The sequence below is a fragment of the Actinomadura hibisca NBRC 15177 genome (genome assembly GCF_001552635.1).
Lineage (GTDB): Bacteria > Actinomycetota > Actinomycetes > Streptosporangiales > Streptosporangiaceae > Spirillospora > Spirillospora hibisca.
Map to the genome: position 1 here is coordinate 1 of NZ_BCRO01000077.1, position 90901 is coordinate 90901.

105 protein-coding genes, 4 tRNA genes and 1 pseudogene are annotated in these 90901 nt (G+C 69.6%); 38 read left to right on the forward strand and 72 right to left on the reverse strand.

Annotation, left to right across the window (positions count from 1 at the left end):
- Positions 1-535 precede the first annotated feature (535 nt).
- The gene (locus tag AH6_RS31020) at positions 536-955 is read right to left on the reverse strand and encodes a hypothetical protein (protein ID WP_067487191.1); all 420 of its coding nucleotides are present in this window, start codon (positions 953-955) and stop codon (positions 536-538) included.
- Positions 956-1158: 203 nt separating this feature from the next.
- On the opposite strand from AH6_RS31020, the gene AH6_RS31025 reads away from it, so the two are divergent.
- Complete coding sequence (locus AH6_RS31025; protein ID WP_067487194.1) at positions 1159-1974, forward strand: phosphodiesterase; 816 nt, start codon at positions 1159-1161, stop codon at positions 1972-1974.
- A gap of 7 nt (positions 1975-1981) precedes the next feature.
- Here AH6_RS31025 and AH6_RS31030 read toward each other — a convergent pair whose 3' ends face one another.
- The 55 genes from AH6_RS31030 to AH6_RS31300 all read right to left on the reverse strand — a co-directional run bounded on the left by AH6_RS31030 (position 1982) and on the right by AH6_RS31300 (position 51033).
- The gene (locus AH6_RS31030; RefSeq protein ID WP_067487197.1) at positions 1982-2431 is read right to left on the reverse strand and encodes a DUF1707 SHOCT-like domain-containing protein; all 450 of its coding nucleotides are present in this window, start codon (positions 2429-2431) and stop codon (positions 1982-1984) included.
- Positions 2432-2468: 37 nt separating this feature from the next.
- Positions 2469-3293, reverse strand: a complete 825-nt coding sequence (gene map, locus AH6_RS31035) for a type I methionyl aminopeptidase (protein ID WP_067487199.1) — start codon at positions 3291-3293, stop codon at positions 2469-2471.
- A gap of 99 nt (positions 3294-3392) precedes the next feature.
- Positions 3393-4043, reverse strand: a complete 651-nt coding sequence (locus AH6_RS31040) for an adenylate kinase (protein ID WP_067487203.1) — start codon at positions 4041-4043, stop codon at positions 3393-3395.
- Entirely contained in the window at positions 4044-5339 is a 1296-nt protein-coding gene (secY, locus tag AH6_RS31045; protein ID WP_067487458.1) for a preprotein translocase subunit SecY, read from the reverse strand.
- Between the two features lie 193 nt (positions 5340-5532).
- Positions 5533-5994, reverse strand: a complete 462-nt coding sequence (rplO, locus tag AH6_RS31050; RefSeq protein ID WP_067487206.1) for a 50S ribosomal protein L15 — start codon at positions 5992-5994, stop codon at positions 5533-5535.
- A 1-nt stretch (position 5995) separates the two neighbouring features.
- The gene (gene rpmD / locus AH6_RS31055) at positions 5996-6178 is read right to left on the reverse strand and encodes a 50S ribosomal protein L30 (protein WP_067487209.1); all 183 of its coding nucleotides are present in this window, start codon (positions 6176-6178) and stop codon (positions 5996-5998) included.
- Entirely contained in the window at positions 6178-6798 is a 621-nt protein-coding gene (gene rpsE, locus AH6_RS31060; protein ID WP_067487211.1) for a 30S ribosomal protein S5, read from the reverse strand. The genes rpmD and rpsE overlap by 1 nt, the downstream gene beginning before the upstream one ends.
- Positions 6799-6832: 34 nt before the next feature.
- The gene (gene rplR / locus AH6_RS31065; RefSeq protein WP_067487214.1) at positions 6833-7219 is read right to left on the reverse strand and encodes a 50S ribosomal protein L18; all 387 of its coding nucleotides are present in this window, start codon (positions 7217-7219) and stop codon (positions 6833-6835) included.
- A gap of 2 nt (positions 7220-7221) precedes the next feature.
- Positions 7222-7758, reverse strand: coding sequence for a 50S ribosomal protein L6 (gene rplF, locus AH6_RS31070; RefSeq protein WP_067487217.1), 537 nt, complete (start codon positions 7756-7758; stop codon positions 7222-7224).
- Positions 7759-7775: 17 nt separating this feature from the next.
- A complete protein-coding gene (gene rpsH / locus AH6_RS31075) occupies positions 7776-8174 on the reverse strand; it encodes a 30S ribosomal protein S8 (protein ID WP_067487220.1) in 399 nt (132 codons plus the stop codon).
- A gap of 155 nt (positions 8175-8329) precedes the next feature.
- Complete coding sequence (locus AH6_RS31080; protein ID WP_018657585.1) at positions 8330-8515, reverse strand: type Z 30S ribosomal protein S14; 186 nt, start codon at positions 8513-8515, stop codon at positions 8330-8332.
- A gap of 53 nt (positions 8516-8568) precedes the next feature.
- On the reverse strand, positions 8569-9144 hold the full coding sequence (gene rplE / locus AH6_RS31085; RefSeq protein ID WP_067487223.1) for a 50S ribosomal protein L5: 576 nt from the start codon (positions 9142-9144) through the stop codon (positions 8569-8571).
- A gap of 1 nt (position 9145) precedes the next feature.
- Positions 9146-9454 (reverse strand): 50S ribosomal protein L24, encoded by a 309-nt coding sequence (gene rplX / locus AH6_RS31090; protein WP_067487226.1) that lies wholly within the window; start codon positions 9452-9454, stop codon positions 9146-9148.
- Positions 9454-9822, reverse strand: coding sequence for a 50S ribosomal protein L14 (gene rplN / locus AH6_RS31095; RefSeq protein WP_021596728.1), 369 nt, complete (start codon positions 9820-9822; stop codon positions 9454-9456). The genes rplX and rplN overlap by 1 nt, the downstream gene beginning before the upstream one ends.
- A 64-nt stretch (positions 9823-9886) precedes the next feature.
- Positions 9887-10156, reverse strand: coding sequence for a 30S ribosomal protein S17 (gene rpsQ, locus AH6_RS31100; RefSeq protein WP_067487229.1), 270 nt, complete (start codon positions 10154-10156; stop codon positions 9887-9889).
- Positions 10149-10397 (reverse strand): 50S ribosomal protein L29, encoded by a 249-nt coding sequence (rpmC, locus tag AH6_RS31105; protein ID WP_067487233.1) that lies wholly within the window; start codon positions 10395-10397, stop codon positions 10149-10151. The genes rpsQ and rpmC overlap by 8 nt, the downstream gene beginning before the upstream one ends.
- Complete coding sequence (gene rplP, locus AH6_RS31110; RefSeq protein ID WP_067487236.1) at positions 10397-10816, reverse strand: 50S ribosomal protein L16; 420 nt, start codon at positions 10814-10816, stop codon at positions 10397-10399. Before rplP ends, rpmC begins: the two co-directional genes overlap by 1 nt.
- 5 nt (positions 10817-10821) lie before the next feature.
- On the reverse strand, positions 10822-11694 hold the full coding sequence (gene rpsC, locus AH6_RS31115; RefSeq protein ID WP_067487238.1) for a 30S ribosomal protein S3: 873 nt from the start codon (positions 11692-11694) through the stop codon (positions 10822-10824).
- A complete protein-coding gene (gene rplV, locus AH6_RS31120; protein WP_067487249.1) occupies positions 11694-12074 on the reverse strand; it encodes a 50S ribosomal protein L22 in 381 nt (126 codons plus the stop codon). Before rplV ends, rpsC begins: the two co-directional genes overlap by 1 nt.
- Positions 12075-12108: 34 nt before the next feature.
- The gene (rpsS, locus tag AH6_RS31125) at positions 12109-12390 is read right to left on the reverse strand and encodes a 30S ribosomal protein S19 (protein WP_067487253.1); all 282 of its coding nucleotides are present in this window, start codon (positions 12388-12390) and stop codon (positions 12109-12111) included.
- A 12-nt stretch (positions 12391-12402) separates the two neighbouring features.
- Positions 12403-13236: a 50S ribosomal protein L2 gene (rplB, locus tag AH6_RS31130; protein WP_067487256.1), complete on the reverse strand. Its 834-nt coding sequence runs from the start codon at positions 13234-13236 to the stop codon at positions 12403-12405.
- 42 nt (positions 13237-13278) lie between these two features.
- On the reverse strand, positions 13279-13581 hold the full coding sequence (gene rplW / locus AH6_RS31135; RefSeq protein ID WP_067487259.1) for a 50S ribosomal protein L23: 303 nt from the start codon (positions 13579-13581) through the stop codon (positions 13279-13281).
- Between the two features lie 12 nt (positions 13582-13593).
- On the reverse strand, positions 13594-14196 hold the full coding sequence (gene rplD, locus AH6_RS31140) for a 50S ribosomal protein L4 (protein ID WP_067487263.1): 603 nt from the start codon (positions 14194-14196) through the stop codon (positions 13594-13596).
- On the reverse strand, positions 14193-14843 hold the full coding sequence (gene rplC / locus AH6_RS31145) for a 50S ribosomal protein L3 (protein ID WP_067487267.1): 651 nt from the start codon (positions 14841-14843) through the stop codon (positions 14193-14195). The genes rplD and rplC overlap by 4 nt, the downstream gene beginning before the upstream one ends.
- Positions 14844-14858: 15 nt before the next feature.
- Complete coding sequence (gene rpsJ, locus AH6_RS31150) at positions 14859-15167, reverse strand: 30S ribosomal protein S10 (RefSeq protein ID WP_018657599.1); 309 nt, start codon at positions 15165-15167, stop codon at positions 14859-14861.
- A gap of 133 nt (positions 15168-15300) precedes the next feature.
- Positions 15301-16494: an elongation factor Tu gene (gene tuf, locus AH6_RS31155; RefSeq protein WP_067487271.1), complete on the reverse strand. Its 1194-nt coding sequence runs from the start codon at positions 16492-16494 to the stop codon at positions 15301-15303.
- Between the two features lie 92 nt (positions 16495-16586).
- Positions 16587-18698, reverse strand: a complete 2112-nt coding sequence (fusA, locus tag AH6_RS31160) for an elongation factor G (RefSeq protein ID WP_067487274.1) — start codon at positions 18696-18698, stop codon at positions 16587-16589.
- Between the two features lie 42 nt (positions 18699-18740).
- Positions 18741-19211 carry a 30S ribosomal protein S7 gene (gene rpsG / locus AH6_RS31165; RefSeq protein ID WP_067487277.1) on the reverse strand — a complete coding sequence of 157 codons (471 nt, stop codon included), beginning with the start codon at positions 19209-19211 and terminating at the stop codon, positions 18741-18743.
- Positions 19211-19585, reverse strand: coding sequence for a 30S ribosomal protein S12 (gene rpsL / locus AH6_RS31170; RefSeq protein WP_019632621.1), 375 nt, complete (start codon positions 19583-19585; stop codon positions 19211-19213). Before rpsL ends, rpsG begins: the two co-directional genes overlap by 1 nt.
- Before the next feature lie 470 nt (positions 19586-20055).
- The gene (locus AH6_RS31175; RefSeq protein ID WP_067487280.1) at positions 20056-21738 is read right to left on the reverse strand and encodes a hypothetical protein; all 1683 of its coding nucleotides are present in this window, start codon (positions 21736-21738) and stop codon (positions 20056-20058) included.
- A gap of 328 nt (positions 21739-22066) precedes the next feature.
- Positions 22067-22348: a hypothetical protein gene (locus AH6_RS31180; RefSeq protein ID WP_157431830.1), complete on the reverse strand. Its 282-nt coding sequence runs from the start codon at positions 22346-22348 to the stop codon at positions 22067-22069.
- A 143-nt stretch (positions 22349-22491) separates the two neighbouring features.
- On the reverse strand, positions 22492-23082 hold the full coding sequence (locus AH6_RS45465; RefSeq protein WP_157431831.1) for a hypothetical protein: 591 nt from the start codon (positions 23080-23082) through the stop codon (positions 22492-22494).
- A gap of 267 nt (positions 23083-23349) precedes the next feature.
- Positions 23350-27228 carry a DNA-directed RNA polymerase subunit beta' gene (locus AH6_RS31190; RefSeq protein ID WP_067487289.1) on the reverse strand — a complete coding sequence of 1293 codons (3879 nt, stop codon included), beginning with the start codon at positions 27226-27228 and terminating at the stop codon, positions 23350-23352.
- Between the two features lie 20 nt (positions 27229-27248).
- Positions 27249-30716, reverse strand: coding sequence for a DNA-directed RNA polymerase subunit beta (gene rpoB / locus AH6_RS31195; RefSeq protein WP_067487291.1), 3468 nt, complete (start codon positions 30714-30716; stop codon positions 27249-27251).
- Between the two features lie 407 nt (positions 30717-31123).
- Positions 31124-32092, reverse strand: a complete 969-nt coding sequence (locus AH6_RS31200; RefSeq protein ID WP_157431832.1) for an Rv1363c family protein — start codon at positions 32090-32092, stop codon at positions 31124-31126.
- Complete coding sequence (locus AH6_RS31205; protein WP_083983646.1) at positions 32089-32616, reverse strand: Rv1363c family protein; 528 nt, start codon at positions 32614-32616, stop codon at positions 32089-32091. The genes AH6_RS31200 and AH6_RS31205 overlap by 4 nt, the downstream gene beginning before the upstream one ends.
- A 76-nt stretch (positions 32617-32692) precedes the next feature.
- A complete protein-coding gene (locus AH6_RS31210) occupies positions 32693-34150 on the reverse strand; it encodes an MCE family protein (RefSeq protein WP_067487307.1) in 1458 nt (485 codons plus the stop codon).
- A complete protein-coding gene (locus AH6_RS31215) occupies positions 34147-35460 on the reverse strand; it encodes an MCE family protein (protein ID WP_067487310.1) in 1314 nt (437 codons plus the stop codon). The genes AH6_RS31210 and AH6_RS31215 overlap by 4 nt, the downstream gene beginning before the upstream one ends.
- Positions 35457-36776, reverse strand: coding sequence for an MCE family protein (locus AH6_RS31220; protein ID WP_245679540.1), 1320 nt, complete (start codon positions 36774-36776; stop codon positions 35457-35459). Before AH6_RS31220 ends, AH6_RS31215 begins: the two co-directional genes overlap by 4 nt.
- Before the next feature lie 21 nt (positions 36777-36797).
- Positions 36798-37877: an MCE family protein gene (locus AH6_RS31225; protein ID WP_067487312.1), complete on the reverse strand. Its 1080-nt coding sequence runs from the start codon at positions 37875-37877 to the stop codon at positions 36798-36800.
- The gene (locus AH6_RS31230; protein ID WP_083983647.1) at positions 37874-38908 is read right to left on the reverse strand and encodes an MCE family protein; all 1035 of its coding nucleotides are present in this window, start codon (positions 38906-38908) and stop codon (positions 37874-37876) included. Before AH6_RS31230 ends, AH6_RS31225 begins: the two co-directional genes overlap by 4 nt.
- Positions 38905-40242 carry an MCE family protein gene (locus AH6_RS31235; protein ID WP_083983648.1) on the reverse strand — a complete coding sequence of 446 codons (1338 nt, stop codon included), beginning with the start codon at positions 40240-40242 and terminating at the stop codon, positions 38905-38907. Before AH6_RS31235 ends, AH6_RS31230 begins: the two co-directional genes overlap by 4 nt.
- A 7-nt stretch (positions 40243-40249) precedes the next feature.
- A complete protein-coding gene (locus AH6_RS31240; RefSeq protein WP_067487316.1) occupies positions 40250-41101 on the reverse strand; it encodes an MlaE family ABC transporter permease in 852 nt (283 codons plus the stop codon).
- A gap of 113 nt (positions 41102-41214) precedes the next feature.
- On the reverse strand, positions 41215-42066 hold the full coding sequence (locus AH6_RS31245) for an MlaE family ABC transporter permease (protein WP_157431833.1): 852 nt from the start codon (positions 42064-42066) through the stop codon (positions 41215-41217).
- Positions 42066-43118, reverse strand: a complete 1053-nt coding sequence (locus AH6_RS31250; protein WP_067487319.1) for an ABC transporter ATP-binding protein — start codon at positions 43116-43118, stop codon at positions 42066-42068. The genes AH6_RS31245 and AH6_RS31250 overlap by 1 nt, the downstream gene beginning before the upstream one ends.
- 647 nt (positions 43119-43765) lie before the next feature.
- Positions 43766-44152, reverse strand: coding sequence for a 50S ribosomal protein L7/L12 (rplL, locus tag AH6_RS31255; RefSeq protein WP_067487321.1), 387 nt, complete (start codon positions 44150-44152; stop codon positions 43766-43768).
- Between the two features lie 78 nt (positions 44153-44230).
- The gene (gene rplJ, locus AH6_RS31260; RefSeq protein WP_067487323.1) at positions 44231-44827 is read right to left on the reverse strand and encodes a 50S ribosomal protein L10; all 597 of its coding nucleotides are present in this window, start codon (positions 44825-44827) and stop codon (positions 44231-44233) included.
- Positions 44828-45154: 327 nt separating this feature from the next.
- On the reverse strand, positions 45155-46000 hold the full coding sequence (locus tag AH6_RS31265; protein WP_067487324.1) for an SCO4651 family lipoprotein: 846 nt from the start codon (positions 45998-46000) through the stop codon (positions 45155-45157).
- A gap of 134 nt (positions 46001-46134) precedes the next feature.
- Positions 46135-47001 (reverse strand): SCO4651 family lipoprotein, encoded by an 867-nt coding sequence (locus AH6_RS31270; protein ID WP_067487325.1) that lies wholly within the window; start codon positions 46999-47001, stop codon positions 46135-46137.
- Positions 47002-47125: 124 nt separating this feature from the next.
- Positions 47126-47941, reverse strand: a complete 816-nt coding sequence (locus tag AH6_RS31275) for a hypothetical protein (RefSeq protein WP_157431834.1) — start codon at positions 47939-47941, stop codon at positions 47126-47128.
- A 174-nt stretch (positions 47942-48115) separates the two neighbouring features.
- On the reverse strand, positions 48116-48838 hold the full coding sequence (gene rplA, locus AH6_RS31280; RefSeq protein WP_067487329.1) for a 50S ribosomal protein L1: 723 nt from the start codon (positions 48836-48838) through the stop codon (positions 48116-48118).
- A 94-nt stretch (positions 48839-48932) separates the two neighbouring features.
- A complete protein-coding gene (gene rplK / locus AH6_RS31285; protein ID WP_067487332.1) occupies positions 48933-49361 on the reverse strand; it encodes a 50S ribosomal protein L11 in 429 nt (142 codons plus the stop codon).
- A 262-nt stretch (positions 49362-49623) separates the two neighbouring features.
- Complete coding sequence (gene nusG, locus AH6_RS31290) at positions 49624-50466, reverse strand: transcription termination/antitermination protein NusG (protein ID WP_067487335.1); 843 nt, start codon at positions 50464-50466, stop codon at positions 49624-49626.
- Positions 50467-50594: 128 nt separating this feature from the next.
- Positions 50595-50843 (reverse strand): preprotein translocase subunit SecE, encoded by a 249-nt coding sequence (gene secE, locus AH6_RS31295; RefSeq protein ID WP_067487339.1) that lies wholly within the window; start codon positions 50841-50843, stop codon positions 50595-50597.
- 117 nt (positions 50844-50960) lie between these two features.
- Positions 50961-51033: transfer RNA gene (locus AH6_RS31300), tRNA-Trp, on the reverse strand.
- A gap of 303 nt (positions 51034-51336) precedes the next feature.
- Between AH6_RS31300 and AH6_RS31305 the strand changes: the two genes are divergently transcribed.
- Together AH6_RS31305 and AH6_RS31310 are read left to right on the forward strand one after the other, a co-directional pair.
- On the forward strand, positions 51337-52548 hold the full coding sequence (locus tag AH6_RS31305; RefSeq protein ID WP_067487341.1) for a pyridoxal phosphate-dependent aminotransferase: 1212 nt from the start codon (positions 51337-51339) through the stop codon (positions 52546-52548).
- A 159-nt stretch (positions 52549-52707) separates the two neighbouring features.
- Positions 52708-53766, forward strand: coding sequence for an adenosine deaminase (locus tag AH6_RS31310; RefSeq protein ID WP_067487349.1), 1059 nt, complete (start codon positions 52708-52710; stop codon positions 53764-53766).
- A 75-nt stretch (positions 53767-53841) separates the two neighbouring features.
- Here the strand turns inward: AH6_RS31310 and AH6_RS31315 are convergent, their stop codons facing one another.
- The 10 genes from AH6_RS31315 to AH6_RS31360 form a co-directional block, all read right to left on the reverse strand.
- A complete protein-coding gene (locus AH6_RS31315; RefSeq protein WP_067487352.1) occupies positions 53842-55272 on the reverse strand; it encodes an MFS transporter in 1431 nt (476 codons plus the stop codon).
- A 78-nt stretch (positions 55273-55350) separates the two neighbouring features.
- Positions 55351-55905 (reverse strand): TetR/AcrR family transcriptional regulator, encoded by a 555-nt coding sequence (locus AH6_RS31320; protein ID WP_083983649.1) that lies wholly within the window; start codon positions 55903-55905, stop codon positions 55351-55353.
- Between the two features lie 16 nt (positions 55906-55921).
- Positions 55922-56629 carry a GntR family transcriptional regulator gene (locus AH6_RS31325; RefSeq protein ID WP_067487363.1) on the reverse strand — a complete coding sequence of 236 codons (708 nt, stop codon included), beginning with the start codon at positions 56627-56629 and terminating at the stop codon, positions 55922-55924.
- 150 nt (positions 56630-56779) lie between these two features.
- A complete protein-coding gene (locus AH6_RS31330) occupies positions 56780-57853 on the reverse strand; it encodes a UDP-N-acetylmuramate dehydrogenase (protein ID WP_067487364.1) in 1074 nt (357 codons plus the stop codon).
- A 115-nt stretch (positions 57854-57968) separates the two neighbouring features.
- Positions 57969-58394, reverse strand: a complete 426-nt coding sequence (locus tag AH6_RS31335; RefSeq protein WP_067487365.1) for a MaoC family dehydratase — start codon at positions 58392-58394, stop codon at positions 57969-57971.
- Positions 58394-58831, reverse strand: coding sequence for a MaoC family dehydratase N-terminal domain-containing protein (locus AH6_RS31340; protein ID WP_067487366.1), 438 nt, complete (start codon positions 58829-58831; stop codon positions 58394-58396). Before AH6_RS31340 ends, AH6_RS31335 begins: the two co-directional genes overlap by 1 nt.
- 389 nt (positions 58832-59220) lie before the next feature.
- Positions 59221-59385, reverse strand: coding sequence for a 50S ribosomal protein L33 (rpmG, locus tag AH6_RS31345; protein ID WP_018654800.1), 165 nt, complete (start codon positions 59383-59385; stop codon positions 59221-59223).
- 116 nt (positions 59386-59501) lie between these two features.
- Positions 59502-59575: transfer RNA gene (locus AH6_RS31350), tRNA-Met, on the reverse strand.
- Between the two features lie 309 nt (positions 59576-59884).
- A tRNA-Thr gene (locus AH6_RS31355) sits at positions 59885-59957 on the reverse strand.
- Between the two features lie 118 nt (positions 59958-60075).
- A complete protein-coding gene (locus AH6_RS31360) occupies positions 60076-61203 on the reverse strand; it encodes an acyl-CoA dehydrogenase family protein (protein WP_067487370.1) in 1128 nt (375 codons plus the stop codon).
- A 68-nt stretch (positions 61204-61271) separates the two neighbouring features.
- Between AH6_RS31360 and AH6_RS31365 the strand changes: the two genes are divergently transcribed.
- Positions 61272-62303, forward strand: a complete 1032-nt coding sequence (locus AH6_RS31365) for a hypothetical protein (RefSeq protein WP_157431835.1) — start codon at positions 61272-61274, stop codon at positions 62301-62303.
- Here AH6_RS31365 and AH6_RS31370 read toward each other — a convergent pair.
- On the reverse strand, positions 62300-63079 hold the full coding sequence (locus tag AH6_RS31370) for a protein phosphatase 2C domain-containing protein (RefSeq protein WP_245679541.1): 780 nt from the start codon (positions 63077-63079) through the stop codon (positions 62300-62302). The genes AH6_RS31365 and AH6_RS31370 overlap by 4 nt on opposite strands.
- Positions 63080-63150: 71 nt before the next feature.
- On the opposite strand from AH6_RS31370, the gene AH6_RS46175 reads away from it, so the two are divergent.
- Positions 63151-63645: a MerR family transcriptional regulator gene (locus tag AH6_RS46175; protein WP_157431836.1), complete on the forward strand. Its 495-nt coding sequence runs from the start codon at positions 63151-63153 to the stop codon at positions 63643-63645.
- Complete coding sequence (trxA, locus tag AH6_RS31380) at positions 63527-63856, forward strand: thioredoxin (RefSeq protein ID WP_067487375.1); 330 nt, start codon at positions 63527-63529, stop codon at positions 63854-63856. The genes AH6_RS46175 and trxA overlap by 119 nt, the downstream gene beginning before the upstream one ends.
- A gap of 54 nt (positions 63857-63910) precedes the next feature.
- Here trxA and AH6_RS31385 read toward each other — a convergent pair whose 3' ends face one another.
- Positions 63911-64156 (reverse strand): GntR family transcriptional regulator, encoded by a 246-nt coding sequence (locus AH6_RS31385; RefSeq protein ID WP_067487378.1) that lies wholly within the window; start codon positions 64154-64156, stop codon positions 63911-63913.
- Between the two features lie 139 nt (positions 64157-64295).
- On the opposite strand from AH6_RS31385, the gene AH6_RS44260 reads away from it, so the two are divergent.
- The 6 genes and pseudogenes from AH6_RS44260 to AH6_RS45475 all read left to right on the forward strand — a co-directional run bounded on the left by AH6_RS44260 (position 64296) and on the right by AH6_RS45475 (position 67435).
- Entirely contained in the window at positions 64296-64565 is a 270-nt protein-coding gene (locus tag AH6_RS44260) for a hypothetical protein (protein ID WP_157431837.1), read from the forward strand.
- Between the two features lie 148 nt (positions 64566-64713).
- Positions 64714-65811, forward strand: coding sequence for a helix-turn-helix domain-containing protein (locus tag AH6_RS31390; protein WP_067487380.1), 1098 nt, complete (start codon positions 64714-64716; stop codon positions 65809-65811).
- Positions 65808-66356 carry a PIN domain-containing protein gene (locus AH6_RS42955; protein ID WP_245679542.1) on the forward strand — a complete coding sequence of 183 codons (549 nt, stop codon included), beginning with the start codon at positions 65808-65810 and terminating at the stop codon, positions 66354-66356. Before AH6_RS31390 ends, AH6_RS42955 begins: the two co-directional genes overlap by 4 nt.
- A gap of 189 nt (positions 66357-66545) precedes the next feature.
- Positions 66546-66761 (forward strand): annotated as a pseudogene (locus tag AH6_RS31400) (thioredoxin family protein); the annotation flags it as partial.
- A 65-nt stretch (positions 66762-66826) separates the two neighbouring features.
- A complete protein-coding gene (locus AH6_RS45470; protein ID WP_218005975.1) occupies positions 66827-67030 on the forward strand; it encodes a VOC family protein in 204 nt (67 codons plus the stop codon).
- A gap of 6 nt (positions 67031-67036) precedes the next feature.
- Complete coding sequence (locus AH6_RS45475) at positions 67037-67435, forward strand: VOC family protein (protein WP_218005976.1); 399 nt, start codon at positions 67037-67039, stop codon at positions 67433-67435.
- Between the two features lie 503 nt (positions 67436-67938).
- Here the strand turns inward: AH6_RS45475 and AH6_RS31410 are convergent.
- Positions 67939-68457, reverse strand: a complete 519-nt coding sequence (locus AH6_RS31410) for a proline dehydrogenase (RefSeq protein WP_067487389.1) — start codon at positions 68455-68457, stop codon at positions 67939-67941.
- 90 nt (positions 68458-68547) lie between these two features.
- Positions 68548-68617 (reverse strand) — tRNA-Tyr (locus AH6_RS44265).
- A gap of 245 nt (positions 68618-68862) precedes the next feature.
- On the opposite strand from AH6_RS44265, the gene AH6_RS31415 reads away from it, so the two are divergent.
- A complete protein-coding gene (locus AH6_RS31415) occupies positions 68863-69666 on the forward strand; it encodes a hypothetical protein (RefSeq protein ID WP_157431838.1) in 804 nt (267 codons plus the stop codon).
- Between the two features lie 210 nt (positions 69667-69876).
- The gene (locus tag AH6_RS45485) at positions 69877-70644 is read left to right on the forward strand and encodes a GntR family transcriptional regulator (RefSeq protein WP_083983652.1); all 768 of its coding nucleotides are present in this window, start codon (positions 69877-69879) and stop codon (positions 70642-70644) included.
- A gap of 4 nt (positions 70645-70648) precedes the next feature.
- Here the strand turns inward: AH6_RS45485 and AH6_RS31425 are convergent, their stop codons facing one another.
- Positions 70649-71731 (reverse strand): NsdA family TPR-like regulatory protein, encoded by a 1083-nt coding sequence (locus tag AH6_RS31425; protein WP_245679543.1) that lies wholly within the window; start codon positions 71729-71731, stop codon positions 70649-70651.
- A gap of 483 nt (positions 71732-72214) precedes the next feature.
- On the opposite strand from AH6_RS31425, the gene AH6_RS31430 reads away from it, so the two are divergent.
- The 14 genes from AH6_RS31430 (at position 72215) to AH6_RS31490 (ending at position 79838) form a co-directional block, all read left to right on the forward strand.
- Positions 72215-72622: a hypothetical protein gene (locus AH6_RS31430; protein ID WP_067487393.1), complete on the forward strand. Its 408-nt coding sequence runs from the start codon at positions 72215-72217 to the stop codon at positions 72620-72622.
- A 138-nt stretch (positions 72623-72760) separates the two neighbouring features.
- Positions 72761-73093: a WhiB family transcriptional regulator gene (locus AH6_RS31435; RefSeq protein WP_067487395.1), complete on the forward strand. Its 333-nt coding sequence runs from the start codon at positions 72761-72763 to the stop codon at positions 73091-73093.
- Positions 73090-74091, forward strand: coding sequence for an NRDE family protein (locus tag AH6_RS31440; RefSeq protein ID WP_067487396.1), 1002 nt, complete (start codon positions 73090-73092; stop codon positions 74089-74091). The genes AH6_RS31435 and AH6_RS31440 overlap by 4 nt, the downstream gene beginning before the upstream one ends.
- Positions 74088-74939, forward strand: a complete 852-nt coding sequence (locus tag AH6_RS31445) for a hypothetical protein (protein ID WP_067487397.1) — start codon at positions 74088-74090, stop codon at positions 74937-74939. The genes AH6_RS31440 and AH6_RS31445 overlap by 4 nt, the downstream gene beginning before the upstream one ends.
- Positions 74940-75042: 103 nt before the next feature.
- Positions 75043-75693, forward strand: coding sequence for a hypothetical protein (locus AH6_RS31450; protein WP_067487400.1), 651 nt, complete (start codon positions 75043-75045; stop codon positions 75691-75693).
- Entirely contained in the window at positions 75690-75893 is a 204-nt protein-coding gene (locus AH6_RS31455; protein WP_067487403.1) for a hypothetical protein, read from the forward strand. The genes AH6_RS31450 and AH6_RS31455 overlap by 4 nt, the downstream gene beginning before the upstream one ends.
- Positions 75894-76014: 121 nt before the next feature.
- Positions 76015-76167, forward strand: coding sequence for a hypothetical protein (locus AH6_RS44270; RefSeq protein WP_157431839.1), 153 nt, complete (start codon positions 76015-76017; stop codon positions 76165-76167).
- Positions 76152-76499, forward strand: a complete 348-nt coding sequence (locus AH6_RS31460) for a hypothetical protein (RefSeq protein WP_169807946.1) — start codon at positions 76152-76154, stop codon at positions 76497-76499. The genes AH6_RS44270 and AH6_RS31460 overlap by 16 nt, the downstream gene beginning before the upstream one ends.
- A gap of 80 nt (positions 76500-76579) precedes the next feature.
- Positions 76580-77299 (forward strand): hypothetical protein, encoded by a 720-nt coding sequence (locus AH6_RS31465; protein ID WP_067487408.1) that lies wholly within the window; start codon positions 76580-76582, stop codon positions 77297-77299.
- Complete coding sequence (locus AH6_RS44275; protein ID WP_157431840.1) at positions 77296-77520, forward strand: hypothetical protein; 225 nt, start codon at positions 77296-77298, stop codon at positions 77518-77520. Before AH6_RS31465 ends, AH6_RS44275 begins: the two co-directional genes overlap by 4 nt.
- A complete protein-coding gene (locus tag AH6_RS44280; RefSeq protein ID WP_067487415.1) occupies positions 77517-78053 on the forward strand; it encodes a hypothetical protein in 537 nt (178 codons plus the stop codon). The genes AH6_RS44275 and AH6_RS44280 overlap by 4 nt, the downstream gene beginning before the upstream one ends.
- On the forward strand, positions 78050-78331 hold the full coding sequence (locus AH6_RS31480; protein WP_067487417.1) for a hypothetical protein: 282 nt from the start codon (positions 78050-78052) through the stop codon (positions 78329-78331). Before AH6_RS44280 ends, AH6_RS31480 begins: the two co-directional genes overlap by 4 nt.
- A 173-nt stretch (positions 78332-78504) precedes the next feature.
- Positions 78505-79341: a DUF5131 family protein gene (locus tag AH6_RS31485; protein WP_083983654.1), complete on the forward strand. Its 837-nt coding sequence runs from the start codon at positions 78505-78507 to the stop codon at positions 79339-79341.
- A 5-nt stretch (positions 79342-79346) separates the two neighbouring features.
- A complete protein-coding gene (locus AH6_RS31490; RefSeq protein ID WP_083983658.1) occupies positions 79347-79838 on the forward strand; it encodes a DUF488 domain-containing protein in 492 nt (163 codons plus the stop codon).
- A gap of 76 nt (positions 79839-79914) precedes the next feature.
- On the opposite strand, the gene AH6_RS31495 is transcribed toward AH6_RS31490, so the two are convergent.
- Positions 79915-80772 (reverse strand): DUF8757 domain-containing protein, encoded by an 858-nt coding sequence (locus AH6_RS31495; protein WP_067487420.1) that lies wholly within the window; start codon positions 80770-80772, stop codon positions 79915-79917.
- A gap of 168 nt (positions 80773-80940) precedes the next feature.
- Here AH6_RS31495 and AH6_RS31500 point away from each other — a divergent pair, with 168 nt between their 5' ends.
- From AH6_RS31500 to AH6_RS46805, 10 genes are all read left to right on the forward strand, one after another.
- A complete protein-coding gene (locus tag AH6_RS31500) occupies positions 80941-82491 on the forward strand; it encodes a hypothetical protein (RefSeq protein WP_067487430.1) in 1551 nt (516 codons plus the stop codon).
- Positions 82492-82575: 84 nt separating this feature from the next.
- The gene (locus AH6_RS31505) at positions 82576-82758 is read left to right on the forward strand and encodes a hypothetical protein (RefSeq protein WP_067487432.1); all 183 of its coding nucleotides are present in this window, start codon (positions 82576-82578) and stop codon (positions 82756-82758) included.
- Positions 82755-83069, forward strand: coding sequence for a hypothetical protein (locus AH6_RS31510; protein ID WP_067487434.1), 315 nt, complete (start codon positions 82755-82757; stop codon positions 83067-83069). Before AH6_RS31505 ends, AH6_RS31510 begins: the two co-directional genes overlap by 4 nt.
- Positions 83066-84034, forward strand: a complete 969-nt coding sequence (locus tag AH6_RS44285; protein ID WP_157431841.1) for a hypothetical protein — start codon at positions 83066-83068, stop codon at positions 84032-84034. Before AH6_RS31510 ends, AH6_RS44285 begins: the two co-directional genes overlap by 4 nt.
- Before the next feature lie 60 nt (positions 84035-84094).
- Positions 84095-84424, forward strand: coding sequence for a hypothetical protein (locus AH6_RS31520; RefSeq protein WP_157431842.1), 330 nt, complete (start codon positions 84095-84097; stop codon positions 84422-84424).
- A gap of 93 nt (positions 84425-84517) precedes the next feature.
- A complete protein-coding gene (locus tag AH6_RS46800; RefSeq protein ID WP_067487443.1) occupies positions 84518-86797 on the forward strand; it encodes a hypothetical protein in 2280 nt (759 codons plus the stop codon).
- A gap of 262 nt (positions 86798-87059) precedes the next feature.
- Positions 87060-87392, forward strand: coding sequence for a hypothetical protein (locus tag AH6_RS31530; protein WP_067487446.1), 333 nt, complete (start codon positions 87060-87062; stop codon positions 87390-87392).
- 24 nt (positions 87393-87416) lie between these two features.
- Positions 87417-87620 (forward strand): hypothetical protein, encoded by a 204-nt coding sequence (locus AH6_RS31535; protein WP_067487449.1) that lies wholly within the window; start codon positions 87417-87419, stop codon positions 87618-87620.
- Between the two features lie 39 nt (positions 87621-87659).
- Positions 87660-88070 carry a hypothetical protein gene (locus tag AH6_RS31540; RefSeq protein ID WP_067487452.1) on the forward strand — a complete coding sequence of 137 codons (411 nt, stop codon included), beginning with the start codon at positions 87660-87662 and terminating at the stop codon, positions 88068-88070.
- 679 nt (positions 88071-88749) lie between these two features.
- On the forward strand, positions 88750-90900 hold the full coding sequence (locus AH6_RS46805) for a DUF927 domain-containing protein (RefSeq protein WP_169807947.1): 2151 nt from the start codon (positions 88750-88752) through the stop codon (positions 90898-90900).
- Position 90901 lies beyond the last annotated feature (1 nt).

Here is a 90901-nt window from a genome sequence, read left to right on the forward strand (position 1 = left end):
CCCCAGTGGCCGGGGTCGCTGGTCAGGTTCGGGCACGGGGGCTGAGGTCGCCGGTCACGCGCAGGGCGCGGGGCCGGGGTCGCTGGTCAAGTTCGCGCGCGGGCTGAGGTCGCCGGTCTCGCGCAGGGCGCGGGGCCGGGGTCGCTGGTCAGGTTCGGGCACGGGGCTGAGGTTGCTGGACACGCGCGGAGCGCGGGGCTCGGGTTGTTGGTTGGGAGCGGGGCGCCACCCCCTCAGCGCGTCCAGATGGCCCACCAGGACCACCGCGCCGACTTTCCCAAGCCCACGGCCCACCCCGCGCCGACCGGTCGTCCTCGGCTCCCTCAGAGGCGGCGCGGCAATCTCACCGCTGCTGCCCTGCCCCGCCCCCTTCAGAGCCGCGCTCAATCCGTCCAGCGGGATCGCCAACTCCATCCCGTGCACCAGGCGCTGTAGGTGGGACATGCCACATCGCGTCGCCACCTGCGGCACCCCATCGCCCCAACCGTCACCAGCGCGCACCTGCTCCGCCGGAGCCGCCTCCTCGAACAAGCCCTCATCGGCCCCTCCCCTCGCGTCGGTGCCCTACGTACAGCCCCACTCCCGCCCCCACCGCCAGCAGCAGGCCTATCCCCGCTATCACCCGCGCCCTCGTCGTCGGCCCCTGCCGCTTGCTCAAGTCCCGCCACTTTCCCGACGCCCCCACCCTCCCCCTACCGTTCGCGCTATCCACGGCGACGGTGTACACCTGAGGACGGACACGTTTCCCGGTCTTCGCGCAAGCAGCCAGTTCCATCGTCCGAAGCCCACCGAGCGACGCGCCCTCCCCGTTCGCGACCACCTGCCGGTCCCGGTGGGCGGACCCCCGCACCTCGGTGTCCGCCAGTGCCGGGCCGGGCGCGGCGGCGACCGGCACCGGCGAGGTCACGGCGGCCACGGCGGCCACCGCCGTCACCGCGGCCAACTCGGCGAGCATCGGTCCCCCGGCCGGTTCCGGGGACGGACGGAACCGGTGATCTTCTTCTCCCCGAGGCGGATCGACAGAGCGGTCAACCGGGCGCAAAGATCGTTCCAGCACTCCCGGGCGGCGGCGCCGAGGGAGGCGAGGGAGAACGGCGGACCGCCCGGCGTGCCCGGAGGGCCGGTCCGTGTTGTGCTCGACCTAGGGGGTAGGGATCAATGGCGATCATTGCGCAACTCAGCGACATCCACCTGGCCGCCGGCCGCGACGGCGTGGTGGACGACGGCTCGGGCCCCGTGCGCGCCCTGCGCGCCGCCGTGTCCAGCCTGCTGTCGCTCCCGGCCCGGCCCGACGCGGTCGTCCTCACCGGCGACCTGACCGACGGCGGCCTGGTCGGCGAGTACGAGCGCCTGCACGCGCTGCTCTCCCCGCTGCCGATGGCGGTCTACCCGATGCCCGGCAACCACGACGACCGCGACGTCCTGCGCGCGGTCTTCAAGGACCACCCCGCGGTGGCCGGTTCCGGTGGCGCGCCGCAGGCCCCCGTCCAGTACGCGGTCGAGGTCGGCGACGCCCGGCTCGTCTGCTGCGACACCACCGTGCTCGGCGAGCCGCACGGCGCCATGGACGAGGAGCAGCTCGCCTGGCTCGACGAGACCCTCGCCGCCGCGCCGCAGACCCCCACCGTCGTGGCGACCCACCACCCGCCCTACCCCATCGGCATCCGCTTCATCGACGACATGCGCTTCCTGGACCCGGCCGGGTTCGCGGCGGTGCTGGAACGGCACCCGCAGGTCGTCCGGGTGATCAGCGGGCACGTGCACCGCGGGTCGGTCGGCTCGGTCGGCGGACGGGTCAGCACCACCTGCCCGAGCACCTACCGCCAGCTCTTCCTGGACCTGACCCGCCCCGGCCGCGCCGCCGTGACCGGCGAGCCGGCCGGGTTCGCCGTGCACCTGGTCACGGCCGAGGGCGTCGCGACCACGCACTTCGTCCCCACGGGCAACTACCGCCCGCTCATGGACGTCGAGTAGCCGCCGCTCAGTCCCGGTTCCCCAGCAGCGTCCGCAGGATCAGCGCCAGCCCCCACGGCCCCGCCACCCACAACCACCACGGGTACACCACCGTCCCCGTCACCGCGAGGATCAGCCAGATCCCCACGTTGATCCCGCCGACGACCCCCCACGTGATCCACGCCGCCCGCAGGTCCTGGCCGCCCACCTTCGCGAGGGAGCCCGGCTCCTTCAACTGGGCCACCGACGACGAGGAGCTCTTCTGCGTGGCCGGGACCGGCAGCGTGTAGAGATCCTCCTCCGGCAGGTCGTGGGTGATCTCCTCAAGCTGCCCCAGCGTCCGCGCCTGGTAGACCGCGTCCAGCCGCTCGTGCAGCTCGTCCACCGTGATGCGGCCCTGCGCGCAGTGCTCCTGGAGGTTGCCGGCCACGCGGTCGCGGTCGGCGTCCGACGCCCGGATCTCAGGGTTCGACGCCATGGCCGGGGTCCTTTCAGTCAGCGAGCACGGGTGACGCTCAACGGGCGGAGCCGTCGCTTCCCAGCTTGGCGAACCACTCCCGGCCCTCGTCAAGGGCCGTCAGCACGCGCGGGCCGTCCCCGGTGACCGCGAAGGTGTGCTCGAAGTGCGCCGACGACCGCCCGTCGGTGGTGACGACGGTCCAGCCGTCGTCCAGTTCCTCGGTCTCCTTGGTGCCGAGGTTCACCATCGGCTCCACCGCGAAGCACATCCCCACCTCCAGCACCGGGCCGTGGCCGGGCGCGCCGTGGTTGGGGATCAGCGGGTCCATGTGCATCTCGGTCCCGATGCCGTGCCCGCCGTAGCCCTCGACGATCCCGTAGGACCCCTGGGTGCGGAGGTAGGACTCGATCGCGTGCGACATGTCGGTGAGCCGCGCCCCGGCCACCCCGGCCGCCAGGCCGTGCCAGAGCGAGGTCTCGGTCACCGCCAGCAGCTTCTCCAGCTCCGGGGTGATCTCCCCCACCGGCACCGTGATCGCCGAGTCGCCGTGCCAGCCCTCCACGATCGCGCCGCAGTCGATGGAGATGACGTCGCCGTCGCGCAGCACCTTGTCCGGGCGCGGGATGCCGTGCACGATCTCCTCGTTGATCGAGGCGCAGATCGTGCCGGTGAAGCCGTGGTAGCCCTTGAACGACGGGATGCCGCCGTGGTCCCGGATGTTCGCCTCGGCGATCTTGTCCAGGTCCAGCGTGCTGACGCCCGGCTCGACGGCCGCGCGCAGCAGCGCCAGCGTCTCGCCGACCAGCAGGCCGGCCTTGCGCATCAGCTCGATCTGCTCGGCCGTCTTCATCTGGATGGCCGGCCTGCGCCGCTTGAACATCTGTGGTCCCCCCTGAATCAGCGCCGGGGGCCGCCCGCCCGGCGGGCCCGGACCAGCGGGCGCCACGCCGGGGCGCGCGGGCCCCCGGATCGCACGCCCCTACTTCTCCAGCGGACGCAGGGCCGCCAGGGCGCGCTTGGTGACTTCCTCGACGGGCCCGGTCGCGTCGATACCGACCAGGATGCCCTCATCAGCGTAGAACTGCACCAGGGGCGCGGTCTGTTCCTGGTAGACCTCCAGGCGGTGCCGGACGACCTCTTCCTTGTCGTCGTCACGCTGGAACAGGTGGCCGCCGCAGTCGTCGCAGACGTCGTCCTGCTTGTCGTCGAAGTCGACGTGCCAGATCCGCTCGCACTTGTCGCACGTGCGCCGGCCCGACAACCGCCGGACGACCTCGTCCTCGTCCACGACGAGTTCGAGGACCATGTCCAGCCTGGTGTCCATCTCGGCGAGCATCTTCTTCAGCGTCTCGGCCTGCGGCACGTTGCGCGGGAACCCGTCGAGCAGGAACCCGTCGGTCGCGTCGTCCTCGGCGAGCCGGTCCCGCACCATCGCGATGGTGACCTCGTCGGGGACGAGGTCACCGCGGTCCATGTACTGCTTGGCCTCGCGGCCGAGCGGGGTACCGCCGCTGACGTTGGCGCGGAAGATGTCACCGGTCGAGATCTTCGGGATCGACAGATGGGAGGCGATGAACTGGGCCTGCGTCCCCTTGCCCGCACCGGGGGGGCCCACCAGCACGATACGCATCTACCGCAGGAAGCCTTCGTAGTTGCGCTGCTGGAGCTGAGATTCGATCTGCTTCACGGTATCCAGTCCGACGCCGACGATGATGAGGATGCTCGTCCCGCCGAAGGGGAAGTCGTTGGTCGCCTTCAGGAGTGCGAACGCCACCATCGGGATCAGCGCGACGAGCCCCAGGTAAAGAGCACCGGGTGTGGTGATCCGGGTCAGCACGTAGTCGAGGTACTCGGCGGTCGGCCGGCCCGGACGGATGCCTGGGATGAACCCACCATACTTCTTCATGTTGTCGGCGACTTCAGTGGGGTTGAAGGTGATCGCGACGTAGAAGTAGGTGAAGAAGATGATGAAGGCGAAGAACACGCCCATGTGCCAGGGGTTGTCCTGCTGGAGGTAGGGCTGCACCTTCTGCAGCCACGTGGTGTTGGGCCACAGCTGGGTGGCCAGCACCGGCAGGTACAGCAGCGACGAGGCGAAGATCACCGGGATGATGCCGGCCTGGTTCACCTTCAGCGGGATGTAGGTCGACGTCCCGCCGTACATGCGGCGCCCCACCATGCGCTTGGCGTACTGCACGGGGATGCGGCGCTGGGCCTGCTCCACGAACACCACGCCCGCCATGATGGCCAGGCCCACGATGATGACCAGGGTGAAGACGAACGCGCCCTTGGACTTGTAGATCGACCAGAACTGGGCGGGGAAGACCGCCACCACCTGGGTGAAGATCAGGATCGACATGCCGTTGCCGACGCCCCGGTCGGTGATCAGCTCGCCCAGCCACATGATGACCGAGGTACCGGCGGTCATCACCACCACGATCGTGATGATGGTGAACACGTCGGTCTTGTAGAGCACGTCACCGCCGCCGGACACGCCCTGGAAGAGCTGCCCGGTGCTGGCCATCGCCACGATGCCGGTGGCCTGGAGGATCGCCAGGCCGATCGTCAGGTAACGGGTGTACTGGGTGATCTTGGTGGTGCCGGCCTGGCCCTCCTTCTTGAGGGCCTCCAGGCGCGGGATCACCACCGTCAGCAGCTGCAGGATGATGCTCGCGGTGATGTAGGGCATGATGCCCAGCGCGAACACCGACAGCTTCAGCAGCGCGCCGCCGCTGAACAGATCGACCAGGCCGTACAGGTTGTTGCTGTCCTTGGCCGCCTTGGCCGTCTCCGACAGCACCTTCGTGTTCACGCCCGGGGACGGCAACAACGAGCCGATCCGGAACACGATGATGATGAAGAGCGTGAACAGCAGTTTTTTACGCAGGTCAGGCGTACGGAAAGCCCGAGCGAACGCGGTCAGCACCATTCCTCCTGCGCGACTGACGTATTCATGGCAGCCGAGGGGCCGGTTACGGTTCCAAAGACGGCGGGGCGACCAGGGGCCACCTCCGCCGGTGTGACTCTAACAGCAGATGAGACCGGGGCCGGCCCGCCGTGCGCGCGGACCTTTCGGCCCTCAGCGCAAGGCGAACACGGCCCCGGCTTCATGATCTGGCTTACAGCTCGTCGGCGGTCCCGCCGGCGGCGGCGATCTTCTCCTTGGCGGAGCCGGAGAAGGCGTGCGCCTTCACCTGCACCGCGACGGAGATCTCGCCGCTGCCGAGGACCTTCACCGGCTGGCCGCGGCGCACCGCGCCCTTGGCCGCCAGGTCCTCGGCGGTGACCTCGCCGCCCTCGGGGTAGAGCGCGGAGAGCTTGTCCAGGTTCACGACCTGGAACTCGACCCGGTTCGGGTTCTTGAAGCCCTTGAGCTTCGGCACCCGGCGGATCAGCGGCATCTGGCCGCCCTCGAACCCCACGGGCACGGTGTTGCGGGCCTTGGTGCCCTTGGTGCCGCGGCCGGCGGTCTTGCCCTTGGACGCCTCGCCGCGGCCCTTGCGGGTCTTGGCCTTGTTGGCGCCCGGGGCCGGACGCAGGTCGTGCACCTTGAGGGGCGCGCCCTCGTTCGTGTCCGCCATGTCAGTCGACCTCCTCGACGCTGACCAGGTGGGCCACCGTCCGGATCATGCCGCGGACCTGGGGGGTGTCCTCGCGAACGGTGCTCTGACCGATCTTCTTGAGGCCCAGGGTGCGCAGCGTGTCACGCTGGTTCTGCTTCTCGCTGATCACGGACTTGGTCTGCGTGATCTTCACGTTCGCCATCAGCCGGCCACCTCCGCGCGCGGCTCGCTGCCGGCGGCGCGCGCCCGCAGCATGGCGGCGGGGGCGACGTCCTCGATCGGCAGGCCGCGCTTGGCCGCGATCTCCTCGGGCCGCTTGAGGGCCTTCAGACCGGCGACGGTCGCGTGCACGATGTTGATCGCGTTGTCGGTGCCCAGCGACTTGCTCAGCACGTCGTGGATGCCGGCGCACTCCAGCACCGCGCGCACCGGGCCACCCGCGATCACACCGGTACCCGGGCTGGCCGGGCGCAGCAGGACGACGCCGGCGGCGGCCTCACCCTGGACGGTGTGCGGGATGGTGCCCTGGATGCGCGGCACCTTGAAGAAGTGCTTCTTGGCCTCCTCGACGCCCTTGGCGATCGCCGCGGGCACCTCCTTGGCCTTGCCGTAGCCGACGCCGACCGTGCCGTTGCCGTCGCCCACGATCACCAGGGCGGTGAAGCTGAAGCGACGACCGCCCTTCACGACCTTGGCGACGCGGTTGATCGCGACGACCTTCTCGATGTACGACTGGCCCTTGTCGGCGCCACCACGACGGTCGTCGCGGCGGCCGTCGCGACGGTCGCCACCCTGACCGCCACCACGCCTCTGCGCTGCCATCAGTGGTTCCTCTTCTCGTTGGTCGTGGAGGCCATCACAGCTCCAGGCCCCCCTCGCGCGCGCCGTCCGCGACAGCGGCGACACGGCCGTGGTACTTGTTGCCGCCACGGTCGAAGACCACGGCGGTGACGCCGGCGGCCTTGGCGCGCTCGGCGACGAGCTCGCCCACCCGGCGGGACTTGGCCGTCTTGTCGCCGTCGGCGCCGCGCAGGTCGGCCTCCATCGTCGACGCGTACGCCACGGTGTGGCCGGCGAGGTCGTCGATGACCTGGACGAAGACGTGCTTGGTCGAGCGGGTCACGACCAGGCGAGGGCGCGTGGCGGAGCCCACGACCTTCTTCCGGACCCGCAGGTGCCGGCGCTTGCGGGACTTGGCCCGCGCCGACGTGGCCTTGCCGGCCAGGGTCTTGGTGCCTGCCATGACTACTTACCAGCCTTTCCGACCTTACGACGGATCTGCTCACCCTCGTAACGCACGCCCTTGCCCTTGTAGGGGTCGGGCTTGCGCAGCTTGCGGATCCGGGCGGCGATCTCGCCGACGAGCTGCTTGTCGATGCCCTCGACGACCAGCTGCGTCGGCTTCTCCACCGTGAAGGTGATGCCTTCCGGCGCCTCGAAGGGGATCGGGTGGCTGTAGCCGAGCGAGAACTCCACGTTCTTGCCCTTGGCCACCACGCGGTAACCGACGCCCTGGATGACCAGGGTCTTCTTGTAGCCCTCGGTCACGCCGACGACCATGTTGTTGATCAGCGAGCGCGTCAGGCCGTGCAGCGCGCGGACCGTGTTGAGGTCGTTGGGGCGCGAGACGGTGACCTTCCCGTCCTCCTGCGCCACCTCGATCGGCTCGGCCACGGTGTGCGACAGCGTGCCCTTGGGTCCCTTGACGGTGACCTCACGGCCGTCGATCTTGATGTCGACGCCGCCGGGCACGGTAACGGGGAGACGTCCAATGCGAGACATGTTCTGAGCCCTCCCCTCTACCAGACGTAGGCGAGGACTTCGCCGCCCACGCCGCGCTTGCCGGCCTGCCGGTCGGTCATCAGGCCGGAGGACGTCGAGATGATCGCGACGCCCAGTCCGCCCAGGACCTTCGGCAGGTTGTCCTTCTTCGCGTACACCCGCAGACCCGGCTTCGAGACGCGCTTGATGCCGGCGATGGAGCGCTCACGGGTCGGACCGAACTTCAGCTCGATCACGAGCTTCTTGCCGACCTCGGCGTCCTCCACGCTCCAGCCCGAGATGTAGCCCTCCTGCTGGAGGATCTCGGCGATGTGCGCCTTGATCTTCGAGTACGGCATCGCCACGCTGTCGTGGTACGCCGAATTCGCGTTACGCAGACGCGTCAACATGTCTGCGATCGGGTCGGTCATCGTCATGGCCTACAGGCCCTCCCTCGCCACGGTTTCCGCCAGGCCGATGGAGCCTGGTGGACCTTTGGCGCGGTCATGGGCACCTTCGTCAGGTGCCCGGTGGTTATTACACAGACTGGGGGCCGGCCCCCGCCGGTACACGACCGGCCGGGGCCGGGCTCCTACCAGCTCGACTTGGTGATGCCGGGCAGCTCGCCCCGGTGCGCCATCTCACGGAAGCAGACACGGCACAGGCCGAACTTCCGGTAGACGGAGCGGGGACGCCCACAGCGCGAGCAACGAGTGTACGCGCGCACGCCGAACTTGGGCTTCCGGGCTGCCTTGGCGATCAGCGACTTCTTCGCCATCTACAGTTCTCCTTGTTGCGATCCTCGGCCCCTGGGGGCCGCCTCGGAAGCGGTCAGGCTTCCTTGAAGGGGAAGCCCAGGAGCTTCAGGAGCGCCCGGCCCTCGTCGTCGGTCTTCGCGCTCGTCACGAGCGTGATGTCCATGCCCCGCTGGCGGTCGACCTTGTCCGGGTCGACCTCGTGGAACATGACCTGCTCGGTCAGACCGAAGGTGTAGTTCCCGTTGCCGTCGAACTGCTTGGGCGACAGGCCGCGGAAGTCACGGATGCGCGGGAGGGCGGTCGCCAGCAGGCGGTCCAGGAACTCCCACATCCGGTCGCCGCGCAGCGTCACGTGGGCGCCGATCGGCATGCCCTCGCGCAGCTTGAACTGGGCGATGGACTTCTTGGCCCGGTTCACGGCCGGCTTCTGACCGGTGATGTTGGTCAGGTCGCGGACCGCGCCCTCGATCAGCTTGGCGTCCTTGGCGGCGTCGCCGACACCCATGTTGACCACGATCTTGGTCAGCCCGGGGATCTGCATCACGTTGGCGTAGCCGAACTGCTCCTGCATCGCCTTCGCGATCTCCTCGCGGTAGCGGAGCTTCAGGCGCGGCTGCGGCACGGGGCGCTCGGTGGCGGTCTCGGTCATCTCAGATCTCCTTGCCGGAACGGCGCGAGATCCGGACCTTGCTGCCGTCCTCGTTCAGGCGGTAGCCCACGCGGACCGGCTTGCCGTCCTCGACCAGGGCCACGTTGCTGACGTGGAGGGCGGCCTCGACCTTGACCTGGCCGCTCTCCTTGCCGGCGCGCTGGGCGTCGGCCTTGATGTTCTTGGTGATCATGTTGACGCCTTCGACGACAACACGCTCACGCTGCAGGTCCACGCGCAGCACCCTGCCCGTGGCACCCTTGTCCTTGCCCGCGATGACGACGACCTCGTCACCCTTCTTGATCTTCATCAGAGCACCTCCGGCGCCAGCGAGATGATGCGCATGAACTTCTTCTCGCGCAGTTCCCGGCCCACCGGGCCGAAGATGCGGGTGCCGCGGGGGTCCCCGCCGTCCTTGATCAGGACGGCGGCGTTCTCGTCGAAGCGGATGTAGGAGCCGTCCGGGCGCCGGCGCTCCTTGCGGGTGCGCACGACGACCGCCTTGACGACGTCACCCTTCTTCACGCCCGCGCCGGGAAGGGCGTCCTTCACCGTCGCGACGATGATGTCGCCGACTCCCGCGTAGCGCCGACCCGAGCCGCCGAGAACCCGGATGCAAAGGATCTCCTTCGCACCCGTGTTGTCGGCGACCTTGAGTCGCGACTCCTGCTGGATCACGTCAACTCCTGTTCGTCACACCGGTTCTCCTCGCCGAGGGCGAGGAGCCTGGCGGAACCAGTAATTACTTGGCCTTCTCGAGGATCTCCACCACGCGCCAGCGCTTGCTGGCCGACAGCGGGCGGGTCTCCATGAGACGGACGCGGTCGCCGACGCCACACTCGTTGGCCTCGTCGTGCGCCTTGTACTTGGTCGTGCGGCGGATCACCTTGTGGTACTTCGCGTGCTTGACGCGGTCCTCGACGGACACGACCACGGTCTTGTCCATCTTGTCGGACACCACCAGGCCCTCAAGCACCTTGCGGGTGGTCCGCTGCTCGGTCTGCTCAGCCATTGTCCTTGCCCTCCGCGGCGTCCTCGGCGACCGTGACGATGCCCAGCTCGCGCTCGCGCATCACGGTGTAGATGCGGGCGATCTCGCGCTTCACGGTGCGCAGCCGCCCGTGGCTCTCAAGCTGGCCGGTCGCGGCCTGGAAGCGGAGGTTGAACAGCTCCTCCTTGGCTTCCTTCAGCTTGGTGACCAGGACGTCCTCAGGCTCGGTCCGCAGGTCGTCGGCGGTAAGACCCTTGGCCATCAGGACTCACCAACCTCTCGCTTCACGATCTTGCACTTCATGGGGAGCTTGTGGATCGCGCGGGTGAGCGCCTCCCGAGCGACTTCCTCGTTCGGGTAGGAGATCTCGAACATCACGCGGCCCGGCTTCACGTTGGCCACCCACCACTCGACCGAACCCTTGCCGGAACCCATGCGGGTCTCGGCCGGCTTCTTGGTCAGCGGGCGGTCCGGGAAGATGTTGATCCAGACCTTGCCGCCACGCTTGATGTGGCGGGTCATGGCGATACGCGCGGCCTCGATCTGCCGGTTGGTCACGTACGCGCCCTCGACGGCCTGGATGCCGTACTCACCGAAGGTAACCTTCGTGCCGCCCTTGGCCATTCCCCGGCGCTTCGGGTGGTGCTGCTTGCGGTGCTTGACCTTACGAGGGATCAGCATCGAGTTCAGCTCCCCTCACCAGTCGGAGCAGCCTCGGCGGCCGGAGCCGGCTGCTCGGTGTTCTGCTGCTGCTTGGGCGCGCGGTCGCCGCCGCCCTGGCCGCCGCCCTGACCACCGCGGCCGCCACGGCCGCCGCGGGCACCGCCGCCGCCGCCACCGCCACGACGCTCGCCGCCACGGCCACCGCCGCCGCGACGCTCGCCGCCACCGGTGGCGCGCTGCTGCGCGGCCTTGGCCTCACGCTCGGCGCGCGTCGCCGCGGCCTCGCCCTTGTAGATCCACACCTTGACGCCGATGCGGCCGAAGGTCGTCCGGGCCTCGTAGAAGCCGTAGTCGATGTCGGCGCGCAGCGTGTGCAGCGGGACCTGGCCCTCGCGGTAGAACTCCGACCGCGACATCTCGGCGCCGCCGAGACGGCCCGAGCACTGCACCTTGATGCCCTTGGCGCCCGACTTCATCGCGGACTGGATCGCCTTGCGCATGGCACGGCGGAACGCGACGCGGCTGGACAGCTGCTCGGCCACGCCCTGCGCGACGAGCTGGGCGTCGATCTCGGGGTTCTTGACCTCGAGGATGTTCAGCCGCACCTGCTTGCCGGTCAGCTTCTCCAGGTCGCCCCGGAGGCGCTCGGCCTCGGCGCCGCGCCGGCCGATCACGATGCCCGGACGCGCGGTGTGGATGTTCACCTCGACGCGGTCACGGGTGCGCTCGATCTCGACCTTGGAGATGCCCGCCCGGTCCATGCCCTTCTGCAGCATGCGCCGGATCTGGACGTCTTCCTTGACGTAGTCCTTGTAGAGCTTGTCGGCGAACCACACGGACTTGTGGTCGGTGGTGATCCCGAGCCGGAACCCGTGCGGGTTGATCTTCTGACCCACTACCGGGCCCTCCTCGTCTTCTTACCGCCGGCCGTGGCCGAGGCCTCGTCCCGCGACTCCACGACCACGGTGATGTGGCTGGTGCGCTTGTTGATGCGGTAAGCCCGGCCCTGGGCGCGGGGGCGGAACCGCTTGAGGGTCGGGCCCTCGTCCACCCACGCGCGGCTCACCACGAGCGTGTCGGAGTCGAGCTTGAAGTTGTGCTCGGCGTTGGCGATGGCACTCGCCAGCACCTTGCCCACCGGCTCACTCGCAGCCTGGGGGGCGAACCGCAGCACCGCCTGAGCCTCCGCGGCAGGCAGGCCGCGGATGAGGTCCACCACGCGGCGGGCCTTCCTGGGCGTGACGCGGATGAACCGCGCCTGGGCCCTGGCTTCCATCGCTGTCCCTCTCTCCTACGATCTGTCTGCCTGCTCAGCCGCGACGGCTGCGGCGGTCTTCCTTGACGTGGCTGCGGAACGTGCGCGTCGGCGCGAACTCGCCGAGCTTGTGCCCCACCATGGCGTCGGTGACGAACACCGGCACGTGCTTGCGGCCGTCGTGCACGGCGATCGTGTGACCGATCATGTCCGGCACGATCATGGAGCGCCGGGACCACGTCTTGATGACGTTCTTGGTGCCCTTCTCGTTCTGGGCGTCCACCTTCTTCTGAAGGTGGTCGTCCACGAAGGGACCCTTCTTAAGGCTACGTGGCATGTCGAGCGACTCCTACCGCTTCTTCTTGCTGCGCCGACGGACGATCAGCCGGTCGCTGGCCTTGTTCGCCTGGCGAGTGCGGCCTTCCTTCTTACCCTTGGGGTTGACCGGGTGGCGTCCACCGGAGGTCTTGCCCTCGCCACCGCCGTGCGGGTGGTCGATCGGGTTCATGGCCACACCGCGCACGGTCGGGCGCTTGCCCTTCCAGCGCATGCGGCCGGCCTTGCCCCAGTTGATGTTCGACTGCTCGGCGTTGCCGACCTCGCCGACCGTGGCGCGGCAGCGGACGTCGACCATGCGCATCTCACCGGAGGGCATGCGCAGGGTGGCGTACTTGCCCTCCTTGGCCAGCAGCTGGACGCCGGCGCCCGCCGAACGGGCGATCTTCGCGCCGCCACCGGGCTTGAGCTCGATGGCGTGGATGACCGTACCGGTCGGGATGTTGCGCAGCGGCATGCAGTTGCCCGGCTTGATGTCCGAGCCCGCGCCGTTCTCCACGCGGTCGCCCTGCTTCAGGCCCTGCGGCGCGAGGATGTAGCGCTTCTCGCCGTCGGCGTAGTGCAGCAGCGCGATGCGCGCGGTGCGGTTGGGGTCGTACTCGATGTGCGCGACCTTGGCCGGCACGCCGTCCTTGTCGTGCCGACGGAAGTCGATCACTCGGTAGGCGCGCTTGTGGCCACCGCCCTGGTGCCGGGTGGTGATGCGGCCGTGGTTGTTACGGCCGCCCTTCTTGGGGAGCGGACGCAGCAGCGACTTCTCCGGCTCGCGGCGGGTGACTTCGACGAAGTCGGCCACGCTGGAGCCGCGACGACCCGGGGTCGTCGGCTTGTACTTACGGATGCCCATCTTTTTCGTTCATCCTTTTCTGATCTCCGGGCGGGCCACGCCTCAGGAGGCGGGGCCACCGAAGATGTCGATCCGCTCGCCCTCGGCAAGGCTGACGATGGCGCGCTTGGTGTCCTTGCGCTTGCCGTAGCCGTACCGGGTGCGCTTGCGCTTGCCCTGGCGGTTGAGCGTGTTCACCGTGGTCACCTTGACGCCGAACACGGCCTCGACGGCCTGCTTGATCTGCGTCTTGTTGGCGTCGGTGCGCACCTCGAAGGTGTACTTGTTCTCGTCCAGCAGCCCGTAGCTCTTCTCCGAGACGACGGGCGCGAGGATGATGTCGCGGGGGTCGGCGATCTTGTTCATTCCGAACCCTCCTTACTTCTTCGCCGCGCGCGAGATGAACTCGTCGTACGCCTTCTGCGTGAAGACGACGTCGTCGTTCACCAGCACGTCGTAGGTGTTGAGCTGGTCGGAGACGATGACGTGCACCGACGGCTCGTTGCGCAGGCTCTTCCAGGTCAGCTCGTCCTCGCGGTCCAGGACCAACAGGACGCGCTTGGCCTCGGTGACGCCGCGCAGCGCCGTCAGGGCGGTCTTCGTCTTCGGGGTGTCGCCGTCGAGCAGACCGTCGACCACGTGCACCCGGCCGAACCGCGCGCGGTCCGACAGGGCGCCGCGCAGCGCGGCGGCCTTCATCTTCTTCGGCGTCTTCTGCGAGTAGTCACGCGGCTGCGGGCCGTGGACGATGCCGCCGCCGGCGAACTGCGGGGCGCGGGTCGAACCCTGGCGGGCGCGGCCGGTGCCCTTCTGCCGGTACGGCTTCTTGCCACCGCCGCGGACCTCGCCGCGGGTCTTGGTGGAGTGGGTGCCCTGGCGCGCGGCGGCCAGCTGGGCCACCACGACCTGGTGGATCAGCGGCACGCTGGTCTTCGCGTCGAAGATCTCGCCGGGCAGGTCGATGTCGAGCTTCGAAGTCACTTGCCCGTCCCCTTCACTGCGTCGCGGACCAGGACCACGCCGCCGTTCGGGCCGGGAACCGCGCCCTTGATGAGCAGCAGGTTCTTGTCAGCGTCGATGGCGTGGACGGTCAGGTTCTGCACGGTGGTGCGGGCATTGCCATGCCGTCCCGCCATGCGCAGGCCCTTGAACACACGACCGGGGGTCGCGCAGCCGCCGATCGAACCCGGCGAGCGGTGCTTGCGCTGGGTGCCGTGCGAGGCGCCCAGGCCCTTGAAGCCGTGCCGCTTCATGACACCGGCGGTGCCCTTGCCCTTGCTGGTGCCGGTCACGTCGATCTTCTGGCCGGACTCGAAGACCGAAACGGTGATCTCCTGGCCGAGTTCGTACCCGGTGGTGTCGTCAGCGCGCAGTTCGACGAGGTAGCGGCGCGGCGTCACGCCGGCCTTGTCGAAGTGACCCGTCGCAGGCTTGTTCACCTTGCGCGGGTCGATCTGCCCGAACCCGATCTGGACGGCGCTGTAGCCGTCGGTCTCCTGGGTGCGGAGCTGGGTCACGACACACGGCCCGGCCTGGACGACGGTCACCGGGACGATCCGGCCCTCATCGTCGAAGACCTGGGTCATGCCGAGCTTCTCGCCCAGGACGCCCTTCCTCTGCGTACTCATATCTGGGTGCGTCCCTTAGAGCTTGATCTCGATGTCAACGCCGGCCGGCAGGTCGAGCCGCATCAGCGAGTCGACGGTCTTGGGCGTCGGGTCGATGATGTCGATCAACCGCTTGTGCGTGCGCATCTCGAAGTGCTCGCGGCTGTCCTTGTACTTGTGCGGCGAGCGGATGACGCAGTACACGTTCTTCTCGGTCGGCAGCGGCACCGGGCCCGCGACCTTGGCGCCCGTCCGCGTCACCGTCTCAACGATCTTCTTCGCGGAGGTGTCGATGACCTCGTGGTCGTAGGCCTTGAGCCGGATGCGGATCTTCTGTCCCGCCATGGTGGCCTCGGTGTCCTTTACTGGTAGTGCCGCTGGTTACTTCGGATTCGTGGTGCGGCGGCCGGTCCGGGGCCGGGGCCAGGTCCCGCCTGGCCCCGGCCGGCGGACCGGGCCGCCGCATTGCACGAGGGTGTTACTTGGTGATCTTGGTGACGCGACCGGCGCCCACGGTCCGGCCACCCTCGCGGATGGCGAACTTCAGGCCCTCTTCCATGGCGACCGGCTGGATGAGCTCGACGTTCATCTCGGTGTTGTCGCCCGGCATGACCATCTCGGTGCCCTCGGGGAGGGTCACCACGCCGGTCACGTCGGTGGTGCGGAAGTAGAACTGCGGCCGGTAGTTGTTGAAGAACGGCGTGTGGCGGCCGCCCTCGTCCTTGGACAGGATGTAGACCTGCGCCTCGAACTCGGTGTGCGGGGTGTTGGTGCCCGGCTTGATGACACACTGGCCGCGCTCGACGTCCTCGCGCTTGATGCCGCGCAGCAGCAGGCCCACGTTGTCGCCGGCCTGGCCCTGGTCGAGCAGCTTGCGGAACATCTCCACACCGGTGACGGTGGTGGAGGTGGAGTCGGTCTTGATGCCGATGATGTCGACGGTCTCGTTGACGTTGACGACACCGCGCTCGATGCGGCCGGTCACCACGGTGCCGCGGCCGGTGATCGAGAAGACGTCCTCGATCGGCATCAGGAACGGCTTCTCGGTGTCGCGGACCGGCTCGGGGACGTTCTCGTCCACGGCCTTCATCAGCTCGAGGATCGACTCGCCCCACTTGGCGTCGCCCTGCAGCGCCTGGAAGGCGGAGACGCGGACCACGGGGACGTCGTCGCCCGGGAACTCGTACTCGCTGAGCAGCTCGCGGACCTCGAGCTCGACGAGCTCCAGGATCTCCTCGTCGTCCACCATGTCGCACTTGTTCAGCGCGACGACGATGTAGGGGACGCCGACCTGGCGGGCCAGGAGCACGTGCTCCTTGGTCTGCGGCATCGGGCCGTCGGTGGCGGCGACCACCAGGATGGCGCCGTCCATCTGCGCCGCACCGGTGATCATGTTCTTGATGTAGTCGGCGTGCCCGGGGCAGTCGACGTGGGCGTAGTGACGCGACTCGGTCTGGTACTCGACGTGCGCGATGGAGATGGTGATACCGCGCTCGCGCTCCTCCGGCGCCTTGTCGATGTCCTCGAACGGCGTGAAGGGGTTGATGTCCGGGTACGCGTCGTGCAGCACCTTGGTGATCGCCGCGGTAAGGGTGGTCTTACCGTGGTCGATGTGACCGATGGTGCCGATGTTCACGTGCGGCTTGGTCCGCTCGAACTTGGCCTTCGCCACTGTTGCTCCTTGTTGCGATCCTCGGCCGGCTTGCCGACCGCTTCGATGTACGTCCTGGTGACCTTGGCAGGAAGGTCGGGCAGGCCGGGGACTTACTCGCCCCGCGCCTTGGAGATGATCTCCTGCGCGACGTTCCCCGGAACCTCGGCGTAGGAGTCGAACTGCATGGTGAACACAGCCCGGCCCTGGGTCTTGCTGCGCAGGTCACCCACGTAGCCGAACATCTCGGACAGGGGGACCAGGCCCTTGACGACCCGCATGCCCGCGCGCTCGTCCATGGACTGGATCTGCCCGCGCCGGCTGTTGATGTCGCCGATCACGTCGCCCATGTTCTCCTCGGGCGTGGTGACCTCGACGGCCATCATCGGCTCCAGGATGGTCGCCCCGGCCCTGCGGGCGGCCTCCTTGAACGCCATGGAACCGGCGACCTTGAACGCCATCTCCGAGGAGTCGACCTCGTGGTAGGCGCCGTCCCGCAGGGTGACCTTGACGCCCACCATGGGGTAGCCGGCCAGGACGCCGAACTCGGCGGCCTCCTGGCAGCCGGCGTCCACCGACGGGATGTACTCCCGGGGGATGCGGCCACCGGTGACCTTGTTCTCGAACTCGTAACCGTCGCTGCCCTCGCCCAGCGGCTCGAGGTCGATGATCACGCGGCCGAACTGGCCCGAGCCACCCGTCTGCTTCTTGTGGGTGTACTCGACCTTCTCGACCTTCTTGGTGATGGTCTCGCGGTAGGCCACCTGGGGCTTGCCGACGTTGGCCTCGACCTTGAACTCGCGCCGCATGCGGTCGACGAGGATCTCCAGGTGGAGCTCGCCCATGCCGGCGATGACCGTCTGGCCGGTCTCCTCGTCGGTGCGGACGGTGAAGGAGGGGTCCTCCTCGGCCAGCCGCTGGATCGCGGTGCCCAGCTTCTGCTGGTCGGCCTTGGTCTTCGGCTCGATCGCGACGTGGATCACCGGCGCCGGGAAGTTCATCGACTCGAGGACGATGGGGTTCTTCTCGTCGCAGAGGGTCTCGCCCGTGGTGGTCTGCTTCAGACCCATGACGGCGACGATGTCGCCGGCGCCCACGCGGTCGATCTCCTCGCGCTTGTTGGCGTGCATCCGGTAGATCTTGCCGATGCGCTCCTTGCGCTCCTTGACGGAGTTCAGGACCGTGGAGCCGGACTCCAGCACGCCGGAGTAGACGCGCACGAAGGTCAGCTTGCCCAGGTGCGGGTCGGAGGCGATCTTGAAGGCCAGCGCGGAGAACGGCTCGTCCTCGCTGGGCTTGCGGGTCAGCGCCTCCTCTTCGTTGCGGACCGCGTGGCCTTCGATGGCCTCCACGTCCAGCGGCGAGGGCAGGTAGCGGACGATCGCGTCCAGCAGCGGCTGCACGCCCTTGTTCTTGAAGGCGGTGCCGCACAGCACGGGGTTGACCGCGGCGGCCAGGGTGGCGCGGCGGATCGCCGGGTAGATCTGCTCCACGGTGGGCTCGTCGCCCTCCAGGTACAGCTCCATGATGGCGTCGTCGGCCTCGGCCAGCGTCTCGATCAGCTTGTCGTGCCACTCGCGGGCGGCGTCGGCGTGGCTGTCGGGGATCTCGACGGTGTCGTACATCTCGCCGAGCTTGGCCTCTTCGTTCCAGACCAGGGCCTTCATCGTCACCAGGTCGATGACGCCCTTGAAGTCGGACTCGGCGCCGATCGGCAGCTGCATCACCAGCGGGGTCGCCTGGAGGCGGTCACTGATCATGTCGACGCAGCGGTGGAACTCGGCGCCCACGCGGTCGAGCTTGTTGACGAAGCAGATGCGGGGCACGTTGTAGCGGTCGGCCTGACGCCACACGGTCTCCGACTGCGGCTCGACACCGGCCACACCGTCGAACACCGCCACGGCACCGTCCAGGACGCGCAGCGAGCGCTCCACCTCGACGGTGAAGTCGACGTGCCCCGGGGTGTCGATGATGTTGATGGTGTGCTTGACGTCCTGGACCGACCAGTTGCAGGTGGTGGCGGCCGAGGTGATCGTGATGCCCCGCTCCTGCTCCTGCTCCATCCAGTCCATGGTCGCGGCGCCGTCGTGAACCTCGCCGATCTTGTAGCTCATCCCCGTGTAGAAGAGGATGCGCTCGGTCGTCGTGGTCTTGCCCGCGTCGATATGGGCCATGATCCCGATGTTGCGGACCTTGGCCAGGTCTACACCGGTTTTGGTAGCCACTGTGCCCTCGCGTCGTCTCGTCGTCAGTCGTGATCCGCCGGATTACCAGCGGTAGTGGGCGAAGGCCTTGTTGGACTCCGCCATCTTGTGCGTGTCCTCGCGCTTCTTGACAGACGCGCCGAGGCCGTTGGAGGCGTCGAGCAGCTCGTTCATGAGGCGCTCGGTCATGGTCTTCTCGCGACGCTGGCGGCTGTAGAGCACCAGCCAGCGCAGGGCGAGGGTGGTGCTGCGGGCCGGCCGCACCTCCACCGGGACCTGGTAGGTCGCGCCACCGACACGGCGGCTGCGGACCTCCAGGGTCGGCTTCACGTTGTCCAGGGCGCGCTTCAGCGTGACGACCGGGTCGTTGCCGGTCTTCTCGCGGGCGCCCTCCAGGGCGTCGTACACGATGGACTGCGCGATGGAGCGCTTGCCGTCCAGGAGCACCTTGTTGATCAGCGCGGTGACCAGCGGCGAGTTGTACACCGGGTCAGCGATGAGCTGGCGCTTGCCAGCCGGGCCCTTGCGCGGCATTAGCTCTTCTCCTTCTTCGCGCCGTAGCGGCTGCGCGCCTGCTTGCGGTTCCGCACACCCTGGGTGTCGAGCGAACCCCGGATGATCTTGTACCGAACGCCCGGGAGGTCCTTCACTCGGCCGCCGCGCACGAGCACGATCGAGTGCTCCTGCAGGTTGTGCCCGACGCCGGGGATGTAGGCCGTGACCTCGATCCCGCTGGTCAGCCGGACACGAGCGACCTTGCGAAGCGCGGAGTTCGGCTTCTTGGGCGTCGTCGTGTAGACGCGCGTGCAGACACCCCGGCGCTGGGGGCTGCCCTTCAGCGCAGGCGTCTTGTTCTTGGTCACCTTGTCCTGGCGGCCCTTTCGGACCAGCTGCTGGATCGTGGGCACCGCGTCTCCGTCTTCCTCGTACCGAGCCGGTAAGTCTTGTTCTGCCTGAAGTCCCACTCGCGTGGAACCCGTCATCACCACCTCAAGCGAGGCTGTGACCTGCCGGTTTCCCGACCTCTCCGACCCACGCGGTCGGGCGTGTCGTCCAGTTCTCGGACCTGACACGGACCGCCCGGCCCATGCAAGGGCCGAATCAAGCCGGGGAGTGTTTGCGGCGCTGGGCCCGGCCCCTGACGAGGTCCTGCCGACGCGCACGCAGATTGGCCCGCACACAGCGGGCACGAAGAGAGAGGTTACCGACCCTCGCGCCAAAGGTCAAAGCGAAGCTCTCACTATCGTGATCGACCCCTCCGACGCAAGCCCGCGACACCTTCTCCGGACATGTTCCCGTAGCCATAACGCCGGAACGCCGACGGCTGTTCCCACCCTGCGGGCGGGATCGCCGTCGGCGTTCGGACGTGTCCGGGTCTTTACATCATCATGGCGACGAGGACCACGACGATGACCACCACGACCACCGCGGCGGCGATGATGATGAGGTTCTTGTTGCCCTTGCCGTCCTTGCCGCCCTGCTCGCCGGTGGTGTCGTAACCGGGGTAGGCGGGCTGGTCGCCGTACTGCTGCTGGCCGTACCCCTGCTGCTGCGCGGGCTGGCCGGGCTGCTGGCCGTAACCGTGCTGCTGGCCGTGCTGCCCCTGCTGCCCGTACTGCTGCTGGTCGCCCGGCTGGCCGTACTGCTGCTGCGGGGCCTGCCCCTCGGACTGGCCGTAGGGCTGCTGGCCGAACTGCTGGGCCCCGCCCTGCTGCTGCTCGTAGGGCGACTGCTGCCCGAACGGGAGCGCGCCGCCCTGCTGCTGGTCGTAGGACTGCTGCCCGTACTGCTGCTGGCCGTAGCCCTGCTGTCCGGGCTGCTGGCCCTGCTGCTGGCCGTGCTGCGGGGTCTGCTGGCCGTAGGGCTGCTGCCCGTAGCCCTGGCCCTGCTGCTCGTAGGGCGACTGCTGCTGGCCCTGCTGCTCCTGGCCGGGGGCGGCCCACTGCTGCTGGCCGATGTCCATGCGGGTGGCGTCGCCGAGCGAGGGCTGCTCGGCGCCCTGCTGCCCGGGGTCGAACGCCTGGGTCGGCCGCGCGTCCTCGGCCTGCCGGTCGGACGGGGCGCCGAACTGCGGGTCCTCCCCCGCCACGGGCGCGCCGGGCTGGGCACCGAAACCGGAGTCCGGCGGCGGCACCATCATCGTGCGCTCGTGGTCGCCGCCCTGGCCCTGGTCCTGCCCCTGGCCCTGCCACGGCTCGGCCGGGGCCTCGGCGGGCTTGCGGCCGGGGCCGGAGGCGACCGGGGTGTCCGGTCCGGGCGACCAGTGCCGCGTGGCGGCGTCGTCCACCTCGTGCTTGGGCTTGCCGGGCTCGCCGGCGCCGGGACCGGGGACGATCAGGGTGCGCTCCCCCTCGCTCTGCTGCGGCTCGGGGGGCGGCGGGAAGCCGGGCGCGCCGAACGGCTCCTGGGGAGCGCCGAACGGCTGCTGGCCGTGCGGCTGCTGAGGGTAGGGCTGCTGCTGCTCGCCCTGGCCGTACTGCTGCTGCTCGGGCTGGCCGTACGGCTGCTGCTCGGGCTGGCCGTACGGCTGCTGCGGCTGCTGCTGGCCGTAGTCGGGCTGGCGCTGCGCATATTCGGGCTGCTGGGCGTACTCGGGCCGCTGCGCGTAATCGGACTGCTGCGCGTACCCGGGCTGCTGGGCGTAGCCCTGCTGCTGCGGCTGCCCGTACGGCTGCTCGGGCTGGCCGTACTGCTGGGGCTGCTGCCCGTAGCCCTGGCCCTGCTCCTGGCCGTACGGCTGCTGCTCCTGGCCGTAGGGCTGCTGCGGCTGCTGGCCGTAGTCCTGCTGGGACGGCGCCGGGGGCTGCTGCCCGTACGGCGTCTGCGGCTGCTGCTGCTCGACCATCGTGGGCGGGGGCGGCGGAGGGGTCTGCTCCTGCGGGGCCTCGGGCGGCCGCTGGCCGCCGAGCTGGGGCGCGCCGAAGACCACGGTGCGGTCGCCCATCGGCCGGGCCGGCGGCTCCTGCTTCTGGCCCTTGTCCTGCTCCTGCGCGCCCTGGGGCTTGTCCTTGTCGTCAGGCAACGGCCACTGCGGTCCCTGCGTGCCGTCATTCTCGGTCATCGTCGGGCTCCTTCAGCGCCGTCGCCCCGGGCACCCCGCCCGGACCGTGCCTGTCTGCCCGCAGACGCGTGGCGCATAACGCCGTCTCCGGACCTTGTTCACCGCCTCCCCGCCCAGCGACGACGCCGCCATGACGGGCTTTCCGCCTCCAGCCTGCCCCGATCGCCGGTGGTATCGCAAATCACCGGCCACGGCGCGGGGCGGAAGCGGTCACGCGGGATCCATGATCTCGATCATCTCGCCTCCGGTCCACCGTCGGACACGACAAAGCCGCCTCCCACCCATGGGAAGCGGCTTCGACGGTCGTGACCGGCCTACTCGGACGGGCTCACCTGGAGGCGACGCACTCCACGACGGCGCGCCGTTCGGTCATCCCGAGCTCCACGCTCCGGCCGACGCAGTCCCGCTGGGCCTTGGTGAGCTTCGGTTCCCCGCACAGGCGGAAGCTCGAATACGTACGGCAGTCGTTCCCGGTGGTCCGTTCGGCCCGCTGCGTCTGCGCCGCCTGCGCCTTCGGCTTCTCAGGCGCGGCCTGCGCCGCCGCCGGCCCCCAGACCGCACCCGCGGTTCCGAGGACGGCCAGCATTGTCGTCGCGATGAGCTTCCTCATATGCACCCCCAACAAGCAACGTAGTGCCCCCTTGCCCGGGTCCAGGGGTCAAAACCCCCAAGCAATTCAAAAAACCGACAAGAGTGACGCACGCCCTATTGGGGCGATCAAGGGACAGAGCGCTTGTCCAAGGGCGGAACGGCTCAGTCGGTGACCAGCTCGTCGGGCACCATCAGCACGGCGGGCTCGTCCGGCACGTCCGGAAGGTCCACCGTCCCCGGCTCGTCCGGCGTCCCCGGCAGGCCCGGAGTTCCGGGGGCGCCCGGCGTCCCCGGCGCACCCGGGGTCCCCGGCGATCCCAGCTTGCCCGGCGTCGGGGCCATCGGCCGTCCCGGCGCCTTCGGGGCGGTCGGCGCGGTGGGCGCCTGCGGGGCGGAGTGGCCGGGCTGGTTGTGCGGCCGCCCGTTCCTGTCCTCGCCGTCCTGCTCGCCGTCTGACGGCCCGTCGTCGCCGCACAGCAGCTTGTAGGTCGGCAGGAGGCTGAGCCCCTTCAGCACCGGCCCCAGGACGTCCTCGCAGAGGTCGAAGTCCCTGCGCGGCCGGACGCCCCTGCCCGGCCAGAGACCGGAGAACTCGTCGACGCGCCGGACGGTGCCGTCGTCGGTGCGGATGATCAGCGAGCGTCCGCGCTCCGGCCTCGGGGTGTCCTCGGCGGCCGCCGTCCCGGCGGTGGCGACCAGCAGCCCGCCGCCGATGATCAACGTGCCCGCAGCCGTGACCAGCGTCCTCATCATGCCCCCCACGGGCGGTCCAGGACCACCCTTCGCAGCGGAAGTGTCACCTTCCGCAGTCGATCAGCTCCGGCAGTTCATCTGCCCGAGCCGGGGAACGCGGAACCCGGGCGGCGGGCAAAGAAGCCGCATAGGCCGGGCGCGGCCGGGCCGGGAGGGCGCCCGGGGGAAGGGGCCGGAAACGGCGGGAGGCCGCCTCCCACCGAAGTGGGAGGCGGCCTCCGCGTGCCCTGCCCGACTCTGGGCCCCGGATCGTCCGGGGCCCGGAGGTCAGCGGTTGTACTGACCGAAGTCGTACTCCTCCAGCGGCACCGCTTCGCCGGAGCCCTGGCCGAAGGCGTACTCGGCGCCGTCGTCGTAGGAGCCGACCGAGTAGACCGCGGCCTTCGCCTCCTCGGTGGGCTCGACCCGCACGTTGCGGTACTGGGGCATGCCCGTACCGGCCGGGATGAGCTTGCCGATGATGACGTTCTCCTTGAGGCCCAGCAGCGGGTCGCTCTTGGCGTGCATCGCGGCCTCGGTGAGGACGCGGGTGGTCTCCTGGAAGGAGGCCGCCGACAGCCACGACTCGGTCGCCAGGGACGCCTTGGTGATGCCCATGAGCACCGGGCGGCCCGCCGCCGGCACGCCGCCCTCGGCGACGACCGAGCGGTTGCGCTCCTCGAAGATCGGACGCTCGATCAGGTCGCCCGGGAGCAGGTCGGTGTCGCCCGACTCCAGGATGTTCACCCGCTTGAGCATCTGCCGCACGATGATCTCGATGTGCTTGTCGTGGATCGACACGCCCTGCGAGCGGTAGACCTCCTGGACCTCGTGGACCAGGTGCAGCTGCACCGCGCGCGGGCCGAGGATGCGCAGGACCTCGTGCGGGTTCTGCGCGCCCTTGATCAGCTGCTGGCCGACCTCGACGTGGGCGCCCTCGCGGACACCGTCCTCCAGGCGCGAGCGCATCGGCACCTGGTAGGCGATCTCCTCCGAGCCGTCGTCGGGGACGATGACGACCTTGCGGGTCTTCTCCGTCTCGTCGATCTTGACCCGGCCGGCGACCTCGCTGATCGGGGCCACACCCTTGGGGATGCGGGCCTCGAACAGCTCCTGCACACGCGGCAGACCGTGGGTGATGTCGCCACCGGCCACACCACCGGTGTGGAAGGTGCGCATCGTCAGCTGGGTGCCGGGCTCGCCGATGGACTGCGCGGCGATGATGCCGACGGCCTCGCCGACGTCCACGCGCTTGCCGGTGGCCAGCGAGCGGCCGTAGCAGGCGGCGCAGACACCGATCTTGGCCTCGCAGACCAGGGCGCTGCGGGTGCGCACCGACTCCACGCCGGCCTCGACCAGGCGCGACACCACGGCGTCGGACAGGTCGGTGTCGGCGGGGAAGATCACCGTGCCGTCGACCACGACGTCCTCGGCGATGGTGCGGCCGATCAGCATGGTCTCGGTGGTGGCCGGCTTGACCAGCGTGCCGTCGGACAGCTTGTCGGCGACCTGGAACGGGATCGTGCGGTCGGTGCCGCAGTCCTCCTCGCGCACGATCACGTCCTGCGCGACGTCCACCAGACGACGGGTCAGGTAACCCGAGTCGGCGGTGCGCAGCGCGGTGTCGGCCAGGCCCTTGCGGGCGCCGTGCGTCGAGATGAAGTACTCGACGACCGACAGGCCCTCGCGGAAGGACGACTTGATCGGACGCGGGATGGTCTCGCCCTTGGGGTTGGAGACCAGGCCGCGCATACCGGCGATCTGGCGGAGCTGGAGGGGGTTGCCGCGGGCGCCCGACTGGATCATCATCCAGATCGGGTTCTCCTTGGGGAACGCCTTCTCCATGTCCACCGCCACGTCGGCGGTGGCCTTGTTCCAGATCTCGATGAGCTCCTGCTTGCGCTCGTCGTCGGTGATCAGACCGCGGTTGAACTCGCGCTGCACCTTGTCGGCGCGGGCCTCGTAGGAGGTCAGGATGTCCGCCTTGTTCGGCGGGGTCACCACGTCCTCGATCGAGATGGTCACACCGGACCGGGTGGCCCAGTGGAACCCGGCGCTCTTCAGCGCGTCCAGCGCGTTGGCGACCTCGACCTTGGGGTAGGTCTCGGCCAGCTCGTTCACGATCGCCGACAGCTGCTTCTTGCCGATCTCCGCGTTCACGAACGGGAAGTCGGCCGGCAGGGTCTCGTTGAACAGCGCGCGGCCCAGCGTGGTCTCCAGCCGGTACGGCTGGCCGGGCTCGTAGCCCTCGGGCGCCTGCCAGCCGCGGGGCGGCGGGACGTCCTTGAGCCGGAGCTGGACGGTGGCCTGCAGCGACAGCTCCTCGCGGTCGTAGGCCATGATCGCCTCGGAGATCGAGCCGAACGCGCGGCCCTCCCCCGGTGCGCCGTCCTTCTGCGTGGTCAGCCAGTACAGGCCGATCACCATGTCCTGGGTGGGCATGGTGACGGGCTTGCCGTCCGACGGCTTCAGGATGTTGTTGGTGGACAACATCAGGATGCGGGCCTCGGCCTGGGCCTCGGCCGACAGCGGCAGGTGCACCGCCATCTGGTCGCCGTCGAAGTCGGCGTTGAAGGCCGTGCAGACCAGCGGGTGGATCTGGATGGCCTTGCCCTCGACCAGCTGCGGCTCGAACGCCTGGATGCCCAGGCGGTGCAGCGTGGGCGCGCGGTTGAGCAGCACCGGGTGCTCGGTGATGACCTCTTCCAGCACGTCCCACACGACCGGGCGGGCCCGCTCGACCATGCGCTTGGCGCTCTTGATGTTCTGCGCGTGGTTCAGGTCGACCAGACGCTTCATCACGAACGGCTTGAACAGCTCCAGCGCCATCTGCTTGGGCAGGCCGCACTGGTGCAGCTTCAGCTGCGGGCCGACGACGATGACCGAACGGCCGGAGTAGTCGACGCGCTTGCCCAGCAGGTTCTGGCGGAACCGGCCCTGCTTGCCCTTCAGCATGTCGCTGAGGGACTTCAGGGGCCGGTTGCCCGGACCGGTGACGGGGCGGCCGCGGCGGCCGTTGTCGAACAGCGCGTCGACGGCCTCCTGGAGCATCCGCTTCTCGTTGTTCACGATGATCTCGGGCGCGCCGAGGTCGAGCAGGCGCTTCAGCCGGTTGTTCCGGTTGATGACGCGGCGGTACAGGTCGTTCAGGTCGGAGGTCGCGAAGCGGCCGCCGTCCAGCTGCACCATCGGACGCAGGTCCGGCGGGATCACCGGGATGCAGTCCAGCACCATGCCGAGCGGGCTGTTGCGGGTGTTGAGGAACGCCGAGACGACCTTGAGCCGCTTGAGGGCGCGGGCCTTCTTCTGGCCCTTGCCGGTGCGGATGATCTCGCGGAGCTTCTCGGCCTCGGCGTCGAGGTCGAAGTTCTGGAGCCGGGCCTGGATGGCCGCGGCGCCCATGCCGCCCTCGAAGTACTTGCCGAACCGGTCGCGCATCTCGCGGTAGAGCAGCTCGTCGCCCTCCAGGTCCTGGACCTTGAGGTTCTTGAAGCGGCTCCACACCTCGTCGAGGCGGTCCAGCTCGCGCTGGGCGCGGTCGCGCAGCTGCTTCATCTCGCGCTCGGCGCCGTCGCGGACCTTGCGCTTCTGGTCCGCCTTGGCCCCGGCCTCCTCCAGCTCGCCGAGGTCGCCCTCCAGCTTCTGCTGGCGGCTCTCGATCTGCGCGTCGCGGGCCTGCTCGATCTGCTGGCGCTCCACCGAGATGTGCGCTTCCAGGGTCGGCAGGTCACGGTCGCGGCGCTCGGCGTCCACGCTGGTGATCATGTAGGCCGCGAAGTAGATGATCTTTTCGAGATCCTTCGGGGCCAGGTCCAGCAGGTAGCCCAGGCGCGAGGGGACGCCCTTGAAGTACCAGATGTGGGTGACCGGCGCGGCCAGCTCGATGTGGCCCATCCGCTCACGGCGCACCTTGGCACGGGTCACCTCGACGCCGCAGCGCTCACAGATGATGCCCTTGAACCGGACGCGCTTGTACTTGCCGCAGTAGCACTCCCAGTCCCGGGTCGGGCCGAAGATCTTCTCGCAGAAGAGTCCGTCCTTCTCGGGCTTGAGGGTCCGGTAGTTGATCGTCTCCGGCTTCTTCACCTCGCCGTGGGACCACTGGCGGATGTCGTCGGCGGTCGCCAGGCCGATGCGAAGCTCGTCGAAGAAGTTGACGTCAAGCAACTTGTTTCCCCTTGAGTTGATCAGACCTCTTCGACACTGCTCGGCTCACGCCGGGACAGGTCGATGCCGAGCTCCTCCGCGGCGCGGAAGACGTCCTCGTCGGTGTCGCGCATCTCGATGGACATGCCGTCGCTGGAGAGCACCTCGACGTTGAGGCACAACGACTGCATCTCCTTGATGAGCACCTTGAAGGACTCGGGGATACCGGGCTCGGGGATGTTCTCGCCCTTGACGATGGCCTCGTAGACCTTCACGCGGCCCAGCACGTCGTCGGACTTGATGGTCAGCAGCTCCTGGAGCGCGTAGGCGGCTCCGTAGGCCTCAAGGGCCCAGACCTCCATCTCACCGAAGCGCTGGCCGCCGAACTGGGCCTTGCCGCCGAGCGGCTGCTGGGTGATCATCGAGTACGGGCCGGTCGAGCGGGCGTGGATCTTGTCGTCGACCAGGTGGAGCAGCTTGAGGATGTAGATGTAGCCGACCGAGATCGGGTCCTTGTAGGGCTCGCCGGTGCGGCCGTCGAACAGCCGCGCCTTCCCGCCCGGACCCACCATGCGGTTACCGTCGCGGTTGGGCAGGGTGGACTCGATCAGACCGGTGACGTCGTCCTCGCGGGCGCCGTCGAACACCGGGGTGGCGGTGTTGGTCCAGGCCGGGGCCTCGTCCACGCCGAGCTCCTTGAGCTGGCGCTTCCAGTCGGCGTCGTCGCCCTCGACCTTCCAGCCGCGGGAGGCGACCCACCCCAGGTGGGTTTCCAGGACCTGGCCGACGTTCATGCGGCCGGGGACGCCCAGCGGGTTGAGGACGATGTCGACGGGGGTGCCGTCCTCCAGGAACGGCATGTCCTCCACCGGCAGGACCTTGGAGATGACGCCCTTGTTGCCGTGGCGTCCCGCGAGCTTGTCACCGTCGGTGATCTTGCGCTTCTGCGCCACGTACACGCGCACCAGCTCGTTCACACCCGGCGGGAGCTCGTCGCCCTCGTCGCGGGAGAACACCCGCACCCCGATGACCTTGCCCTGCTCGCCGTGCGGCACCTTCAGCGAGGTGTCGCGCACCTCGCGCGCCTTCTCACCGAAGATCGCCCGCAGCAGCCGCTCCTCCGGCGTCAGCTCGGTCTCACCCTTGGGCGTCACCTTGCCCACCAGGATGTCGCCCGGGACGACGTCGGCGCCGATGCGGATGATGCCGCGCTCGTCCAGGTCGGCCAGGACCTCCTCGGACACGTTCGGGATGTCCCGGGTGATCTCCTCAGGGCCCAGCTTGGTGTCACGGGCGTCGACCTCGTGCTCCTCGATGTGGATCGAGGACAACACGTCGTCCTGCACCAGACGCTGGGACAGGATGATTGCGTCTTCGTAGTTGTGACCCTCCCACGGCATGAACGCCACCAGCAGGTTCTTGCCCAGCGCCATCTCACCCTGGTCGGTGCACGGACCGTCGGCCACGACCTGGTTGACCTCGACGCGCTGGCCCTCGTGCACGATCGGCTTCTGGTTGAAGCAGGTGCCCTGGTTGGAGCGCTTGAACTTGGCCACCCGGTAGGTGGTGCGCGTGCCGTCGTCGTTCATGACGGTCACGTAGTCGGCCGAGACCTCCTCGACCACGCCGGCCTTCTCGGCGACGATGACGTCACCGGCGTCGACGGCGGCGCGGTACTCCATGCCGGTGCCGACGAGCGGGGCCTCGCTGCGCAGCAGCGGGACCGACTGGCGCTGCATGTTGGAGCCCATCAGCGCGCGGTTGGCGTCGTCGTGCTCCAGGAACGGGATCATCGCCGTGGCGACCGAGGTCATCTGCCGCGCCGAGACGTCCATGTACTGGACCTCGGTCGGCGGGATCAGCTCGACCTCGCCGCCCTTCTTGCGGACGAGGATCTTCTCTTCCTGGAAGGTGCCGTCGTCGTTGAGCAGGGAGTTGGCCTGCGCGACGACGAAGCGGTCCTCCTCGTCGGCGGTCAGGTAGTCGACCTGCTCGCTGACCCGGCCGTTCTCGACCTTGCGGTAGGGGGTCTCCACGAAGCCGAACGGGTTGACCCGGCCGAACGCCGCCAGCGAGCCGATGAGGCCGATGTTCGGGCCTTCGGGCGTCTCGATCGGGCACATGCGGCCGTAGTGCGACGGGTGGACGTCACGGACCTCCATGCCGGCGCGCTCACGGGACAGACCACCCGGACCCAGCGCGGACAGACGCCGCTTGTGCGTCAGGCCGGCCAGCGGGTTGGTCTGGTCCATGAACTGCGACAGCTGCGAGGTGCCGAAGAACTCCTTGATGGAGGCCACGACCGGGCGGATGTTGATCAGGGTCTGCGGCGTGATCGCCTCGACGTCCTGGGTCGTCATCCGCTCCCGGACCACACGCTCCATCCGCGCCAGGCCCAGACGCACCTGGTTCTGGATCAGCTCGCCCACCGTGCGCAACCGCCGGTTGCCGAAGTGGTCGATGTCATCGACCTCGATCGGCACCGAGACCGAGCCGAGGGTGCCCTCCTCCTCGCCGGCGTGCAGGCGCACCAGGTACTCGATCGTGGCGACGACGTCGTCCTCGGTCAGCGTGCCCTGGTTCATCTCCAGTTCGAGGCCGAGCTTCTTGTTGACCTTGTAGCGGCCGACCTTGGCCAGGTCGTAACGCTTGGGATTGAAGTACAGGTTCTCCAGCAGGGTCTGCGCCGACTCCTTGGTCGGCGGCTCACCCGGACGCAGCTTGCGGTAGATGTCCAGCAGCGCGTCATCCTGACCGGAGGTGTGATCCTTCTCCAGCGTGATGTTGATCGACTCGTACGCACCGAAACGCTCACGGATCCGCGCCTCGTCCCACCCCAGCGCCTTCAGCAACACCGTCACCGGCTGCTTGCGCTTACGGTCGATGCGCACACCCACGTTGTCACGCTTGTCGATCTCGAACTCCAGCCAAGCACCCCGGCTGGGAATCACCTTGCAGCCGTAGATGTCCTTGTCGGAGACCTTGTCGAGGGCGCGCTCGAAGTACACGCCGGGCGAGCGGACCAGCTGCGAGACGACGACTCGCTCGGTGCCGTTGATGATGAAGGTGCCCTTCGGCGTCATGAGCGGGAAATCACCCATGAACACCGTTTGGCTCTTGATCTCACCGGTGGTGTTGTTGATGAACTCCGCCGTGACGAACATCGGCGCGGAGTAGGTCATGTCCTTGTCCTTGCACTCCTCCACGGAGTACTTCGGCGGCTCGAACCGGTGATCCCGGAACGACAACGACATGGTCCCGGAGAAGTCCTCGATCGGACTGATCTCCTCAAAGATCTCCTCCAGCCCCGACTGCGTCGGGACACTTCTGCTTCCGGCCTTCTGGGCCGCCTCGACCCGGGCCTTCCACCTCTCATTACCCAGCAGCCAGTCAAACGAATTGGTCTGCAGAGCAAGGAGGTCCGGGACTTCGAGCGGCTCCTTGATGCGCGCGAAGGAGACGCGGTTCGGACCGGTTGCGGTATTCGAGGCGTTGCGCGAGGCTGCCAAGAGGTGGTCCTTCCGAGGGCTCGCGGCGTAACTGACGACACGCACGCCAGACGATCCACGTTCAAGACCCGCGCAAACCGCCCCAGATGGGGGCAGGGCAGGGACGCTCTCACACGTGGATAGTCAGAGGGCAGCGCAAAGGGGCAGTGTAGCCGACTGGTACACCGCTCGCAACTCTACGCCCGCAGTATGCATCACAGTTGCCTGCGAGCATCGCCTCTCCAGGGCCTGGAGTCAAGAGCGGACTTGGACTTTTCGGGCTCTGACCTGCAGTGAGGAAGGCCATAGTTTAAGCCCACCCCAGGTTACCCGACAGTAGGGGTGGGAAGGGGGTCGGGGGACCGGCCCCGAACAGGGCGGTCCCCCGGTACAACACCGGGCCGCTGCCCGGCATTCCATGAGATCGTCTAGATCATCTGGAGCTCGGCGACCAGCCAGCGGCCGCCGACCTTCTGCATGGTCATCCGCAGCGTGTACTGGCTGGGCGTGCGTTGCGCGGTGGTGCCCTTGGCCGTCTGCTGGTTCAGGTAGACCAGCGCCACGGCCCTGTCACCGTCCACGCTCTCCACCGCGGTCTTCACCGCGGTGCCCTCCACCACCGTCTGCTGCTGGGTGGCGGACGGCTTCACCTGGCCGATCTGCTTCTCGAACTCGGTCTTGAACTTGCCGGTGGTGTGCCCGGCGGCCCGCTTGAGATCGGCGTCGATGGTGCGGAAGTCGTAGGAGGACAGGTCCTGGGCGGCCCGGCCCGCCGCGAACGTGACGCTCTTGATGTCGCCGTCGTCCCCGATCTTGGGCGAGGTGCCGCCCATGGCGACCAGGATCCACGCCAGCGCGCCCGCCAGGAGCACGATGGCGGCCGTCAGCGCGTAGTGCAGCCTGCCGAAGCGGAAGCCGCGGCGGCGGCGCTCGGCGGCGGGCTCTGAGCCGTCGTCGGCGTCCTCGACCTCGTCGGCGGCCTTGTCCTCGTCGACCTTGTCGGTCTCGACGACCTCGGCCGGCTCGTCCTCGGCCTCGGTCTTCGTGGCGGTCTTGGTCAGGACGGGCTTGGCCGGCTCTTCCTCGTCGGTGTCGGCGTCGGTCGTGGTGACCTCGGCCGTGTCCGTCTCCGGCGTGTCGTCCTCGGCGTCGGCCTCTTCGGGCTTCTCGGCCGTCTTCGTCTTCGCCTTGGCGGGCGGGACGTCCTCGACGCCCTCGGTCTCGGCCTCGGCGGCGTTCTCGGCCTCCTCGGCCTCGGCCGCGGCCCGTTCGGCCTCCTCGGCGGCCTCGCGGGCCTTCCGGGCGGCCTCCTCGGCCTTCAGCCGCGCCTTCTCGGCCTTCTCCGCCTTGCGCGCCTTCTCGGCGGCCTCGCGCTTTCCGCGCCCGAGCATCGTCATGGGACCAGCCCCAGCTTCGAGACGAGCCAGCGCCCGTCGACACGGGTGAGGTCCATGGCGAACCGGTAGTAGCGCGGCGCGCCGTTCTGGACCTTCGGGCTCGTGGTGGTCGCGCTGATCGCCACGATCGCCTCGGCGGAGTCGCCGTCGATCGAGACCACCCCGGCGCGCACGTTCTGCACGGTGGAGGTGGACTGGGTCTTGGTGGCGGTGTCAGCGATGATCTTGGCCTGGGTGGCCCACTGGTTCTTGATGTCGCCGGTCATGCCACTGAGCACCTGGTCGATGCCCTTCTGCACGTTCCGGTAGTCGAGGCTGGCCAGGTTGACGCCGGTCTGCTTGGCGGCCTGCATGGCCGCCGCGCGGGCGTCGTCCTGGTCCTTGGCCTCCCACAGGCGGAAGCCGAACACCCCCACCGCCGCGGCCAGCGCCACGGCGACCACCCCCAGGACGATCGCGGTGACCGTGCCACCGCGGCCCTGCGACGCCGCGGCATCGACCGCGTCGGTCGCGCCGTACTTCATCGCGTCGCCTCCTTCATCGCGTGTCGATCACCTTGCGTCCGCGGCCCCGGCCGGAACGCCGGCCGGGGCGGGAACGTCACTTGGCCAGCGGCCCGAACAGGAGCATCTTCCAGGAGGCGTCCCCGAGCAGACGCTGCTGGCCGCCGGTCCGGCCCATGCCGTAGCGCTTGCCGTCGGGCCCGTAGACCGCGCCGGTCGAAGGATCGTACCCGGCGAGTTCCACAGAGTTGGACGAAAGCGGCACGTAGATGCTGTCGGCGGGGGCGGCGGCGGTGTTCTCGCCGTCGTCGCCGCTCTTGGTCTCCGCGCCCTTCGCCTCGCTCTTGGCGTCCTGCTGCTTGGCGCTCACGCCGGCCCCGCCGGAGGGGAAGCCCGCGCCCTCGGTGGCGCCGGGCGGCACCTTGGGCAGGGGGGCCAGCGCCTCCTGCGGCACGTTGCGGGAGCCGCGCACGGCCGCCGGGCCCTGCTTGGGCTCCTTGCAGCCGACGTCGAGGCGCGGCGCCTTGCGGTCGGTGAACTGCGGCCACCGGCGCTTGACGTCCTCGTAGCCCTTGGTGCAGGGCGCCGGGTGGTCGATGTTCAGCGCGAGGCCGAGGTGCTGGGTGCCGTCGCCGGGCGTCACGGTGAACGCGCCGGCCACCGCCACCGGGTACAGGATCAGCAACGACCGCAGGCCCGCCTTGCGGGAGGCGATGACCTGCCCGGTGGTGGTCATGTTGGCCAGCAGCACCGGCAGCGTGGGCGCCAGGTCGTTGATCAGCCCGTTGGCCTGCGTCACCGCGCCGGGGGTGGCGTCGATGGTGGAGCGCAGCGCCGGGTCGTCCTTGCGCAGCGAGGTGGACAGCTCGTTGAGGTTGGCGGCGAAGCCGCGGATGTTGGCGCCCTGCGACCGCTGGGTGTCCAGCACGGTGCGGCTGTTGTCCAGCAGCTCCTTGGTGTCGGGGAAGGAGCGGTCGGCGGTCTGGAGCAGCCGGTCGGTGTCGTCCAGGATCTTCTGCAGGTCGGTGGCCGACCCGGAGAACGCCTTGTCCAGCTCGTCCACGATGGTGCCGAGGTGCTGGGGGTTCACCGACGACACGAGGTTGTCGACGTTGCGCAGCAGCTCGGCGGTGGACACCGGCAGCTTGGTGAGCTGGCGCGGGATCGTGTACGGGTCGCCCTGGTCCAGGTAGGGGCCGGTGTTCCTGGACGGCTGGAGGTCGATGTACTGCTCGCCGACCGCCGACCGGTTGGCGACGACGGCGGCGGTGCCCTCGCGCGGGATGCGCTTGCCGCGTTCGAGCACCAGCTTGACCTTGATGCCGTCGCGGGTGAGCTGGATCGGCCCGACCCGGCCGACCGGGGTGCCGCGGTAGGTGACCTCGGCGTTGGTGAACACGCCGCCGGAGTCGGTGAGGTCGACGTAGGCGGTGTACTCGCGGCCCAGCACGCCGCGGCCGATCCCGATGTAGTTCACCGACACGATGGTGACGCCGATGATCGTGATCAGGGCGAACGCGATGAGCTGGATCTTGACGCCGCGCTTGAGGATCACGACAGGCCCCCCGTCATCAGGGTCTTCAGATCGGTGGGTCCCATGGCGCCCGGCAGGTTGCGGCCCTTGTCGTTCTTGGCGGGCTGCTGCTGCTTGTTCTGCTTGTTCGGCTGCGCCGGCTGCTTCGGCTGCGTGGGTTGCTGGAGACCCGGCAGCCCGCCGCCGGTGGGCATCTGCGGCAGCACGCCGAGCGGCGTCTTCGGCAGGCTCACGTTCGGGACCTTCAACATCCCGCGCATCTGCTTGCCGCCGAGCTGGTCCTCCAGGTCGGTGCCGCCCAGCAGGTTGCGGGCGATCGACTCGAAGTCCAGGTCGATGGTCAGCCGCACGTTGCCGTAGTCGCCCTCGATCACGTTGCCGAACTTGGGCGAGAACGGGAAGGACCCGATGGACTCCAGCGCCCGGGGCAGGTCCGACCCGGCCTTGTTGAGGTTCTTCAGGATCACGTCCAGGTCCCGCAGGTTGGCCAGCAGGTCGTCGCGCGACTGGTTGATCACCCCGGTGGTGGTGCGGCTCAGCTTGTCCAGCGCCACCAGCATCCGGGTCAGGTCGGCGCGGTTGCGGTTGAGCACCGAGATGGCCGGGCCGGTCTTGTCGATCGTGTCGGTGATCGTGCGGCGCTCGTCGGCCAGCTTGCCGCTGAGCCGGTCGATGCTGTCCAGGGCGCGGGTGATGGACGAGCGGTTGCGGTCCAGCGTGCCCACGAACGTGTTGACCCGGTGCAGCACCGACTTGATGGTGGCCTCGCGGCCGCCCATCGCGGCCTGGAGCTCGTGGGTGATGGTGGAGACCTGCTCGATGCCGCCGCCGTTGAGCAGCAGGCTCATCGCCGACAGCACCTCTTCGATCTCGGTGCTGCGGGTGGTGCGCGACAGCGGGATGACGTCGCCCTTGCCGAGCTCGCCGGTGGGCGGCTCGTTGGCCGGCGGCGACAGCGCGACGAACTTCTCGCCCAGCAGGCTGGTCTGGCCGACGGTGGCGATCGCGTTGTCGGGCAGCCGCACGTCCTTGCGGATCTTGAGGCTGACCACCGCGTGCCAGCCGCCGGGCCCGCCGGCCAGGTCGATCTGGTCGACCTTGCCGACCGACACGTCGTTGACCTTGACCACCGACTGCGGGACCAGGTCCAGCACGTTGGCGAACTCGACCTTGACGTTGCGGGGGTCGTCGCCGAGGTCGGGGCCGCCGGGCAGCGGGATGGAGTCCACCCCGCGGAACCCGCAGCCGGTCAGCGCGACCGTCCCGGCGACCGCCGCGACCGCGAGCCGCACCAGCGGGACCCGCCTGCCCCGTGTCTCGTGCCGCGTCACTGGCCACCTCCGGGGAGCAGCGAGGTGAACGACCTCGGCTTGGCCCGCCCGTTGCCGGCGGGGGTGCTGGTCTTGCTCTTGGCCTGGGTCTTCTTCTTGGCGTCCGACCCCAGCACCTTGCCGGTGCCCGTGCCGCCGGTGGGGACCCGCTCGTTCGGCCCGTAGGCGTCCGGCGGGATCGGCTGGGGGTCGTAGTGGGTGGTCAGCGCGGTGATCCAGGACAGGTCCAGGCTGAGCCCGGTCAGCGCCTTGCCGATGCCGTTGTAGGGCTGGACGAAGTCCAGGCACTGCTTGGCCGGGGTGCCCACCGAGTAGGCCAGCGAGCAGATCCAGTCGGCCAGGTCGTGGAACTGGCGCAGGTCGGCGCGGTTGTGGATGGTGCCGCTGATCGGGTCGTAGGCGCGCGCCACGTTGTTGATCGCCAGCGGCGCGTTGGCCAGGAACTCCGCCAGCGCGTCCTTCTCCTTGACCAGCACGCCGGTGACCTGCGCGAGCTGGCGGACGTTGTCCGACAGCTGCCCGCGGTTGTCCTTGACGAACCGCTGCACGTTGCGCAGCGTCGGGGCGAGGGTGTTGAGGGCCGCGCTCAGCTCCTCCTTCTCCCCCGCCAGCTGGCCCGACACCCCGTTGAGGTGCCCGGTGAACTGCCGGATCTGCTGGTCGTTGGCCTTCATCGCGCCGGTGATGATCCGCAGGTTCTCGATCGTCTTGGCGACGTCCTCGCGGTCGTTGCTGAGGGTGCTCAGCATCTGGGAGGTGTCGGAGATGGTCTGCCGGATGTCGGTGCCCTGGCCCTCCAGGGTCTGCGCGCCGACCGCCAGCAGCCGCGACAACGAGCCCTGCCCGTCGGCGCCGGGCTTGTTGGCGCCCTCGGGGCCCAGCGCCTTGTTCAGGTCGTTGAGGCTGCCGCCGATCTCGTCCACCTCGACCGGCACCGCGGTGCGGTTGATGGTGAGGGTCGCCTTGTCCGGCATCACCTCGCCGCCCTTGTAGGCGGGGGTGAGCTGGACGTAGCGGTCGGAGACCAGGGTCTGGTTGACGATGACGGCCTGCGCGTTGGCCGGGACCTTGTACTTGGCGTCGTACTTCAGCTCGACCTTCACCGAGCCGCCGGCCGGGGTCACGCTGGTGACCCTGCCGACCGGGATGCCGAGGATGCGCACGTCGGCGCCGGAGTACAGACCCACGGTCTTGCTGAAGTAGGCCGTCATGTACCGCTGCTTGGGCTCGCGAAGCAGCAGCACCAGCGCGGCCGCCAGCACCGCGAGCGCGAGCGCCGCGCCGCCGATGCGGAGGATGGTTGCTGAGTTACGCACGAGTGACCTGCCTGCTCACGCTCACGGGAGGAACGGCAACGGGTTGTTCTGGTTACCGGACTTGCGGCCCTGCTGGCCGCCCTGCTGACCGCCGTTGGCCGGACCCCGGTCCCCGGCTCCCCCGTCGTTGTCGGGGGCGTCCTTGATGGAGGCGGGGATCGGGAGGAGGTTCTGGATGTAGCTGTCGAACCAGCGGCCGGTGCCGGTGACGTCGGCGAACTGCCGCGTGTAGGGCGCGAACAGCTGCAACGCCCGGTCCAGGTTGTTCTGGTTCTTCAGCAGCAGCCTGTTGACGCGCTCCAGGTTGTCCAGCATCGGGCGCAGCTGGCCCTCGTTCTCCTTGATCAGCGCGTTGACCTGCTGGGACAGGGCCACCGTGTTGATCAGGAGCTGGTGGATGACCGCGCGCCGGGCCTGCACGGCCTGCAGGACCTTGTCGCCGTCCTGGATCAGCTTGGTGAAGTCCTGGTTGCGGTCGGCCAGCAGCTGCGAGACGTCCTTGGCCCGCCCGGCGAGCTGGTGCAGGTCCTCGTCGCGCGAGGCGATGGTGTCCGACAATCGCCGCAGGCCCTTCAGGGACGCGCGGATCTCGTCCGGCGAGTTCTTGAAGGTGTCCGACAGCACGTCGAAGGACTTGGCCACCTGCTTGTAGTCGATCTTGCTGATGCGCTGGCTCAGCTCGCTGATGGCCGGGACCACCTCGAACGGCGTGGCCGTGCGGTCCACCGGGATCGGCTTGCGCAGGGTGCCGCCGCCGCGCGGGTCCAGCGACAGGAAGTGCGAGCCCAGCACCGTCTTGATCTTGATCTCGGCGCGGGTCAGCTCGCCCAGCCTGACCCCGTCGTTCACCCGGAAGGTGACCCTGACGCGGTCGCCCGCCAGCTCCAGGTCGGTCACCTTGCCGACCTTGACGCCGGCGACGCGCACCTCCTCGTCGGCCCGCAGGCCGGCGGCCTCGGCGAACAGGGCGGTGTGCTTGGTGCCGCCGGCGAACCACGGGATGTTCTGCAGGTTCAGCGCCAGGGCCAGGACCAGGGCGATGATCGCGAACGCGGCGAGGCCGATGGGGACCGGGTTGCGCTCCCGGAAGGGGATCCTCACGGCTTGCACCTCGCGTTCTCGTTCACGATCGCCGGGGTCTGGTAGACCGGGCCGCCGGGCAGCCGCACCCGCGCGTCGAGACCGCAGATGTACATGTTGAACCAGGAGCCGTAGGAGGAGATGTTGACCAGTCCCTCCAGCCGCTTGGGCGTGCGCTCCAGGCCCTTCTGCAGGTAGCTCTCGTTGGCGTTCAGCGTGCCGGCCAGCGTGCGCAGGCCCGCCACGTCGCGCTTGATGTCGGCCCGGCCGTCGCGCAGCAGCGCGGCGGTGGTGCCGGTCAGCTCGTTGATCGCCGCCACCGAGTCGAAGATCGCCTCGCGGTCGTCGGCGACCCCGGACACGAAGCCGCGCAGGTCGGTGATCAGCCGGTTGACCTCGGTGTGCCGCTGGTCGATGGTGCCCAGCACCTCGTTGAGGTTGGTGATCACGTCCCCGATGACCTTGTCGCGGTCGGCGAGGGTGTTGGTCAGCGACGCCACGTGCGACAGCAGGCTGTTGACGGTGCCGCCCTCGCCCTGGAGGGTCTGCACGATCTGGAAGGCCAGCTTGTTGACGTCGTCGGGCTCCAGCGCCTTGAACAGCGGGCGGAAGCCGTTGAACAGCACGGTGAGGTCGAGCGCGGGCTTGGTCTGCGACACCGGGATGGTGCCGCCGGGGCGCAGGTAGTCGTTGGCCGCGCCCGGCCCCTCGCTCATCGCCAGGTACCGCTGGCCCATCAGGTTGCGGTAGCGGACCTGCATCTGGGTGGAGGCCGGCACCCCGGCCCGGAACACCCCCTCGCGGTTGAGGCTGAAGGTGACCCGGGCCTGGTTGCGGCCGAACAGCTCGATCTTGTCGACCTGGCCGACGCGCACGCCGGCCACCCGCACGTCGTCCTTCTCCAGCAGCCCGGCCACGTCGGTGAACACGGCCTTGTAGCTGCGGGTGTCGGCGAAGCGCAGGTTGGTGATGGTCATCGCCAGCACGCCGGTGGCCAGCGAGGTCAGCACCACGAAGATCACCAGTTTGACGGCGGCGCCTGTGGTCTTCACTTGACGGTCACCACCGATCCCTGCATCACCGGGCCGAACAGCAGCGCGGCGAGGTCGGACACCTGGTCGGCCGGGGTGCGGGTCAGCGGCCCGACCACGTTCTTGATCTTTTCCTTCTCGCTCATGGTCCCGGGATCGACGAACACGTTCGACACCGCGCGACCGCGGCCGTTCGCCGTCGGGTGCGGGATCGGGTCATTGGGCGCGTGCGGGTTCTTCCACCACAGGTCGTCCTCTGTCCCGTCGCGCGCCAGGTAGTCGGGGAACGGGATCTGCGGGTTGGGCAGGTTGTAGCAGCGCGGCCCGCGCATGTCCTTGGCCTCGGGCCGGTCCAGCGGGTACTTGTAGGCCGGCCGCGGCTTGACGATCTCGATCGTCAGGTTGAAGGTCTTGCCGTTGCCGCCGACCCGGTCGGCCTCCGGGCCCAGCTTGAGCAGGCCGTTCAGCACGCACGGCAACGACGGCGAGTACTCGGCCAGCAGCGCCAGGCCGTCGCGGTTGGCGATGTTGAAGCCGATGATCTTGGGGGCGTTCTCCCGCATGAACCGGTTCCCGTTCCCCGCGAACCCGGTCACCATCGGGATGATGTCCTCGATCGTGCCCTGCTTGTCGGTGATGGTCTTGCTGGTGACGTTGAGGTTGCGCAACGTCTGGAGCAGGTCCGGGGCCGCGGCCGAGTAGATGTCGGACACGTCGGCCAGGCCGTTGAGGTCGTAGACCAGCGTCGACAGCTCGGGGTTGATCTTCTTGAGCAGCGCGTCGGTCTGCTCCAGGTTGCGGCCGAGCTGGTCGCCGCGGCCCTGGAGCGCCGTCGCCAGCGCGTTCAGGGTCGTGTTGAGCTTCTCGGGCCGCACCGCCTGGAGCAGCGGCAGCAGCTTGTTCAGCACCCGGTCGATCTCGATCGCCGACTGCGAGACGTCCTGCGGGATCGTCTGGCCCTTGCGCAGCCCCAGCGGCCCCGGCTGCTCCGGGATGCCGAGGTCGACGTACTTCTCGCCGAACAACGTCTTGGGCAGCAGCCGCGCCTGGACGTTGTTCGGGATCAGCTTGGCCTTGTCGGGGTCCAGCGCCAGGTCCAGCACCGCGCCCTTGTCGGTGGCGCGGGTCGAGCGCACCTCGCCGACGATCAGGCCGCGGACCTTCACGTCCGAGTGCGGCAGCAGCTGCAACCCGGCGCGCTGGGCGTCCACCTTCACCTTCACCACCGGGGTGAGGGCCTTGTTGAACAACGCCACGGTCAGCACCAGCAGCAGCGCCACCACCAGCAACATCGACACACCGAGCAACCGGTAGCGGACGTGCTCGGGCATGCCCTTCTGGACGGGAGTGCTCATCGCCGCATCACCCCGCGATCCGTACGGTCGTGGTGGCGCCCCAGATCGCCATGCCGAGGAACAGGTCCGCCACGTTGATCACCACGATGCTGGTGCGCACCGCCCGGCCCACCGCCACGCCGACGCCCGCCGGGCCGCCGCTGGCGTGGTAGCCGTAGTAGCAGTGGATCAGCATCACCAGCAGCGAGAACACGATCACCTTGCCGAACGACCACAGGATGTCGTTCGGTGGCAGGAACAGATGGAAGTAGTGGTCGTAGGTGCCGGTGGACTGGCCGTACCAGACCGTCACCACCAGGCGGGTCGCGCCGTAGGAGGCCAGCAGGCCCACGATGTACAGCGGGATCACCGCGATCATGCCGGCCAGCATCCGGGTGGTCACCAGGAACGGCATCGACGGGACCGCCATGACCTCCAGCGCGTCGATCTCGTCGGAGATCCGCATCGCGCCGAGCTGGGCGGTGAAGCCGCAGCCGACCGTGGCCGACAGCGCCAGCGCCGACACCAGCGGCGCGATCTCGCGGGTGTTGAAGTAGGACGCCACGAACCCGGTGAAGGCCGCGGTGCCGATCTGGTTCAGCGAGTTGTAGCCCTGGAGGCCGACCTGCGAACCGGTGAAGAACGTCATGAAGCCGACGATCACCACCGAGCCGCCGATCACCGCCAGGCCGCCGGTGCCCAGCGACACCTCGGCCAGCAGCCGCAACACCTCGGTGCGGTAGCGGCGCAGCACCCGCAACGTCCAGGCGAACGCCCGGACGTAGAACGACAGCTGGTGACCGAAGTCGTCCAGGCGCTGGAGCGGCGCGTTCACCACTCGGGAGACGGCCTTCCCCGTCTTGCCAGGGGCCGCGCTCATCGCCTCGCCTCCGCTCGGCTGCGAGCGGCCGCCTTCGGCGCCGTCCTCTTTCGTCGCTTCGGTCGCAGGCTCCCTGCGCTCCTCAGACCAGACGGCGCCCGTCCGCTCGCCATCTACATCCCCTTCTGCGGAACGAACTGGAAGTACAGCGCGGAGATGACGAAGTTCTCCAGGAACAGCAGCATGAACGTGATGACCACCGTCTGGTTCACCGCGTCGCCCACGCCCTTGGGACCGCCCTTGGCGTTCAGCCCCTTGTAGGCCGCCACGAGCCCCGCCGTGATGCCGAACACGAACGCCTTGAACTCGGCCTGCAACAGGTCGGGCAGCTGCGCGATCGCGTTGAACGAGGCCAGGTAGGCACCGGGGGTGCCGTCCTGGAGCATCACGTTGAAGACGTAGCCGCCGACCAGGCCGACCACCGACACCAGGCCGTTGAGGAACAGCGCGATAAACGCGCACGCGAACATGCGCGGCACCACCAGGCGGTGCAGGGGGTTGATGCCCAGCACCTCCATGGCGTCGATCTCCTCGCGGATCTTCCGCGAGCCGATGTCGGCGCACATCGCCGAGCCCGCCGCGCCCGCGACCAGCAGCGAGGTGACCAGCGGGCTGGCCTCGCGCACGATCGCGACCACGGCGGTCGCACCGGTGTAGGACTGCGCGCCCAGCTGCCGGATCAGCCCGCCGACCTGCAGCGACAGGATGCCGCCGAACGGGATGGCGACCAGCATCGTCGGCACCACCGTCACGCTGACGATGAACCACGACTGCTGGATGAACTCGCGCCACTGGAAGGGCATCTGGAACACCGCGCGGAAGGTGTCCAGCACCAGGGCGAAGAAGCGCCCCGGTTCCCTGATGGCGACATTGGCGGCACCGTCGGAGACCTTGCTCAGCGCGCCGGAGGACCGGCGGCGCCTCTTGCCCTCTCGCTGGTTCGCACCGATACCAGGAGTGGACATCAGTACGTGCCCCCACCGGGCCGCGGCGCTCCCGGAGCGGCCTGCCCGCCGGCCGCCGGGCTCGGGCTCATCGAGGCCACGTAGCGCGGCCACTCCTCCACCCAGTTGCGGCCCACGTCGTCGATGAACGACCCGGGCGGCGGGGTCACCCCGTGCGCGGCGCACCAGGCGCCCGGCGCGTGCTGGCCCGCGCGCACCCGGCCGTCGCTCGGCATGAGCTGCGGCGGGATGGGCGGCAGCTTGCCGACCTCCAGGCCCATCTTGGCCTCGGCCTCCAGCTCGGAGACGTCCTTCTCCTCCGACATGCCGATGGGGCCGACGCGGCGCGCGTTCAGGAACTGCCGGACCACCGGCTCCTCGCTGGACAACAACATCTCGCGCGGCCCGAACATCACCAGCTCGCGGCGGAACAGCAGCCCGATGTTGTCGGGCACCGTGCGCGCGGTGTTGATGTCGTGGGTCACGATCAGGAACGTCGCGCCGATCTGCGCGTTCAGGTCGACGATCAGCTGGTTCAGGTAGGCGGTGCGCACCGGGTCCAACCCCGAGTCCGGCTCGTCCACCAGCAGGATCTCCGGGTCCAGCACCAGCGCGCGGGCGAGGCCGGCGCGCTTCTTCATGCCGCCGGAGATCTCGCCGGGCAGCTTGCCCTCGGCGCCGAGAAGACCGACCATGTCCATCTTCTCCATGACGATGCGCTTCACCTCCGACTCGCTCTTCTTGGTGTGCTCGCGCAGCGGGAAGGCGATGTTGTCGAAGAGGTTCATCGACCCGAACAGCGCGCCGTCCTGGAACAGCACGCCGAACAGCTTGCGGGTGTCGTACAGCTGCGCCTCGGGCAGGTACGGCAGGTCCCGGTCACCGATCCAGATGTGGCCGCGGTCGGGCTTGAGCAGGCCGACCAGGGTCTTCAGGAAGACCGACTTGCCGGTACCGGAGGGACCCAGCAGGACCGAGACCTCTCCCGCGGGCAGGGTCAGCGACACGTCCTGCCAGATCGTCTGGCGGCCGAAGGACTTGGTCAGCCCCTCGACTCTGATTTCGACGCCCACTCGTCACCTTTCGTCCAGGCCGGGGGAATCCGGAACCGTGAGGCGAGATAGCTACTCGGCTTCGCGCCGTGCGCCCGCCCGGCGGCGGGCGCCGGGGGGTGGAAGTTGTCGTCGCACCGTGCGTCCGCCTCGTTACTACTGCCGGGTAGCTGTGGCGGGTGCCACTACCGTAGCGGCCCGCGACGGAAATGGAAGGGGCTGGTGGCCACAACAGCGACAAAATACGACGTTGTAAGACAATCGTTACTTACGTCACCCGAGAGACTACTGGTCCGAGAACGTGCACCTCAAGCCGGGGGTGAGGCGACGGCCGGGACCGGACGGGCCGTGGCGGGCCGCAGTTCCAGCGGGGGACTGAGGGGACGCTACGCCGCTCGCGAGCACTCGCACAACCCACCCCTGTACGGACGCCGCCACCGCGTTTTATCACTCGCCGACAGTTTCGGCGCCCGCTTCGCGCCGGGAGGGTCTGGCCCGTCCCCCGGGAACGCCGAAGGCGGCCACCGCGTCCCGCGAGGGAGCGATGACCGCCTTCGGATGAGCACTGGAACCGCGAGCGGCTCCGGAAGCTCGAAAGCTCGGAGAAGCCTTACTGTTGCGACCCCGCGACGGGGCGATGAGCAGCGCAGGCTCTCCGGAGAAGGGCCTTACTTGACGGTGACCGTCGCGCCGGCCTTCTCCAGGGCCTCCTTGGCCTTCTCGGCCGTCTCCTTGTTGACCTTCTCCAGGAGCGGCTTCGGAGCGCCATCGACCAGGTCCTTGGCCTCCTTGAGGCCGAGCGAGGTCAGACCGCGCACCTCCTTGATGACCTGGATCTTCTTGTCGCCGGCGGCCTCGAGGATGACGTCGAACTCGTCCTGCTCCTCGGCGGCCTCGGCGGCCGGGGCGCCGGGGGCGCCGGCGGCGGCCATGGCCACGGGGGCGGCGGCCTTGACGTCGAAGACCTCTTCGAACTGCTTCACGAACTCGGACAGCTCAAGGAGGGTCATCTCCTTGAAAGCGTCGAGCAGCTCGTCGGTGCTGAGCTTCGCCATGATGTTTCCTCCGCTATGGCTTGAAACGTTCAGGGTGTTACTGGACCGCGGGGTCCTGGTTCCGGCGCGGGCCGGGACCTACTCGGCGCTGGCCTCGTCCGCGGCGGCCTCGGCGGCCGGCGCGTCGTCGGCGGCCGGAGCCTCGGCGGTCTCGCCGGCCTCCGCGCGCTTGGCGCGCAGCGCCTCGGCGAGCTGGGCCGCCTGCGTCGGCAGGGCGTTGAACAGCGCGGCGGCGTTGGCCATCGAGCCCTTCATCGCACCGGCCAGCTTCGCGAGGAGCACCTCGCGCGACTCGAGGTCCGCGAGCTTGCCGATCTCGGTGGCGTCCATCGACTGGCCGTCGATGAAGCCGCCCTTGATCACCAGCAGCGGGTTCGCCTTGGCGAAGTCACGCAGGCCCTTGGCGGCCTCGACCACGTCGCCCTTGACGAACGCGATGGCCGACGGGCCTTCGAGCAGCTCACCGAACTGCTCGTCGACACCGGCCTCGTTCGCCGCGCGCTTGGTCAGCGTGTTCTTCACCACGGCGAACCTCGTGCTCTCGCCGAGGTTGGTGCGCAGCTCCTTGAGCTGCGCCACCGTGAGCCCGCGGTACTCGGTCAGCACGGCGCCGTTCGAGCTCTCGAACTCGCTCTTGAGCTCGGCGATCGCCGCGGCCTTCTCGGCCTTAGCCATGTGGCCTCCTTCCGATTACCTGGGTGGGAAGCCGCCGGGGCGAAAAGGCTCTGAAAAACAGCGAACGCCCCGGCGCAGGTGCACGGGGCGTTAGGCAGGACCACGGAGGTCATGCGGAAGCTCTCGTCTCACCTACGCGGGCCGCCCGAACGAATTCGGGTCCTTCGGCCGCCCATGGCTGGGCGGCGACCGGCGGTCTTCGGCAGACAACAGCGTACGCGCAGCGGAGCGGTTTCGCCAAACCGGCGGGGAAAGGCGGCGGGACCGTGGGCGATCGCCCACGGTCCCGCGCCGTCCTCATGCCCTGTCCGGGGCGGTCCCCGTGGCTCAGCCGGTCAGGCCGGGGATGTTCGGGGTGCCGGTCTCGGCGGCCGGGGGCGCCGCCACGTCGACGGGCTTGCCGTAGTCGCTGAACACCATGGTGGTGTTGACCGCGCCCATCTGGGTCTGGAGCTTGTTGACCATCTTGCGCGGCAGCGAGTCGTCGCCGACCCACAGGTCGAACGCGATCGGGGCGTTGCCGAGCTGCGCGTAGGTCTTCTCCATCGCGGCACGGTTCTGCGGGTCGAGCTTGGCGAGCGCCTCCTGCGGCGAGACCGTGCCGGTGTAGTGCCGGGTCTGCACGCCGCCGACGTTCTCGGTGCCGACCTCGCGCACGTCCTTGGACGCGGTGAGCATCTTGGTCTGCTCGGCCGGGTTCTGCTGCTTGGACTGGTCCAGCATCTGCTTGAGGTTCATGCCGCCCGCCGCCTGGCCGGCCGAGGTCAGCGAGATCCGCGCCCACGGCTTGCCGCCGTTCCGCGACGCCAGGGCGGGCATCTTCAGGTACATGTAGTCGCCGACGATCCGCGCCTCGTAGCCCGGCACCGTCTGGCCGCCCATCGACATCGACTTGACGTTCATCTGCATGGCGACGTCGGGCTTGGTGCGGGTGGCCACCGACATCTCCATCTTCATGGCGCCCTGCGTGAGCTGGCTGTCCACGATGACGTCGGCCTTGTAGCTGTCGGCCTTGCCCGCCTTCTCCGCGCTCTGGCCGAGGATCTGGGCGGCGCTGAGCCGGATGTTCTTGCCCGCCTCGCTGGCGCCCTCCTTGGCGTCCCCGAGACAGCCGGTCAGGGTCAGGGTGAGGCCGGCGGCGACCGCCGTCCCGGCGGCGAAACGACGGATCATCAGGTTCTCCTCTGTGCGGTGGTCGACCGTGCGCCGGGCCGGACGGGCCGGACCGGCGCACGATGGGTCTGACGCACCGGAGACCTTACGGGTTCATCCGTACCGATATGGAACGAACAACCCGATCAGCCGCCTCAGTTGCGCGGCGGGGGCGTGCCGCCCAGCAGGCCCTCCAGCGACAGCTGGCCGACCTGGTCGGCGGGCGGCGGGTTCACGCTGAACGACTTGCCGTAGTCGCTGTAGCGCACCTCGATCGACCCGTTGTGGCCGTTCGCGCCGCTGCCCTTGGACACCAGCTTGCGCGGCAGGTTGTCGCCGTCCGTCCACAGGTCGAAGTTGATCTTCTCGTCGGCGGCCTTCCCGCCGAACCGCTGCTCGACCTTCTGCCGGACCTGCGGGTCCAGCTTGGCGAGCGCCTCCCGGACCGTCACGGTGCCGGTGTAGTGCGTGGTCTTGACGCCGTCGAGGCTCTCCTCGCCGACCCGCCGCACGTCCTTGGACGCGGTGAACATCTTGGTCTGCTCGGCCGGGTTGACCTGCTCCACCTGGTCGATGAGGCTCTTGACGTCGAACCCGGTGCGCTGGGCCATCTGGTTGGTGTCGATCCTCAGCCAGGGCTTGCCGCCCGCCACGAACTGCGCGAGCTGCGGCACCCGCGCGTACAGCACGTCGCCCGTGAAGATCGCCTGGCCCTGGACGCCGGACACCGCCTGGCCGCCCTTGCTGAACTCGTCCAGCTTGGCGCTGAACGCCAGCGTGGGCTTCAGCCGGAACTGCCCCGAGGCCCGCACCTTCCCCCCTTCGGCGCCGTCGGTCACCGTCAGCGCGGCCTTGAAGGTGTCGGCCTGCCCCGTCTTCTCCGAGGACTTCACCAGCACCTCGTTGGCGCTCAGCTTCATGGTGCCGGACGTACCGCTCGTCCCGTCCCCCGTGCACCCGGACAGGAGGAGGGCGGCACCGACCGCGGTGCCGCCCGCGGCGACGGCGTATCGACGCTTCATGAGGATTGGGCCTCCCTGGTCGCCCTACTGATAGGACCAGTCTCACCGGAAGCGGCCGCTGCTACATCCCCCGCTGGTACGAATGCCCGCCCCGCCGGTACGACCCGCGACGTAGCCCGCCCGGCTACCGGTAGTCGCGGAAGGTCAACGATCCCGCCAGCCGCGTGCCCGGGGCCGTGGTGCCCACGCCCAGCCACGAGGTGCGCTGCATCCGGTCGGCCCACAGGTCCGCCCGCACGCCCGCCGACCCGGGCAGCGACCCGCGCACGCCCGCCGTCAGCTCGGCCGGCAGGAGCCCCAGGAACACGCCCAGCGACGTCCGCGCCTCGCACCGCGTCGAGCCGAAGCGGTCGCGTCCCGAGCACGTCGCGCCGGGGACCGCCCGCAGGGTCCGCACCGCGCGCGCCGGATCGGAGACCGCGCGCAGCCGGTCGTACTGCCCCTCGCCCAGGCGCGTCCGCCGCCACCTGCGGCCGTCGAACACCGACAACGTCCGCCCGCTCAGGACGGTGCGGTGCGTCACCGTGCTCAGCCGGCCGTTCACCATCGCCTCCCGCGTCCCCGAGGCGTTCACCGCGAACGACGGCGACAACGTGATCCGCGCCGTCTCGGTCACGTGCCGGTAGTCGCCGCCCGACGCCCCCGACACCTTCAGGTCGACCATCCGCACGAACGACCGGACCTTCGCCGGCAACCCCGTCGGCCGCGCCGACCCGGCCGGCGACGAGGGCGTTCCCGCCGCGTCCTTCGTCCCGCGCGGAGCCGCCAGGCCCATCGCCGCACCGGCCCCGTCCCGCCCGCCCGCCACGACGCCCGGCAACGGCTCCGGCCGCGCCCGGTCGACCACACCGGTGGCGAGCACGCCCAGGGCCACGACCGGCACCACCAGGGCGGCGAGGAGCACGCAGACCGCGAGCACCCGGTCCGTACGACGCTTCATGCTTGTGTGTCCAGGGGAAGTGAAGGGAGAACGCGCAGGAGACTCCGATTCAACACCAAGCGCCGCACAGGTAACAAAGCGTTCCGCGCGAACATGCGAGAAGGGCGCCCCCCGTGCGGGGGACGCCCTTCCCGATCGATCAGCCGGTCCGGCGACACGAGCCGCCGGACCCCGCTACGCTCCGGCCTCGTCGAGCTCGGCCGTCAGGTTGCGGACGAAGTTCGGGTCCACCGGGATGCTCGGCCCCATGGAGGTCGTCATCGCGGCCTTCTTCACGTACCGGCCCTTGGCCGCCGACGGCTTGAGACGCTGGATCTCGTCGACCGCCGCGGCGTAGTTCTCCACCAGCTGGCGCTGGTCGAAGGACGCCTTGCCGATGATGAAGTGCAGGTTCGAGTGCCGGTCCACCCGGAACTCGATCTTGCCGCCCTTGATGTCGGACACGGCCTTGGCCACGTCCATCGTCACGGTGCCGACCTTCGGGTTCGGCATCAGGCCGCGCGGGCCGAGCACGCGGCCCAGGCGGCCGACCTTGCCCATCTGGTCCGGGGTCGCCACGACCGCGTCGAAGTCCAGGAAGCCGCCCTGGATCTTCTCGATCATGTCGTCGGAGCCGACGAAGTCGGCCCCGGCCTCGCGGGCCTCGTCGGCCTTGGCGCCACCGGCGAACACCAGCACGCGGGCGGTCTTGCCGGTGCCGTGCGGCAGGTTGACGGTGCCGCGCACCATCTGGTCGGCCTTGCGCGGGTCGACGCCCAGCCGCAGCGCCACCTCGACGGTCGCGTCGAACTTGGTGACCGCGGTCTCCTTGGCCAGCGCCACGGCCTCGGCCGGGGTGTACAGGCGCTCGCGGTCGATCTTCTCTACCGCGGCGCGGTAGCCCTTGCTGCGCTTCATCTCTGCTCCTTGTGGTGAAGAGCGGGCCGGGGACGCGCCCCGGCCCTCCCACTGGTCCGCACGGAACGCCCGTGCGGAAAGTCCTACCCGGGTCCTACTTGACCTCGATGCCCATGGAACGGGCGGTGCCGGCGACGATCTTCTCGGCGGCGGCCAGGTCCTTGGCGTTGAGGTCGGGCATCTTGGTGGTGGCGATCTCGCGGACCTGGTCCGCGGAGATCGAGCCGACCTTGGTCTTGTGCGGCTCGCCGGAGCCCTTCTCCACGCCCGCGGCCTTCAGGATGAGCTGCGCGGCCGGCGGGGTCTTGGTGACGAAGGTGAACGAGCGGTCCTCGTAGATCGAGATCTCTACGGGGATGACGTTGCCGCGCTGCGACTCGGTGGCGGCGTTGTACTGCTTGCAGAAGTCCATGATGTTGACGCCGTGCGGACCGAGCGCGGTACCGACCGGCGGCGCGGGGGTCGCGGCGCCCGCGTTCAGCTGGACCTTGACGATGGCCGCCAATTTTTTCTTCGGGGGCATGAGCCCTCCTCTGTCCCTTTTTGCTGCGGTTCCGACTCCCGATCTCCCGGGCAACGACGCGGCAGGGACACGGCCGTGACGTAGGAACCGTTGGTCTTCATGTGCCCGGCGGTCCGGGCGGCGTTCCCGCGAACGCGGAGCCGGGCGGGCCCCCGTGGGGCGCACCGGGCACGCCGGGCGCTCCCGCGAGCGCGGGGCCGAGGAAGCAAGTCTATGCGAGACGGAACGCCCCCGCGTCCGCGAGGGCGTTCGGCGTCTCGGATCAGATCTTGGAGACCTGGTTGAACGACAGCTCGACCGGGGTCTCGCGGCCGAAGATCGAGACCAGCACCTTCAGCTTCTGCTGCTCGGCGTTGATCTCGTTGACCGTGGCGGGCAGGGTGGCGAACGGGCCGTCCATGACGGTGACCGACTCGCCGACCTCGAAGTCGACCGCCGGGGCGGCCTTGGCCTGGGTCTCCTTGGCCTTGACCGAACCCTCCTCGGGCTCGGGGGCCAGCAGGTTGGCGACCTCGTCCAGGCTCAGCGGGGACGGCTTGTTCAGCAGGCCCACGAAGCCGGTGACGCCGGGGGTGTTGCGGACCGCGGCCCAGGACTCGTCGGTCAGCTCCATGCGGACCAGGATGTAGCCCGGCAGGACCTTCTCGTTGACCTTCTGCCGCTTGCCCTGCTTGATCTCGGTGACCTCGTGCTGAGGGACCTCGATCTGGAAGATGTAGTCCTCCATGTTCAGGGTCTGGGTCCGGGTCTCGATGTTGGTCTTGACCCGGTTCTCGTACCCCGCGTAGGAGTGGACGACGTACCAGTCGCCCGGCTGGAGGCGCAGCTCCATCTTGAACGCCGCGTAGGGGTCCACCGGCGGCTCGGCCGGGGTCTCGTCCTCGTCGGCGTCGTCCGTGCCCTCGGTCCCGGCGTCGCCCTCGGTGTCGGCCTCGGCCTCGGCGCCGGTCTCGACGTCGGCGTCGCCCGCCTCGGCGGTGTCGGCCTCGGGGGCCTCGGCGGCCGTCTCGTCAGCCGCGCCGGCGGCCTCGTCCGCAGCAGCCGCCGCAGACCGGACCTCGACGTCGGCCTCGTCGTGGGGCTGGATGGGCTCGGACTCGGACACGGTGGCTGACTCTTTCTCTCGGAACGACAGGCGTGAAGTGGAGTTTCAGGCGGCGGGCGGACCCGGCGGGGTCCGTCGGCCGGAACGGGGCCCGCGGTGGCGGTGTTCCCCGGTTCAGGACGCGCGGCTCAGGTGAAGAGCCAGAACACGCCCTTCTGGAGGGCCCAGTCCAGGCCCGACACCAGCGCGATCATGATGAGCACGAACACCAGCGAGACGGTGGTGTAGGTGACCAGTTCCGAGCGGGTCGGCCAGATGACCTTGCGCAGTTCGGCGATCACCTGGCGCACGAAGAGGGCCGGCGAGGTCCGCTTGGCCGCGGGCTTCCCCTTGCCTTCGTCCTTGGCCGCGGGCTCGCCGCGAGTCTCAGTCGCCATTGTGCCGCCGTTCACCTCATAGGTCGTGTTCAACCACACATGTGTGGTCGTTGCGCGAATCCGAGCCGCGACGCGGCGGGCGCGTGACGGGCACGGGTGCGCGTGCACCGCACCTCGCAGGGCAGGAGGGACTCGAACCCCCAACCGCCGGTTTTGGAGACCGGAGCTCTACCAATTGAGCCACTGCCCTTCAATTTCCCCCGTGCGGGAGAATCCCGATCCTAGAGGATCGGGCCGTGCCGGTCATAGCTTACGGCCTGTGCGGACATGGTCGTATGCCGTTGACTCGCCACTAGGAGGGTGAGTCTACGTCGCCGAGGCCCGTCCGTCGAACCAGAGGGCGCGAGGGCCTCCCCCGGGTCGTGCGGCGGGAGGGGGCGACGGGGCGGGCGCGCGGGCCGGGGCGCGTGCTCCCACCAGCGGCGGCGCGTTTCGCCGGACCGGCCCGGACATACCGCTGAAGGCATGGCCCGGCGTCTGTAACGATAGGGACATGAGCATCGATCGTCCTCGCATCTCCCAGCGCGTCGCCGCCATCTCCGAGTCCGCCACCCTGGCCGTCGACGCCAAGGCCAAGGCGCTGAAGGCGGCGGGCCGCCCGGTCATCGGGTTCGGGGCGGGCGAGCCGGACTTCCCCACCCCCGACTACATCGTGGAGGCGGCGGTCACCGCGTGCCGGGTGCCGCGGTTCCACAAGTACACCCCGGCCGGCGGCCTGCCCGAACTGCGCACCGCCATCGCCGAGAAGACCGAGCGCGACTCCGGCTACACGGTGGACGCCGCGCAGGTCCTGGTGACCAACGGCGGCAAGCAGGCGGTGTACGAGGCGTTCGCGGCGCTGCTCGACCCGGGCGACGAGGTGATCGTGCCCACGCCGTACTGGACCACCTACCCCGAGTCGATCAAGCTGGCGGGCGGGGTGCCGGTGGACGTGGTGGCCGACGAGACCACCGGCTACCGGGTGACGGTCGAGCAGCTGGAGGCCGCGCGCACCGACCGCACCAAGGTGCTGCTGTTCGTGTCGCCGTCCAACCCGACCGGCGCGGTGTACTCGCGCGACGAGATCGAGGCCGTCGGCCGCTGGGCCGACGAGCACGGCCTGTGGGTGGTCACCGACGAGATCTACGAGCACCTGGTCTACGGGGACGCCGAGTTCCACTCGATGCCGGTCGTGGTGCCCGAGCTGGCCGACCGCACGGTGGTGCTGAACGGCGTGGCCAAGACCTACGCGATGACCGGCTGGCGGGTGGGCTGGCTGATCGGCCCGAAGGACGTGGTGAAGGCCGCGGCCAACCTCCAGTCGCACGCGACCTCCAACGTGGCGAACGTGTCGCAGGCGGCGGCGCTGGCGGCGGTGACCGGCGACCTGTCGGCGGTGGCCGACATGCGCACCGCGTTCGACCGGCGGCGGCAGACGATGGTGCGGATGCTGAACGAGATCCCGGGCGTGCTCTGCCCCGAGCCGGAGGGCGCGTTCTACGCCTACCCGTCGGTCAAGGAGCTGGTCGGCAAGGAGATCCGGGGCCGGCGGCCGGCGAACTCGGTGGAGCTGGCGGCGCTGATCCTGGAGGAGGCCGAGGTGGCGCTCGTCCCGGGTGAGGCGTTCGGCACGCCGGGCTACTTCCGGCTGTCGTACGCCCTGGGCGACGACGACCTGGTCGAGGGCGTGTCGCGGGTGGCCAAGCTGCTGTCGGAAGCGCGCTGACCTGCACGTACCCCATTGAGGATCATGGAGCGGGCGCGCCCGCTCCATGATCCTTTTTGGTGCGCGGCATGGCACGCGGCGGCCATGCCGCATAGTCCGGACTGATGGTCTGGGTGAGCCGCGGGTCCGGCGCGCGGCCGCGTCCGGCAACATTGGGCCATGGAGGCCCCTACCGCCGTTCCGGCACCGCACGCGCCCATCCGTCCCGCCCGCCGTGATGTCACCACGCTGCCCAAGGCCCACCTGCACCTGCACTTCACCGGCTCGATGCGGCACTCGACGCTGGTGGAGCTGGCCAAGGAGCGCGGGGTGCACCTGCCGGACGCGCTGGTGGAGGACTGGCCGCCGAAGTTGCGGGCGACCGACGAGCGCGGCTGGTTCCGGTTCCAGCGCCTGTACGACATCGCGCGGTCGGTGCTCCAGACGCCCGAGGACATGCGCCGCCTGCTGCGCGAGACGGCCGAGGACGAGGCGTCGGAGGGGTCGGGCTGGCTGGAGATCCAGGTGGACCCCAGCGGGTACGCGTCCCGGTTCGGCGGGCTGACGCCGACGGTGGAGCTGGTGCTCGACGCCGCGCGCGACGCGGAGGCGGCGACCGGCGTCGGGATCGGCGTGGTGATCGCGGCCAACCGGACCCGGCACCCGCTGGACGCCAAGACGCTCGCCCGGCTGGCGGTGCGGTACCTGGATCAGGGTGTGGTGGGGTTCGGGCTGTCCAACGACGAGCGCCGGGGCCGCGCGTACGACTTCGAGGGCGCGTTCCGGATCGCCAAGCAGGGCGGCCTGCTGTCGGCGCCGCACGGCGGGGAGCTGCTGGGTCCGGCGAGCGTGCGCGAGTGCCTGGACACGCTGGAGGCCGACCGGATCGGGCACGGCGTGCGGGCGATCGAGGATCGTCGGCTGCTGGAGCGGATCGTCGAGCGGGGCGTGACGCTGGAGGTGTGCCCGGCGTCGAACGTGGGCCTGGGGGTGGCGTCGACGGCGGCGGACGTGCCGGTGCGCGCGCTGTACGAGGCGGGGGCGTCGCTGGCGCTGGGCGCGGACGACCCGCTGCTGTTCGGGTCGCGGCTGGCGCGGCAGTACGAGCTGGTGCGGACCGAGCACGGGTTCACCGACCAGGAGCTGGCCGACTTGGCGAAGCAGTCCATCAATGGATCGGCGGCCCCGGAGGACGTCCGGACCCGCCTGCTCGCCAAGGTGGACGACTGGCTGGCGTGAGGCGGACCGGCCGCACACGCACGCTCCCCTCCCCCGAGCCAGGCAGCCCGGGAAAGGGGAGCGGAGGTCAGGCGTTCAGGCCGTGACCGGGGTGGTGCTCTTGGCCTCGTCCACGGTCGGTGCCTTGTCCGGTGCGGGGAGCGGGGCCGCGTCCGGCGTGCGGGACGGGGCCAGCAGGGTCACCGCGGCGGCCGTGGCCAGGGCGATGGTCGCTGTCCACATCGCCGGGGCGAGCCCGTCCGCGAAGTGTTGCGGGCTGCTCATGTCGCCCTGCGCCTCGAAGACCGCGCCGAGGACCGCGACGCCGAGCAGGGTGCCGAGCTGGCGTCCGACGTTGCTGACGCCCGAGGCCACGCCGGTCAGGGCGGGCGGCGCGAAGGCCAGCGCGAGCCGGGTGGCGGGCGGGAAGAACAGGCCCATGCCGATCCCGGCCAGCACGAAGCCGGGCACCAGCGTGCCGTAGGTGACGGCCGGGCTGAGCTGGGCGGTGATCCAGCCGAGGCCGGCGGCCTGGCAGGCCAGCGCGAGGGCGAGCACGTTGCGGGGGCCGACGCGGGCGGCCAGCGGCGCGGTGAGCGGCGCGACCAGGATCGGCATCCCCGTCCAGGGCAGGCTGCGCACCCCGGCCTCCAGCGGGCTCATGTGCAGCACCGCCTGGAGGAACTGGATCAGCAGGAACGTCGTGCCGAACATCGCGAACGCCATGGTCAGGCCGACCAGGTTGACGATGGTGAAGCCGCGGCTGCGGAACAGGCCGAGCGGCAGCATCGGGTGCTCGGCGCGGGCCTCGCGGACCAGGAACGCGGCCAGCAGGGCGGCCCCGCCGAGCAGGCCCGCCAGGACCTGGGCGCTGGTCCAGCCGTGGCCGTTGCCGCGCACCAGGCCGAGCACGACGCCGAGCAGGCCGAGGGTGATCAGGGCGGTGCCGGGCAGGTCCAGGCGCTTGGCGGGGCCGCGGCTCTCGGTCAGGAAGCGCGGGGCCAGCGCCAGCACGACCAGGCCGGGCGGGACGTTGATCCAGAAGATCCACTCCCAGGAGACCGACTCGGTGACCGCGCCGCCGACGACCGGGCCGAGCGCGACGCCGAGCCCGCTCATCACGCTCCAGGCGGCCAGCGCGACCGGGCGCTTGGCGGCGGGCACGGCGGCGGCGAGCAGGGTGAGGGTGAGCGGGGCGAGGACCGCGCCGCCGACGCCCTGCACGGCGCGGGCGGCGATCAGCACGCCGATGGACGGCGCGAGCGCGGCGGCGGCCGAGGCCAGGGTGAACAGCGCCAGGCCCCCGATGAACAGCCGGCGGCGGCCGTAGCGGTCGGCGATCGCGGCGGCGGGCAGCAGCAGGACCGCGAAGGTGAGGGTGTAGGCGTTGACCGTCCACTCCAGCCCTTCCAGGCCGGTGCCGAGGTCCTCGCGGATGGCGGGCAGCGCGTTGGTGACGATCAGGTTGTCGAGCGTCACCATGAACAGGGCGATGCCGGTGACGAGGAACGTGCGGAGGGGTCGCATGTCCGGTCGTCTCCCTTCTTGTTAGTTATCAGTCACTAACTTCGGTGGGCAAAAAAGGGGGAAGCGGGGCGGGGGCCGTCATTCGCGGACTTCCCTCGCCCACGCGTCCAGCGAGGCGGGCAACTTCTCGCCGGGGACGTACGGGACGTCGAAGGCGGTGAGCACGTTCAGCAACATGCCGACCGAGATGAAGCGCATGACCTCGGCGGCGTCCTCCCCCGACAGCTCGGAGATGGTGCGCCACAACTGCCCCCAGCGCCGGTTGCCGATCCGCTTGACCTCCCCGTCGACGAGGGCGGCGGCGTAGATCTGGAGCTGGAAGCGCAACATGGTCGGGTCGCCGGCGAGGATCTCCCGGTAGCGGCGGCCCATGGCGGTGATGGCCTCGCCGCCGTACAGGCCCCCGGCGGCGTCGCGCATCGCCTGCTCCAGCGCGTCGAAGCAACGTTCGGCGGCGGCCAGGAACAGCGCGTGCTTGCTGGGGAACAGCCGGAACAGGTAGGGCTGGGACACGCCCACCCGCTGGGCGATGGCCGCCGTCGAGGTGCCCTCGTAGCCACCGCCGGCGAACTCGGCCATGGCGGCCTCGATCACCTGTTCGCGGCGCTGGTCGGCGCTCATCCGGGGGCTCATGGGGCTAAGTTATTGGTCAATCACTAACTTCGTCAAGCCCCGCCGTCGGCCACATCCCGCGCCGCTCCAGATGCGCGACCAGCGACCGGCCCGCGCGCACCACGTGCCGCCGCATCTCCGCGCCCGCGGCCTGCTCGTCGCCGTGCCGCAGCGCCTCCAGCACGCGCTGGTGGTCGCGCACCGCCACCTGCGGCCAGTCCGGCAGCCGCGCGTACCCGCCGGGCGGCATGCACCGCGACACCACCGCCAGCGACCACGACAACTTGGGCGAGGCCGCCGCGCGGTTCACCTCCCGGTGGAAGGCGTGCTGGCTCTCGACGGCCAGGTCCGCCCGGCCCGCGGCGATCGCGCGCTCCAGGCCGCGCTGGGCGGTGGCCAGCTCGCGCAGCGCGTCGGCCGTCACGCGGGTGGCGGCGCGGACGGCCAGCTCCGACGCGATCGACGACTGCACCAGGAACAGGTCGCGCACGTCCTGGCGCGACAGCGGCGCGACCACGAAGCCGCGGCGCGGCTCCAGCAGCACGAAGCCCTCGCTGCGCAACGACCGCAGCGCCTCGCGCACCGGCGTGACGCTGATGCCGAAGTCCAGGGCCAGCCGCTCCAGGCGCAGGAACTCCCCCGGCCGGAGCCGCCCGTCCATGATCATCTCGCGGACGCGCGCGGCGACCTCGTCGCTCAGCTGGGGACGCGGCCCGAGCCCCTGCTGCGCCCCGGGAGTGGCCACGGCGTCGCTCCGCCCCGCCAGGGCCCTCCCGCGACGGGGGGCCGCAGGGACGAAGGGTCCTGCCCCTTCATCATGCGCCCCGAACCGCCCGGAAGGAACGGGGAAAACAATTGTCGGCGCACGGCACAGGGCGCCGGTATCCGACGCCGGTCAGAGGCGGACGCCGACGAGGACCGGCTCGTTCACCAGCTCCACGCCGAACGCCGCGCGCACGCCGTCGCGGACCTCGCGGGCCAGCGCCAGCAGGTCCTCGGTGCCGCCGCCGTCGGGGTTGGTGAGCGCCAGGGTGTGCTTGGTGGAGATGCGGGCCGGGCCGAGCGCGTGGCCCTTGGTGAAGCCCGCCTTGTCGATCAGCCAGGCGGCGGAGGTCTTGGTGCGGCCGCCCAGCTCGGGGTAGCGGGGGAAGGCCGCGTCCGGGCCGAGCCGCTCGGCGACGCGGCGGGCGAGGTCGGCGACCTGGTCGGCGTCCAGGATGGGATTGGTGAAGAACGACCCGGCGCTGCGGGTGTCGGGGTCGGCGGGGTCGACCACCATGCCCTTGCCGCGGCGCAGCTCCAGCACCGCCTCGCGGGCCTCCTTCAGCGGCACGCGCGCGCCCGGCTCGACGCCCAGCCTGCGGGCCAGCTCGGCGTAGGCGATGGGCTGGGACTCCTCGGTCTCGCGCAGCGTGTAGGTGACGTCGAGCACCACGTACCGGTCCGAGCCCTTGAAGACGCTGTGCCGGTAGGTGAAGCGGCAGGCGGCGTGGTCGAGGGTGACGCAGCGGCGCTCGCGCCGGTCGTAGGCGCGGACCTCGACGATGGTCTCGCTGACGTCCTGGCCGTAGGCGCCGACGTTCTGGATGGGGGTCGCGCCGACACGGCCGGGGATGCCCGACAGGCACTCCACTCCGGCCAGCCCTTCTTCGACGCAGCGCGCGACGAAGGGGTCCCAGTCCTCCCCCGCCTGCACGCGCACCCGCACGGTGCCGGGCCCGTGCTCGCCGGACAGGCGCTCAGTGCCGCGGGTGGCGACGCGGATCACGGTGCCGGGGAAACCCGCGTCGGCGACCACCAGGTTGCTGCCGCCGCCGAGCACCAGCACCGGCTCGCCGGCGTCGTCGGCCCTGCGGACCGCCGCCACCAGCTCGGCCTCGGTGGTGGCCTCGACGAACCGCCGGGCCGGGCCGCCCAGCCGCAGCGTGGTGTAACCGGCCAGGTTGACTTCTTCGGCGAACACCGCCACGTGGTCCCTACCTCCCCTGACGGAGCGAACGCGTGCGCCCCGAGCCGATGGTACGGCCCCGGGCGCACGCGTTCGCGCGTCCGCGCGGTCCTTGCGTACGGTCCTGCGCGCCGGCTCAGCCGAGCCGGACGACGGCCTTGGCGCGGGTCAGCACCTTCTGCCCCGCCGAGCGCGCGGTGAGCGCCACCACGACCCGGTTGCCGTCCAGCTTCTCCTCCACCTTGCCGGTGATCTCCAGGTCGGCGCCGCCCTCGTCGGGCACCACGACCGGCGCGGAGAAGCGCACGCCGTAGTCCAGGACCGCGCCCGGGTCGCCCGCCCAGTCGGTGACGTACCGGCCGCCCTGGGCCATGGTGTACATGCCGTGGGCGATGACGTCGGGCAGGCCGACGGCCTTGGCGAGGCTCTCGCGCCAGTGGATCGGGTTGAAGTCGCCGGAGGCGCCGGCGTACATCACCAGGTTGAGGCGGTCCACGTGGTAGGTCTGCGCGGGGATCTCGGTGCCGACCTCGACGTCGGCGTAGTTCACCTTGGCGGTCATCAGGCCCCCCGCTCCACGATCGTGTTGTAGGTCTTGCAGATGGGCTCGCCGCCGACCGTCCGGATGTCGGTCTCGATGACCATCTTCTCGTTGTTGCCGATCGACCTGATCTCGGTGATGGTCGAGGTGCAGGTGACGACGTCGCCGGCCTGGATCGGGCGGGTGTACTCGAAGCGCTGCTCGCCGTGCACGACCATGGCGTAGTTCAGGTTCAGGTCGGGGTCGGCGAGGCCGGGGCCGCCGAGCGAGACCACGATGGGGAAGGTCGGCGGCGCGATCACGTCGGGGTGGCCCGCGGCCTTGGCGGCCTCGGCGTCGCGGTAGATCGGGTCGCGGTCGCCGATGGCGTCCGCGAACTCCCGGATCTTGATGCGGCTGACCTCGTACGGCTCGCTGGGCGGGAAGCTCCGCCCGATGAAATCACGGTTGAGTGCCATGCAATCCGTCCCTCCAGGTCAAGGTGGCCGTGCACGCCCCGGTGCACCGCCCGAGTGCCCGCGCCCAAGCACCTGCTTACCGGTTCGCTCGGACCGTAACAGAACGACGTTCAGCCCGCCCCCGCCGGGTGGCGGGGACGGGCTGAGGACGTCGTCAGGGCAAGCCGAGCGAAGAAGTCGCCTGCGAGACGCCGCTACGGGTTAGCGGGCTCGCGCCGGCTACCGGCACTGCGAGCGCTGGGTCAGCGGGTCTCGCGGTGGCAGCCGGCCCCGTGCGAGAGCGCAGCGGGCAGTACTTCTCAGTACGCCGGTCAGCGGGTCTCGCGGTGCGCGCGGTGGCAGCCGGCCCCGTGCGAGAGCGCAGCGGGCAGTACTTCTCAGTACGCCGGTCAGCGGGTCTCGCGGTGCGCGCGGTGGCAGCGGCAGTTGGGGCAGTACTTCTTGATCTCCAGGCGGTCCGGGTCGTTGCGCCGGTTCTTCCGCGTGATGTAGTTGCGGTGCTTGCACTCCTGGCAGGCCAGCGTGATCTTCGGCCGTACGTCGGTGGCAGCCACGATGGAGTGCCTTTCTGAGCTGGGGACATGGACGATGCGTCGACCGCCCCGGGAAGGGAGGTCGGTGGATCAACCCAGCCGTCTCGCCCCCGTGTGGGGGCGAGAGGCCTAGGTAGTAGCGAGGGCCGGACTTGAACCGGCGACACAGCGATTATGAGCCGCTTGCTCTGCCTGACTGAGCTACCCCGCCGAGATGGCCACTGTGGACCGGATTGCAAGGATACCGGATGTCCACCGGACCCTGGAATCACGAGAACCCGAACTCGGGGCTTGGGGTCTCGGTTCCGAGAGAGTCTGTCGCGAACCGTTTCCCAGGTTACCGCCTGTGCCGGTGACCTGCGAACCGTCCGTTGGGACCGGAGGGACGCTATCACAGCGTGCGACAAGGCGCGAAATCAGGACACCGCACGCCCCTGGTCTCCCTCGGGCCACTCCCGTACGGGCGGCGGTCCGGAGAACGAAAAAGGCCACTTCCCTGTGGGAAGCGGCCTTGGAGTTGAGCCCCTTTACGGAATCGAACCGTAGACCTTCTCCTTACCATGGAGACGCTCTGCCGACTGAGCTAAAGGGGCCTGTCCTCCGCGTTCTTTCGTTCGCGGCGACGGGTGTAACCATACACGGCTCGCGGACCACATGCGAAATCAATACGGTGACGCCTCCCGGAGCGGCCGGGAGGCGCCGCCCGCCTGGTCAGCGCAGCAGAGTGCGGGCGATGACCAGCTGCTGGATCTGGCTGGTCCCCTCGTAGATGCGGAACAGCCGGGCGTCGCGGTAGAAGCGCTCGACGGCGACGCCGCGCATGTACCCCATGCCGCCGAAGACCTGCACGCCCCGGTCGGCGACGCGGCCGAGCATCTCCGAGCAGAAGTACTTGGCGCAGGACGGGCCGAGCTTGGTGTCCTCGCCGGCGTCGTAGGCGCGGGCGGCCTCCAGGACCATGGCGCGTCCGGCGTACAGCTCGGCCTGGGAGTCGGCGATGAGGCCCTGGACGAGCTGGTGGTCGCCGATGCGGGAGCCGCCCTGGGAGCGTTCCTTGGCGTAGGCGACGGTCTCGTCCAGGATGCGCTGGGCGAGGCCGACGCAGACGGCGGCGATGCTGAGGCGGCCGTGCGCGAGCGACGACATGGCGGTGCGGAAGCCGGTCCCCTCGGGGCCGACCATGGCGCTCGCGGGCACGCGCGCGCCGTCGAGGAGGACCTCGGCGGTGTGCGCGCCGCGCTGGCCCATCTTGGCGTCGGGCGGCCCGACCTCCAGGCCCGCGGTGCCCTGCTCGACCAGGAACGTGGAGATGCCGCGCGACCCGTCGCCCCCGGTGCGGGCGAAGACCATGAAAACGTCGGCCTCGGGGGCGTTGGTGATGAAGCGCTTGGCGCCGTCGAGGACGTAGTGGTCGCCGTCGCGGCGCGCGGTCGTCGTCAGGGTGCTGGGGTCGGACCCGGCCTCGGCCTCGGTGAGCGCGAACGCGCCGACGATCTCGCCGGAGGCGAGCCGGGGCAACCACGCGGTCTTCTGCTCCGGCGTCCCGGCGTGCACCAGGACCTGCCCGGCGATGCCGTTGCTGGTGCCGAACATGGACCGGAAGGCGGGGCTGGCGTAGCCGAGCTCGAAGACCAGCCGCACCTCCTCGCTCAGGGTGAGGCCGAGCCCGCCGTACTCCTCGGGCAGCGCGTACCCGAACAGGCCCATGTCGCGGGCGGTCCGGCGCAGGGGTTCGGGGATGGCGTCGCCCTCCTCGATCTCCTCCTCACGCGGGATGACCTGCTCGCGCACGAAGGCGCGGACGGCCGAGACGACGTCGGCGAAATCCTGTGAGTCCATGCCCGAATCCTAGAACGAAATTCTAGGAATGTGCCCGCAGGCACCGCGATATGCCAGGCTTGTCCTTCATGAGGGAATTCCTCCAGCTCGTGGACGCCACCGTGCGCGCCGCCGTGGCCGAGGACCAGGCGTTCAGCGACCTGATGCCGCGGCTGATGCACGCGTCGCAGAACGTCCCGCCCACCGTGCTGACCATGGCGATGACCTCGATGGGCGAGGGCATCGCCGCCGCCCCGCCCAACCTGGGCTGCTGGCTGGCGATCATCGCCGGGGCCTGGGCCGAGCAGGGCGCGACGACCTTCGGCGTCGAGGAGCCGGTGCTGGCCAGGACGCTGGAGGTGGCGCGCAGCGGCGTCGGGTTCGCCGACGCGTGGCGGGCCGCGACGGGCGGGCCGCCGCCGGACCCGGCGGGCCAGCCGTCCCAGCAGGTCGTGGACACCGTGGGGCCGCACCTGGCCGACCCGGTGGGCGCGATGATGGCGTGGTTCGCGATGGAGAAGTTCGCGCTGTCGGCCAACACGATGTTGTCGAAGTCGCCGCAACTGCGGGCGTCGGTGGCGCAGCGCGAGGACAAGGCGCGGCTGGTCGGCCGGCTGGCCGAGCACTGCGACAAGATGGACTGGGTCGCGCGGCTGCTGCGCGTGCTGGACGACGAGCGGCTGCTGGTGCTGGACCGCAAGACCGGGCAGGGCTGGACCGTCACGATCGGCGGCATCGGCGACAACTTCCAGCTGCACGTCCTGCTCGCCGGGGCGCTGCTGGGACGGCCCGGCGGGCTGCCGGGCGAGCCGGTCCCGGCCGAGGTGGTCGCCTGGTTCACCGACACCGACGTGCCGGACTCGGGCCCGATCGTCAACAGCGCGTGGAACCTGGTGGACGCGCACGGCCAGTGGATCTACAACGAGGGCGTGCCGGCCGACGTCCCCGCCGTCAACGGGACGCGCGTGGTGGTGCTGGACCCGCCGTCGTACCGGCGCTCGTTCCCGGCGGGCCGCAAGCACCCGATGATGACCGGCCGCCTGGTGCTGGAGGGCGTGCACCACCCCGAGGACCTGGCGGCGTGGTGGCCGCACATCCGGCCGGCCGAGAACCCGGTCTAGAAGCGGACGAGCACGGCCGTGGCGTCGTCGAAGCGCTTGCCGCGGCCGTTGACCTCGGCGTCCCCGGCCTCGGCCGCGCGGGTGCGGCGGATGACCTCGCGGGGCCCGGCGCGGTCGAGGAGGTCGAGCAGGCCGTCCCAGCCGGTGAGCCCGAACCGCTCGACGAGCCGCGCGGCGCCGTCGCTGAGCACGGCGGCCCGGCGGACCCCGCCCAGCGGGGCGTCCCCGGTCAGCGCCTCGTAGGCGGCCTCGGGCCGGGTGCTGGCGACCCAGAAGCCGCCGGGGCTGTTGCGCGCGGCCCGCACGGCCTCGACGGTGTAGCTGGGCAGCCGGGCGACGCGGTCGTCCTGGATGACGCGGACTTCGCCGTCGTCCAGCAGGACGGGCGAGTCGGCGAGCACGAGCCACTCCAGCCGCCCGCCGCGCCGCCGGAGCATCGCGACGGTGGCCGAGGGGCTGTCGGGGTTGCCGAGATCGCACTCGCCGTGCATGCCGCCGACGGCGCGGATGGCGTCGGCCAGCAGATCGTCCAGCGGCGCGCCGTCCTCGGCGGCCAGCCGCCCCGCGAGGACGCCGCCGAGCCGCCGGACGAGCCAGCCGGGGTCGTGGGCGCACCCGGGGTCGACGTCGGGGTGCGCCGTGGCGCCGTCCAGGAGCACGACCCAGCCGGGGCCCGCGACGAGGTAGTCCTCGTTGGGCCGTCCCGGAGTGGGCTCGCTCGCGTAGATCACCTGCACGCTGCCGGTCTCCCCCGCCTCGTTCCGCCGAAGGACCACGGCCCTCGGCTTGACCTTGTCACCGGTGTCAAGGAATACCGTCCCAGACGACCACACATCAGGGAGAACGGATGCGGATCGGGGAACTGGCCGAACGCGCGGGCGTGAGCCCCCGGTCGTTGCGCTACTACGAGCAGCAGGGCCTGCTGTCGGCGCGCCGCTCGTCCAACGGCTACCGGGAGTACGACGAGTCGGACGTGCGCCTGGTGGCCGAGATCCGCGCCCTGCTGGCGTCGGGCTTCACGCTGGAGGACACGCGCCCGTTCGTGGACTGCCTGCGCGCCGGACACCAGGAGGGCGGCTGCTGCCCGGAATCGGTCCTGGTCTACCGCCGGAAGCTGGCCGAGATCGACGCCGAGATCCGCGCCCTGATCGAACGCCGCGCCGAGGTGGCCGACCAGCTGGCCCGCGTCCGCCCCCGCTGCGCCTTCACCCCGGAGGAACCCCATGCTGGAACTGACGACCGAGAACTTCGACGCCCTGGTGCTGCGCGCCGCCAAGCCGGTACTGGTCGACTTCTGGGCGGACTGGTGCCCCCCGTGCCGGATGATCCACCCGGTCCTTGAGGAGATCGCGACCGACTTCGCCGCCGAGCTGACGGTGGCGTCGATCAACGGCGACGAGCACCCGGAGATCACGCGGCGCTACAACGTGCTGGGCTTCCCGACCCTGCTGCTGTTCCGCGACGGGAACCTGATCCACCAGTCGGTGGGAGCGAAGCCGAAGCGCCGCCTGCTGGCCGAGTTCCTGCCGCACCTGGAATCGGTGTCGTTCTGACGGCGCAAGAACGGCCCCTCACCACCAGATGAGGGGCCGTTCGCACGTTTGGACCTACTCGTCGGGCAAGGGATCGACCACGAAGGTGCCCATGCCTTGAACTGTCTCGACGAGGCCCTCGTCCTTGAGTACCTGAACCGCTTTGCGCAGGGTGTCCCGAGCGACGCCGTATTGCTGTTCAAGCTCGACCAGACTCGGGATGCGCCGCCCCGGCGGGATCTCGCCAGACCGGATCCCCTTGCGCAGGGCGTCGGCTATCTGGCGGTACGGCGGCACAGGGCCTTCCCGGTCGAAGGTCATGATCCGCAATCTACTTGTCTAGGAACAACCAGGGATAGCTACCCCAGTCCCCTGAGGTGGGTAGACGGGGGTAGTACACCCGTCATACGATGCGTCCAGACCATCCGGCCGGTCTGCGGCAACTGATACTCCGCCAGAGGTGATCACTGTGCACCAGAGTTCGTGTTCGGAACCGGTTCCGATCTACACCTGGGACATCGTCGGCGCGGAATGCGGTGTCACCAGCGACCAAGCCAGAGCAGTCGGCAATCTCTGCCTCGCCCTGCAGAACGCCCCGCCGGGTTCCACCGGCGTAGTACGCCGCGTCACGCTCAGTCTGACCGGCCTGGCGATCTACACCAACAGCCGCGAGGTCGCCCGCGCCTGGCGTGACCGGGAGACCGGCGAAGTGACCTGCACCCGGCCATGAACACGCCCGACCTCGAAAGGCGTTGTCGCATGCCTTCGAAAGTCCCTCCGGTCTTCCTCTGGCAAAGAGGCACTCCGCAGAATCCGTGCGAGCTCGTCGCTTGGCTACTCCCTGTATCCAGGGTCAGTCCTGTTCTAGAATCGCACACATGGGTATCGGAGAGCGCGTCGCCGAGGCACGTGCAGGGGCAGGGCTGACGCAGGCACAACTGGCCTCCGCCATAGGCATCGGCCGAAGCGCCCTCGCGAAGATCGAGACAGGAGCTCGTCGCGTATCCGCGACAGAACTAGTCGCCATCGCTCAAGAACTGCGACAGCGCGTCGAATGGTTCATCGCTCCCGGGCCGCCTTCGATCGTCTCTTACCGCGCTTTGAAGTCCGACGTCGCTCCCCAGGCCATCGACATGCAGTTGAACGCCATCGTGCGGGATGTCGAGGTCGTGGCAGCTGAGTCTCCCGGGCTCATCGGCGACCAGCCTGATGCGATACCGCCTCCGCGCAGCATCGCCGATGCGGATCAGCTCGCCGCAGTCGCGCGCCGGGACCTGGGGTTGAGCGTGACTCAGCCCGCCCTCGACCTAGCGAACCTGGTCACCGCCATCGGTCTCCTGCCCTTCTCTGTCCATCTGGGTGAAGGCGCGGACGCGGGGACGGTTCTGTTGCCCATCGGCGGAGTGGCCGTGATCAACGGCGATCTGCGTTCAGGGCGCCGGCGACTGGCCCTAGCCCACGAACTGGGGCACTACCTCATCGCCGATCCCTATACCACCGACTGGCGAATCTCCGAGTCGGACGACGAGGCGTTGGAAGCATTGTTGGACCGCTTCGCGCGAGCGCTGCTGCTCCCCGAGATCGATCTTGGAACACGATGGAACACCTGGATGGAGCTGCCGGATGAAACGCTGCGAGACGCGGCCGTCCGCGCTGGCAGCCACTACCGGGTGGACATGGCGACACTCGCCCGGAGACTGTACGAACTCCGGCTCGTCAGCGCCGATCAGGCGAACGCGATACGCCAGGTGCGGACGCGGCGAGCCGATATCGTAGAGAAGAACCTGGTGGTCCACGATGAACTCGCTCCCGTCGCACTGCCGCGGCCGTACGAGAGGGCCGTTCTCAGCCTCTATAGGAGCGAGACCGTGACCGCTGACCGCGCCATCGGCCTCCTGCTCGGAACCTTCGACCACGAAGCGCTCCCCGACCTGCCCGCTGTGCCCGAGGCCGACATATGGGCCGTCACCTCGTGAGCGCAAAGAACGACAAGGTTTACGTACTGGACACAGGTCCACTGAGCCACTTCGCCCGGAGCCAATGGCTAGGCGCGCTCAAAGCCGTCCTCCACGAGTCTCGTGTGCTCATCCCGGACACCGTGGAGACCGAGCTTCGGAGCGGTGTCGCCCAGCACTCCGAACTCCAAGCGGTACTCGATGCCGACTGGATCGAGATGACGGTCATCGACACCGACGAGCAACTGGCCGCCTTCTCCCACTACACAAGGCATCTCGTAGGTCCCGCCAGGCGCAACTACGGTGAGTGCGGCGTGCTGGCGCTCGCCGAGACCACACCGAATGCGACGGCGGTCCTCGACGACCGTGTGGCCAAGAGGCTCGGAGAGCAGCGCAAAGTCGAAGTACGCGGCACGCTCGGACTGCTGTGTGAAGCAATCCGCCAAGGTCTCCTTACCGTGCCGCTGGTATCAGCAGTGGCCGACGATCTTCTCATGAACCGCTATCGGCTCCCATTCGGTCCAGGTGGATTCGCCCGATGGGCCGAGGAGAACGGACTGGCTTGACCGGATCGGCGTGGGAGTCAGGCGAGTTCTTTCGCACTGCATGATTCTGCGCTACACCCATTGAGCGTCAGACTCGGAGGCGCCGCCGGGCATAGGCCCAGGTGACGGTGCCGAGCAGCGGCCCCCACAACACCAGCGGTGCGTAGGTGAGGTAGAAGACGACGGCTTCCCCGCCGCCAGCCCGTCCTTGAGGAGATCGCGACCGACTTCGCGGCCGAGCTGACGGTGGCGTCGATCAACGGCGACGAGCACCCGGAGATCACGCAGCGCTACAACGTGCTGGGCTTCCCGACCCTGCTGCTGTTCCGCGACGGGAACCTGATCCACCAGTCAGTGGGAGCGAAGCCGAAGCGGCGCCTGCTGGCGGAGTTCCTGCCGCACCTGGAATCGGCGGCGGCCATCTAGGACAGAAACCGACCTACTCGGTCCCTATCGTCGCCGTAGGCAGTCACAACGGCGAAGGGACCGAGATGACCAGCGTCGCACCGCAGGGTTACACCACTGTGGCCCCCTGGGTCGTCACCGACGACACGGGGGGCTTCCTGAACTACGTAGCCCAGGCGTTCGGGGGCGAGGAACTGGCACGGGTGGCAACTGAGGACGGCGCGATCGGCCACGGCGAGATCAGGGTGGGCGACACCGTGGTGCTGGCCTTCGACCGGCACGAGGACTAGCCGGTGATGCCGAGCCTGCTGCGGGTGTTCGTGGCGGACGCGGACAAGGCGTTCTCCGAGGCCGTGGAAGCGGGCGGCCACGTCGTCACTCCCCTGTCGGACAACGCCTTCGGACAGCGCGGGGGCCGGGTGAAGGACCCGTTCGGCAACATCTGGTGGGTGACGAGCCACGTGGAGGACGTCCCCGAGGCCGAAATGTGGAAGCGCCTACAGGAACCCGTGTACGCCGAGGGAATGCGCACGGCCCAGGAAACCCTGGACGCCGAACTAAGCGGCCGCAACCAAGGCCGCAGCAGCGCCCCCGTAAAAAACGACCAACTGAACCGACAACGGCCCCTGACCGCGCACGCCGGTCGGGGGCCGCTCCCTTGGTCTGCGGACGAGACAGCTAATCGATCCCGTTGATCCGCCGAAGCCACCAAGGAAGATCAGGAGAGGCGAACGGATCGTTGAGCGACCACGCTCGGTAAGCGTCGTCGAGAGGATCTATCAGAGCCCGAAGTCGACGCCTGGCGCGCGGGCGGAGGCTTCGCAGCGTTAGTTCCAGCAGGGTGCGAGAGTCGTCAGGACAAGACCGCCAGTCGTGGTCCGGCCCAACTCTCATGCCGCTCACCTGTTTGTAGGGCTCACCTCGAAGAGCGAGCTCTTGGTAACGCCCGTACGCTTCGGCGACCTGACCTAGGCCGAGACCGTTTCGGAGTTCAAAGCTCTGCAACTGCCGATGGACTGGTCCTGGGAGCCCTGGAATGGCAGTGCGGTACCTGTAAGACCAGCCAGTCCGATACCTGCGGGACCGGCGAGGAAGCCGGGCTCGTACTTCTGCCGGTGAGTTACGCGGCACACGATCATTTCCAAAGGTCGAGTTGGCAGGATCCTAACAACCTGAATTCGACGAGCGGCATGCTCCGTCAGTCGGCGTTGCCGAGGACGTTGCGGGCTTGGACGCGGAACTCGCTGACTGCCTGGTAGAGCCGTCGTTCTTGTGCTGAGGCGGTGGCGGAGTGTTCTGCTTTCTCGCTGGCGTCCGCTGCGTGGGCGGCTTTCACCATGTGCTGCATGATCTCGGATAGGCCGCTGGACTCCTTGGCGATTCGGTCGACTGCTCCGGCTATGGAAGGAGGGCCTTCGAGGGTGACGACTTCTGCGGCGCGGTGGACGTCGCGGGCCCGGGTGATGAAGTGCCGCACCTTCTCGTCCAAGTCGGGGAGGCCGGGTGGATCCGCTTGCAGGGCGGCGAGGATCGCGTCCATGGCGATGTCGCGATCGTGGAGAGCGCTGAGGTAGGCCGCGTACGTGTCGCGCCGATGCTGACGACGCCACTGGAGGTGTTGTGTTCGTGCTTGCGTCCTGCCGTTCACGACGGCTGCGCCCAGGGTGGTGAGGGAGCCGACGGCGGCGCCGAAGAGGGCGGCGAGTCCTGCGTCCATGACCACATTGTGGTGTTATACAGGCGGTCGGACACAATGCGAACGGCCCCTGACCATGGTTGTGCTGGTCAGGGGCCGTTTCCACGGGTGTGGCGGGTGCAGGGTTCGAACCTGCGTAGGCTAAGCCGACGGATTTACAGTCCGCTCCCCTTCTTGGTGTTACACGGTCGATGACCTGCGTAAAGTCTTCGAACCAGGCTCCAAGGAAGCATCTCGGGTCCCACCCGGGTCACATGAACCTGCATCAGGAGGCCGAGTCGCCTGCACTGCCTCGACTGAGGAGCCTCTCAGACCTGGCGAAGGACAGCGCCTCTCTCGCGATCTTGATGGCTGCACGTGCGGACATCTTCACCCAGAGCAATAAATCTGCTGCGCAGATCCTGCGTTGTTTTCTAACCTTGCCCCATGGATGTCCGTAGCGAAGTGCTGAAACTTCTAGCTGCTCATGGCGGTCACGGGAAGTTCGGCCAGTCGTACCTACCGTCGGCGATCCGGAGCCAGACTGGCTGCAGCATGACCCAGGCCTGGGAGGCCCTTTGGGGAATGACAGCGGACGGCCTGATCTACTTGGATCCTGACGGGCAGGGCTCAGGCACGGACAACTGGCGTTGGCGGCTGTCCGAACGCGGTCGCGCCGCTGCAACTGGCGGCTCATGGGAGCCCTACGATCCTGAGGGGTACCTGACTAGACTGCGCCGCCAGGTCCCTGACCTGGATCCCGTCGCGCTGCGTTACGTGAAGGAAGCTCTCGGAGCGTTCAATGCAAGATGCTTCCTGGCCAGCTCGGTGATGCTGGGGGTGGCCTCTGAGCAGGTCTTCATCGGTTTGGCTAACAGTACGGTGGCCGCTTTCGACGCCGTCCCCGAACTCGGCGGAGCCGCCGACAAACTCAAGCAGGCCCTGAACAACCCCAAACAGTCTCAGCACACTCGCTTCTTGGAACTGCGCAAGCGTCTAGAGCCGCTACGCCCGAAGCTGCCTGACGACCTCGGCGACAACCTCACCATGGACGCCGTCTCCGACCTGCTGCGCGTCACTCGCAACGAAGCCGGGCACCCTACAGGCCGCGACGTTGATGAGAACACCGCCTACACGCACCTGCAAATGGCAGCACGTTATCTGGAGAAAATGACTGCACTTAGGCATCACTTTGAGTCATTGATTGCCAGTGCCGCCAACTCTTCACCGGGCGCTACCGCAGGAGCGTGAGCTCCAGCCATGCTTGCTGCCCTGTGTGGCGAGTTAGGCTCTAACAGAGAACCAGCGCGGCCTGGCTTGTCGTGATGCATGGGTGGCACGCCCGCCCGAACACCTGAAGCCCCTCCGCCTCATGCAGAGAGATCTTCGGCAGGCTTCGGACACGAAGAGCTCCTGCCTAGACTTGGCCAGACGGTTCACAACGGGAGGGCTATCTACTTCATGGGCGATGTGGCGGCGGGAGTCGAGGCCACAATCCGCAGTTGGATTGCCTCGGGAGAATACGGCCCTGGAGACCGCCTTCCTCCGGAACGCGAGCTCGCCCAACGCCTCGGGGCCGGCCGCACGACCGTGCGCCAGGTGCTCGCCAAGCTGGTCGCCGAAGACGTCCTCCACGTGCGGCACGGAAGCGGTTACTACGTCGCTCTCAACAAGTGGATCGACGAGACCGGCCGGAAGCTTGAGCCCTGGAAAATCCACGGGGAGAGGACCGTCTACGACAACCCGTGGGTGAAGCTCGGCCTGGTGGATGTGGAGCCTCCTGGGATGGAGCGGTTCGAGCATCACGTCGTTCGTCTTCACCGCGTGGCCATTGCGGCGGTCCTGGATGACCAGGATCGTGTGCTGATGCTCTGGCGCTACCGCTTTGTGCCGAACGCATGGGGCTGGGAACTACCCGGCGGGATCGTCGACGAAGGCGAAGACCCCAAGCAGGCAGCGCTCCGCGAAGTCGAGGAGGAAACGGGCTGGCGCCCCCACTCCTTGGAGCATGCCGTGACCTTCGAGCCCATGGTCGGCATGGTCGACTCCCCCCACGAGATCTTCATTGGCCGAGGCGCAACGCGTATTGGCGCCCCCTCCGAGGTAGAGGAAGCCGGTGAAGTCGCGTGGATACCGCTGAGCGACGTCCACCGCTTGATGCGTAAGAACGAACTCATGGGCTCGGGCACTCTGGTTGGCCTGATGTACGTCCTGGCCTTCGGCAAGTAGCCGATCAACCAACGGTCCTGCCAAGTTCGGCGATGCGTCGCCGATACCGCACTGAGCCGGTGCGGTTCGCCAACAGCTTGGCTTCGCGTACCTGGTGAGCGGCCTCCGCGTACTCGCCACGGGTCAGGTGGGCTTGGGCGAGGTCGCAGTGCAGGCCGGCCCGCGCGCGGACGAAGGTGGGGTCCATCGAGTCCAGAACCGTGTACTGAGCAGCGATCGCCTCTACATCCCCAAGCAGAGCAAGCGTGTGGCCCTTCCAGCGCACGAAGTGATCCATGTTGAGGAACACGCTGGCGAGGTCAGGGTCCCGAGGATCGTCGGTATCCGGCATCACTTGATCAGCGGTTTCCAGCACTCGGTAGGCGTTTGCGACATCGCTCTTGTCGCTGGCCAGGGCGCAAAGCTCTGCTTCCGCACACAACAGCCATGCCTTGAGCCGGTCGCTCATGCGGGAGCCGCCCACTCTCTGGGCTTCGCGAACCAGGTCGACCGCGAGCTGGGGTCGGCCCGCGTCGGCGAGCACGAACGCCTGCTCTCCCATGGCATGTGCGAGGTAGAGGGGGTCTTCGGCTTCCTTCGCGGCCTGCTTGCCCTTCTCGTAATGCCTCCAGGCCCGTTCGACCGCTCCGACGTCGAGGGCCTGCCATGCCGCGAGGGTCGCCGCTCCGGCCAGTTCCCGGGCGACTGGACGTCGGGCGTCTGGGAGCACCGCGAACGTCAGCGCCTCTTCAAGAGCAGCGAGATGCGCGTTCATCTGGTCCACGATGCTGAAGGCCCCGACCATCCGGTCTTGCGTGCGAAGTAGCTCGGTCTGGCTCACGAAGGTGGCCACCATGGACCGGCTCACCGCGTGAGCAGTGTCGATGTGGCGGATCAGATCCTCGTAACCGTCGGCCGTCGGCGGGCTTCCGGCCTCTTGGAGCAGCTCGTCGTTGGTCCAGCCGAGGAGCGCCCGAAGGATCGCGGTGTACGGCTCCGCTACTCGGCGGTGGCCGTTCTCCCACTCCGAGACATACGTCTTCAAGCTGGCGGTGCTGGCGATCGTGAGCTGCGGATGGCTCCTTGCGTACCGCTCGATCTCGCTCACGAGGCGGTTCTGTGACCAGCCGCGAGCGTTCCTTGCCGCCTTCAACCCGAGTGCCATGAGAAGCCGTCCAGGGGCGCGAGTCTCTGCACTTCGAGGATGCCCCAGGACCCGGCAAGGGCAACAGGGGTTAACCGCATCGAGTTAACCCCTGCCAACTGTTGTCCACCGACGTCCCTGACGTTCCCTGTCTGTACGGCCACATCGGGGTTGCCGAGAGAAGAAGTTCGTCCGCCTCATTGACTTTGGAGCAAACCAATCAGAAGATTGGTTCGAACCAGTCGGGATGTCAGTGGACGCTCATGGACTCCCGGATGGCCACAAAACAGAACGCGACCCGGGTGCGGGAGGACGAAACACGAGGTCCCCGCCTCCGAACCGCGACTGGTTGCGACCAGCTCTTGCGTTGCCCTGTCGCCGCCGACTCGCAGTCGGCGTTGAGAGGAGAGCGCAGGACTGTCACCGGTTCCGAACTAGGAGGTGCCGATGAAGGACAACGGACGCCCGCCGATCTACGCCAGCGATCTTCCCATCACTCACCTGGACCTTCGCCCGAAGCCCGAACCAAAGAACAAGGCCCGCGCGGAAGGCCCGGAGACCTTGATCGTGTGTCCCGACTGCGGTTGGTGGGTGGCTCTCAAGCGCCACATGGTCCACCCGCACCGCGACCGGCGTCGCCGCACTCGCGACGGCCGCGTTCCCCGCTGCTCGGGCAGCGGCCAGCGCGTCATCGTCAACGTCTCCTACGAGATCTGGCGCGAGCAACTGGCCCAGGCTGTCGCTGACGCCGGGACCCGCCGTCCCGCCCGGCAGTTCGTCAAGCCGCGGCCGCCGGTGGCCCCGGCGGTCCATCAGATCGCCCGTGCCCGCGAAAAGGCCCTGACCGTCTCCTGACCAGCTACTCAGCTTCTCTCCCGGCCCCGTCAGCCGGTTCTCCCTGCCAAGCGCTCCGCCCGACTTCCCCACGGGCGGAGCGCTTGGCGCTTGTCCGCCTTCTTCCTCGCCCGAGATCGCAAGGAGTTGACCTGCCTGATGAAGATCACCAAGCCGACCCCGCCACCGAAGCTGCGTTGGAGCCGGGAACCTGCGGGCTGGGACTCGCGGCCGTGCCTGGGCACTCCGATCGAGCTCTGGTTCGGCCCCGACAACGGCCACAACGAGCACTGGAAGAACGCCCAGGTCCGTGAGCAGGAGGCCAAGAAGCTCTGCCAGGGCTGCCCGTTCGCCGAGTTCTGCCTGGAGACCGAACTGGCGCTGGGCGCCGCCGACCAGCACGGAGTGCGTGGTGGCCTGACCGCCAGCGAACGCCGCACGCTGATCGACCGCCGCGCCCGGCGATCCACCGGAACGGGAGCGGCGGCATGAGCCGGGACTACCGGCCCGCCTTGGACGGTGTGCCCCGTTACACCAGCTGGGCCAAGGTTCCTGCCTACCTGTACACCCGCACCCAGCTCGGCCACCTATCCCCGCCGCGCAAACCCGCGTCGGGCGCGATGCCGGTGGGGCAGGTGCTCTACCACGGCAACTGCTACGCCCCGCTGTACACGCTGGCGGCGACCGTGCCCAAGCGCGCCGTCAGCCCGGCTCAGCGCGCGGCGCTGGAGCGGGCTCGACAGTTGCAGTTCGAGTGTCGGTTGTGCGGTGAGGCGGAGGACGAACCGCTGGGCAAGGGCCGCATCTGCTACCGATGCAGGACGGTCCGCCAGATCTTCCGCCGCGACCACCAGGCCGCGATCAGCGACGCTGCTCTCCATCTCCGACGGTTGCGAGACCGCACGGCGGTGCTGGTGGCGGTCGACGACGTCGACGCGCCGCGCCGCATCGCGATGGTCGGCCGCGGCCTGGCCCTCATGACGGCGATGCCCCCTCCGGAGCACGCCACCCCGGAGGCTGCGTCCGAGGTGGTGCTATTGAAGTTGCGGCAGGTGTCTGCCCGTTTGGAGGCGTGGGGCAACCCGGCCCCCTTGTTGTTGTGCTGGCGATCGGCCTGGGATGTACGCCAGGGGCTGCTTCGGCTTCTGGCGTCTGAGCCGTCGTTCCCCTCCTACGGCGATGATCCCCAGCAGCAGGTCAACGACCTTGCCGACGGCTTGTCGTGGCTGACCACCTACAACAGCGTCAGTCTGCAGGACCTGTACGGGGTCTGGTACGGGCAGCCGATGTTCGATGACAGCGACTTGGCCAGGTTCCACCCGCGCCGCGACCTGCCGCTGCCCGGCGCCATCGGCGATCCCATCCAAGACGTCGCCGCCCTGGGCGACGTGCTACTCACGGTGGCGGGCAACGACCGGCCCACCAGCCCGTCCGCGCCCTGGAACACCCAGCCACAAGCGCTCGCCGGCCTGGACGAAGAAGACCGATGAGCGCGGTGAACATCGAGGTGGCCGGTCAGCACGCCGTCGAGCACGGCACGCTGACCGGCTACAAGATCCGGCTGTGCAAGTGCGACGCCTGCACGGCGGCCAACACCCGCTACGTCAACCGCCGCACCCGGCTGATCGCCTACGGCCAATGGCAGCCCTACGTTCCGGCCGATCCCGTCCGCACCCACGTCCACGAACTGATGGAGGCCGGGCTGGGGTGGAAGCGCATCGCCGCCCTGTCAGGGGTGTCCACCGGCGGGGTGTCCCGGTTGCTGTACGGCGACGGACTCCGCGGCCGACCCCCGTCGCGCAAGCTGCGTCCCGGCACCGCGGCCGCGTTGCTGGCGGTGCGGGCGGACATGGACACCTTGGCCGACGGCGCGCTGGTGGATGCCACCGGTACCCGCCGCCGCATCCAGGCCCTGGCCGCGCTCGGCTGGTCGCTGAGCCGCCAGGCCCGGCGGCTGGACCGCGTCGTCGCCAACTACGCCCGCATCCTGACCTACCAGCAGGTCACCGCCGCCACCGCTCGCCAGGTCCGCGCGCTGTACGCCGAATGGTCGATGGTCGTGCCGACTCCTTGCGGCCGCGACGGGGTACGCCGCTCGCGCAACGACGCCGCGCGTAAGGGCTGGCTGCCGCCGCTGGCGTGGGATGAGGACCTGATCGACCTGCCCGAACCTGAACTGGCCGTCGAACTGCGACGTCGGGTGGCGGAGATGGACGACGCCCAAGCGGCCGCCTGCTTCAACGCCCACTACAAGCTCGGTGACCCCTCGCCGCTGGTGATCGCCGGAGCCCGCGAGTACACCCGCCGCTGCAAGGCCACCAAGCCGAAGGCCGGATGACCCTCGACCACCGGCCTGTACCTCACCACCACACCTGCCCGGCCTCTGCCCTTGAGCTCTGGGTTGCCCCGACCACGTCCTCTGACGATTCGGAGATCTTGTGATGCCCACCGCCCTGACCTTCACCTCGCTCAACGACCTGTTCACCGGCAAGGACCTGACCACGACCAACCGAGTGTTCCGTCTCAACGAGGCCGACGACCGCGACCTCGCCAGCGACCGCGTCAGCCGCTACGGCGCCTACCTGCGCAACCGCCGGCACCTGTTCGCCGACTTCGACGACGACAACGTGCTCACCACCGACCCGGTCGACTTCGCCCGCACGGCCTGGGAGACCGCCACCAGCCCGATCATGTCCCCGCCCTACCTGCAGTGGACCTGCGAGCGGATCCGCGACGTGCTGCCCCGGGTCAGCGACCACGACGGGTCGCTGATCTTCGGTGTCGAGCTGGCGATGCCGCGTCCGTCCCAGTTGCGCGCCGTGTACGGCTTCGGCGAGTGGGACCGCCACGGCGGCTACTTCTTCCCCGAGGACCGGGCCCTGGCGCACGGTCCGGTGATGCTCACCAGCACCACCTTGCTGTTCCAGGTGCCCACCGTGGTGCTGCCCGCGCCCGCCGCCGAGTCCGGGTCGCCGGACACGCCGGAGACGGTGGCCGCCAAGAAGGCGGTGGCGCGACTGGCCGAATGGCTGGACGCGGCGTTGGCCCCGGCGCTGGCCGCCCTGAGCGTTTCCGCCGGAGATGCGCGGTGAGTCGGCTGGTGAAGATCCGCCTGTCGGGCGCGCCCGACGACGTGGACGCCGTGGTCGACCGGCTCACCGCTCACCTGGACGTCGCCGACGTCTCGGCGCCCTACCCCAACCGCCGCGACGACGGCGTGCGCCGCTACCTGACCGTCGTCATGCCCGAGGCTCCCGCCGCCGCACCGCGGCCCGGCGGACACGACCGCTGACCTCGCTCCTGAAAGGAAGGAGGCGGCCGCTCCCCTGTACGAGTTCGGCTCCGGGCCGGTGTTCCCGCACCGGCCCGGGGCCCTTGACCGATCTCTTCCAGCCATTCCTGGAGGACCGACCATGACCATCCTGACCCATCTCACCCGGCGCCGGCACCCGCGGCGGCCCTGCTTCGCCTGCCACGACAGCGGACGGATGTGGAACCCGCCGGTCGGCGCGATCGCCTGCCCGCTATGCCCGGCCCGCAAGTCGCACCGGTGGTGGTCGCTGTGATCATCCCGCTGCGTGACGCCAACGGCGTCCCGGACCTGACCCGCATGAACCAGTGGACGGCCACCTGCGACCGATGCGATGCCCGCACCCTGCTGGCCGACATCGACCCCTGGCTGGTGGGGATGCATCAGGAGCAGGCGGTCTACTGCCCGCGCTGCGTGCGCGCGCTGGCCGCCCACCTGATCGGCGAGGTGTTCCGGCCCACCGGCCTCCCCGGCCTGGCCTACGACACCCGCCACCACCTCCACACCGCCCGCCACGCTCTCCTGAACGGCCTGCCGGACCGCCTGTCCCGGCTGTGGCCGCGCCGCTTCGGCGGCCGCTCCGCCTGACCCTCTTCACCGCGCCTGTCCGCCGGGGCCGATCACGGCCCCGGCCCTTCGCCATGCCTTCTACCGATCCGAGGTACCTGATGTCCCTGTCCACCACCGTCACCTCCGCGATGCCCATCCCGTCCGACGGGCTGGAGCAGGCCGCCGTGGCCTACCGGACGGCCCGCGACGCCAACGACCGGCACCGCGGCCACCAGGCCGTCGGGGACGCCGCACAGCTCACCGCGACGCTGGCGCGGCTCAACATCACCCCGATCCTGACCGGCGACCCGGGCGACCCCAGCTGGGACGACCCGTTCCACATCGAGGCCGACGGCACCGTCACCACCCTGATCGCCCAGCCCACCTACAACTACGGCACCGGCGGCCACGCCGTCCTGCAGGGCCGGTACGTGTGGGCGTGCGCCCGACAGGGCTGGCTGTGGCTGCGCGCCAGCGACGACCACGGCGAGGGGCTGGGCGAGGCCGGACCGCTGGAGACCCTGGCCGACGTCGGCCGCGCCCTGGTCGACGGCCCCATCACCATCCCCGGCCCCGATCTCGGCGAGCTCACCGAGACCGCCCTGCAGGCCGCCGACCGCGACCTGGACCCGGCGGCCTCGGTCGACACCCGGGAGATCTGCGCCTCGCTGACCGGCCTGACCCACGCGGTGCTCGCCGTCACCGAGCACATCACCGAGCAGCTGGCCGACGGCTCCGACGCGCTCTCGCAGGGTCTGGCCGACCTGGCCGACCGCATCGGCACGAACACCTCGGAGCCGGTCGCGGCCGCGGCACGGTCGCGGTGGTGGCGGCGATGACCATCCCCTGCACCCGCCTGCCCGACACGCCGCTGCCCGACCGTGCCGTCTCCTACGTGCCGACCGGGCGGCGGCTGTCGCCCTGGCCCGCCCACACCTGCCCGAGCTGCGCCGGGCCGCTGGACGGCGGCCCGGTCCGCTTCCGCTGCCCGAGCTGCAACCGCGGCCTTCCCGCCGCCGACCTCACCTACGAGACCGCCGCCTCACGGGAGGCACGATGACCGCCCTGGACCGCACCCACCCGACCCCGGAACCGAGCCTTCCGTCGGCTCCGGACGTGACGCCCATCGACCACAACGACCTGCTGGAGCTGCACGAGGGCCTCCAGGAGCACCGCCGCACCCGCCTGCTACTCAACGCCCTGTTCGTCCTCTTCCTGCTGCCGAGCGCCTTCGCCGTCGTGCTGAACCCGCCGCTGTCCCACCGCATTCTGCTGACCGCGGCCCTCTGGTTGCTGGCGACCCTGGGCCTGGCCCACCTGCTGGACATGGCCCGCACCTGGTGCAGCGCTCGCTACTCCCTCACCCGCACCGCCACCTGGCACTACCGCTTGGAGCGCCGCTGGTACGCCCCCGGCACGACCGTGCTGACCGGTCCCGACGCCCAGCGGCCGGTCTACGTCCTGGGATGGCTGAACGACCCCGCCTGCGTCCAGCCCTGGGTCCTGATCCACTGCGACGACGACCCCGCCCGCGTGGTGCCGCTGTCGCAGTTGGCCCCGCTGCCCTGCCGACCCCGGGACGGTGCCCGATGAGCCCGCGCGACCCGGTCCGCCGGGTGTTCGTCCGCCTCGGCTTCGCCGGATACCGGCTCGCGGCCGTGGACGTGTACATGCTCTCCGGCATCGCCGCCGGGGCCGTCTGGCTGGCGCTGACTCACCTCACCGCCACCCGCACCAGCGTGGCGCTCATGCTGTCCGGCCTGGCCGCCCTACTGGTCTTCGCCCAGTGCCACACCCGCTACCTGCGCCAGCAGGCCGCGCAGGACAACGGCAACAGCACCAGCACGCCCGACCAGCGCACCCAGCCCTGATCCTCCGTCTCCCCTCCCCTAGGTGACCGGCCCGCACCGCCAGCCTTGGCCGCCCTTCCCGTCGTCTGGGTGCCTCTGACCCGTTGTTCCCCAGCAGGGCAGGGGCACCCAGACGCGGCTGAGCCAGCATCCGCCCTAACATCCGCCCCCACCAAAGGAAGGAAACCCTCCCGATGGCCACATCTACCGCGATCGAGTGGACCGAGCTGACCTGGAACCCCACCACCGGCTGCGACAAGGTCTCGCCCGGCTGCACCAACTGCTACGCCCTGACTCTGGCTCGCCGCCTGAAGGCGATGGGGTCGGCCAAGTACCAGGCCGACGGCGACCCGCGCACCTCCGGGCCCGGCTTCGCCCTCACCGTCCACCCCGACACGCTGGCCCAGCCCTACCGGTGGCGCGCTCCACGCATGGTGTTCGTCAACTCCATGTCCGACCTGCTGCACGCCCGCGTCCCGCTGGACTTCATCCAGCAGGTCTTCGCCGTGATCGCCGACACTCCGCAGCACACCTACCAGATCCTCACCAAACGCTCGCTGCGGCTGCGGCGGCTGGCCGACCGCCTGGACTGGCCGCCCAACCTGTGGATGGGGGTGTCGGTCGAGAACGCTGCCGTCCTGCGCCGCGTCGACGACCTGCGCGCCGTCCCCGCGGCGGTCCGGTTCCTGTCGTGTGAGCCGCTGCTGGGCCCGCTGCCCGGCCTGGACCTGGACGGCATCGGCTGGGTCATCGCCGGTGGCGAATCGGGCCCCGGCCACCGCCCCATGCGCCCCGACTGGGTGCGCCAGATCCGCGATCGTTGCCAGGCGGCCGGAGTGCCGTTCTTCTTCAAGCAGTGGGGTGGCCCCACCTCGAAAGCTGCCGGCTGCGAGCTGGACGGCCGGACCTGGAGCGACCGCCCCGCAACCCCGCATGAGAGTGAATCCAGCCGTGCTGTCGGGGTCGGGGTAACGAACGCGCCGCGACTGGCGGGGACCGGTTCCCCGCCCGGCGGCCCGGTGAAAGGGTGAACGCCATGCCCCGACCCGACCCGCCTCCCAACGAGCACCCCGATCAGCGCACCATCCAAGGTCTCGGCCAGCGATGTGGGGTGATCGGCCTGGGCTATCAGGGCCATGACGTGGACTCCTTCCTGGCCCGTTTGGCCTTCGAGGCGGTCGGCACGGTGGTGGACGTGCGGTTGACGCCGATCTCCCGCAAGCGCGGTTTCTCCAAGCGCGCCCTGGCCGCCGCGCTCGCCGATGCCGGGATCGACTACCTGCACATGCCCGAGCTGGGCAACCCCAAGGACAACCGGCCCGGCTTCGCCGCCGACCCCGCCACACTGGCCCAGGCCAAAGCCCGTTACGCCGCGCACATCGACACCGAACCCGCCCGTCGGCGGCTGGCCTCGATCGCCGAGCTGGCGGCCGACCGGCGTGTGGCGCTGCTGTGTTTCGAGGCCGACCGGGAACGCTGCCACCGCGACGTCGTCCACTCCGCACTCGACGACCGCCTACGCCTCTGACCCCTACTTCCTTGTGGTCCTGTATCCCCTGGCCTGCGTGGTCAGGGGATACAGGGCTTGGGCGGCAGGGGCTCGGTCAGAGGGGCGGGTAGAACACGCCGCCGATGATGAACGAGCCCATGTGCTTCTGCTGGTTGCCCACGTAGAACACCGTGTCCCGCTCCGGCGCGCACATGATCTCCAGGAACTTGGCTCGCACCTGCCCCATCGCTTCGACGTCGTCCAACCCGGCCAAACGGCGCTGCAGACGCACGAACTCCCAGTCGTACAGGCCCTGCCGGTGGCCGTTGCAGTCGGGTGACTGGCACAGGTACCGGTACCAGCCCTTGAACCGTGGGGCCTGCAACGGCGTGCGGGGCCCGTCCTCATCCAGGGCGAGCTGCTGCACATAGGCGTCGATCTTCTGCTGTTCGGCCGCGCTCCACCCCGGATGCGGCTGCAGCTCCAAACCCTGCACCTTGCGGGGGCGGACCGCCGCCATCGACGCCACGCTGCCCGGCCGCCCGTCGCGGACCTCTTGCTGGATCTGGCACATCGACTTGTTCACCAGGTCCACCACCAGCGGCCGCCGCTTGGCCCACCCCGTCAGGCGGCTTTCGCTGACCGCGCTGCCTACCTCGGGCCGGAAACTCTCCGGTCGCGGGTCGGTAGGGCTGGGCCGGGCCCGCAACCGCACCACGTCGTACTTGCGGAATTGTTTGTCGTCCTCCAACGCCCGGAAGTTGATCGGGTACAGCCGCACCCACGCCGGCCGCGCGGTGTCCAGCCGGATTCCGGCCACGCACACCGTCTCGCCGTAGGCCTGCGAGGGGTTCGGCGCGGCCTTCACTGTGATCAGCACCCGCATCTCCACCGGACCCCGCCCGACGGGCTTGGCCAGCGGCTCATCGGGATCGGGTCCAAACAACGACTGCTGATCCGCTGCAACCCCCATGGCCGCGCTCCCTCACTCCACACCGACCCCCCGACAAACCATGACGTACCACCCACGCGCCCCGGCGACGCCCCCGCGACCGCCACTGGCCACCAACCCGACCCCGACCAGCGGTGACCAGGCCTGCGCTGGTCACCACGCACATACCTGAATCAGAGGTGATCTGTGATGCTGCCCGACCTTCCCCGTGCCCCCGACCTGACCGTGATGGTCGGCGGCGGCTTGGCCGCACTGCTTACCCTGGCCCTGCTGGCCTGGGCATCGCGCACCCTTGCCCGCACTCGCCGCGTTCCCCGCCCCGACCGGTCCGAGACCAGCTCCCGCGCCGTGCCCCGCGCCCGGTTGGAGGACGTCACCACCGTGCTGGCGGCATGTTTGGCCACTGGTGTGGCCGCCACTGGCATGTGGAAGTTCTTCGGCGACGTCTTGGACCTGAAGACTCCGCTGAAGGTGCTGCTGTTCGCCTTCGTCGAGGTCGCCATGGTCACTTCCGCGCTGCGCGCCCGCCGCAACGTCCGCGAATCGGCCACCCACTCAGCCGGGATCGACGGGGTTGCGGTGTGGGTGTTCACGCTGCTGTCGGCAGTGCTGGCGGCCAGCGACGCCGACGGCGTCCGCCAAGCCTTGATCCGGTTGGCCGCCCCGCTGGTGGCCGCCTGGCTGTGGGAACGCGGCCTAGCTGCCGACCGCCGCCACGCCACCGGCCACACCACCCGCATCCACTGGCGACTCACCCCCGAACGCCTCCTGGTCCGCCTCGGGCTCGCCGAACCGACCGGCCGCACCGCCTCCGACGTCGACGTCCACCGCCGCATCGCCCGCTTGGCCAAAGCGGCCAAGAAGGTCCGCGTCCTGCGAGCCTCCCAGGCCAAACCGCGTGTCCTGGCGCGGGCGCTGGCCCGGCTGGACAAGGCCATGGACGCCGCCGTCGAGCACGCCCACCTGGCCACCGCCCCCGTCCGTCAGCAGGAGCTGCTGGCCCAGATCGCGCTGCTGTACCACGCCGTCGACCTGGCCGACCTGGCCGTGGACACTCCCTGGCACAGCGCCCCGGCTCGCCCGGTGGCCACCGCCGGGTCGGTTCTGCCGCCGCTGGCGGAGCGGACCCGGTCGGAGGAGGAGCTGGTGGCGCTGGGGTTCGAGTCCGCCAAGGTCCAGACCTACCTGGCCGACAAGTTCGGCCTGGAGCTGGCCACCGGAGACATCACCGGCTCCCTGGCCCATACCTCCGGCGCGACGCCGACCGCCGCCCTCCGCTCACGCCTGGGTCTGCCCCCGGCCACCGCGTCAGACCCGAACCCGGTCGCGGGCCCGATGCCAGCCCCAACCCGGGACCTGTCGCCGGACCCGGTTTCGGACCCGCCTTCCGGTCAGGTCTCTCCCTCGGGTCCGGACCGGTCCGCCGACACCGTCCAGCCCGCCGACAACACACCCACCTCCGACGCCGGTAAGGAGGTCTCGGACCCACCCGCACTGCCCAAGCCCGGACCTGCCCCCAAGACCGGGTCCAAGACCGGCGGCAAAGCCCGGTCTAAGGCGGCCAAGGTGTCGCCTGTGGAGCGCATTGACCAGGCGCGCGAGCTGGATGCTCGGTACCGCGCCGAGCACGGGCGGCACATCCCCGCCGAGAAGCTGAGCCGCGCGATGCGCATCGGTAAGCCCGCCGCCCTGGGCCTGGTCAGGCAGATCCGCGACGACCACGCCAACACCGCCGCCTGACCGACCCACCCTTGATCCACCCCGACCCATCCCTTCCCCCAGAGCCGCCACGGCTCTGGGGGTCTCTTCTTCCTGGAGGTTCTTATGGCCCTGTTCGCTGTGCTCACCGGCGGCCTGATCATCTTGATCTGGTCCCGGCAGATCGGCGCGTTCCTCGCGTTCGTCCTGCTGTCCTGGGGTCTGCTGGCGGCCTCCACGCCGATCGGCGCCCCGCTGGTGAAGATCCTGCAGGACTTCTCCACCCAGCTGGACGGGTGGATGTCATGACCCGCCCCGGCCCGGACTCCGGCGCTCCTGGCGCCGACGCCGCTGTCCAACGGCCCGCGGTGCGGGAGGTCGCGGTCCAGATGGGCCGCAATCGCCCCTCGCTGGGGTCGCTGGCGGTCCAGCTGGCCGTGCCCGGCACCGCGCACGCGGTGCTGGGCTGGCCGGTCTGGGCGGTTGCCGCCCCGCTGTGGGGCCTGTGCCTGCTGCTGGTGCTGTTCGTCTCCGTCGCCGAGCTGCGCCAGCCCCCTCACAATGCCTCGGCCGACGACCTCGGCCGTCCCCTCGTCACGCAACCGGAGGAGGAGTCGTGATCGAACTGCTGTTCCTGGGTGGCGCGGCGTTCGCCGGCGCGGCGCATACGGCCCGCCAGCACCGCGCCGCCCGTCCCACCGGCCCGGCCCGGCGTACTCGTGGTGGCCGCGCTGGAGGCTGGGCCCAGCCGCACTCCTCCCTTCTGGTCAAGGCGTGGAAGTCGGCTGGTGCTCCGCACACCGACGAGGAGCATCTGCCCGACGCCATCGCCGATCTGGGCGGCCGCGCGCTGGGGAAGCTGGCGCGCGGCACCGGCCGCACGGCAGGCCGCAAAGGCCGCCAGGCCGGGCGCTGGGCTCACAACACCGCCGAACGCCGGTGGAACAACCGTCCGCCCGACAGCAGAACCACCTTCTTCGCCCGCCGCTCCCAAAGCACCGGCGGCCGACCCGGCAACCCGCCGCCCGCGAACGCGCCAACGCCCAACGGCGCGGCCCCGCGCAGGCAGGGCACGCCACCGCCGCTGTTCGGTAGTCCTGGTCCTAGAGCTGGCGCGCCCGTCCCGGGCAGTGCTCCCTCCGTTCCGCCGACGAATCCCGGTGCGGCCAGCCCGCGGACCCAACCGGCCGCGCGACCCGCTGGCGGTCCGGCGCCCGCCAAGCCATCTCCGCCAAAGCCGCCTCCGCCGCCTGGGCAGCGGCGTCGGGCGCACGCCCGGATCTGGGCAGCCGGGCCGCCGATCAACCTGGACCCGCCCACCAGCGACGCCGAGTTCATCGAGACCAGCACCGACCTGCAGCAGTTCCTGCTGGGCGTGGCGGCCGCGGTCGAGGACTACACCGCCGAGGTGATGATCCGCCGCATGCCCGCCGCCGTCACGCTCCCGCTGGAGCAGGTCGGTGAGGAGATGGTCGAGGCGTCGGCCGCTGTGCAGCGCGGCGCGATGGTGTTCGAGGTCGTCTTCGAAGAGGCCATCGACCTGGCGGCCGCCGGGATCAAGTTCACCGGCAGCGACCCGGACTGATCCTCCTCCAGGTCGCAGCGCCCACTGTTCCGCCGTTCCCACCGTCTAAGGGAGGTCCTGGTGCCCTCACCCCTGCCCCGACGACAGCGCAGCCACTACCAGGTGGTGTTCGAGCCGCCCGAGAGCGACGCCGAGTTCATCTCCACCTGCCTGGGCATCGCTCACCTGCTGGCGGCCCTGGCCGACCTGGCCGAGGACTATCGCGACGACCTGATCGCGCGGCAGATGCCCGCCCCGGTCGTCGCCCAGTGGACCGTCGCCGCCGAGGCACTACGCGACGGCGCAGCCAACGCTCGCCGCGCGGCCGCCACCTTCGCCGACATCTTCGAGGAGTCCCGCGAGATCGCCGCCCGCGGCATCCGCATCCTGGGGGGCCGCCGCACCGCCTGATCCGTGTCCCCGCCATCGTCACGCCGCTGCGCCGCCGACTTCCCCCGGCGGCGCAGCGGCGTTTCCTCATCCTGCGCAAAGGAGTGATCCGCTATGGCGCGTTCGTCCCGCCGCACTTTCGGCCGCCCGGCCAAAGGCCGCCGCGCCGCCAGCCGTACCGGTGGCCGAAGCTCTTGGTCCGACCACACCGACCTGATGATGCCGCTGCCCGCCGACTACTACGCCGAGCCCCGCCGCGTCCCGGTCAGCCGCCTGCTACGCGCCGCCGGCCGCACCTACCTCGGCTGGGTGCGGCAGTCGCCTGATACCCGCGGCCTGGGCACCGGGCTGGCCGCCCTCTACCCGGTCGGGCAGCTGGCGCACCAGTACGCCGCCTCCGACGCGCTGCTGCTGGGCGCGTTCGCGCCCCCGGCCGCGCTGGCGGCCTGGGTGGCCACCTACAAGCGCCACGAGTCGGTCCGCTACTCGGCGACGCTGGCGGCCACCGCCGCCGGTATCCCGGCCTGGCTGGCCACCGCCGCCCACACCGGCATCACCAACCTGCCCACCCTGCTGGCCTACACCGCCACCGCCACCGTGACCTGGTCGGCCTACACCTGGTCCGACGTCCTGCAGCACCGCCGCGCCATGGAGGCCATGCAAGCCAAGTGGGAAACCCTCTCTGCCGCCACCGACCTGGCCGGATCACGGCTCCTGAAGACCGAACCCACCCACGTCGGGGTGAGGTTCAAGGTCGACGTCGGCGCGGACGGTCCGGCCGTCAGCCGCCTGATCTCCGGCGGCCTGGCCGAAGAGGTCGCCCGCCTGTACGGCATCGGCGTCGACCAGGTCCGGCTGACCGGGCAGCACTCCAACGCCCGCATCCTGTGGATCACCCTGCAACTACGCGACCCCTGGACCGAGAAGGTCCCCCACCCTGCCCTGGCCACCAGCGACGCCATCGCCGACGCAGCGGCCACCACGGCCCCGGCCAGCGCGGGCAAGGGATGCCGGTCCATCACCGACGGCCCGTTCGTGCTGGGCACCGTGCCCGAGACCGGCGAGGACCTGGCGGTGTGGGTCTACGACGACGGCGGTGCCCGGCACGTGGACATCTTCGCCGGGACCGGCGGTGGCAAGTCGGTGCTGCTGTCCAACTTCGTCGAGCAGGTCAGCGAGTGCTTCGACGCCCTGCCCCTGGCCATCGACCTGGGGAAGGGAACCATCCCCCACCTGTGGCACGAGGTTCTGGACGCCGACGCCGGAATCGGCGAGCGGCACAAGGCCCTGCAGATCCTGCAGTGGGTGGACACCGTGATCGAGGAACGCTCGCTGGCCTCTGGAGGACGCAACCACGTCCCCACGCCCCAGGCGCCGATCCTCTTTCTGTTCGTGGACGAGATGGACACCCTCACCGGCATGACGTCCGAGATCGCCCACGAGGCCAAGCCCTACCTGGACAACATCCACCGGCGCGGCCGCTCGGCCGGAGTGGTGCTGGTGCGGGCCGGGCAGCGCAACGTCGTCCAGCACACCGGCACCAAGGAGGGCCAGGCCAACGCCACCACCACCATCGTGCTGCGGCTCAGGAGCAGCAAGGAGATGGGCCGCACCATCGAGGAATGGCAGACCCTGGGCCTGCCCGACATGTCCACCTACGCCCCCGGCGTCAAGGGGGTCGCGCTGGTCATCGGCGACGGCGGCACCTGGGACGTGGGCCGGGTCCGCGACCTGAGCGACTTCGACGCCGTGCGCGCCCTGTCGGCCGCCCGCGGCCGCTCCAACGCCCAGATCGAGCCGGACATCGCCGCCAAGTTGCCCGGCTACGCCCAACGGCACCTGGTGACAACCGCGGCGCGTCCCTCGTCCCCGTCCGGCGGTGCCGAGCCGCCGTTCACCGACCCGCCCGCCGGCGATCCTCCAGCCGCGCACTCCCTGTCGCCCGACATGCCGCGCCCATCTGCCCCAGCCGCCGACGCCACGCCTCAGCCGCCGCGCGAAGGCGACGGCAGCTTCGGCATCGACCCCGCCGACGATCAGGCCGTCACCCGGGCCGCCGACGGGCTCACCGCCGAGATCGAAAAGCACCTGCAGAACATGCCCGAACCGCCGTCCGCCCCCACGCCGCTGGACGACCTGGTCGCCAACAAGAAGGCGCTGGACGACACCACCGTGCCCGCCTTCGTCTCGAAGGCCGTGCTGGCGTTCCTGGCCGCGCGCGACGGCCAGGGAGCACGCCGCAGCGAGTTGGTCGAGCACCTGGGCAAGCCCACCCCCACGGTGTCCCGGTGGCTGAGCAAGCTCTGCGAGAAGAGGGTCATCATGCGCGTCGGTCAGGGCAAGGCCGCCCGCTACCACCTGCCCGACACCTCACCCGAAGATCACACACCGTAATCGGCGGGCGGGGGCGAACCGTACCGCCAACCGTATCGCCGAACTGTCTCACCAACCGTCTCGCGCACGCGTAGCCCACCACAAACCCCACCGAACGAGACCGTTGAGACAGTTCCGGCGAGACAGTTGCCGCCCCCGCCCCGCCATCACCCCCTGTCACCTTTCCTGCGGACGCGGACGCGCTTCCCTCGCTGGCCCCGCATCCCGCCGCGCATGAGCCACCCGCGCCGACCACCGCGCTCACCTCCCACATGGAGACTCCATGCCTTCCCCCTCCCTGCCCGCGCCCGTTCTCGCTCACCTGACCGCACCCGTCCCCACGACAACGCCCACCCCCGCGCCCCACGAATCCACCAGCGGCGGCGGCCTGGTCTTCCTGCTGCTGTTGCTCCTGCTGTTGTGGGGGATCGGGTACGCCATCTCGGTCCTGCGCTACCCGCTGCGGACCTGTCGCCGCTGCGACGGCACCGGCCTGCAGCACTCGGCCTGGTTCAGCCACGCCATGCGCGTCTGTCCCCGCTGCCGCGGCACCCGCCGCGAACTCCGCCCCGGCGCCCGCCGCCCCACCGGACGTGGCCACAACCCGCGTGCCTGATCGTTGCCAGGGAACACCTCGGGGATGGACTACCTGGAAGAGGCCGCCCGTCTGCTGCGCCTGGTGCGCGAGCACAACGAGAAGGCCAACAAGGACAACCCCGAGGCCCTGAACGCCCAACGCGCGGTACTCGCCGCCGCGTTCGCCGAACTGGCCGCCATCGACCGCGGCCTGCTGCCCACCGACGGACTTGGCGATCTCCTCCAACGCACCAACCCCGACACCTGACCACGCCGCTCACCGCGGCCCCCAGGAAGGCCTACGCCCATGCCCCCTCTTCCCAACACCTGTTCCTTCCCCCTGCGGTCGGTGCTGGCCGTCACCCACGGCTTCCCCGTCGAAGGCAACGAGTTCGGCGCGATCGTGGAGCATCTGACCGGCCGCCCGACCAGCCCGCTAGCCGCGCTGGGTGTTCGGGAGGAATGCCTGGCGTGGATCTACCGCCAGCACCCCCAGCTCAGCGTCATCACCGCCCCGCCCGCCTTCGACAGCAAGACCGGCGACTTCACCGCCGTGGATGCCTGGGCCGACCTGGTGGAACAACTCATCGGCACCACCCTGCCCATCGCGCCCCTGCCGCCGGGGGACTGGCAGAACAAGACCACGCTGGACGTGGTCCTGGACCATGCCCCCGCCGACAAGGTGTATGTGATCGACCCCGACGCCAACACGGACTGACCACTACTCCGATGCCCGGACGGCCCCGCGCCGTCCGGGCTTTTCTTCACTCCCGCAAACCCCACCAGCACCTCTCACAGACCCCGCCACACGCTCTCTCACCCGATCCCGCCAAAACGCCGTGACCTGTGGCTCTACCTCAGTGTGACCAGTCACAGCACTAAAAACGCGCCCGCGCGGAACCCGGCACGAGCGCCTGAGAGCTGACTGTGATCTGCGTCCCACCCAGGGATGACCTTGAGTGACAGTGCCTCTCACGAGAACCAACGAAACCAACCGGGAACCAACGGGACACCACGAACATCCCGACCCCGGCCACGCTGCGTCAACGCCCACGGTCAGCGGTGGACACCCACGGATTGCCCAGCGATGAACAGCGATGCATGATCTTCCTCGTCATCGCCGCCCGCCCGGCCCCAACAGGCGCCCGCCCCTCATCCCCGCCCACGCACCAGCCCTTTACGGGCTTGATTTGTGCTGCTCAGCAGCCGTCTACCGATCCCCTGAGGTCGTGCAGAACCTGCAGCGCCCCACTTCGTGGTCCATCCGGCCAGGCCCTCCCACAGAGACTGGCCCCCGCTTACCCATCGGCTACCCCGCACATGCGACGGGGCCCTCCCAACCCGGCACAGGTAGAGGGCCCCGTCATGAACCACACGTTCTAACAGGAGGGTCGCACGTGGCAGAGCAAGAGCACAACGCCTCCCACACACCCGACGCCGACCAACACCGGCCCGGCACCGAAGCGACCGACAACGCCGATCAACCTTCTGATCAGCCTGCTGACAAGCGGCAGCCCTCCAAGCCCGAGCGCGCCTTGGCCCTGCTGCGCCAGCACCTAGAGCTGCGTCGCAGCGAGCACGGCGGCTGGCCTTATGCCCGCAGCCCCGGTACCAGCGCCAGCACCGGTTCCGGTGATGGCCGGTTGTTTCGGTTTACCGCCGCCGGACGGCGTGAGCTGTGCGCCGAGGTCCGTCACCGATGGCGCGACACCTACCCCGACCAAGACCCGCCCGACGACCGCACGCTGCGGTCGGTGGTGGCCGACCTGGAGCGCATCGCCCAGGACGCGCCCCTGGACGATGCGGCCGCCACCGAGTGGTTGGTCCGGCACGGCGTCACCCTCGCCAGCTCGGCCGCCGAGGACCGGGGCCTGGCCAGCGTCCGGGAGCTGCCGGGCTGCCCACTGCCCGATGGCTACCGGATCCCTGAGCCCTACACGATCTCGCCGGACGGGATCTGGATCGAGGCCCGGAACCGCGACCCCGAGCGCGTCACCTGGGCCCCGCTGGCGCTCACCCAGGTGTTCACCGATCCTGAAGGAGAACAGATGGTCAAGCTGGTGTGGCTCAACCGCGGCCGTTGGCAGTCACGGATCATCGAACGCGGCAAGGCCAAGAGCGGCCGCATGCTGGTCAAGGAGCTGGGCAACTTCGGGCTGCCGGTGACCGAGGCCGACGCCAAGGCCGCCGAGCGCTGGCTGGCCGCCGCCGAGACCACCAACACCAACGTTATCGACGAAGTCACCATCGCCCGCTCTCTGGGCTGGCAGGCCGACGGCCAGTTCGTCACCGCCTCGGGCGCCCCGTATGAGATCCACGGCGTCGACCACCAACTCCAGCGCGCCCTGGAGGCCCACCACCCGCGCGGCACCCTGTCGGCGTGGAAGGACGCCGTCAAGCTCCTGGAGCGCTACCCGCTGGCCACCATGGCCCTGTACGCCGGGCTGGCGGCACCGTTGCTGGAGGTGCTGGGGTTGGGGTCGTTCACGATGAACTATGGCGGCCGCTCCACCTCGGGCAAGACCACCGCGGCTCAGGCCGGGCTGTCGTGCTGGGCCAACCCTGATGAGACCGCAGGGGCCATCACCAGTTGGGCCGCGACGAAGACCGCCTACCAGGCCCGTCTGAACCTGGCGGGGAACGGGGTGCCGGTGCTGTTCGACGACACCCAGACCGCCGAGCGCCCCGAGCACGTCTCCCACGCGCTTTACCAGATCACCCAGAACCAGGGGAAAGCCCGCATGGGCGAGTGGAAGTCCTACCGCTGGCGCACCGTCGTGATCTCCACCGGGGAGCGCTCGGCGCTGTCGTTCGCCACCCACCAGGGCATCTCCGCCCGCGTCCTGGACCTGCAGGGCGCACCGTTCGGCAACGCTCCCGACTCGGGATCGGACGCGCAGAAGTTCCGGGACGGGGTCACCGCCAACTACGGGCACGCCGGGCCCGCCTTCGTCGGCCACCTGCGCGCCTACGTCGGCGAGCACGGCCCGGCCTGGCTGCAGGCGCGGCACGCCGACTACACCGCCGCCCACCGCCAGGACGCCAGCGACCTGGCCCGCCGCCGGGCACCCCTGGTGGCAGCCCTCCGCTTGGCCGCCGAGCTGGCCCACACCTGGAACCTGGTGCCCTTTCCCCCGCCCGAGCACCACGTGTGGACCTCGCTGTTCGTGGCCAACGATCCCCGCGACAACCGCGCCGCCCTGGCCCTGGAAGTGGTCGCCGAGTACATCGCCACCAACACCGACCGGCTCTACCGGCCCGACGGGCACGCCGCCGCCGGCGGCTGGATCGGCGTGCGCACCGAGGCCGACGGCGACTCCAACGCCGTGGCGCTGATGCCCGAGAAGGTCAACGACGCCCTGGAGCGCGCCGGGTACGAACTGGACGCGGTGCTACCGACGTGGCGGGAGATGGGCGCGCTGCACGAGTACCCGCCCGCCTCCAAGCAGACCCCGCCCTACAAGCTCAAACGACGTATCGCCGGGGCACAGGTCAAGTGCCTGGTGTTCACCGGCAAGGCCCTAGGAGCCGACGAAAGCGAGACCTGAC

Coding starts and splice junctions, on each gene's coding strand:
- AH6_RS31510 (WP_067487434.1), top strand. CDS start 82,755: ATGACCCGCCCCGGCCCGGACTCCGGCGCTCCTGGCGCCGACGCCGCT.
- rpsG (WP_067487277.1), bottom strand. CDS start 19,211: ATGCCGCGCAAGGGCCCGGCTGGCAAGCGCCAGCTCATCGCTGACCCG.
- AH6_RS31410 (WP_067487389.1), bottom strand. CDS start 68,457: ATGGACGCAGGACTCGCCGCCCTCTTCGGCGCCGCCGTCGGCTCCCTC.
- AH6_RS31175 (WP_067487280.1), bottom strand. CDS start 21,738: ATGACCGAGAATGACGGCACGCAGGGACCGCAGTGGCCGTTGCCTGAC.
- AH6_RS31385 (WP_067487378.1), bottom strand. CDS start 64,156: ATGACCTTCGACCGGGAAGGCCCTGTGCCGCCGTACCGCCAGATAGCC.
- rplK (WP_067487332.1), bottom strand. CDS start 49,361: ATGCCCCCGAAGAAAAAATTGGCGGCCATCGTCAAGGTCCAGCTGAAC.
- AH6_RS31435 (WP_067487395.1), top strand. CDS start 72,761: ATGAAGATCACCAAGCCGACCCCGCCACCGAAGCTGCGTTGGAGCCGG.
- AH6_RS44280 (WP_067487415.1), top strand. CDS start 77,517: ATGACCGCCCTGGACCGCACCCACCCGACCCCGGAACCGAGCCTTCCG.
- AH6_RS31360 (WP_067487370.1), bottom strand. CDS start 61,203: ATGGACTCACAGGATTTCGCCGACGTCGTCTCGGCCGTCCGCGCCTTC.
- rpsJ (WP_018657599.1), bottom strand. CDS start 15,167: ATGGCGGGACAGAAGATCCGCATCCGGCTCAAGGCCTACGACCACGAG.
- rplV (WP_067487249.1), bottom strand. CDS start 12,074: ATGGAAGCCAGGGCCCAGGCGCGGTTCATCCGCGTCACGCCCAGGAAG.
- rplR (WP_067487214.1), bottom strand. CDS start 7,219: ATGGCAGGCACCAAGACCCTGGCCGGCAAGGCCACGTCGGCGCGGGCC.
- rplF (WP_067487217.1), bottom strand. CDS start 7,758: ATGTCTCGCATTGGACGTCTCCCCGTTACCGTGCCCGGCGGCGTCGAC.
- AH6_RS31180 (WP_157431830.1), bottom strand. CDS start 22,348: ATGAGGAAGCTCATCGCGACGACAATGCTGGCCGTCCTCGGAACCGCG.
- AH6_RS31275 (WP_157431834.1), bottom strand. CDS start 47,941: ATGAAGCGTCGTACGGACCGGGTGCTCGCGGTCTGCGTGCTCCTCGCC.
- AH6_RS31390 (WP_067487380.1), top strand. CDS start 64,714: ATGGGTATCGGAGAGCGCGTCGCCGAGGCACGTGCAGGGGCAGGGCTG.
- AH6_RS31240 (WP_067487316.1), bottom strand. CDS start 41,101: ATGAGCGCGGCCCCTGGCAAGACGGGGAAGGCCGTCTCCCGAGTGGTG.
- rplP (WP_067487236.1), bottom strand. CDS start 10,816: ATGCTGATCCCTCGTAAGGTCAAGCACCGCAAGCAGCACCACCCGAAG.
- rplA (WP_067487329.1), bottom strand. CDS start 48,838: ATGAAGCGCAGCAAGGGCTACCGCGCCGCGGTAGAGAAGATCGACCGC.
- rpsH (WP_067487220.1), bottom strand. CDS start 8,174: ATGACGATGACCGACCCGATCGCAGACATGTTGACGCGTCTGCGTAAC.
- AH6_RS31365 (WP_157431835.1), top strand. CDS start 61,272: ATGAGGGAATTCCTCCAGCTCGTGGACGCCACCGTGCGCGCCGCCGTG.
- AH6_RS31440 (WP_067487396.1), top strand. CDS start 73,090: ATGAGCCGGGACTACCGGCCCGCCTTGGACGGTGTGCCCCGTTACACC.
- trxA (WP_067487375.1), top strand. CDS start 63,527: ATGCTGGAACTGACGACCGAGAACTTCGACGCCCTGGTGCTGCGCGCC.
- AH6_RS45465 (WP_157431831.1), bottom strand. CDS start 23,082: ATGATGAGGACGCTGGTCACGGCTGCGGGCACGTTGATCATCGGCGGC.
- AH6_RS31305 (WP_067487341.1), top strand. CDS start 51,337: ATGAGCATCGATCGTCCTCGCATCTCCCAGCGCGTCGCCGCCATCTCC.
- rplO (WP_067487206.1), bottom strand. CDS start 5,994: ATGGCGGACACGAACGAGGGCGCGCCCCTCAAGGTGCACGACCTGCGT.
- AH6_RS31340 (WP_067487366.1), bottom strand. CDS start 58,831: ATGGCACTCAACCGTGATTTCATCGGGCGGAGCTTCCCGCCCAGCGAG.
- AH6_RS31200 (WP_157431832.1), bottom strand. CDS start 32,092: ATGACGATGCTCGGGCGCGGAAAGCGCGAGGCCGCCGAGAAGGCGCGC.
- map (WP_067487199.1), bottom strand. CDS start 3,293: ATGTTCAAGCGGCGCAGGCCGGCCATCCAGATGAAGACGGCCGAGCAG.
- rpsQ (WP_067487229.1), bottom strand. CDS start 10,156: ATGGCTGAGCAGACCGAGCAGCGGACCACCCGCAAGGTGCTTGAGGGC.
- rpsS (WP_067487253.1), bottom strand. CDS start 12,390: ATGCCACGTAGCCTTAAGAAGGGTCCCTTCGTGGACGACCACCTTCAG.
- AH6_RS46175 (WP_157431836.1), top strand. CDS start 63,151: ATGCGGATCGGGGAACTGGCCGAACGCGCGGGCGTGAGCCCCCGGTCG.
- AH6_RS45475 (WP_218005976.1), top strand. CDS start 67,037: ATGCCGAGCCTGCTGCGGGTGTTCGTGGCGGACGCGGACAAGGCGTTC.
- AH6_RS31450 (WP_067487400.1), top strand. CDS start 75,043: ATGCCCACCGCCCTGACCTTCACCTCGCTCAACGACCTGTTCACCGGC.
- rplW (WP_067487259.1), bottom strand. CDS start 13,581: ATGAACAAGATCGCCGACCCCCGCGACATCATCCTCGCGCCCGTCGTC.
- AH6_RS31445 (WP_067487397.1), top strand. CDS start 74,088: ATGAGCGCGGTGAACATCGAGGTGGCCGGTCAGCACGCCGTCGAGCAC.
- rplE (WP_067487223.1), bottom strand. CDS start 9,144: ATGACCGAGACCGCCACCGAGCGCCCCGTGCCGCAGCCGCGCCTGAAG.
- AH6_RS31480 (WP_067487417.1), top strand. CDS start 78,050: ATGAGCCCGCGCGACCCGGTCCGCCGGGTGTTCGTCCGCCTCGGCTTC.
- rplB (WP_067487256.1), bottom strand. CDS start 13,236: ATGGGCATCCGTAAGTACAAGCCGACGACCCCGGGTCGTCGCGGCTCC.
- AH6_RS31025 (WP_067487194.1), top strand. CDS start 1,159: ATGGCGATCATTGCGCAACTCAGCGACATCCACCTGGCCGCCGGCCGC.
- AH6_RS31430 (WP_067487393.1), top strand. CDS start 72,215: ATGAAGGACAACGGACGCCCGCCGATCTACGCCAGCGATCTTCCCATC.
- secE (WP_067487339.1), bottom strand. CDS start 50,843: ATGGCGACTGAGACTCGCGGCGAGCCCGCGGCCAAGGACGAAGGCAAG.
- AH6_RS31490 (WP_083983658.1), top strand. CDS start 79,347: ATGCCCCGACCCGACCCGCCTCCCAACGAGCACCCCGATCAGCGCACC.
- AH6_RS31030 (WP_067487197.1), bottom strand. CDS start 2,431: ATGGCGTCGAACCCTGAGATCCGGGCGTCGGACGCCGACCGCGACCGC.
- AH6_RS31080 (WP_018657585.1), bottom strand. CDS start 8,515: ATGGCGAAGAAGTCGCTGATCGCCAAGGCAGCCCGGAAGCCCAAGTTC.
- rplC (WP_067487267.1), bottom strand. CDS start 14,843: ATGAGTACGCAGAGGAAGGGCGTCCTGGGCGAGAAGCTCGGCATGACC.
- AH6_RS45485 (WP_083983652.1), top strand. CDS start 69,877: ATGGGCGATGTGGCGGCGGGAGTCGAGGCCACAATCCGCAGTTGGATT.
- rpsE (WP_067487211.1), bottom strand. CDS start 6,798: ATGGCAGCGCAGAGGCGTGGTGGCGGTCAGGGTGGCGACCGTCGCGAC.
- AH6_RS31320 (WP_083983649.1), bottom strand. CDS start 55,905: ATGAGCCCCCGGATGAGCGCCGACCAGCGCCGCGAACAGGTGATCGAG.
- AH6_RS31205 (WP_083983646.1), bottom strand. CDS start 32,616: ATGAAGTACGGCGCGACCGACGCGGTCGATGCCGCGGCGTCGCAGGGC.
- AH6_RS31500 (WP_067487430.1), top strand. CDS start 80,941: ATGCTGCCCGACCTTCCCCGTGCCCCCGACCTGACCGTGATGGTCGGC.
- AH6_RS45470 (WP_218005975.1), top strand. CDS start 66,827: ATGACCAGCGTCGCACCGCAGGGTTACACCACTGTGGCCCCCTGGGTC.
- AH6_RS31415 (WP_157431838.1), top strand. CDS start 68,863: ATGGATGTCCGTAGCGAAGTGCTGAAACTTCTAGCTGCTCATGGCGGT.
- AH6_RS44275 (WP_157431840.1), top strand. CDS start 77,296: ATGACCATCCCCTGCACCCGCCTGCCCGACACGCCGCTGCCCGACCGT.
- rpmC (WP_067487233.1), bottom strand. CDS start 10,397: ATGGCCAAGGGTCTTACCGCCGACGACCTGCGGACCGAGCCTGAGGAC.
- AH6_RS44270 (WP_157431839.1), top strand. CDS start 76,015: ATGACCATCCTGACCCATCTCACCCGGCGCCGGCACCCGCGGCGGCCC.
- AH6_RS31465 (WP_067487408.1), top strand. CDS start 76,580: ATGTCCCTGTCCACCACCGTCACCTCCGCGATGCCCATCCCGTCCGAC.
- AH6_RS31270 (WP_067487325.1), bottom strand. CDS start 47,001: ATGAAGCGTCGATACGCCGTCGCCGCGGGCGGCACCGCGGTCGGTGCC.
- AH6_RS46800 (WP_067487443.1), top strand. CDS start 84,518: ATGGCGCGTTCGTCCCGCCGCACTTTCGGCCGCCCGGCCAAAGGCCGC.
- AH6_RS31335 (WP_067487365.1), bottom strand. CDS start 58,394: ATGACCGCCAAGGTGAACTACGCCGACGTCGAGGTCGGCACCGAGATC.
- AH6_RS31245 (WP_157431833.1), bottom strand. CDS start 42,066: ATGTCCACTCCTGGTATCGGTGCGAACCAGCGAGAGGGCAAGAGGCGC.
- AH6_RS31505 (WP_067487432.1), top strand. CDS start 82,576: ATGGCCCTGTTCGCTGTGCTCACCGGCGGCCTGATCATCTTGATCTGG.
- rpmD (WP_067487209.1), bottom strand. CDS start 6,178: ATGGCGAACGTGAAGATCACGCAGACCAAGTCCGTGATCAGCGAGAAG.
- AH6_RS31020 (WP_067487191.1), bottom strand. CDS start 955: ATGCTCGCCGAGTTGGCCGCGGTGACGGCGGTGGCCGCCGTGGCCGCC.
- AH6_RS31535 (WP_067487449.1), top strand. CDS start 87,417: ATGGACTACCTGGAAGAGGCCGCCCGTCTGCTGCGCCTGGTGCGCGAG.
- AH6_RS31235 (WP_083983648.1), bottom strand. CDS start 40,242: ATGAGCACTCCCGTCCAGAAGGGCATGCCCGAGCACGTCCGCTACCGG.
- AH6_RS31040 (WP_067487203.1), bottom strand. CDS start 4,043: ATGCGTATCGTGCTGGTGGGCCCCCCCGGTGCGGGCAAGGGGACGCAG.
- AH6_RS31495 (WP_067487420.1), bottom strand. CDS start 80,772: ATGGGGGTTGCAGCGGATCAGCAGTCGTTGTTTGGACCCGATCCCGAT.
- AH6_RS31315 (WP_067487352.1), bottom strand. CDS start 55,272: ATGCGACCCCTCCGCACGTTCCTCGTCACCGGCATCGCCCTGTTCATG.
- AH6_RS31265 (WP_067487324.1), bottom strand. CDS start 46,000: ATGATCCGTCGTTTCGCCGCCGGGACGGCGGTCGCCGCCGGCCTCACC.
- AH6_RS31485 (WP_083983654.1), top strand. CDS start 78,505: ATGGCCACATCTACCGCGATCGAGTGGACCGAGCTGACCTGGAACCCC.
- AH6_RS31530 (WP_067487446.1), top strand. CDS start 87,060: ATGCCTTCCCCCTCCCTGCCCGCGCCCGTTCTCGCTCACCTGACCGCA.
- rplL (WP_067487321.1), bottom strand. CDS start 44,152: ATGGCGAAGCTCAGCACCGACGAGCTGCTCGACGCTTTCAAGGAGATG.
- rplX (WP_067487226.1), bottom strand. CDS start 9,454: ATGAAGATCAAGAAGGGTGACGAGGTCGTCGTCATCGCGGGCAAGGAC.
- AH6_RS31540 (WP_067487452.1), top strand. CDS start 87,660: ATGCCCCCTCTTCCCAACACCTGTTCCTTCCCCCTGCGGTCGGTGCTG.
- AH6_RS31310 (WP_067487349.1), top strand. CDS start 52,708: ATGGAGGCCCCTACCGCCGTTCCGGCACCGCACGCGCCCATCCGTCCC.
- rplJ (WP_067487323.1), bottom strand. CDS start 44,827: ATGGCTAAGGCCGAGAAGGCCGCGGCGATCGCCGAGCTCAAGAGCGAG.